This window comes from Paraburkholderia sp. BCC1876 (genome assembly GCF_902833695.1).
GTDB lineage: Bacteria > Pseudomonadota > Gammaproteobacteria > Burkholderiales > Burkholderiaceae > Paraburkholderia.
In genome coordinates, this window is the sequence record NZ_CADFGI010000013.1 from 1 (window position 1) to 115,343 (window position 115,343).

The 115,343-nt window shown below is 59.0% G+C and carries 95 protein-coding genes and 3 pseudogenes (1 of these 98 running past the window's edge); 64 read left to right on the forward strand and 34 right to left on the reverse strand.

Features of this window, described 5'->3' with window-relative positions:
- Positions 1-705, forward strand: a pseudogene (locus HWY05_RS32430) (RHS repeat protein); the annotation flags it as partial.
- A complete protein-coding gene (locus HWY05_RS32435) occupies positions 702-1,223 on the forward strand; it encodes a hypothetical protein (RefSeq protein ID WP_176060908.1) in 522 nt (173 codons plus the stop codon). The pseudogene HWY05_RS32430 and the gene HWY05_RS32435, both read left to right, overlap by 4 nt.
- A 376-nt stretch (positions 1,224-1,599) precedes the next feature.
- Here the strand turns inward: HWY05_RS32435 and HWY05_RS32440 are convergent, their stop codons facing one another.
- Positions 1,600-2,325 carry a GntR family transcriptional regulator gene (locus HWY05_RS32440; protein WP_035560730.1) on the reverse strand — a complete coding sequence of 242 codons (726 nt, stop codon included), beginning with the start codon at positions 2,323-2,325 and terminating at the stop codon, positions 1,600-1,602.
- Positions 2,326-2,486: 161 nt separating this feature from the next.
- Here HWY05_RS32440 and HWY05_RS32445 point away from each other — a divergent pair, with 161 nt between their 5' ends.
- From HWY05_RS32445 to HWY05_RS32460, 4 genes are all read left to right on the forward strand, one after another.
- The gene (locus HWY05_RS32445) at positions 2,487-3,707 is read left to right on the forward strand and encodes an aminotransferase class V-fold PLP-dependent enzyme (RefSeq protein ID WP_035560733.1); all 1,221 of its coding nucleotides are present in this window, start codon (positions 2,487-2,489) and stop codon (positions 3,705-3,707) included.
- A 259-nt stretch (positions 3,708-3,966) separates the two neighbouring features.
- The gene (locus HWY05_RS32450; RefSeq protein WP_035560736.1) at positions 3,967-5,253 is read left to right on the forward strand and encodes an MFS transporter; all 1,287 of its coding nucleotides are present in this window, start codon (positions 3,967-3,969) and stop codon (positions 5,251-5,253) included.
- A 47-nt stretch (positions 5,254-5,300) separates the two neighbouring features.
- On the forward strand, positions 5,301-6,050 hold the full coding sequence (locus HWY05_RS32455) for a 2-keto-4-pentenoate hydratase (protein WP_035560739.1): 750 nt from the start codon (positions 5,301-5,303) through the stop codon (positions 6,048-6,050).
- Positions 6,051-6,078: 28 nt separating this feature from the next.
- A complete protein-coding gene (locus HWY05_RS32460) occupies positions 6,079-9,099 on the forward strand; it encodes an FAD-binding and (Fe-S)-binding domain-containing protein (RefSeq protein ID WP_176060909.1) in 3,021 nt (1,006 codons plus the stop codon).
- A 44-nt stretch (positions 9,100-9,143) separates the two neighbouring features.
- Here the strand turns inward: HWY05_RS32460 and HWY05_RS32465 are convergent, their stop codons facing one another.
- On the reverse strand, positions 9,144-10,061 hold the full coding sequence (locus HWY05_RS32465) for an AraC family transcriptional regulator (RefSeq protein WP_035560746.1): 918 nt from the start codon (positions 10,059-10,061) through the stop codon (positions 9,144-9,146).
- A gap of 156 nt (positions 10,062-10,217) precedes the next feature.
- Here HWY05_RS32465 and HWY05_RS32470 point away from each other — a divergent pair, with 156 nt between their 5' ends.
- A complete protein-coding gene (locus HWY05_RS32470) occupies positions 10,218-11,117 on the forward strand; it encodes an EamA family transporter (RefSeq protein ID WP_035560749.1) in 900 nt (299 codons plus the stop codon).
- A gap of 27 nt (positions 11,118-11,144) precedes the next feature.
- Here HWY05_RS32470 and HWY05_RS32475 read toward each other — a convergent pair whose 3' ends face one another.
- Complete coding sequence (locus HWY05_RS32475) at positions 11,145-12,062, reverse strand: LysR substrate-binding domain-containing protein (RefSeq protein ID WP_035560752.1); 918 nt, start codon at positions 12,060-12,062, stop codon at positions 11,145-11,147.
- Between the two features lie 154 nt (positions 12,063-12,216).
- Here HWY05_RS32475 and HWY05_RS32480 point away from each other — a divergent pair, with 154 nt between their 5' ends.
- From HWY05_RS32480 to HWY05_RS32515, 8 genes are all read left to right on the forward strand, one after another.
- Positions 12,217-13,545, forward strand: a complete 1,329-nt coding sequence (locus HWY05_RS32480) for an MFS transporter (protein ID WP_035560754.1) — start codon at positions 12,217-12,219, stop codon at positions 13,543-13,545.
- 42 nt (positions 13,546-13,587) lie between these two features.
- Positions 13,588-14,847 carry a CaiB/BaiF CoA-transferase family protein gene (locus HWY05_RS32485; protein WP_035560757.1) on the forward strand — a complete coding sequence of 420 codons (1,260 nt, stop codon included), beginning with the start codon at positions 13,588-13,590 and terminating at the stop codon, positions 14,845-14,847.
- Positions 14,844-15,644, forward strand: a complete 801-nt coding sequence (gene scpB, locus HWY05_RS32490) for a methylmalonyl-CoA decarboxylase (RefSeq protein ID WP_176060910.1) — start codon at positions 14,844-14,846, stop codon at positions 15,642-15,644. Before HWY05_RS32485 ends, scpB begins: the two co-directional genes overlap by 4 nt.
- A gap of 829 nt (positions 15,645-16,473) precedes the next feature.
- A complete protein-coding gene (locus HWY05_RS32495; RefSeq protein ID WP_035560763.1) occupies positions 16,474-17,190 on the forward strand; it encodes an ABC transporter permease in 717 nt (238 codons plus the stop codon).
- Positions 17,187-18,098 carry a glycine betaine ABC transporter substrate-binding protein gene (locus HWY05_RS32500; protein ID WP_051981090.1) on the forward strand — a complete coding sequence of 304 codons (912 nt, stop codon included), beginning with the start codon at positions 17,187-17,189 and terminating at the stop codon, positions 18,096-18,098. The genes HWY05_RS32495 and HWY05_RS32500 overlap by 4 nt, the downstream gene beginning before the upstream one ends.
- A 15-nt stretch (positions 18,099-18,113) precedes the next feature.
- Positions 18,114-18,767: an ABC transporter permease gene (locus HWY05_RS32505; protein WP_035560766.1), complete on the forward strand. Its 654-nt coding sequence runs from the start codon at positions 18,114-18,116 to the stop codon at positions 18,765-18,767.
- Positions 18,764-19,951 (forward strand): ABC transporter ATP-binding protein, encoded by a 1,188-nt coding sequence (locus tag HWY05_RS32510; protein WP_176060911.1) that lies wholly within the window; start codon positions 18,764-18,766, stop codon positions 19,949-19,951. Before HWY05_RS32505 ends, HWY05_RS32510 begins: the two co-directional genes overlap by 4 nt.
- 179 nt (positions 19,952-20,130) lie before the next feature.
- Positions 20,131-20,928, forward strand: a complete 798-nt coding sequence (locus HWY05_RS32515) for a sce7726 family protein (protein WP_176060912.1) — start codon at positions 20,131-20,133, stop codon at positions 20,926-20,928.
- 9 nt (positions 20,929-20,937) lie between these two features.
- Here the strand turns inward: HWY05_RS32515 and HWY05_RS32520 are convergent, their stop codons facing one another.
- The 3 genes from HWY05_RS32520 to HWY05_RS32530 all read right to left on the reverse strand — a co-directional run bounded on the left by HWY05_RS32520 (position 20,938) and on the right by HWY05_RS32530 (position 24,637).
- Entirely contained in the window at positions 20,938-22,011 is a 1,074-nt protein-coding gene (locus tag HWY05_RS32520; RefSeq protein WP_176060913.1) for a beta family protein, read from the reverse strand.
- A gap of 200 nt (positions 22,012-22,211) precedes the next feature.
- Positions 22,212-23,207 (reverse strand): LysR family transcriptional regulator, encoded by a 996-nt coding sequence (locus tag HWY05_RS32525; protein WP_176060914.1) that lies wholly within the window; start codon positions 23,205-23,207, stop codon positions 22,212-22,214.
- Positions 23,204-24,637: an MFS transporter gene (locus HWY05_RS32530; protein WP_176060915.1), complete on the reverse strand. Its 1,434-nt coding sequence runs from the start codon at positions 24,635-24,637 to the stop codon at positions 23,204-23,206. Before HWY05_RS32530 ends, HWY05_RS32525 begins: the two co-directional genes overlap by 4 nt.
- A gap of 65 nt (positions 24,638-24,702) precedes the next feature.
- Between HWY05_RS32530 and HWY05_RS32535 the strand changes: the two genes are divergently transcribed.
- The gene (locus HWY05_RS32535; protein ID WP_051981092.1) at positions 24,703-25,389 is read left to right on the forward strand and encodes a metalloregulator ArsR/SmtB family transcription factor; all 687 of its coding nucleotides are present in this window, start codon (positions 24,703-24,705) and stop codon (positions 25,387-25,389) included.
- 128 nt (positions 25,390-25,517) lie between these two features.
- Positions 25,518-25,775: a hypothetical protein gene (locus HWY05_RS32540; RefSeq protein WP_035560779.1), complete on the forward strand. Its 258-nt coding sequence runs from the start codon at positions 25,518-25,520 to the stop codon at positions 25,773-25,775.
- An 88-nt stretch (positions 25,776-25,863) separates the two neighbouring features.
- Here the strand turns inward: HWY05_RS32540 and HWY05_RS32545 are convergent, their stop codons facing one another.
- The 5 genes from HWY05_RS32545 to HWY05_RS32565 all read right to left on the reverse strand — a co-directional run bounded on the left by HWY05_RS32545 (position 25,864) and on the right by HWY05_RS32565 (position 32,810).
- Entirely contained in the window at positions 25,864-27,087 is a 1,224-nt protein-coding gene (locus tag HWY05_RS32545) for a winged helix-turn-helix domain-containing protein (protein WP_176060916.1), read from the reverse strand.
- 116 nt (positions 27,088-27,203) lie between these two features.
- Complete coding sequence (locus HWY05_RS32550; protein ID WP_035560785.1) at positions 27,204-28,934, reverse strand: FAD-dependent oxidoreductase; 1,731 nt, start codon at positions 28,932-28,934, stop codon at positions 27,204-27,206.
- Positions 28,935-29,022: 88 nt separating this feature from the next.
- Positions 29,023-30,015 carry a DedA family protein/thiosulfate sulfurtransferase GlpE gene (locus HWY05_RS32555; protein ID WP_035560788.1) on the reverse strand — a complete coding sequence of 331 codons (993 nt, stop codon included), beginning with the start codon at positions 30,013-30,015 and terminating at the stop codon, positions 29,023-29,025.
- Between the two features lie 366 nt (positions 30,016-30,381).
- Positions 30,382-30,633, reverse strand: coding sequence for a hypothetical protein (locus HWY05_RS32560; protein WP_035560791.1), 252 nt, complete (start codon positions 30,631-30,633; stop codon positions 30,382-30,384).
- 500 nt (positions 30,634-31,133) lie between these two features.
- Positions 31,134-32,810, reverse strand: a complete 1,677-nt coding sequence (locus tag HWY05_RS32565; protein WP_244146763.1) for a PAS domain-containing methyl-accepting chemotaxis protein — start codon at positions 32,808-32,810, stop codon at positions 31,134-31,136.
- 299 nt (positions 32,811-33,109) lie between these two features.
- Here HWY05_RS32565 and HWY05_RS32570 point away from each other — a divergent pair, with 299 nt between their 5' ends.
- Positions 33,110-36,613 (forward strand): ATP-binding protein, encoded by a 3,504-nt coding sequence (locus HWY05_RS32570; protein ID WP_176060917.1) that lies wholly within the window; start codon positions 33,110-33,112, stop codon positions 36,611-36,613.
- Positions 36,614-36,715: 102 nt separating this feature from the next.
- Here HWY05_RS32570 and HWY05_RS32575 read toward each other — a convergent pair whose 3' ends face one another.
- Positions 36,716-37,123 carry a RidA family protein gene (locus HWY05_RS32575; protein WP_176060918.1) on the reverse strand — a complete coding sequence of 136 codons (408 nt, stop codon included), beginning with the start codon at positions 37,121-37,123 and terminating at the stop codon, positions 36,716-36,718.
- Positions 37,124-37,233: 110 nt separating this feature from the next.
- Positions 37,234-38,634 carry a GntP family permease gene (locus HWY05_RS32580; protein ID WP_035560832.1) on the reverse strand — a complete coding sequence of 467 codons (1,401 nt, stop codon included), beginning with the start codon at positions 38,632-38,634 and terminating at the stop codon, positions 37,234-37,236.
- A 313-nt stretch (positions 38,635-38,947) separates the two neighbouring features.
- Here HWY05_RS32580 and HWY05_RS32585 point away from each other — a divergent pair, with 313 nt between their 5' ends.
- The 13 genes from HWY05_RS32585 to HWY05_RS32645 all read left to right on the forward strand — a co-directional run bounded on the left by HWY05_RS32585 (position 38,948) and on the right by HWY05_RS32645 (position 54,806).
- The gene (locus tag HWY05_RS32585; RefSeq protein WP_176060919.1) at positions 38,948-40,423 is read left to right on the forward strand and encodes a sigma 54-interacting transcriptional regulator; all 1,476 of its coding nucleotides are present in this window, start codon (positions 38,948-38,950) and stop codon (positions 40,421-40,423) included.
- A gap of 87 nt (positions 40,424-40,510) precedes the next feature.
- On the forward strand, positions 40,511-40,771 hold the full coding sequence (locus tag HWY05_RS32590) for a hypothetical protein (protein ID WP_035560837.1): 261 nt from the start codon (positions 40,511-40,513) through the stop codon (positions 40,769-40,771).
- A gap of 542 nt (positions 40,772-41,313) precedes the next feature.
- Positions 41,314-41,517, forward strand: a complete 204-nt coding sequence (locus HWY05_RS32595) for a hypothetical protein (RefSeq protein ID WP_035560839.1) — start codon at positions 41,314-41,316, stop codon at positions 41,515-41,517.
- A 235-nt stretch (positions 41,518-41,752) separates the two neighbouring features.
- Positions 41,753-42,952, forward strand: coding sequence for a serine hydrolase domain-containing protein (locus tag HWY05_RS32600; protein WP_035560842.1), 1,200 nt, complete (start codon positions 41,753-41,755; stop codon positions 42,950-42,952).
- 161 nt (positions 42,953-43,113) lie between these two features.
- Positions 43,114-43,404 carry an H-NS histone family protein gene (locus HWY05_RS32605; RefSeq protein ID WP_035560845.1) on the forward strand — a complete coding sequence of 97 codons (291 nt, stop codon included), beginning with the start codon at positions 43,114-43,116 and terminating at the stop codon, positions 43,402-43,404.
- Positions 43,405-43,993: 589 nt separating this feature from the next.
- Positions 43,994-44,518, forward strand: coding sequence for a formaldehyde-activating enzyme (gene fae / locus HWY05_RS32610; RefSeq protein WP_176060920.1), 525 nt, complete (start codon positions 43,994-43,996; stop codon positions 44,516-44,518).
- 47 nt (positions 44,519-44,565) lie between these two features.
- Entirely contained in the window at positions 44,566-45,603 is a 1,038-nt protein-coding gene (locus HWY05_RS32615; protein WP_176060921.1) for an aldo/keto reductase, read from the forward strand.
- Entirely contained in the window at positions 45,600-47,039 is a 1,440-nt protein-coding gene (locus HWY05_RS32620; RefSeq protein ID WP_176060922.1) for an NAD-dependent succinate-semialdehyde dehydrogenase, read from the forward strand. Before HWY05_RS32615 ends, HWY05_RS32620 begins: the two co-directional genes overlap by 4 nt.
- A 95-nt stretch (positions 47,040-47,134) precedes the next feature.
- Positions 47,135-48,517 carry an MFS transporter gene (locus HWY05_RS32625; RefSeq protein WP_176060923.1) on the forward strand — a complete coding sequence of 461 codons (1,383 nt, stop codon included), beginning with the start codon at positions 47,135-47,137 and terminating at the stop codon, positions 48,515-48,517.
- 291 nt (positions 48,518-48,808) lie between these two features.
- Positions 48,809-49,366, forward strand: a complete 558-nt coding sequence (locus HWY05_RS32630) for a fimbrial protein (protein ID WP_176060924.1) — start codon at positions 48,809-48,811, stop codon at positions 49,364-49,366.
- A 78-nt stretch (positions 49,367-49,444) separates the two neighbouring features.
- Positions 49,445-50,188 (forward strand): fimbria/pilus periplasmic chaperone, encoded by a 744-nt coding sequence (locus HWY05_RS32635; protein WP_176060925.1) that lies wholly within the window; start codon positions 49,445-49,447, stop codon positions 50,186-50,188.
- 130 nt (positions 50,189-50,318) lie between these two features.
- Positions 50,319-52,937: a fimbria/pilus outer membrane usher protein gene (locus HWY05_RS32640; RefSeq protein ID WP_176060926.1), complete on the forward strand. Its 2,619-nt coding sequence runs from the start codon at positions 50,319-50,321 to the stop codon at positions 52,935-52,937.
- Positions 52,938-53,204: 267 nt separating this feature from the next.
- On the forward strand, positions 53,205-54,806 hold the full coding sequence (locus tag HWY05_RS32645; RefSeq protein WP_035560865.1) for a peptide chain release factor 3: 1,602 nt from the start codon (positions 53,205-53,207) through the stop codon (positions 54,804-54,806).
- A 220-nt stretch (positions 54,807-55,026) separates the two neighbouring features.
- Here HWY05_RS32645 and HWY05_RS32650 read toward each other — a convergent pair whose 3' ends face one another.
- On the reverse strand, positions 55,027-55,353 hold the full coding sequence (locus HWY05_RS32650; RefSeq protein WP_176060927.1) for a hypothetical protein: 327 nt from the start codon (positions 55,351-55,353) through the stop codon (positions 55,027-55,029).
- A 455-nt stretch (positions 55,354-55,808) separates the two neighbouring features.
- Here HWY05_RS32650 and HWY05_RS32655 point away from each other — a divergent pair, with 455 nt between their 5' ends.
- Positions 55,809-57,044, forward strand: a complete 1,236-nt coding sequence (locus HWY05_RS32655) for a hypothetical protein (protein ID WP_176060928.1) — start codon at positions 55,809-55,811, stop codon at positions 57,042-57,044.
- A gap of 841 nt (positions 57,045-57,885) precedes the next feature.
- On the opposite strand, the gene HWY05_RS32660 is transcribed toward HWY05_RS32655, so the two are convergent.
- Positions 57,886-58,098, reverse strand: a complete 213-nt coding sequence (locus tag HWY05_RS32660; RefSeq protein ID WP_176060929.1) for a hypothetical protein — start codon at positions 58,096-58,098, stop codon at positions 57,886-57,888.
- A gap of 369 nt (positions 58,099-58,467) precedes the next feature.
- Positions 58,468-58,692, reverse strand: a complete 225-nt coding sequence (locus HWY05_RS32665) for a hypothetical protein (protein ID WP_176060930.1) — start codon at positions 58,690-58,692, stop codon at positions 58,468-58,470.
- A gap of 46 nt (positions 58,693-58,738) precedes the next feature.
- Between HWY05_RS32665 and HWY05_RS32670 the strand changes: the two genes are divergently transcribed.
- Positions 58,739-59,530: a hypothetical protein gene (locus HWY05_RS32670; protein ID WP_176060931.1), complete on the forward strand. Its 792-nt coding sequence runs from the start codon at positions 58,739-58,741 to the stop codon at positions 59,528-59,530.
- Positions 59,531-59,716: 186 nt separating this feature from the next.
- Here HWY05_RS32670 and HWY05_RS32675 read toward each other — a convergent pair whose 3' ends face one another.
- Positions 59,717-60,196: a helix-turn-helix domain-containing protein gene (locus tag HWY05_RS32675; protein ID WP_176060932.1), complete on the reverse strand. Its 480-nt coding sequence runs from the start codon at positions 60,194-60,196 to the stop codon at positions 59,717-59,719.
- A 447-nt stretch (positions 60,197-60,643) separates the two neighbouring features.
- Here HWY05_RS32675 and HWY05_RS32680 point away from each other — a divergent pair, with 447 nt between their 5' ends.
- The 3 genes from HWY05_RS32680 (at position 60,644) to HWY05_RS32690 (ending at position 62,773) form a co-directional block, all read left to right on the forward strand.
- Positions 60,644-61,186, forward strand: a complete 543-nt coding sequence (locus tag HWY05_RS32680; RefSeq protein WP_176060933.1) for a hypothetical protein — start codon at positions 60,644-60,646, stop codon at positions 61,184-61,186.
- Between the two features lie 511 nt (positions 61,187-61,697).
- The gene (locus HWY05_RS32685) at positions 61,698-61,919 is read left to right on the forward strand and encodes a BPSL0761 family protein (protein ID WP_176060934.1); all 222 of its coding nucleotides are present in this window, start codon (positions 61,698-61,700) and stop codon (positions 61,917-61,919) included.
- A gap of 68 nt (positions 61,920-61,987) precedes the next feature.
- On the forward strand, positions 61,988-62,773 hold the full coding sequence (locus HWY05_RS32690) for a hypothetical protein (protein WP_176060935.1): 786 nt from the start codon (positions 61,988-61,990) through the stop codon (positions 62,771-62,773).
- A gap of 764 nt (positions 62,774-63,537) precedes the next feature.
- On the opposite strand, the gene HWY05_RS32695 is transcribed toward HWY05_RS32690, so the two are convergent.
- The 5 genes from HWY05_RS32695 to HWY05_RS32715 form a co-directional block, all read right to left on the reverse strand.
- Positions 63,538-63,819: a helix-turn-helix domain-containing protein gene (locus HWY05_RS32695; protein ID WP_176060936.1), complete on the reverse strand. Its 282-nt coding sequence runs from the start codon at positions 63,817-63,819 to the stop codon at positions 63,538-63,540.
- A gap of 161 nt (positions 63,820-63,980) precedes the next feature.
- Positions 63,981-64,502: a gamma-glutamylcyclotransferase family protein gene (locus HWY05_RS32700; RefSeq protein ID WP_176060937.1), complete on the reverse strand. Its 522-nt coding sequence runs from the start codon at positions 64,500-64,502 to the stop codon at positions 63,981-63,983.
- Between the two features lie 19 nt (positions 64,503-64,521).
- On the reverse strand, positions 64,522-64,956 hold the full coding sequence (gene arsN2, locus HWY05_RS32705) for an arsenic resistance N-acetyltransferase ArsN2 (RefSeq protein WP_176060938.1): 435 nt from the start codon (positions 64,954-64,956) through the stop codon (positions 64,522-64,524).
- Between the two features lie 60 nt (positions 64,957-65,016).
- The gene (locus HWY05_RS32710; RefSeq protein ID WP_176060939.1) at positions 65,017-66,237 is read right to left on the reverse strand and encodes an MFS transporter; all 1,221 of its coding nucleotides are present in this window, start codon (positions 66,235-66,237) and stop codon (positions 65,017-65,019) included.
- 13 nt (positions 66,238-66,250) lie between these two features.
- Positions 66,251-66,754 carry a hypothetical protein gene (locus tag HWY05_RS32715; protein WP_176060940.1) on the reverse strand — a complete coding sequence of 168 codons (504 nt, stop codon included), beginning with the start codon at positions 66,752-66,754 and terminating at the stop codon, positions 66,251-66,253.
- A 354-nt stretch (positions 66,755-67,108) separates the two neighbouring features.
- On the opposite strand from HWY05_RS32715, the gene arsH reads away from it, so the two are divergent.
- The 3 genes from arsH to HWY05_RS32730 are packed head-to-tail and all read left to right on the forward strand — an operon-like array spanning position 67,109 to position 68,707.
- Positions 67,109-67,885 carry an arsenical resistance protein ArsH gene (arsH, locus tag HWY05_RS32720; protein ID WP_176060941.1) on the forward strand — a complete coding sequence of 259 codons (777 nt, stop codon included), beginning with the start codon at positions 67,109-67,111 and terminating at the stop codon, positions 67,883-67,885.
- A gap of 9 nt (positions 67,886-67,894) precedes the next feature.
- Positions 67,895-68,233: a metalloregulator ArsR/SmtB family transcription factor gene (locus HWY05_RS32725; protein WP_176060942.1), complete on the forward strand. Its 339-nt coding sequence runs from the start codon at positions 67,895-67,897 to the stop codon at positions 68,231-68,233.
- On the forward strand, positions 68,234-68,707 hold the full coding sequence (locus HWY05_RS32730; protein WP_176060943.1) for an ArsI/CadI family heavy metal resistance metalloenzyme: 474 nt from the start codon (positions 68,234-68,236) through the stop codon (positions 68,705-68,707). It begins immediately after the preceding gene.
- Positions 68,708-68,820: 113 nt separating this feature from the next.
- Here HWY05_RS32730 and HWY05_RS32735 read toward each other — a convergent pair whose 3' ends face one another.
- Positions 68,821-69,162 carry a metalloregulator ArsR/SmtB family transcription factor gene (locus tag HWY05_RS32735; protein ID WP_176060944.1) on the reverse strand — a complete coding sequence of 114 codons (342 nt, stop codon included), beginning with the start codon at positions 69,160-69,162 and terminating at the stop codon, positions 68,821-68,823.
- Between the two features lie 196 nt (positions 69,163-69,358).
- Between HWY05_RS32735 and HWY05_RS32740 the strand changes: the two genes are divergently transcribed.
- Positions 69,359-69,874, forward strand: a complete 516-nt coding sequence (locus HWY05_RS32740; RefSeq protein WP_176060945.1) for an arsenate reductase ArsC — start codon at positions 69,359-69,361, stop codon at positions 69,872-69,874.
- 2 nt (positions 69,875-69,876) lie between these two features.
- The gene (gene arsB, locus HWY05_RS32745; protein ID WP_176060946.1) at positions 69,877-70,950 is read left to right on the forward strand and encodes an ACR3 family arsenite efflux transporter; all 1,074 of its coding nucleotides are present in this window, start codon (positions 69,877-69,879) and stop codon (positions 70,948-70,950) included.
- Between the two features lie 84 nt (positions 70,951-71,034).
- On the opposite strand, the pseudogene HWY05_RS32750 reads toward arsB, so the two are convergent.
- A pseudogene (locus tag HWY05_RS32750) lies at positions 71,035-71,142 on the reverse strand (acylphosphatase); the annotation flags it as partial.
- Between the two features lie 185 nt (positions 71,143-71,327).
- Here HWY05_RS32750 and HWY05_RS32755 point away from each other — a divergent pair.
- Together HWY05_RS32755 and HWY05_RS32760 are read left to right on the forward strand one after the other, a co-directional pair.
- On the forward strand, positions 71,328-71,684 hold the full coding sequence (locus HWY05_RS32755) for a GGDEF domain-containing protein (RefSeq protein ID WP_176060947.1): 357 nt from the start codon (positions 71,328-71,330) through the stop codon (positions 71,682-71,684).
- 566 nt (positions 71,685-72,250) lie between these two features.
- Complete coding sequence (locus HWY05_RS32760) at positions 72,251-72,571, forward strand: H-NS histone family protein (protein WP_176060948.1); 321 nt, start codon at positions 72,251-72,253, stop codon at positions 72,569-72,571.
- Between the two features lie 1,403 nt (positions 72,572-73,974).
- Here the strand turns inward: HWY05_RS32760 and HWY05_RS32765 are convergent.
- Positions 73,975-75,564: a recombinase family protein gene (locus tag HWY05_RS32765; protein ID WP_279614193.1), complete on the reverse strand. Its 1,590-nt coding sequence runs from the start codon at positions 75,562-75,564 to the stop codon at positions 73,975-73,977.
- Between the two features lie 226 nt (positions 75,565-75,790).
- Complete coding sequence (locus HWY05_RS32770) at positions 75,791-76,063, reverse strand: diguanylate cyclase (RefSeq protein ID WP_176060950.1); 273 nt, start codon at positions 76,061-76,063, stop codon at positions 75,791-75,793.
- Positions 76,064-76,833: 770 nt separating this feature from the next.
- Between HWY05_RS32770 and HWY05_RS32775 the strand changes: the two are divergent.
- The 10 genes and pseudogenes from HWY05_RS32775 to HWY05_RS32820 all read left to right on the forward strand — a co-directional run bounded on the left by HWY05_RS32775 (position 76,834) and on the right by HWY05_RS32820 (position 90,685).
- Positions 76,834-79,667: pseudogene (locus HWY05_RS32775) on the forward strand (type VI secretion system tip protein VgrG).
- Entirely contained in the window at positions 79,664-81,178 is a 1,515-nt protein-coding gene (locus tag HWY05_RS32780; RefSeq protein WP_176060951.1) for a hypothetical protein, read from the forward strand. The pseudogene HWY05_RS32775 and the gene HWY05_RS32780 overlap by 4 nt, the downstream one beginning before the upstream one ends.
- 8 nt (positions 81,179-81,186) lie before the next feature.
- A complete protein-coding gene (locus HWY05_RS32785; RefSeq protein ID WP_176060952.1) occupies positions 81,187-82,191 on the forward strand; it encodes a PoNe immunity protein domain-containing protein in 1,005 nt (334 codons plus the stop codon).
- Between the two features lie 1,087 nt (positions 82,192-83,278).
- Positions 83,279-83,935, forward strand: a complete 657-nt coding sequence (locus tag HWY05_RS32790; RefSeq protein WP_176060953.1) for a glycoside hydrolase family 25 protein — start codon at positions 83,279-83,281, stop codon at positions 83,933-83,935.
- A gap of 450 nt (positions 83,936-84,385) precedes the next feature.
- On the forward strand, positions 84,386-85,027 hold the full coding sequence (locus HWY05_RS32795) for a hypothetical protein (RefSeq protein WP_176060954.1): 642 nt from the start codon (positions 84,386-84,388) through the stop codon (positions 85,025-85,027).
- Positions 85,028-85,256: 229 nt separating this feature from the next.
- Positions 85,257-85,820: a hypothetical protein gene (locus HWY05_RS32800; protein ID WP_176060955.1), complete on the forward strand. Its 564-nt coding sequence runs from the start codon at positions 85,257-85,259 to the stop codon at positions 85,818-85,820.
- Positions 85,821-85,832: 12 nt separating this feature from the next.
- Entirely contained in the window at positions 85,833-87,218 is a 1,386-nt protein-coding gene (locus HWY05_RS32805) for an alkaline phosphatase family protein (RefSeq protein ID WP_176060956.1), read from the forward strand.
- A gap of 18 nt (positions 87,219-87,236) precedes the next feature.
- A complete protein-coding gene (locus tag HWY05_RS32810; protein ID WP_176060957.1) occupies positions 87,237-88,214 on the forward strand; it encodes a hypothetical protein in 978 nt (325 codons plus the stop codon).
- Positions 88,215-88,345: 131 nt separating this feature from the next.
- Positions 88,346-90,307, forward strand: a complete 1,962-nt coding sequence (locus HWY05_RS32815) for a hypothetical protein (RefSeq protein ID WP_176060958.1) — start codon at positions 88,346-88,348, stop codon at positions 90,305-90,307.
- 114 nt (positions 90,308-90,421) lie between these two features.
- On the forward strand, positions 90,422-90,685 hold the full coding sequence (locus HWY05_RS32820) for a hypothetical protein (RefSeq protein WP_176060959.1): 264 nt from the start codon (positions 90,422-90,424) through the stop codon (positions 90,683-90,685).
- A gap of 361 nt (positions 90,686-91,046) precedes the next feature.
- Here HWY05_RS32820 and HWY05_RS32825 read toward each other — a convergent pair whose 3' ends face one another.
- Entirely contained in the window at positions 91,047-91,466 is a 420-nt protein-coding gene (locus HWY05_RS32825) for a hypothetical protein (protein ID WP_176060960.1), read from the reverse strand.
- A gap of 93 nt (positions 91,467-91,559) precedes the next feature.
- Here HWY05_RS32825 and HWY05_RS32830 point away from each other — a divergent pair, with 93 nt between their 5' ends.
- Positions 91,560-92,390, forward strand: coding sequence for an H-NS family nucleoid-associated regulatory protein (locus tag HWY05_RS32830; RefSeq protein WP_176060961.1), 831 nt, complete (start codon positions 91,560-91,562; stop codon positions 92,388-92,390).
- A 70-nt stretch (positions 92,391-92,460) separates the two neighbouring features.
- Here the strand turns inward: HWY05_RS32830 and HWY05_RS38505 are convergent, their stop codons facing one another.
- The 6 genes from HWY05_RS38505 to HWY05_RS32855 form a co-directional block, all read right to left on the reverse strand.
- Complete coding sequence (locus HWY05_RS38505; RefSeq protein ID WP_244146764.1) at positions 92,461-92,700, reverse strand: hypothetical protein; 240 nt, start codon at positions 92,698-92,700, stop codon at positions 92,461-92,463.
- 53 nt (positions 92,701-92,753) lie between these two features.
- On the reverse strand, positions 92,754-93,065 hold the full coding sequence (locus HWY05_RS32835) for a hypothetical protein (RefSeq protein ID WP_176060962.1): 312 nt from the start codon (positions 93,063-93,065) through the stop codon (positions 92,754-92,756).
- A 454-nt stretch (positions 93,066-93,519) separates the two neighbouring features.
- A complete protein-coding gene (locus HWY05_RS32840; protein WP_176060963.1) occupies positions 93,520-93,792 on the reverse strand; it encodes a helix-turn-helix domain-containing protein in 273 nt (90 codons plus the stop codon).
- The gene (locus tag HWY05_RS32845; RefSeq protein WP_176060964.1) at positions 93,789-94,325 is read right to left on the reverse strand and encodes a hypothetical protein; all 537 of its coding nucleotides are present in this window, start codon (positions 94,323-94,325) and stop codon (positions 93,789-93,791) included. The genes HWY05_RS32840 and HWY05_RS32845 overlap by 4 nt, the downstream gene beginning before the upstream one ends.
- Before the next feature lie 52 nt (positions 94,326-94,377).
- Positions 94,378-94,806 (reverse strand): hypothetical protein, encoded by a 429-nt coding sequence (locus tag HWY05_RS32850; protein WP_176060965.1) that lies wholly within the window; start codon positions 94,804-94,806, stop codon positions 94,378-94,380.
- Between the two features lie 115 nt (positions 94,807-94,921).
- Positions 94,922-95,608 (reverse strand): hypothetical protein, encoded by a 687-nt coding sequence (locus tag HWY05_RS32855; RefSeq protein WP_176060966.1) that lies wholly within the window; start codon positions 95,606-95,608, stop codon positions 94,922-94,924.
- 175 nt (positions 95,609-95,783) lie between these two features.
- Between HWY05_RS32855 and HWY05_RS32860 the strand changes: the two genes are divergently transcribed.
- From HWY05_RS32860 to HWY05_RS32900, 10 genes are all read left to right on the forward strand, one after another.
- Positions 95,784-96,149: a helix-turn-helix transcriptional regulator gene (locus HWY05_RS32860; RefSeq protein WP_176060967.1), complete on the forward strand. Its 366-nt coding sequence runs from the start codon at positions 95,784-95,786 to the stop codon at positions 96,147-96,149.
- A gap of 140 nt (positions 96,150-96,289) precedes the next feature.
- Positions 96,290-97,111 (forward strand): hypothetical protein, encoded by an 822-nt coding sequence (locus HWY05_RS32865; RefSeq protein WP_176060968.1) that lies wholly within the window; start codon positions 96,290-96,292, stop codon positions 97,109-97,111.
- Between the two features lie 436 nt (positions 97,112-97,547).
- Positions 97,548-100,382 (forward strand): hypothetical protein, encoded by a 2,835-nt coding sequence (locus HWY05_RS32870; RefSeq protein ID WP_176060969.1) that lies wholly within the window; start codon positions 97,548-97,550, stop codon positions 100,380-100,382.
- 1 nt (position 100,383) lies between these two features.
- Positions 100,384-101,487: an MBL fold metallo-hydrolase gene (locus tag HWY05_RS32875; RefSeq protein ID WP_176060970.1), complete on the forward strand. Its 1,104-nt coding sequence runs from the start codon at positions 100,384-100,386 to the stop codon at positions 101,485-101,487.
- Between the two features lie 201 nt (positions 101,488-101,688).
- A complete protein-coding gene (locus tag HWY05_RS32880; protein ID WP_176060971.1) occupies positions 101,689-104,859 on the forward strand; it encodes a DEAD/DEAH box helicase in 3,171 nt (1,056 codons plus the stop codon).
- Between the two features lie 42 nt (positions 104,860-104,901).
- Positions 104,902-105,807 carry a hypothetical protein gene (locus HWY05_RS32885; RefSeq protein WP_176060972.1) on the forward strand — a complete coding sequence of 302 codons (906 nt, stop codon included), beginning with the start codon at positions 104,902-104,904 and terminating at the stop codon, positions 105,805-105,807.
- Positions 105,808-106,030: 223 nt separating this feature from the next.
- Positions 106,031-108,946: an AAA domain-containing protein gene (locus HWY05_RS38175; RefSeq protein ID WP_208459121.1), complete on the forward strand. Its 2,916-nt coding sequence runs from the start codon at positions 106,031-106,033 to the stop codon at positions 108,944-108,946.
- A gap of 12 nt (positions 108,947-108,958) precedes the next feature.
- Positions 108,959-110,629 (forward strand): AAA domain-containing protein, encoded by a 1,671-nt coding sequence (locus HWY05_RS38180; RefSeq protein ID WP_208459122.1) that lies wholly within the window; start codon positions 108,959-108,961, stop codon positions 110,627-110,629.
- 119 nt (positions 110,630-110,748) lie between these two features.
- A complete protein-coding gene (locus HWY05_RS32895) occupies positions 110,749-112,656 on the forward strand; it encodes a DUF262 domain-containing protein (RefSeq protein WP_176060973.1) in 1,908 nt (635 codons plus the stop codon).
- Positions 112,657-113,091: 435 nt separating this feature from the next.
- Positions 113,092-114,549 (forward strand): reverse transcriptase domain-containing protein, encoded by a 1,458-nt coding sequence (locus HWY05_RS32900; RefSeq protein ID WP_244146768.1) that lies wholly within the window; start codon positions 113,092-113,094, stop codon positions 114,547-114,549.
- A gap of 235 nt (positions 114,550-114,784) precedes the next feature.
- On the opposite strand, the gene HWY05_RS32905 is transcribed toward HWY05_RS32900, so the two are convergent.
- On the reverse strand, positions 114,785-115,343 hold the 3' portion of the coding sequence (locus tag HWY05_RS32905) for a UvrD-helicase domain-containing protein (protein WP_176060975.1). The gene runs 2,771 nt beyond the window's last position; 559 of the gene's 3,330 nt are visible here — the last part of the coding sequence; the start codon falls outside the window, past its right edge; its stop codon occupies positions 114,785-114,787.

A 115,343-nucleotide genomic window follows, 5' to 3' on the forward strand; every position in this document is an offset into this window, starting at 1 on the left:
CGGGTATTCAAGGCCCGGTGGGGCTACTCGCCGGATGGTGAGGTTGTTTCGCGAGTTGGGACGGTTGCAAGGAATGGCAGCGTTCTCGATCTGAATGACGGTACGGACATTCCGATCAGTAGCGATGAGACTGACCAGTGGATCGATAACTACAACTATGGCGATTCGCCGGTTGGGCCGCCTGCGAATCTGCAGGGCGTGCGGCAGATGCTGCGGGCTGGAGGTTTTGCGGGGACGGGGACGGTTTGCGGCGATTGCCATTTCTCCGCGGGATTGATCGACGGGGCGGCGCGTGGGATTGCGTTTGTCTGGCGGCTCGCGCAGAACCCGGCGGTTCGATATGGGATCGGGCAGGGTGCGAGGAAGGCGGCGGAGAACTGGGAGCGCATCAAGGCGTTGTGCAAGCCCGCCGCGGAGACGGAGGTCGATGGGATTCCGCCGGGCAGGATTACGTCGGAATACGTTGATATTACGGTGGGCTTCAGCAGGCGCAACATTAAGACGGATGTTGGCAAAGCTGAGTTTGAGGCAAACCTTGTCGAGAGCGGCTATGTACAGACGTTGAGTAAAGATGGTAAGGCAGACATCTTCACTAAGGGGGAGAGCCAGTACACTGTCCGCGATAATTCCACATCCGGCTATATCACCGCAGACGTGAAACGTAGTGGTTCAAACATAGCGAAAATCAGACTGGGGGGACAGTGAGTAAAAGTGAATACCTGACCGACCATGCAACCTTCGACCGTTTGCGGAGACAGGCCGACGAGGGCAAGAGGCTGGTTGCCGACGCGGTCCGGGACGGTACCGCGCTTTACTTTGACTCGTCCGATATTTGCACATTTCAGTATCACGCTTTCTTGCGGTCGCTTGTCGCGAAGACCGGCGAGACCGCGTTCGCGGCACTCGTGTTGCGACCCGCGCCGGAAGAATATTTCTACCACCACTTTGCAAAATATTCTGCGTTGATCTTCCTGCCGGAACATTCGGATCAGGATTTTGTGGCATCGCTCAATGCTGATCCGGGTGGGAGCCTGGCGGACGCGTTCGATGCTAACTCTGAGCGGTATGCCATTTTTCCACTCAGTGGAAAGTGGGCGATTTACGCGGACCGGCAACAGGAGCTAGCTGCAATGGCGGGACCGCGTGATGTCCTCGCGTTTACGCGCCTGCATTATCCGTTCGCGGTCCTTGAGGAGAGTCCCGGGTTTGCAATTGTGGACTAGGTCGCTGGGCATCGCAGATCACCAAGGGCCAACCGACGCATCGATTTGCACAAGCGTATTTGCGTCAATGGCTTGGCGCTGTTTCAAGGGTGTTGTCCACAGCCTTGCCAACAAATTCTGTGGACAACTGGAGGAAGATGTTCGGAGTCTTGGACAAGATACCCGCGAGGCGCCTATTTGAGCGTCGTCGAGCCTGCAATGACGCGTGATGCTTACGCATGAGCCGCCAGGCGATATCTCTGCCGCATCAACCACTTGCCTGCGATGTCAGAACCTTATCCACAGCCTTGCGAACAATTTACGTGGACAAGTTTCAAGTCCAGCGCAAGCGCCAGCGCACCCCACCAACGCCGACCCCCAACACCGCTTCACCGCCCTAAGCCTTAAACGTCGAAGCCGACACATCTTCCCGCGACTGCACCTGCAAAACCGCATCCCGCTTATCAAGCAAGTGCTGCCGAAGAATCGCGCTGAGCTTCTTGCCGTCGCGTGCTTCAAGCGCCTTCAGCATCTCGTCATGGTCGTGAATCGCGCTATCCCACTTCGGGATCTGGAAATTCGACCGGAACCGGAGCGCCTGCAAACGACGATTCACCGCGACATAAGTCTGTCGCAGCGCTGAATTTCTGGCCGCCTCATTGATCTTGTCGTGAATCGCCTGATTGCGGCTGTAGTACCCGGCCAGATCGTTTTGCGTGCGGCACGCGAGCATCGCGTAATGCAGCGCCTTGATCTCGGCCAGCTCGGCCGCCGTCATGCGCTCCGCCGCCAGCTCGCCGGAAAACGCTTCGAGACCGCTCATCAATTCGAAGGTCTCGCGCAACTCCGCTTCCGACATCTTCGATACCGAGGCGCCCCGGTTCGGCTCGATCTCGATCAAGCCCTCCGCCGCCAGCACCTTCAGCGCCTCGCGCAACGGCGTGCGCGAAATCCCGAGCGTCTCGCACAACTCGCGCTCATTCAGTTTCTTGCCCGGCTCGAGCACCCCTTCGACGATAAACCGGCGAATGTGCTCAACCACCGTGTCGTGCAAGCGCTGCCGCTCGACCTTCGGCATCAGCGGGGAAGCGCCCACACCCGCATCGAAATCCGAATTTTGCATACAAAAGCCCTCACATCGTGTTACGTCGGATTTTATCGGAAGCGCACCGATTAGTTAAGAGCGGGGGTAAACACCGGTCCGAAAAGGCAATTTTCGCCTTGGGGGCGTCACGGATCGTCTGATATAGTTTTTTGCATGCAAAATTCAATCGGAGGAGCCCAATGCTCAAATTAGACTTTCACCCCGCTGGCCGTCACTTTCTGCAGATCCCGGGTCCGAGCCCGGTGCCCGACCGTATCCTCCGGGCGATGAGCTACCCGACCATCGATCACCGCGGCCCCGAATTCGGTGAACTAGGTCTGCAGGTGCTCGAGGGCATCAAGAAGATCTTCAAGACGCAGCAACCCGTGGTGATTTACCCGGCGTCGGGCACGGGCGCCTGGGAAGCGGCGCTGTCCAACACGTTGAGCCCCGGCGACCACGTGCTGATGTTCGAAACCGGCCACTTCGCGACGCTGTGGAAAAAGATGGCCGAAAGCCTCGGCCTGAAGCCGGAGTTTCTCGGGCTGCCGGGTATTGAAGGCTGGCGACGCGGGGTTCAGCCGCAGATGATTGAAGAGCGTCTGCGCGCCGACACCCAGCACACCATCAAGGCCGTGTGCGTGGTGCACAACGAAACGTCGACGGGCGTCACGTCGGATATCGCCGCGGTGCGCCGCGCGATCGATGCCGCGGGTCACCCGGCGCTGCTGCTGGTCGACACGATCTCGGGCCTCGCGTGCGCCGATTACCGTCACGACGAATGGGGCGTCGACGTTACCGTGTCCGGTTCGCAAAAGGGGTTGATGCTGCCGCCGGGCATCAGCTTCAACGCGATTTCGCCGAAAGCGATCGCCGCCAGCAAGCAGGCGAAGCTGCCGCGGAGCTTCTGGGACTGGGCCGACATCGTCGAGATGAACAAGACGGGCTACTGGCCGTACACACCGAACACGAACCTGCTTTACGGGCTCTCCGAAGCGCTCGACATGATTCTCGGCGAAGGGCTCGACAACGTGTTCGCCCGTCACGAGCGTCTCGCCGAAGCGACCCGTCGCGCGGTGCGTGCGTGGGGCCTGGAGATTCAGTGCGCCGATCCGTCGGTGTATAGCCCGGTGCTGACCGGCGTGATGATGCCCGACGGCATCGATGCCGATGTGGTGCGCAAGGTTATCTACGAACGCTTCGACATGTCGCTCGGCACGGGTCTCGGCAAGATGAAAGGCCGCATGTTCCGCATCGGCCATCTGGGCGACTGCAACGATCTGATGTTGCTGGCCACGTTGGCCGGCTGCGAGATGGGTCTGCGGCTCGCGGGCGTACCGCTCAAGGAGAGCGGCCTGCCTGCCGCTATGGAGTGGTTGAGCCAGCCGACGAAGGCGTCGGGTTTGAAGGCGGCAGCCTAACCCGCCCCAGACGCGCGGCCGCCCTGCTATTCGCCCAGCGGCCGCGCAGAAAAAAGCAACAAGCAAGCAACAGGCAATCGACAACACCAGCACCAGGCAACTCGCAGCCAGGGAAGGCGGGAGCACTTCCCTCACCAAGCCGCGCTGAGACGCGGCCCGAACAACATGCGATGGCCCCGCCTCAGCCTATGCCGCTGACGGGCAACGACGCAGCGCGCCATTTCAGGCGTGCCGTCGACACATGCAATGGAGAGAGACGATGAAGCGGTTTCGTGTGACCAGTGCGAGCAGTATCGTTCTAGTGATGCTATGCATCATGTACTTCATCACCTACCTCGACCGTGTGAACGTCAGCACGGCGGCTGCGGGTTTCGGCAAGGAATTCAACCTCTCGCATACGGAAGTCGGCCTCGTGTTCTCGGCCTTCGCGTATCCGTACCTGATCTTTCAAATCATCGGCGGCTGGGTCAGCGATCGCTTCGGCGCAAAACGCACGCTGCTGTTTTGCGGCGCCGTGTGGGGCGTCGCGACCTTGCTGACCGGTTTTGCCGGTGGTCTGGTCTCGCTGCTGGCCGCGCGCGTATTGCTCGGTTTCGGTGAAGGCGCAACCTTTCCCGCCGCAACGTCCGCCATGGCGCGTTGGGTCGCGAAAGAGAAACGCGGCTTCGCGCAAGGCATCACGCATGCGGCGTCGCGGATCGGCAATGCGGTGGCGCCCGGCCTGATCGTGCTCGTGATGGCAACGTGGGGCTGGCGTGAATCGTTCTATATCTGCGGCGTGTTCAGCCTGTTGTGGGTCGCCGTGTGGGCCTTCACGTTCACCGAGCATCCGAAAGATCATCCGCGTATCACGACTGAAGAACTCGACATTCTGCCCGCGCCGAAGCCGAAAGCCGCCAGCGTGCCGTGGGGCAAACTGTTCCGCCGCATGTGGCCGGTCACGATCGTGTACTTCTGCTACGGCTGGACCTTGTGGCTGTTCCTGAGCTGGATTCCGCAGTACTTCCTGCATAGCTATCACCTGCAATTGTCGAAGTCGGCGATCTTCGCTTCGGTGGTGTTTTTCGCCGGTGTGCTCGGCGACACGCTCGGCGGCATCGTGACCGACTGGATTTTCGCGCGCACAGGTAGCCTGAAGCGCGCCCGTAGCTGGATGGTGTCGGTCTGCATGTTCTTCTGCCTGCTCTCGCTGATCCCGCTGATGTTCACGCACGACCTGTATCTGTCGATGGCTTGTCTCGCGTCCGGCTTCTTCTTCGCCGAAATGACGATCGGTCCGATGTGGGCGATCCCGATGGACATCGCGCCGGAATTCTCCGGCACCGCGAGCGGCATGATGAACACCGGCTCGGCACTGGCCGCGATCATCTCGCCGGTGGCGGGCGGTTTTCTGATCGACTACTTCGGAAGCTGGGAGTTGCCGTTCGTGGGCAGCATGCTGTTGATGGCGATCGGCGTGGTGCTCGCGTTCCGCATGCAGCCCGAGAGCAAATTCGCAGTCAATCCGGCGGACAACGGGCAGGTGCCCACCCGTCTGGGCGCGTAACCAGCCGACGACACGACGCCGTTCTCTCTCCTCGCTTCAAGCACGCTATGACGACATCACTTAGCCGGCGTCTCGCCGACGCACGCCGGAACCACACCACGCTCGACGCGCTGTCGCCAGAGCTTATTCCCGCCGACGCCGATGCGGCCTACGCGATCCAGCACGAGATGCTGGACGCAAGCGGCGCACGGATCGGCGGCTGGAAGATCGGCGCGAAGTCGGATAGCGGTCCGATCCAGGGCGCGCCGCTGCCCGCCGTCGATATGCATGCCGACGGCGCGCGGCTGGCGCGTGCGGATTTCACGCCGTTGGGCCTCGAACTGGAAGTGGCGTTTCGCTTCGGTCGTCGCTTCGACGCTTCAACTACGCCGTATAGCGAAGCGGAAGTGCGTGCGGGCATCGGCTCGATCGGCGCGACCATCGAAATCGTGTCGAGCCGCTACGCGGCGTGGCCCGACGTCGACAAGCTCGCGCAACTCGCGGACTTGCAGAACAACGGCGCGTTGCTCGTCGGCGAGTTCACGCCGTATCGCGAGGACTTTCCGTTCGTGGCGCCGTCGCTGCGTTTCAGTTTCGACGGTCACGACGTGGTTCAGACAACACCCGCCAACCCCGCCGGCGATCCGCGGCGTCTGCTGACGTGGCTCGTCAATCATGCGACGTCGCGTGGTATTGCCGTGACGCCGGACATGGTCATCACCGCCGGCTCCTACACCGGTATGTTTTTTCCGCAGAACGCGGGCACCGCGAGCGGACGCATTGAAGGCCTCGCGCCGGTCAGCCTGACGCTGTACTAGCTAGCCCGTTTTTCCAAAGGCAGACGATATGACGAACCCCACCTCCGCTTTGCTCGTCAAGCCGATTCATCTGGTGCCCTCCGCCGCACGCCTGACGACGCCACTCGCGCAGCACCTGCGCAAGTCGTTGCGCGGCGACGTGTTGTTCGACCTGGCGAGCCGCGGCCGTTACGCAACCGATGCGTCGATCTACCAGATCACGCCGATCGGCGTGGTCGTGCCGCGCGATCAGGACGATCTGCGCATCGCGCTGGAAATCGCCCGTAGCGAGAAAGTGCCGCTGCTCGCGCGCGGCGCGGGGACGAGCCAATGCGGCCAGACCGTCGGCGATGCGCTCGTGATCGACACGACCAAGTGGCTCAACAACATTGTCGATTTCGATGCCGACGCGCGCACGGTCACCGTCGAACCGGGCGTCGTGCTGGACCATCTGAATGCGTGGCTCAAGCCGCACGGTCTGTGGTTTCCGGTCGACGTCTCGACGGCCGCGCAATGCACGATCGGCGGCATGGCCGGCAATAACTCGTGCGGCTCGCGCTCGATCGAATACGGCAACATGGTGCACAACGTCGAGGCGATCGACGCGATTCTCGCCGACGGCGCCGAAGCGCATTTCGCGTCGTTGCGCGACGCACCACAAGGCGCGCGCTTGCAGCAGATACTCGACGGCGTGACGCGGATCGCCCAGCGCGAACGCAACGAAATCGTCGCGCAGGTGCCGAAGGTATTGCGCCGCGTGGCGGGCTACAACATCGATCTGTTCGATTGCCAGAACCCGCGCGCCTATACCGACGACGGTTTCGCAAACCTCGCGCATCTGCTGGTCGGCTCGGAAGGCACGCTCGCGTTCAGCCGGCAGTTGACGCTCAAGCTCGTGCCGCTGCCCGTGCATAAGATGCTCGGCGTGGTCAACTTCCCGACGTTCTGGCAGGCCATGGACCTGACCCAGCACATCGTCAAGCTGAAGCCGGTGGCGGTGGAACTGGTCGATCGCACCATGATCGATCTGGCGATGAGCAACCCGGCGTTCCGGCCAGTGATCGGCAAGGCGCTGGTCGGTGAGCCGCAGGCGATCCTGCTGGTGGAATTCGCGGGCGAGGATCGCGACGCACAACGCGCGTCGCTCAAACAGCTCACGGAACTGATGGCCGATCTGGGCTTGCCCGATTCGGTCGTGGAGATGCCGGACGCGAACGAGCAGAAAGCGCTGTGGGAGGTCCGCAAAGCCGGGCTGAACATCATGATGAGCATGAAGGGCGACGGCAAGCCGGTGTCGTTCATCGAAGATTGCGCGGTGCCGCTCGAGCATCTCGCCGAGTACACGAGCCGTCTGACGGAAGTGTTCCATCGTTACGGCACCGAAGGCACCTGGTACGCGCACGCGAGCGTCGGCACGCTACACGTGCGGCCGATTCTCGACATGCGGCGCGACGGCGCGGTGAAAATGCGCGCGATCGCCGAAGAAGCGGCGGCGCTGGTGCGCGAATACAAGGGCGCCTATTCGGGCGAACACGGCGACGGTCTGTGCCGCGGCGAATGGGTGGCGTGGCAATACGGACCGCGTCTTAACCAGGCGTTCAGCGAGATCAAGACGCTGTTCGATCCGGAGAACCGCTTCAATCCCGACAAGATCGTGCGTCCGCCGAAGATGGACGACACGCGCAATTTTCGCTTTGCGCCTGGCTACCAGGAACAGCGGATCGATACCGCGCTCGACTGGTCGGCGTGGAATGTCGAACGCGATCCGCTCACGGGGCAGGAGACCTCGCCGGGCACCGGCAACGATCTGTCCGGCGGTCTCGCGAAAGCCGTGGAGATGTGCAACAACAACGGCCATTGTCGCAAGTTCGACGCGGGCACCATGTGCCCGAGTTATCGCGTGACGAAAGACGAACAGCACGTCACGCGTGGACGCGCGAACACCTTGCGTCTCGCGATTTCGGGGCAACTCGGCGAAGCGGGTTTGGCGAGCGACGACGTCAAGGACACACTCGATCTCTGCGTGTCGTGCAAGGGCTGCAAGCGCGATTGCCCGACCGGCGTCGACATGGCGAAGTTCAAGATCGAAGCGCGGGCGGCGCGCGTCAAACGGCACGGGCTCCGACTGCGCGACAAGCTGGTCGCGTTCATGCCGCACTATGCCGGAGCGGCGAGCCGCATGCCGGGTTTGATGGCCTTGGCCGACAACGTGCCGGTGCTATCGGCGTGGTTCAAGCGCGCTGTGGGTTTTGCGCCCGAGCGGAGTTTGCCGCGCTTCAGGAAATCGTTTCTGTCGAACGCAGAGGCGGCCAAACCGCCCAAAGGCGGCGCGTTGAAAGAGGTGCTGTTGTTCGTCGATACGTTCAACAACAACATGGAGCCGGACAACGCGCGCGCCGCGCAGCAAGTGCTGGAAGCCGCCGGCTACACGGTGCATTTCAATATGCGCCAGGGCGAACGACCGGTATGTTGCGGCCGCACCTTCCTTGCGGCGGGTCTGGTCGATCAGGCGAAGCAGGAAGCGCGGCGCATGCTCGATCTGTTCAAGCCGTTCGTGGAGCGGGGCGTGCCGATTGTCGGTCTGGAGCCGTCGTGTTTGCTGTCGTTGCGCGACGAGTTTCTGCACTACGGTTTCGGCGAAGAGGCGCGGCAATTGTCGAAGCAGGCGTTTCTATTCGAAGAGTTTCTGGTGCGTGAGGAAAAGGCCGGGCGTTTGCAACTCGCGTTGAAGCCGTTGACCATGTCGCAGGCGCTGGTGCATGGCCACTGCCATCAGAAGGCCTTCGACGCGTTCACGCCGGTGCAAACCGTGTTGAAGTGGATTCCCGAGCTGAAGGTATCGACGGTGGAATCATCATGCTGCGGGATGGCGGGCAGCTTCGGCTACGAAGTCGAGCATTACGCGACCTCGCTGGCCATGGCGGAATTGTCGTTGCTGCCGGCAGTGCGCAAGATCGACGCCAATACGGTGATGGTGGCCGACGGCACGAGCTGCCGTCATCAGATCCACGACGGCGCGGGCGTCGACGCGATCCATGTGGCGCGCGTGCTGGCAATGGCGTTGAAATAACGCTGAAGCTAACGCTAGATCGAGGAGGCAAGCCGCCTCGCGTTTCAGGCGGCGACAGCCAGCCGATACGCGGACGGCGCCACGCCGACGCTCTCGCGAAAGCGATGGCTGAAATGGCTGGCGTTCGCGTAGCCGCATTGTTCGGCGACTTGCGCGAGCGGCAGCGCGGTGGTGCGCAGCAGCGTGCGGGCGCGTTCGAGCCGCTGTTGCGCAATCCATGCGGCGGGCGGCAAACCGAACGAAGTCCGGAACATCCGCGCGAGATGGAATTCGGAAAGCGCCGCGACGCCGGCGAGTTCGCCGAGCGTGAGCGTCTGCGCGAGATGACTTTCAATGTAGTCGCGCAAGCGCCGGCGAGTCGCCACCGACAAACCGCCTTTAAGCGCCGTGTCGGTACGACGCACGCCTTGCGCACGCAGCAGCAGACTCAGCACCTGATGCGCGGTTTCGTTGGTGCGCAGCAGGCCGTCGGGGTCTTGCCAGTCTTCATTGGCGAGTGCCTGACACAGACTGGCGATACGCGCGTCTTCGAAATAGGTGCGGTCGGCGAGCGTCAGTTCGCGCGGCTCGCGATCGAGCTCCTGGACTGCGCGCTGCGTGAAGTGTTCCGGCAGGAAATACAGATGCATGAAGTGCATGTGGCCACGCACCCACCAACGCGATTCGTGATCGCCGGGCAGCGTGCAGAGCCGCGACGGCGCGCCGTAATGCCCCGGCATTTTCTGCCGCTCGGTGCGGTAGCCGCCATCCAGATAGCAGGACAACGTGTGATGGCCGGGCTGGTCGTAGACAGTCTCGGCCTCTTTCGTTTCGCGTGTCCAGATGGCGACGGCGAGCCGGTCGCCGAGCCACGCGAAGCGATCCAGATTGGCGTTGGAGCTGCCCAGCGTGTGACACACCGATTGAAGGCCGAACGGCGTTTCGATGGGATTCAACTCGGCGGCGGGCGGTCTGGCGTTCACGGAACAGGCGGAATACTTCTAAAAGCGGGCTGAGCGCCAGTATACGGGGATGCTTGCGCCGCCGCCGACCACCACGAAAAAGTGCGCAATCCTGGACAAGTGCGGCGAGCCGCGCAGGGGCATAGTCGGGCTTCCGACATTGCTGCAGGCTTGACCATGAATCTGGCGCTTTATGCCGCTACCGTATTGATCTGGGGCACCACCTGGATCGCCATCAAATGGCAACTGGGATCGGTGCCGCCGCCGGTTTCGATCGCGTGGCGTTTCTGGATTGCCGCGCTGGTGCTGTTCGCGTTGCTCCGCATCATGCGCCGGCCGATCTGGCCGCCGCGCGCCGCGTGGCGATTCCTCGTCGCGCAAGGGCTGGCGCTGTTCTGCGTCAACTTTCTGTGCTTCTACTACGCCGAACAGGTCGTGCCGAGCGGGCTCGTGGCCGTGGTGTTTTCCACCGCGCCGCTGTTGAACTCGATCAATGGCCGCCTGTTCATGGGCCGGCCGCTGCAACCCACGGCGATTGCGGGGGCGATGCTGGGGCTCGTCGGCATCGTGTGTCTGTTCGTTCAGCAGATGGCGGGGCACCTCGGCGATCACACCGCCTGGTTGGGACTCGGTATCGCGTTCCTCGGCACCGTGTGTTTTTCCGCCGGCAATCTGCTGTCGAGCCGCATGCAATCGATGGGTCTGCATCCGTTCGCCACCAATAGCTGGGCGATGATGATCGGCGCCGGTGTGTTGACCGTGGGCAGCGCGCTGGGCGGCTTGTCGTTTGCCGTCGACCCGTCCGTGCGTTATCTCGGCGCACTCGGTTATCTGGCGATCTTCGGCTCCGTGATCGGCTTTACCGCTTATCTGATGCTCGTTGGCCGCATGGGCCCCGAACGGGCGGCCTACTGCACGGTGTTGTTTCCGATCGTGGCGCTGGCGGTGTCGACGGTATTCGAGGGCTACCAATGGTCCGCGCTCGCCGTGGTCGGACTGCTGCTCGTGGTGGCCGGCAATCTGGTGGCGTTCGATCTGACGCGGCGCGTCTTCATGCGACGGGCGCGCGCTTCCTGAGCGCAGTGTTTCACAGATGGCGGCGAATTAATCCGCCGCCGCCCACTCCGGCCGTCTTCCCAACGTGTCGAACACTTCGAGGATCGTCGCCTTGACCTTCTGCACGGCGTTGCTCAACAACGCCGTGTCGTGCCAGCACAGCGACAGGTCGCGCGAAAACAGCCGGTGATCCACCTTGGCGAGCTTCAATTTGTGTTCGTCGAGTTCGACGTGTGCCGCGGTCCACGGCAGGATCGTGACGCCGAGCCTGGCCATGACCGCCGCGAACAGCAGCGCGGTCGAACTGGCCTCGAACAGAATCTCGCACGGTTGGCCGGCCTCGCGCAGCGCCCACTCCACGCGGCTGCGTATCGTATTCGGTGCGCTCGGCAGGATCAGCGGCATGCGCGCCAGTTCCGTGATCGGCACGGGCTCGTCCGGCATCTGAAATTCCGGCCACGCGATCAGATATAGCGCCTCGCTGAGCAGCTTTTGCGACGCGACGCCGCGTGTTTCGACCGCATCGACCACCACCGCCAATTCCACCCGTCCGCCGCCGATCAGGTTGGCGAGGTCCGCGCTGGGCGCTTCGATCAATTCCAGCGCGATGCCCGGATAGCGGTCGCGAATCGTTCGCGCGAGCGGAATCGCGACCATGCGCGCCGTGCTCGACGGCATCGCCACCGATACCTTGCCTTGCGGTAGCTCGGCGTCCTGACGCAGCAGTTCGCGGGTGCTGTCGGCTTGCCGCAGCAATTCGATCGCGTGGCGATAGAGCGTCTGCCCCGCCGCGGTCGGCGCGACGCCTTGCACGCTGCGTTCGAGCAGCTGCATGCCGAGATCGGCTTCGAGGTTGCGCATCTGCTGGCTGATCGCCGGCTGCGCGATATGCAGCGCCTCGCCGGCACGCGTGACGTTGCCGCATTCCACCACCTTGACGAAATACCTTAGCTGCCGCAGATCCATGCGCGTCGCTCGCTCCCTCATGCCATAAGAAAATCCGATCGAACAAGAGAAATATCATATTTTTCGATTATCGGATGCATTCTTATACTCGAACCACAAAAAACCGAAGCGTGTCCGTCCCCATGGCGCGATGCCGCTTCAAACGGAGACGAGCATGTCCAAAGTGATCCCTGCATCGACGCCGGCGCTCAAGCCTCGGCGTACGCCCCTAAGCCGCGAGCAGATCGGCGGTTTCTGGGCCGTTTACTCGGGATGGGTGCTGGATGGCGTGGATTCCGTCATCTACGCGCTGGTCCTGATCCCGGCGCTGACCGAATTGCTGCCCGTCTCGGGCATTGCCGCTACGCCGGGCAACCTCGGCATGTATGGCTCGATTCTGTTCGCGCTGTTTCTGATCGGCTGGGGGCTGTCGTTCATCTGGGGGCCACTCGCCGACCGCTTCGGACGTGTCAAGACACTGGCCGCGAGCATCCTCATTTACTCGGTATTCACCGGCGCGGCGGCGTTCGCGCACAACGTCTGGGAACTGGCCGCGTTCCGGCTGATTGCCGGCATCGGCGTGGGCGGCGAATGGGCGCTGGCTGGCACCTATGTGGCCGAGAGCTGGCCTGAAGATCGCCGCAAGATGGGCGCGGGGTATCTGCAGACCGGTTACTACGTGGGCTTCTTTCTCGCCGCGTTGCTGAACTACACGGTCGGCGCGACGTACGGCTGGCGCGCGATGTTTCTGTGCGGTCTCGCGCCCGCGTTGCTCGCGATTTTCACGGTGCTCAGGGTCAAGGAGCCGGGACAGTGGCGCAAGGCCGCGCACGGTGTCGGTCAGACGAGCGCGCCGTCGATGCCGGTTCGTCGTCCGTTGCTGGAGATTTTCGCGCCGGCGTATCTGCGTCGAACGCTGACCAGCGCGAGTCTGGTGGGCGTCGCGATCATCGGGCTGTGGGCGGGCTCGGTCTACGAGGCGAGCGCCGTCGTGACGCTCGCGACGCGTGCCGGCATCGACCGGATCGGCGCGGTGCATCTCGCGTCGATTGGCGCGGCGGTGCTGGCGGTGGGGACGATCCTCGGTTGTCTGGTAGCGCCGTGGCTCGCCGAACGAGTTGGACGACGGCTCGCGCTGGGCGCGTATTTCGTCGGCATGGCGGTGTCGATCGTGTTCGCGTTCGGCTGGGTCTTCTATCTGCCGAATGGTCTCAACCTGTTCATGGGCTCGTTGCTGTTCCTCGGGTTTTTCGGCGGCAACTTCGCGATCTTCTCGCTGTGGCTACCCGAGCAATACCCGACGCGGATTCGCGCCACGGCGTTCGCGTTCAACGCGTCGGTGGGTCGCCTGCTCGGCGCGGGCGTCAACTTCCTGCTGGCCGCCGCGATTCACTGGCAAGGCTCGCTCGGTTTGCCGATCGCGTGGACTGCGGCGGCCTTCGTGATCGGCTTGCTGATCTTGCCGTTCGCGGTTGAAACGCGTCATCAGACGTTGCCGGAATAGCACGTCCGTTTAACTGTCATCGTCGATTAGCTGGAGAACTGGATGCAAGCATTACAAGGAATCAAGGTCGTCGAATTGAGCCGCGCGTTGTCGGGGCCGTTCTGCTCGATGGTGCTCGCCGATCTCGGCGCGGACGTGATCAAGGTCGAGCCTGGCCCGAGCGGCGACATGAGCCGTACGTGGGGACCGTTCGATCGTGGCGTGAGCACCTACTATCTGTCCTGCAACCGCAACAAGCGCGGCGTGTGCATCGACTTCCGGCAGCCGGAAGGGCTGGCCGCGATTCATCGGCTGATCGACGGTGCCGACGTGGTGATCGAGAACTTCAAGCCTGGCACCATCGAGAGCATGGGGTTGGGATACGACGTGCTGAGCGCGCGCAATCCGCGCCTCGTGATGGGCAGCATCAACGCGTTCGGCGCGGATGGCCCGATGAGTAGCTGGCCCGGTTTCGATCAGATTGCGCAGGGCTATTCCGGCCTGATGAGCCTGACCGGTTTCGCCGATGGCGACCCGACGCGCACCGGCACGGCAATCGGCGACTTGAGCTCCGGCATGTGGCTGGCGATGGCGATTCTCTCCGCGCTACTGGAACGCGAACGAACCGGCCGCGGCCAGCACGTGAGCACGTCGTTGCTGGCGAGTCTGGTGGGATTGCTGAGCGTGCATGGCCAGCGTTATTTGAGCCTCGGCGACATTCCACGCCGCACGGGCAACGCCCATTCGGTGATCGCGCCATATGGCGTATTCGAAACCGCCGATGGCCCGTTGAACCTCGCGCCGATCACCTCCGACATGTGGCTGCGTCTGTGCCAACTGCTCGACCTGCCCGCACTGCCGGACGACGCGCGATTCGCGACGAACGAAGCGCGCGTCGCGCATCGCGACGAATTGAAGTCGATGCTGGAAGCGCGCTTGAAGACGCGGGGCAAACGCGAGTGGACGGAGCTGTTCATTGGCGCGGGTTTACCGGCCGGCCCGATCAACACATTGGACGAAGTATTCGCCGACCCGCAGGTCCAGCATTGCGGGCTGGTTGAAACGCTTGAGCACCCGACGCTCGGTGTGTTGCGCCAGGTGGTGACACCCGTGACGAGTTCCACCGAGGCAGGCGAACTGGCGAAGCACACGAGCCGCCACGCACCGCCGGCGTTGGGCGAACATACCGTCGACGTATTGCGCGAAGCCGGTTTCGACACGGCCGCGATCGACGCGCTGCTCGCTACCAAAACCGTGCATCAAACCGGCGACTATTATTCGCAGCAGAGGGCATTGGAACGCGCTGCGGGGGTGACGCAATGAGCACGACGGAAGCGGGAGCATTTTCGGTGACGACCGACATAGTGGACGAGCGAATCGCCCGCCTGAAGTTCAGTTATCCGACACGAAGAAACGCGCTCAGCGCGGGGCTGTTGGAGGAGATGGACGCGAGGCTAGTCGACCTGGCCGCGCAGCGAATCCCGGTGGTGATCTTAGGCACGGACGTTGGCCAGGACGTCTGGAGCGCGGGTCACGACTTGGGCGAATTGGCGCACGACCGCGACCCGATTGCCTATGGCAAGCCGCTTGAGAAGGTTTTGCGTCGCGTGCGAGCGTACCCGGGCGTGGTGATCGCGATGGTTTCGGGTTCCGCGTGGGGCGGCGCGGTGGATTTGGCGATGAGTTGCGACATGGTGATTGCCGACGGGAGTGCGCGTTTTGCGATGACGCCGGCGAACATAGGATTGCCGTACACGACGAGTGGATTGCTGCGTTTTTTCAACAACGTGCCGATTCACGTATTGAAGGAAATGTTCTTCACGGCACAGCCGCTCGACGCTATGCGAGCGGAGCGATTTGGCGTGATCAACCGCTTGGTAGACGGCGACAAACTGGAGTCGACGGCACTTGAAATAGCGCGCGGCATAGCGACCAAAGCGCCGTTAGCGATTCAGGCGGTGAAGGAGCAATTGCGAATCCTTGAGGACATGCAGCCGATGCCGGTTCAGGCGATGGAGCAGATCGCGGAGTTGCGTCGACGGGCGTGTGAGAGCACGGATTTCAGCGAGGGGCTGGCAGCGTTTTCGGAGAGACGCGCACCGCTGTTCGAGGGGAAGTGAGGGAGCAGGTGAGACTTTTCGGGAACGAGTAAAGCAACCAGATGTGAAGCGGTGAGCTTTTACGGGAGCACGCCGTCAGGAGAGACCCGGCAAGTTTCGACAAAAGACAATGACGACGGTTGCTAGAAAGACCGGACGGCGCGCGAAGCGCTGCTGGAAGAATGACTGCCTTGTCACGAACGCGGAGTGCGCGAGAGCACGGATTCCAGATGAGCCACTACCGTGTCTGTGCGGGGGCCCCGCTTAAGAGTTAGCGGTGTGAGCCGCTTTCTTTTGCCTACTTTGCTTTGCGGCAGGCAAAGAAAAGTAGGTGCCGCCCCGCACAGGGGCAACGCAAGCAGACCACAAACAAACCAAGGAAAGGCCAACGGTTTGCAAAGAGCGTATGGATTAACCACATGGGTAGACGCGACGACGCAATCGAGTCTATAATCCCCACACCCTAACCGAGAAATAGCAGTAGCTTAAGCAAAGTTAGAAGTGTTTGCCTGCAAACTAGCAGAAAATAGCACGCACGCAATTGCCGGATAAAACCCTGGCACTCACCCGGGGACCCCAACCCCACCAGGAAAAAACCTGCCCAACCGGGCAACAAAAATCCTGATCGAAGGATCTGGCACCAGTATTGCTACCAAGCTAACTGGCATCAGCCACCGAGAGCGAAAAAACCCGCCCTCGCGCCGGAGGCACCAAACAAAAACCTCCCGGCACCCTCGGTTCACCTCGCGGCCCCAAGCCTCGTCCCGAACTTCCATTCGCAGCGTCAACCACGACGCCTGTGCAGCGTGGCGCATTCCCGCACGCTGCTCGAACAAGGAGGCGCATCTTCATGATCGAACGTCCTGCCAGACTGATTGGCAGTCTTGTCGCCATCGGCATTGTCATCGCGCTGTTATGCCGCGCGATCGACCCCAACGCACTGCACCAGTACGCCCCCGACCTCGTCTACTACACGAAGCGGCACCTACTGCTAGTCGGCTATTCAATGGCGCTGGCGCTGCTAGTCGGCATCCCGTCCGGAATACTGCTAAGCCGTCCCGCTTTCGCGCGCCACGCCGAACGCTTCATGCAGATCTTCAACATCGGCAACACGATCCCATCGTTAGCCGTGCTGGCGATCGCACTCGGCATCTTCGGCATCGGCGACATTCCCGCGCTGGTCGCGCTATTTCTCGCGTCGTTGCTGCCGATTACACGCAACGCCTACGAAGGCATGAAAAACGTCTCCCCCGCGCTGCGTGAAGCCGCGCGCGGGCTCGGCATGACAGGCTGGCAGTCGCTGTTGCGCGTCGAGTTGCCGAATGCGATGCCGATCATCATCGGCGGCGTGCGGACGGCGCTTGCGATCAACGTCGGCAGCGCACCGCTTGCGTATCTGATCGGCGCGGACAGCCTCGGCACGCTGATTTTCCCTGGCATTTATCTGAACAATCAGCAACAGCTTCTGCTCGGCGCCGCAGCTACGGCGATTCTCGCGCTGGTGCTGGACGGCATTGTCTCGGCCGGCAGCCGCTATCTGCTTGCACGACGCGGGGTGACGGCATGATCGCTTTGTTCAAACGCGGCACGGCGCGAACCAGCCGCCTGATCGCCGCCAGCGTCATCCTGTTCACGAGCCTGCACGTAAGCGCAGCCACTCTCGTTCTCGGTGGAAAAAATTTCACTGAGCAATACGTTCTTACCGAGATCACGTCGCAGTACCTGCGCTCGAAGGGCTACACGATCGACGCACGCACCGGCCTCGGCAGCACGTTGCTGCGCAGCGCGCAGGAGAACGGCCAGGTCGACATCACGTGGGAATACACCGGCACGGCGGCGATCGTCTACAACAAGATCACCGAGAAGCTCGATCCGAAGACCATGTACGAACGCGTGAAAGCGCTCGACGCGAAACGCGGTCTCGTGTGGCTCGACTGCTCGCCGCTGAATAACACGTACGCGCTCGGCTTGCCGCAGCAGGTGGCGCAGCAAACCGGCATCCGCACGATCTCGCAACTCGCCGCGAAGCTCGCGGCCGAGCCGAACAAGAAGCACGTGTTCGCGATGGATGCCGAGTTCGCCAATCGTCCAGACGGTTTGAAGCCGCTCGAAGCCGCGTACGACATGCATTTCAGCCGCGCGGAAACCCGTCAGATGGATCCGGGCCTCGTCTACACCGCGTTGCATAACAACCAGGTGCCGATCGGTCTGATCTATACGACGGATGGCCGCGTGAAGGGCTTCAACATCGTGCCGCTCGAAGACGATCGCCACTATTTCCCCGCGTACAACGCGACGCCGGTGGTGCGCAAGACGACGCTCGACCAGAACCCGCAACTCGCGACGCAGCTCAACGCGCTCTCCGACGCACTGAACAACGACACCATGCTGGAGATGAACAAGCAGGTCGACATCGACGGCAAGTCGGTGCGTGAAGTCGCGGCGGAATTTCTGCGCACGCACAAGCTGCCCTGAGCGGAGACCTTTGATATGACTGTATTCGACTATCTATCGGCCAACTGGCCTGAATTGCTGCAGCTCACTGCGCAGCACGTGTGGCTCGTTGGCATTGCCGTGGGTTGCGCGATCGTGGTCGGCGTGCCGCTCGGCATCCTGATCAATCGTCACGAGTGGCTCGCTGCGCCGTTGCTGAGCGTCGCCACCGTGGTGCTGACCTTGCCGTCGATCGCGCTGTTCGGCCTGATGATTCCGGTGTTCTCGCGCTTCGGCCAGGGCATCGGCGCGGTGCCGGCGATCACCGCCGTGTTCCTCTATTCGCTGCTGCCGATCATGCGCAACACCTACCTCGCGCTGCGCAACGTCGACGCCGGCATCAAGGAAGCGGGCATCGGCATCGGCATGACCGTTTGGCAGCGGCTGCGGCTCGTCGATTTGCCGCTTGCCGTGCCGGTGATTCTCGGCGGCGTACGCACGGCCGTGGTGATGAACATCGGCGTGATGACGATCGCCGCGGTGATCGGCGCGGGCGGCCTCGGCACGCTGATCATCCGCGCGATCGGCCAAAGCAACATGATGAAACTGTTGGTGGGCGCGGTGCTCGTGAGCTTGCTCGCGATCGTCGCCGACTTGCTGCTGCAGGCGTTGCAACGCCTGCTGACACCGAAGGGAGTGCAAAAGACATGATCGAACTCGATAAACTGACCAAGACGTTTACGCAGAAGGACGGCCAGCAGGTCAAGGCCGTCGACTCGGTCAGCCTCACGGTAGGCGAAGGCGAAATCTGCGTCTTTCTCGGCCCGTCGGGATGCGGCAAGACCACCACGCTCAAGATGATCAACCGTCTGATTGCGCCGACGTCGGGCCGCGTGCTGATCAACGGCGAGGACACCTCGGGCCTGAACGAAGTCGAACTGCGCCGGCATATCGGCTATGTGATCCAGCAGATCGGCCTGTTCCCGAACATGACGATCGAAGAGAACATCACGGTCGTGCCGCGTCTGCTCGGCTGGGACAAGAAGCGTTGTCGCGAACGCGCCACCGAGTTGATGTCGATGGTGGCGCTCGATCCGAAGCAGTATCTGAAGCGCTATCCGCGTGAACTGTCGGGCGGGCAGCAGCAGCGTATCGGCGTGATTCGCGCATTGGCCGCCGATCCGCCAGTGCTGTTGATGGACGAGCCGTTCGGCGCGGTCGATCCGATCAATCGCGAATCGATCCAGAACGAGTTCTTCCAGATGCAACGTCAGTTGAACAAGACAGTGATCATGGTGAGCCACGACATCGATGAAGCGATCAAGCTCGGCGATCGTGTCGCCGTGTTCCGGCGCGGTCAGCTGGTGCAATACGATCATCCGGATACGTTGCTGGCGCATCCGCACGATGAGTTCGTCGGCGCGTTCGTGGGGCAGGACAGCACGTTGAAGCGTCTGTTGCTGGTGAAAGCCGGCGACGCCGCGACGCAACCGGAAACCGCGCGCGCCGAGTTGCCGATTGCCAGCGCGTTCCAGATGATGGACGACAGCGACAGCCGCTATCTGACTATCGTCGACGATCAGCAGCAGGCGCTCGGCTACGTGACGCGTCGTGCGGCGCGCGCGGGGCAGGGCGTGTGCGGCGATCATCTGACGGCGTTCAAGGCGACGGTCCATGCGGACGAGCATCTGCGCATCGTGCTGTCGAAGATGTACCAGTTCAATTCGTCGTGGATGCCGGTGCTGGATGCGGACGGTCGTTATGTCGGCGAAGTCACGCAAGACTCGATCGCGGATTATCTGAGCTCGGGGCGCTCGCGTCGGCAGACGGGGCAGCCGGCGATCGTGTCGCCGGCGGTGGCCGCGGCGGAAGCGGCTGCAGCGGCGCAGGGTTGATCGTAGGTGAGTAGACGGGTTGCGCACTGGCCTTCGCTTTCGTCGCAGATGCCGCGAAGTGAAGGCCAATCCAGTCACATAAGGTGATACATGCGGCAACTTTCAGCCAAAAACGGCACACAGGATACCCGCCCTATACGCCGGAAATGCCTATAATTTCGGCTGACGGGGGATACTCAATGGAAGCTTTGAACGAAGCGATGATCAAGGCAGCAGTCGTAGACAGACTTCTGCGTCATCACATCAACGGCGACGCGGTTCTGATTAGCGAGATGGTGCTCGCGAACGGCTTGCGTCGTGCTGATCTGGCCGTCGCTAACGGCTTCCTTCACGCTTTCGAAATTAAAAGTGATCGGGATACGCTGGATCGTCTCGACGGCCAACTCGAAGCCTATCGGGCTCAGTTCGACAAGGTCACGCTGGTTGTCGCGACAAGATTTGTCGAATCTGTTCTGAGCAAATATCCGAAGCACGTTGAAGTTTGGGAGGCACTGAATGACGGCGCGCGTGTGCGGATCAAGTTGCGTCGGCGCGGCGAGTGCATGCCGGTTCGATCGGCCGCGACACTTGGCGGCTTCCTCAGAAAAACCGATCTGGCGACCTTCCTGCGATCTGAGGGCGTCGACGTTACTGCCGCGGCCCCGCGGCTCAACCTGATGCAAGAGCTTGAACGCGTCAGCGTGACGCGCCTGCGACGATTCGTCCTGTCGACAGTCAAGCGGCGATATAAAACACAGTACGACACCTTCATGGCACAGCGTTGCGAAGCCACGTTGCCGGTTGATCTTGTCGCGTTGCGGCGGACAGAGATTGGCTTGGCACGATCCGTCGATCAGTTGAAGATAGCGCCCGCCGTCACGGACACGAAAAGCGGGCAACGGCTTGAGCGTGCCGTGAATGTCAATCGCCTCCGCGAGCGCTACGGACTTGTTGCCGAAAATATTCCACAAACGGTATTGCTCCGCAGCGCGGCGTAGGCGTTTCGATTAATCCTCGAGAGAGTCGTCATCGGCAGGTAAGTTGGATGCCAGAGAAAGATAATGTTGTCGCGTGATATGCATGTTGACGCGGGCGGCAATCCAACTGGAAGGTGTTTTCATCTTGTCGATCAGTCCTGCGGCAGCCGATACGATTTTTTGTGCTCCCCACGATTCGTTTCTCCGGATTTCGGGAAAGCTGTTGAGAAGCGCTTTGGCGGCCGCGACGTATCCTTGCGCATCGGTATCGGGGCGTCGTTCAAATTCCCACGACTCTGCCGTTGGATAGTCGATTCGCGGTGTATATCTGCCGCCGCTGGCCGCAGACACTTTCGGGTGGATTGAGCCATGATCCCCGTATAGGCAGGCGTCGCCTCCAATTTCTTCAAAGAGTTCGCGTTCAAGAATAGGTATGCTGCCGCGCGTGCCGCCCGAGTCTTTGTCGAATGACTTGGTGACAGACGATGGGAAACTTGACGACATCACGCATATCGCAGCGTTCGGAATGTCGCGTCGAATCTGATTGATTGCGCCTAAGGAGTCAGCAATGCACTTGCCGATCATTTCCTTGACCACCAGCCCTAGATCGATGATAACCAGCGCCTGGTCAGCAGAATCCAGCGTTGATAGCGCCGCGACGGCTCGGGGCGTGTCCGCAGTCAGATTGACAAGTCGAAATGCGATCCGTTCCTGCGCGGACTTCGCAAGTTCGCGCGTCTGCCGCATTAGCTCGGGTAAGCGCAAATCGGCGGGCATCTGTATCACGGGAATGGCAAGAGGGTCTGCCTGAACAAATTTTCGCCAGGCGTTGAAAGAGCCGTCGGGGGAAAGAAGCGCCAAGACCTCGGGGTTTTGATATTTGGGTTCGCTGGTGAGGTCAAGAAGGTAAGGGCGATTGCCCATAGCGGCTTTGGCATTCTCGAGCGAGGCGAGCACACCCGGCTGCTTGGGCCACGCGCCTAATGTGATGAGGGGAAGCAGTGCATCTTTGATTTCCACGGCGATTTTTTCATAGCCCAACATTTCCGCTGGACGAGTTCTTAACGCAGGGTAGTAGGGGAATCTTTCGAAATAGGCCGGCAATTTTTTGCTCCTCGCAGAGTGTGTTTAAGGTGCTCTTGTCGTTGTCAACGCTCACGTAAGTTGCTTTGAGAATAAAGCTGATCCAGATCTTTAATTCGGATGTCTTACGGTAAAAATTATATGAGCGCGAGAACGCTGCGAAATAGCTGGCCGGATGGGTAATTGTCCGTTCGTAGATTTGGTGCTAGTGAATCGCCTAGCTAACCCACCACCCTCTCGCATTGCCCACCCTGCGTCGAATCAACCACCGGCCACGGCGGCGAATCAACCAACCGCGTCGCAACCGTCCTAACCACGCCCGGCGCCTTTTCAAACACTTCCGCAAGCCAGTCGACAAACGCACGCACGCGCGGCGAAATCTGCCGGCTTTTCACATACGTCACCGACACCGCCACCGGCGCAGGTCTGCACTTAGGCAAGACTTCGATCAGCTGACCCGAGGCGAGATACGGCGCAGCGGTCGCGCGTCCCGGCTGAATCAACCCCAAGCCTTCGAGCCCGCACGTGAGATAGGTGTGCTCGTCGTCCACCTGAATGAAGCCGCTCACTTTCGCCTTGCTCGCGCGCGCCGCCACGCAGAAATCGAAGTCCATGCGCCGACCGGATTGGGCCGACAACCAGTTCACCGCGACATGGCTCGACAGATCGTCGAGATGACGCGGCTCGCCGAAGCGCGCCAGATACGCCGGGCTTGCGCAGGTCATGCGATCGAGCCAGCCGAGGCGACGCACGAGCAGACGTGAATCCGGCAAGTCGCCCAACTCGATACTGCAATCCACGCTCTCGCCGGTCAGATCCCGCGCGCGATGATTCACGCCAAGCGCCAGTTCCACATGCGGATGCAGCGCATGAAACGAGGCCAGTTCGGGCACCACGACCGACGCCGCAATCACACCCGGCATCGCCACGCGCAACCGGCCTCGCAAGTTTTCCGGCTGGTTGAATAAACCCGACTCGACCTCTTCGATCGCCGCGAGAATCTGCGCGCAGCGTTCGTAGTACGCGGCGCCTTCGGTGGTCAGCGTGACCTTGCGGGTCGTGCGCACCAACAGTTGCACGCCGAGCAGCGACTCGAGCGCCTGCACGGTCGTGGTCGCGGTGGCGCGCGGAATTTCGAGCGATTCGGCAGCGCGCGTGAAGCTGCTCGTATCGACGATGCGCACGAAAATGCGCATGGCTTGCACGCGATCTATCACGATGCTTCTCCAGTTAAATGCGGCTCGGGGCGCTGACGCGTCAGACCGACCGCGAGCAGCGGCGCGACGGCAAAGATGGCGAACAGCCACACGGCAGTGTGCTGAGCGCCAGGCAGCGCGGCCAACGTCGTGAGACCCGCGCCGTTCGCGACGAGCCCCGCGAGCGCCGAGCCGACCGCCATCGCGAAGAGTTGAATCGTGGTGATCGACAGCGACGCGAGGTTTTCCTCGCCGGGCCGCGCGGCGGTGAACACGCGTGTCAGCAGATGCGGCCAGCCGATGCCCACGCCGAGTCCAACGCTCGTCAGCGCCGCGCACAGCGCCAGGGTTCCGCTGGTGCTGTCGAACAGGTCGGGCATCGGCATCAGCCAGGCGAGCGCGCCGAGTCCCAGCGCCTCGACAAGCGGCCCCGCGCGGCTCATGCGCTGCGCGACTGCTGCGGAACGTCCGGCGCTGAACATCGAACCGACCGACCAGCCCGCCGCCATCAACGCGGTTAGATAACCGGCCGCGAGCGGCGAGCGGCCGTGAATCGTCTGCAGGAAATACGGCACGAAGATCTCGCAAGTCACGCCGATGCCGAGCAGGCTCATGCATGCATAAATGCTGCCGATGCGCGTACGAATCGAGTACGAACCGCTCGGCAGCAGACGCGGGGTGTCGTCGTGACGTTCGAGTCTTGCGAGCAGCCACACGAGCCCAAGACCCGCGATCACGCCGAGCGCATTCCACACCATCTGCTCAGTCAATGCAGCGAGCGAAATCACTAGCACGGACGCGCCGAGCAACGTGGCCTTGAGCAAAGGAATCGGCGCGGCGGCTGCGCTCGACGCGCGCTTACCGTCCACCTCGCGATGCACGATCACGGCGAGCAACAGGACGGCCGGCAACAGCACCCAGAACGCGAGACGCCAATCGCCGAGTTGCGCGAAGACGCCGCCGAGCGCCGGCCCGCACAACGTGGCGACGCCCCACATGCCTGACACCAGACCCATCGCGCGAGGCCATAGACGCTCCTCGAACACGACGCGAATCAGCGCATAGCTGAGCGCGAGCAGAACCCCGCCGCCGAGCCCTTGCAGCGTGCGGCCGGCGAGCATCCACGGCATGGACGGCGCGCTCGCGCAGACCACGGTGCCCAGCGTGAAGACGGCCAGCGCGCTGAAATACGCGGAACGTGCGCCGAGTACGGCAAGCAGATGCATCGACAGCACCGACCCCAGGATCGATGCGACGACGAACAGCGTGGTGTTCCACGCATACAGTTCGAGCCCGCCGATGTCATGCACGACCGACGGCAGAATCGTCGTCGCGACGTGCACATTGGTGGCATGCAGCGCGACGCCGCCTGCGAGTCCCAAGGCCCGCCAGCCATTACTCCCGGTGAGCAGATCGCTCCATGCCGGCGCGTTCGATTGCGGATTTTTCATATCGTGGACAGCCGTTCGTGGTTGACTTATTATGCAAGGATTGACTTGGATAATAATGTGGCCCGATGAGATATGCAAATGAAAGCTTGGATAATTCGCCTGGCGCTGCGGCCACTGTGACGAACGCGGCGCCGGTGGATCGCATCCTCAATCTGTTGAAGACGCAGGGGCCGTTGTCTACTGCGTCGATTGCAGGCGAGCTCGGCATTACCGTCGAGGCGGCGCGTCAGCAGATTCAGAAGCTGCTGGGTGGCGGGCTGATCGAAGGGCGTCAGGCGTCGCAGGCGGGACCGGGGCGGCCGAGTCAAAGCTGGGCGCTGACCGAGGTGGGCCACGCGCGCTTTCCGGATACGCATCCGCAATTGACGGTGCAATTGCTCGGTTCGATTCGCCAGTTGTTCGGCGAAGCCGGGCTCGACAAGCTGATCGATCAGCGTTCGGTCGAAACGCGCGCGAATTATCTGGCGGCGTTGAAGCCCATGAAAGGACTCAAGGCGCGACTCACGAAGCTGGCGGAAATTCGCAGCGCCGAAGGCTACATGGCCGAGTTGCAGAAAGACGGACGCGACTGGCTGCTGCTTGAAAACCACTGCCCGATCTGCGCGGCGGCGCGGACTTGCCAGGGCTTCTGTCGTGCCGAGTTGCAGCTCTTCGCGGAGATCGTCGGCGAGGAGGGCGTGATTGCACGCGAGGAGCATGTGCTGGCCGGCGCGCGGCGATGTGCGTATCGCATTACGCCGGGCAGGCAATGAGCTAGATCGGGTTCGCCCCGATCACGAATAGACGCGAACGCACGATCGGTATATAACAAGGTGCAAGAATGGCTTGTTCACCGAGGCATCAACAAACAGTTACCCGTCAACAGGAGCGAAGTTTCATCATGACGCAAGACGTTTCGCCAAAGCCGCCCATGGGCGATCGGCCCGACCTGGAACACCTCGACGCAGCGCTCAGTCACGTGGATCAGCAGGTCTCTTCCGGCAGCATTGCATCGGGCGCCGCGAAAGGCATTCTGTATAGCCTGATCGAAACGCTCGGCGCGTTTGTCGGCGATCCGGATCTGCCGGAACACGCGCGTTCGGGTTACGAAGGGCTGCTGGAAACCGCGCGCGAATTACGCGCCAGGCTGGATCACTGAAACGAACGCGTCGCTGGATTTCGGCGACTCATCGGCCCACGAAAAAAGGCGCACTGTTAAAAACAGTGCGCCTTTTTTTCTGCTCTCGTCACGCTTCCACGCTATCGCCGACGTCTAACGCCGCAAGCCATTCCGGCGGCGCCGACGTGAACGCCAATTGCGGCGTGCCATGCCACTCCGCGCAACGTTGCAACGCACGGCGCAGATCGCCGGCAAGCCGGGCGCTCAATCGCACGCCGGGTTCGATATGCAGCGACTTCAGTTCGAACACGCCCTGGGTACGGTGCGCTTTCGCATCCACGCGGCCGACCAGACGGCCACGGCTCAGCAGCGGCAACACGAAATAGCCGTATTTGCGCTTCGCCGCCGGCGTATAGCACTCGATCGCGTAGTCGAAATGGAATAGCGCAGCGGCGCGCTTGCGGTCCCACACCACCGGATCGAACGGCGACAGCACGGTCGTCACGGTCGACGCGAGCTTGCCGTTTGCCGCGTCGTCGAGCATCGCCGCGTAGTCGCGATGAACGAACGTGTCCTGTTTCCAGCCTTCCACTTGCACCGGAATCAGCTCGCCCTGATCGGCGAGCGCATGCAGTTCGTCGCGATACGGGCGGCGCGGCAGACGGTAGTAATCGGCGACCCAATCGGCGCGCGCGATGCCCAGCGCGCGGCAGGTGCGGCGTAACACCTGGTCGGTGACCGTGTGGGCGGGCGGCAGATCGCGGGCGTCGTCCCAATCGGGCAGCACGCGTTCGGTCAGATCGTAGACGCGGTGAAAATTGCGCCGCTCGGCCACCATCAACAGCCCGATCGCGAACAGCACTTCGAGGTGGCGTTTCTCCGGCTTCCAGTCCCACCAGCCGTTGCCCTTGCCGGCCTCGCGCGCGAAATCCGCGGAACGTACCGGACCCGTCGCGCGGATGTGCGTGAGCAGCGCGTCGATCGCCTTGCGATGTTTTTTGTGCCACTCGGCCGCGTATTTCCAGCCCATTCCGCTCGGATCGAGCATGCGATGGCGCAGCAGGCCGTAGTCTTCGGTCGGCACGAAACAGGCCTCATGCGACCAGTATTCGAACAGCTTGCCTTCGGCGAGATGCTCGTCGAGCCATTGTTGCGGATAGGTGCCGAGCCGGCTGAACAACACGAGATAAGGGCTGCGCGCGACCACGTGGATCGTGTCGATCTGCAATTGCGCCATGCGGCGAATCGTGTCGAGCACGTCGGCTTTGACGGCCTTGCGGCGCGGCGGGGTCAGCAGGCCTTGTGCGGCCAGATGCAGCGTACGGACGGCGGAGAGCGGCAGAGTCTTCACGCGGGCGTCGATCAGTGAGTGACTGCGAAGAGAACGGACGCGAGGTCCGGCCAGGATCAGCAGTCACTACTGTAGCGTGAATACGGCAGACGAATCGGCGCGAGCGGCAGTGCTCCTCAAGCGCCCAATGCGACCGCTTCCTCCGCCGAAGCGGCCAGCAGTTGATGAATCTGCGCGACCACCGCCGCGCCTTCGCCAACCGCCGCCGCGACCCGCTTGGTCGATCCGGCGCGGGCATCGCCGATCGCATACACGCCTTCGACTGTGGTGGCGAGATCGCAGACGGATGCTCCGTCGATGTTGGTGCCTGTGAGCACGAAGCCCTTCTCGTCGAGTTCCACGCCGCAGGTGCGCAGCCAGTCGGTATTCGGATCCGCGCCGGTGAAGAGGAACAGATGCCGCGTGTCGAAGTGATCGGTGCCGTCGGGTAAAGGCTTTTTCAGGCCGACGCGCGCGAGACCGCTGTCGTCCGCATCGAGCTGCCCGATTTCCGAATGCGGATGCACGAACACGTTCGGCAGCGAGCGAATACGGTCGATCAGATAGCGCGACATGGTCGCCTCAAAGCCGCTGCGCCGGATCAGCACGTGGACCTTGGCCGCGTGCGTCGCCAGATAGACGATCGCCTGGCCGGCCGAATTGCCGCCGCCCACCAGCACGATTTCCTGGCGCTTGCACAGCTTGGCTTCGACCGGCGACGCCCAGTAGTACACGCCGCGCCCATCGAAGCGATCGAGGCCCTCCAGCGCCGGCCGCCGGTACACCGCGCCGCTTGCAATCACGATGGTGCGCGAGGTGATATGGCCGCCGCACTTGAGCTCCAGCCGGTACGGCGATTCCGCGCAGTTCAGCGCCTTCACGTTGACCGGAATCGCGACGTGCGCGCCGAATTTCTGCGCCTGCACGAACGCGCGTCCCGCCAGCGCCTGCCCGGAAATCCCGGTCGGAAAACCGAGGTAGTTTTCGATCCGCGAGCTCGCGCCGGCCTGGCCGCCGGGCGCCCGGCTGTCGAGCACGATCACGGAGAGACCTTCGGAGGCCGCGTACACCGCGGTCGCGAGGCCAGCGGGCCCGGCGCCGACGATCGCCACGTCGTACACATGCGAGTCGTCGAGATCGGGCAGCAAGCCGAGGCAGGTGGCCAGTTCCGGCATGCTCGGATGACGCAGCACCGAGCCGTCCGGGCAGATCACCAGCGGCATGTCTTCTTTCTGCGCGGCGAATTGCTCGATCAGACGCAGCGCGTCTTCATCGCGTTCGTCGATCACCGAATGAGGATGGCCGTTGCGCGACAGGAAACCCTGCAACATGACGAGCCGCGCGTCGCTGCTGTTGCCGATCAGAATCGGGCCGCCGGCGCCCTTTTCGATCAGCGACACGCGCCGCAAAATCAGCGCGCGCATGATGCGCTCGCCCAGTTCGGCTTCGGCGACGATCAGCGCGCGCAACTGGTCCGGCGGAATCAGCAGCGCTTGCACCGGGCTGAGCGCCATGCCGTTGACCAGCGCCGGCCGGCCCGACAATTGACCGACTTCCGCCAGAAAATGCCCGGCGCCATGATCGGCGATCACCACTTCGCGGCCAATGCCGTCGCGCTGATACACCTTCACGCGCCCTTCCAGCACCACGAACATGCCCGGACCGGTGCGGCCGGTTTCGAACAGCAGCTCACCGGCTTCCCAGTTGCCGATCTCGCCGAAGCGGCGCAGGCGTTCGATTTCCGCGCCGGTCAGCGAGGGAAACATCTGGTGCATGCGCGTCGCCAGATTCGAAAACGGCGCGTCGGCGACAATCGCCTGCGGTTGTCCTTCAGTTTCTTGAGTCGAAACGTCTTGAGTCGAAAGCATTGAACCGCTCCTTCGGTGTTCATTGATAGATCGAACGGAGGCGAGCGGCGCGGCGCGCCCACGGCGCCTGGACGGATGCGCTGCCGCGCTACACGGCCTTCGGCGCGATGTCGTCGACCGTGATCTCGGGCGGCGGCGTGTCGGGCAGCGCCTCGACCGGCTTACCCGAGTCGCGCCAGGCTTCCATGCCGCCGCGCAACGGCAGCACGTCGGAAAAGCCGGCCTCGTTCAATTGTTTGGCCATCCATGCAGCCGAAATCTCGTTCGGGCAGGAGCAGTAAATCACCAGCTTCTGATCGCGCGGATACGTGGCGACGATCTCGTCGAGTTGCCGTTCGTCCGCGAATTGCGAACCCGGAATCACGAACGGATCGAGCTTGCGCTTCTCTTGCGAACGGATGTCGAACATGACCGGTGTTTGGCCCGCCGCGACGAGCTTGGCCAGCTCATCGACCTCTATACGTGCGGACGCAAGCTTGGAAATCAACTGGCGACGGCGAATCCACCGGTAAGCCGCGTACAGCAACAGCAGCCCCACGGCCACCAGCGCGGCCGTGCGGCCGAGGCGCCCGGCCATGGCGAACAGCATGTCGATCTGCTTCGCGAACAACGCGCCGATGATCAGGCCCGTGCCCGACCACAGCGCGGCGCCGATGCTGTCGTAGGTGAGAAACGTGCGGTAGCGCGTGCCCATTGCGCCGGCCATTGGAATCGACACGATCGACAGGCCCGGCACGAATTTGGCCACCGCCAGCACGCGCACGCCCCAGCGACCGAAAAAGCGTTCGGTCTTTTTCACGCAGGTATCACGCGACAGCGACAGGCGGCAGATCGTTTTCAGCGTGTTGCCGCCGTACATACGCCCGGCGAGATACCAGACGCTGTCGCCGATCAGCGTGGCGAAGATCGACAGAATCAGAACCGGCGCCAATTGCGTCCCCACCGAACCCGGGTGCATGGCCGCCATGGCTCCGAACAGAACGAGCGACGGCATCGCCGGAACCGGCAGCCCGATGGAGGCGGCCAGCACGTTGACGAAGACGAGCGCCGGCCCATATTGCTCGACGAGATCATGTAGCATCGGCTTACATCCGCAGCCCTTTCGGGAGCGGCGCAGGTAGGGAAAGCAAAGGAGAATGCAAGGATTATGGACGTATTTTCAAGACGTGCAAACGTCAGGAAACGATGTCCTTAAATTCGTAGTTGAAAGCGGAGCGGTGATGCGCCGAAAGCTTGAAAGCGCGAATCGCCAATGCGCTGTGAACCATCTGGAAAGGGGTATCGCGCGCTCGCGTGCTTCACGCAGATACGGAAATAATGCCCGATTAACGTGAGCTGCCGTCACGCTCGAATTACATTACCGGAAAGCTTGGCCGACTTGCCATTGCGACAGGCGACAAACAACACGCGGCAGGGCGTTTTACCGCCGCTGCCGCGTGCTTGAACTTCATTGACGATGATTGTGCTGTTCGCCCGGCAGTTCGGCACCGTGCGCGCGGATCGCGGCAATCAGTTCGGCCGGCGTGATTTCGTAGCGCACTTCGCGGTGTATGCCTGGCTTGCGCTCGTCGACTTCGACCAGAAGAATGCCTTTGCCGTCTTCGGTCGATTCGAGGCGCAGCGAGCGGAGTTCGCGCGCCGTTGCGTCGTCGTATTCGGTGAGCAGGGCCATTGACCCGGAGGACCCGGTAGTGCGCATCGAAGTTGTCCTTGTTCCGTTGTGTTGATGAACCATTGTACGGGCAGGATAGCGTGCCGTCTGTCACGCCATTTCACGCCTCGCCGTTTTACCCGTCCATCTGCCAGCTTACCCGGACACCGCCGCGCGCGTTGCCTGGTGCGGCTCGCCGGGCAGTGCGTGTTGCGACGCACAGCTTGCGCAACCAGTTTAACGCGACTCTTCACTACGACGGCTGCATTTTTCGTGCCCCTGGACGGTGCAATCGTTCTCCCTCGCTGTCACGCGGGTGACGTGCGCGCCGGTTATACGGGCGGCTCCCGTATCTCCTCACCGTTCGTGATGGTTGCGCCACGGAAAGGTCAGGGCGCATCGCCAAAAAAATAGCCCGTCCACAAATGGACGGGCTGCTAAACGCCGTTGTTACTCGGGTCAGCCGGCCCGTGCAACTAGTTGGGCGCTGACGAACACATCGTGCCCCTTCAATAGTGGGCTGTCGAGGTGGGAGTAACGCCGATCTATCAGAACAATGTCGCTTCTTCCTGCGCAGCGTTGCGCTTCGGTGCGGGCGTCGAAGCAGTCGCCGCGTTCTGCGTGCGTGGCTGATGGCCGGGCGTCGCGGCGCGTTGCGCGGGCGTGGCTTCGGCGACGGTGAAGAGCCGCACGGCTTCATCCAGCACGTCGGCCTGTTCGGCGAGACGTTGTGCGGTGGCCGCCGCCTGCTCGACGAGCGCGGCGTTCTGCTGGGTCGCGCCGTCCAGATGCGAGACCGCCTGATTGACCTGGCGAATTCCTTCCGCCTGTTCGCTGCTCGCATTCGCGACTTCGACGATGATCGACGACACGCGGCTCACCGCCTCATCGATCACTCGCATCTGCGAGGTGGTGCGGGCGACGAGTTCAGTGCCCACGGCGACTTCGCTGGCGCTCGCCTCGACCACGGATTTGATTTCCTTCGACGACGCCGCGCAGCGCTGCGCCAGCATCCGCACTTCGCCCGCGACGACCGCGAACGAGCGGCCCGATTCGCCGGCGCGCGCCGCTTCGACGGCGGCATTCAGCGCGAGGATGTTGGTCTGGAACGCGATGCCGTCGATCACGCCGGTAATGTCCGCAATCCGTCGCGACGCCGCCGTGATGCCGGCCATGGTCTGCTCGACCTGGCCCGCGATCTGGCCGCCGACCGCAGCCGCCGCCTGGGCGTCCTTGGCGAGATCGAGCGCGCGCACGCTGGCGTCGGCGTTCGCTTGCACGGTGGTGGTCAGTTCTTCCATAGTGGCCGCGGTCTCTTCGAGCGAAGCCGCCTGCAATTCCGTGCGGCGCGCGAGATCGACATTGCCGCTGGAGATTTCGCGCGCGTTGTCGAGCATGCCGGTGATTTGCGCGCGCACGTCGAAGACGATCGCCGCTAGATTCGCCTTCAGTTGATTCAAGGCCTGCAGCACGTCGCCGAGATCGTCGTGGCGCGCGATCTCCAGATCGGCGGTCAGGTCGCCTGCGGCGAGACGCGTCGCGAAGCCCGACATGTCGCGGATCGGCGTGGCGAGCTGGTGCGTCAGCACTTGCCACAACATCACGCTGAGCGCGGCGGTGACGCCGAACGCAATCCAGAACGGCACGGTCGGCACGCCTTGCCATGCAGCGAAACCGGTCGCCAGCAGCGCGAGCGGCGTCAGCGCATAGCCGATCGCCGCGCGCGTCGCGACCGGCAGACGCATCAGCGCCTGAATCCGGCCGAGCAGGCCGGTGCGTACCACCACGCCGCGGCGCAGCTTCAGGCCGCGCGACTCGCCCGCGCTCATGCGGGCGTAGAGCGCGTCGGCGTCGCGCACGGCTTCGCGTTCCGGTTTCACGCGCACGCTCAGATAGCCGACGATCGCCCCTTTCTCGACCACCGGCGTGACGTTGGCATGGACCCAGTAATGGTCGCCGTTCTTGCGGCGGTTCTTGACGAGCGCGGTCCAGGGACGGCCGTCGCGAACGGTCGTCCACAGATCGGCGAACGCCTCGCGCGGCATGTCCGGATGGCGGATCAGGTTATGCGGCTGGCCGATCAGTTCTTCGCGGGTGAAACCCGAGACGGCGATAAAAGCCGGATTGCAGTACTGGATACGGCCGGTCAGATCGGTCGCGGAAACCAGCATTTGCGACGAAGGGAATTCGTACTCGTGCCCGGTAACAGGCTGATTGTTGCGCATGGCGTTCCTTGCTCGTGCTACCCGCAGACAGGTTGCGGTGCTTACGTGGTTGCAAGGTTTAACGGCAATTTAACGGGTTTCCTTGAGGGTTTTCCCAGTAAACCGCTCAGGTTTATGCCACCTGCAGCCGTTATTGCAGGGTTGTTCATGCATTTCGCGTAGCTGTCGATACTGTCGGACGAATGTGGCGGGCTGCTGCAAAAGCGCTACACTTCGGCCGTATAAGGCTTGCAAAACCATGTGTCCGCCTCGTTATCGTGGCGGCCTGCCGGCTTGATTCACGCTACCTAAGCGAGTCGATGCAGAAGATCCTCGATCGTACTCAGGCGTCTCTGGCGCACGCGTTTGCTTCGCTCGAGAAAAGCGCGAAGCGTCAACAACGGGTGTACCTGGCGACGATCGCCTCGCTGATGCTGATCGTGGTCGTCTTCGCGCTCGCCCTCGCGGTGATCGGCGCGAGCAAACAACTGGACTACCTGCATACCTACGCCGCGCAGAATGCGGCGGAGTTTTCGCTGGTGCTGCATCGCGAGGAATCGTTTCTGCGCCGCACCGAGTTCACGCTCGATTTCTACCAGACCACCCCCAACGTATTGCGCGTACCTGATGCGGTCGAAGACTCGATCCGCCAGACGGGCGTGGCGCGCGGCGATGTTGAGCGGATCAACGCCGGCTTCGACGTGCTGACCGGCGAGGCGACGCGAGCCGCGTGGGGCGACGACCTGGGCACGAAACTCTGGCGCCTTTACGAAGCCGCGCAATCGACGCTGGTCACGCAGCAGGCGTTCGAACTTCGTCAACGCGCGGTGTTGCTCGGGCTGAGCGAAGACTACGCCGCGATTTTGCCTTCCGTCGTTCAGCTGTCCGCGAACGGTTCACCCGCTACGCCGCCGTTGCAAGCGGCGGCCGTGGGCACGTTGCGCGCGACCCTCCTGCACGAACTCCAGACGCGGACCGGCAAGCGGCTGCCGGGCAAGGGCGAGCGGATCTGGCTGGGTCCGTATCGCGACCCGCTGCAAGGCATACCGGTGATCTCGGTGGTCAGTGCCTACTATGATGCGGACGGCAAGCCGGTCACGCTGATCGCGATCAGCATCCCGGTCGAGACGCTGCCGGCGCGGCTGAAGTGGCCCAACCGCGAAGGCGCGATGCTGTTGACGATGGCGGATTACCGCCTGATCGTGTCCTCGCCGCCGCTCGACGCACAGCGTGTGGCCATGCTGCAGGGCGTCGTGGCGCACACGCCGCCCGACACCAACCGCTATACCCGCGACGGGGTCATTTTCTACGAGCCGCTGACGCCCGGCTTCGGCGCGCTGGTCGGCTATGTGACGTGGCGCGGGCTGGCTTCGGCGCTTGGCTGGCAACTGGCGGTGCTCGCCGTACTCACACTGCTGATCTTGCTGGCAATCGCGCTGACCGCTCGTTTCTGGGGCTTGCGACTGTTGCGCGTCAGCTTTGCCGAGACATCGCGCGCATTGGAAAGCGAGACCATCAATCACATTCTGGTCAGCGCGACGCCGATCGGCCTGTGCATCGTCCGGCAGAGCGATCATTCGATTCTGACCGCGAATGCGTTGGCCAGAGAACTGCTGCATATCGAACCGGGCGGCGAGCGCTTGCCGTCGCATATCGTCGACGAGTTTCACGCGCAGGCGCCGGATACGCCCTCTGCCAACGCGTTTGCGGAAATCGCCGCGTTCGTCGTGCCGGCCTTGCCCACGCAGGCCGCGCAGGCCGCGCAAACGCCGCCGTTGCCGGCCGCGCATCCGGACGATCGCGCCGCCGCGCCCGGCCGGTTCCTCCAGGTCACGTATGCGCTGGCCCGCTACGACGAGCAGGACGTGCTGTTCTGCGCGATTCTCGATGTCACCGCGCAATATGAGCTCGAACAGCAATTGCGGCTCGCGCAGCAGACCTCGGAAAACATGATGCGGGCGCGCTCGAATTTCTTCGCGTCGATGAGCCACGAAATCCGTACGCCGTTGAATGCGCTGCTCGGCAATCTCGAACTCTTCGCGCGGACGCCGGGACTCGACGCCCATACCCAGCGACTCGCGACACTGGGCGTGGCGGCTAATGCGTTGCGTGGCATCGTCAACGACATTCTCGATTTTTCGAAGATCGATGCCGGCGAGATGCGGCTCGCCGCCGAGTTGTTCCGGCCCGTGGACGACCTCGAAAACATCGCGCTTTCCTATGCGCCGATGAAGGCGGACCGGCCGATCCGCTTCTACTCGCATCTGTCGCCAACGCTCGACCAGCCGCTGCGCGGCGATCGCACGCGTATCGCGCAGATCGTGAACAACCTGCTGAGCAACGCATTCAAGTTCACGTCGTGCGGCAAGATCACGTTGAGTGGGGAGATCAACGACGACCCGCAGGGCAACCCCGTTCTCATCTGCCGGGTCGTTGATTCGGGGATCGGCATGGATCAGGCGCTGGTGGCGCGCGTTTTCAATCCGTTCGTGCAAGGCGAGGCGAGCACGTCGAGCCGCTACGGCGGCACGGGCCTCGGGCTATCGATCTGCGCGCGGCTGTGCGAGTTGATGGGCGGCCATATTTCGGTCGAAAGCGTGGCGGGCGTCGGTAGCGCATTCAGTGTCGCGATTCCGCTCGCGCTGCCGTCGGAAGAGCCGCGCGCGGGCGTCGAGCCGCCGCGCCGTGGCCATGCGCTGGTGTTGTGTCAGGAGCGCGAGTCGGGACAATTGCTTGAAACCGGCTTGCAACGGAAGGGCTGGAGCGTGCATACCGAAACGTCGATGCGCGGCGCCCAAGTGTGGCTGCGAGTGAATCGTCCGGATGTGCTGGTGGTGACCGGCGAATACGATCTCGACGCGGTGGCTGAATTGCGTGAGGCGCAGGCAATTGGGACGGTGTGGATCACGTACAGCGGGCCGCATACGCCGGCTTCGCGCGGCGACGGTATCTTCGAAGTCAGCGAATTCAGCCGCAAGGCGGTGCTGTCCGCGATCGATCTCGCGACGGGCGCCGTAAATGCGCGCGACGCCGCTGCGGCGCATCCCGTCGAGCCCGACGTCGCGTTGCCTCAGCACGTTCCTGCCGCGTTGCAGGGGCTGAGCGTACTGGTCGCTGAAGACAATCCGTTGATTCAAAGCCTGATCGTCGAGCAACTCACCACGCTGGGTTGTTTGCCGACCATCGCCGGGGACGGTCGGCAAGCGCTGGCAGCGGTTCATCAGGCTCGCTTCGACGTGCTGCTGAGCGACATTCATATGCCGGTGATGGACGGATACGCGTTGCTGGCGCGCGTGCGCAACTCGCATCCGGATCTGCCGGTGCTGGCGTTCAGCGCCGTGACCGACACACAGGACGACGCCGCGTGGCGCGAGCGCGGCTTCGCGGGGCATGTCGCCAAACCGGCGTCATTGGGTGAGCTGGAGGCGGCGTTGCTGGAGGTCGCGTCCGCGCGTCCGCAAGGAGTCGAGGAGCAGGCGGCGGAGACTGGCGCGGTCGGTGCGCCGCTGTCTTCCCTCAGTACCCTTAGTGCGGACGATAAAGCGCGCTACAACGCCATGCTCAGAACGCATTTGCAGAGCGAACTGCCGAGGCTGATGGCGATGGTCGAAGGAGAGGATCGGGAGGCGCTGGGCGGCTGGGCGCATAGCGCCGGCGGCGCGCTCCTGATCGTGCAGGAGGCGGTCTTCGCGCAGCAATGCCGCGAGCTGCAGCAGCTATGCCGCGGCAGCGATCGGTGGACGATCGAAATGGACGAGCGCGCCATCTCGTTGCACGACGAGTTGATCGACCACTTCGGCCTGGATGAACAGTCGATGCATTGAATTGGCGGCTGGCGTGGTGATGCGATGCGTTGTTCTGCGTTGTTCTGCGTTGGCCTGCATCGCTCCGCGTGCTTGTCTGCCGCGCGGCCTGCCCGCTGCGATTCAGCCCGGCCCCGGCCGTCTGGCGATGAAATCGATCTCGACCAGCGCGTCGCGCGCAAGCGCGGTGACGCCGATGCAGGTTCGGGCCGGCAGCGCCGTCGCGGGAAAGTAAGCGCGGTAGACGGCGTTCATCGACGCATAGTCGCGCTTGAACTCGGTCAGAAAGATGCGCGCGGCGACGACGTGTTGCAGGCCGAGGCCCGTACCTTGCAAAACCAGCACCAGGTTGTCCATGACGCGCTGCGTTTGCGCGACGACGCCCTCGGGTAAGGGCGCGTTGTCGTCGGTGGGCGAGGTCGGCATCTGGCCGGTCACGAAGACCCAGCCGTCGGCTTCGGTCGCGTGCGAGAAGGGGCCGACCGGCGTGGGCGCGGTCGGGATCATCCAGAAGGTGGGCGTGGAGGTCATGGGCGAGGCGGCGGTTCCGGTTGTCGACACGCTACGCTAACCGAACAAAACGTTATGCGCCGATCAAGTCGAGTCGGCCGCCGTTGCCCACGACAGGAAAGCCTTCTCCCTCAAACCAGGCCAGTCGCGTAATACACGCCAATCACGAAGAACACCGCCATCGTCTTGATCACCGTCACCGCGAAAATGTCGCGATACGACTGACGGTGCGTCAAACCCGTCACTGCCAGTAGCGTAATCACCGCGCCGTTATGCGGCAGCGTGTCCATGCCGCCGCTCGCCATGGCGACGACCCGGTGCAGCACTTCCATCGGAATATGCGCGGCCTCCGCGCCTTTGATGAACGTGTCCGACATGGCCGCCAGCGCGATGCTCATGCCGCCCGATGCCGATCCCGTGATACCCGCCAGCGAGCTCACCGACACGGCGGCATTGACGAGCGGATTAGGAATGCTCTTCAGCGCGTTGCTGACCACCAGAAAGCCCGGCAACGCGGCGATCACGCCACCAAAGCCATATTCCGACGCGGTATTCAACGAAGCCAGTAACGCGCCCGCCACCGCAGCCTTGGTGCCGATCGCAAAACGCTCGCGCACACGGCCGAACGCCGTGATCACGACCATGACGATACCAAGCAGCAGCGCGCCTTCCACGGCCCAGATCGCGACCACGCTCTTGATCGTCGTGGTGACCGGTGCATGGATGCCCGGCAGAATGTCCGGTGCCACCGTGTAAGTCGCGCCGTACCAGTTCGGAATCCAGCGGGTCAGCAGAAAGTTCGCAACGCCCACCAGCACCAGCGGCGCCACGGCCAGCAGCGGATGCGGCAGTTGTTTCGATTCGACGCGTTCCGGCTCGTTGACGAGGTTCGTGCCGTAGCCTTCGCCGGTAGCCATTGCCGCGCGACGGCGCCATTCCAGATACGTCAGGCCGACCACGATGATGAACAGCGAACCGATCACGCCGAGCGCGGGCGCGGCCCACGAGGTCGTCTTGAAGAACGTGGTCGGGATGATGTTCTGGATCTGCGGCGTACCGGGCAGCGAGTCCATGGTGAACGAGAACGCGCCGAGCGCAATGGCGCCGGGCATCAAGCGCTTCGGAATATTGCTTTGACGGTACAACTCGGCGGCGAACGGATAGACCGCGAACACCACCACGAACAGCGACACGCCGCCGTAGGTGAGCAGCGCACACACCGCGACGATCACCGCATTGGCGCGCGAGCGGCCGATATAGCGAATGGCCGCGGCCACGATCGACTCCGAGAAACCGGACAGCTCGATCACCTTGCCGAACACGGCGCCGAGCAGAAAAACCGGGAAGTAGAGCTTCACGAAGCCGACCATCTTCTCCATGAAGATGCCGGTGAAGACCGGCGCGACCGCGGACGGATCGGTCAGCAGCACGGCGCCGAGCGCGGCGATCGGCGCAAACAATATGACGCTGTAGCCGCGATACGCGGCAAACATCAGGAACGCCAATGCGGCGAGGACGATGACAAAGGACATTGAGTCTCCAAAGCTTGGTTGTTCTACGTGGTCGCCGTCCCGACGACGCGACGGCACGGCCGCCCGCAAACGCAGGTTCCGTGCCATCCGCGGCATAACGGCTAGCCCATTGATTTCGCAGGCCGAAGTTCGAAACGTGATGCGGCGGATTGTACCCAAACGTCTCTAAATCGGGACGCAATTCAGCAGAAGATACGTCAAACTGAGGTTAAACCCCTATCTGGCAGGCTTGCTGGCGATCTCTTTGATGAGATAAGCTTGTCCACGAAACGAGACAAGCATAATTAGAACGATAGCCGGAGACAGCGACAACATGATGAACGACTGGGCGGGCCTTCCTGCCACGTACGGCGACGTACTTCGCCGGGCGATGGACTCGCTTTTCCGCACCTTCGAAAATTTCAGCGAAGGCACGTTCATCGTCGACGCCGAGGCGCGCGTCGTCTGGATCAACAAGCGCTACGCGGCGCGGTTCGGTTTCTCGGACCCGCAGCAGGCGATTGGCCGCGATTGCGAAGCGGTGATTCCTAATAGCCTGATGCGCGAGGTCGTGAAGACCGGCAAACCGATTCTGCTCGATATTCTGGAAACGGACCGCGAGCCGCTCGTCGTCACGCGTTTACCGCTCAAGGACGACGCCGGGAACACGGTCGGCGCCGTGGGTTTTGCGCTGTTCGACGAGTTGAAGGCGCTGACGCCGCTCTTTTCTCACTACTCGCGCGTGCAGCAGGAATTGATCGCGACGCGTCAATCGCTGGCGCAGGCGCGGCGCGCCAAATATACGTTCGGCAGTTTTGTCGGCACCAGCGCGGCCAGTCTCGAGGTGAAACGCCAGGCGCGTCGCGCGGCGCAACTCGAGTCGCCGGTGCTGTTGCTCGGTGAAACCGGCACCGGCAAGGAGTTGCTCGCGCATGCCATTCATGGCGGCTCGGCGCGCGCGAATCAGCCGCTCGTCACGGTCAACGTCGCGGCGATTCCCGATACCTTGCTCGAGGTCGAGTTCTTCGGCGCCGCGCCGGGCGCGTACACCGGCGCGGACCGTAAAGGGCGGGTCGGCAAGTTCGAACTGGCGAACGGCGGCACGCTGTTTCTCGATGAAATCGGCGATATGCCGTTGCCCTTGCAGGGCAAGCTGCTTCGCGTGTTGCAGGACAAGGAGTTCGAACCGCTCGGCTCGAACCGGATTGTTCGCGCCGACGTGCGGATCATCGCCGCGACGTCGGCCGACTTGCCCGCCCTGGTCGCGGCGGGACGCTTTCGCGCCGACCTGTTCTACCGGCTGAACGTGCTGACGATCCAGGCGCCGCCGTTGCGCGAACGCGCGTCCGACATCGAAGCGTTGGCCTACGCGATGCTCGAGGATCTGTCGACGCAAGCGCGCGGCAGCAATCACTTCGAATTGCAGGACGACGCGTTGCGGCTGCTGTGTTCCTATGGATGGCCGGGCAATGTGCGCGAGTTGCGCAATACGCTGGAGCGGGCTGTGATGCTGTCCGATAGCGAGCGGATCGATGCGCGGGCGCTCGCGCCGTTGATCGGCATGGCGCACGGCGTCGGGGTGGGCGTGGGCACGGCCGTCGGCGCGGCTTCAGCGACTCACGCATCAGGGACGCCGACTGGCGCCGCTGAACCCGCGTCATGGAGCGACGCGATGGCGGCGTTCGAGAAGCGCTTTCTGAGCGATGCGTTGCGTGCCAACGGTGGGCGCGTGATCGACACGGCCGCGCAAATCGGCATGGGCCGCGCCACGCTCTACAAGAAGATCGCGGCGTACGGTATCGACGCGTAACGAAACCCGCTCATATCGGGCGACGCAGCGTAATAGTCGCGTGGCACAATCGCGTGATCGAAAAACAAGACGTGATCGGGGTTTCAAATGAAACGCAGTCTCTCCTTCTTTGCGCGCCGGGCCTGCGCCATCGCGGCAGTCGGCGCCGTCGCCGTGTTGAGCGGTTGCAGCAGCAGCGCGCCGCTGTTCTTGCCGGACGGCCGCGCCACTACGCTGGTTCAATGTCCGGCCGGCTCCGACTCTTGCGCGCAGCAAGCCAACGCAAGCTGCGGCGGCGCGTTCGACGTGGTGCGCCAGTCCAGCGACAACGGCACGCTTAGCCTGATCTACGCCTGCCGCCCCAAATGACGTAGCGCCAGCGCAAAGCTGGCGCGGTCCGATCGATCCGTTGCCCGGATGCTCCGTTTGCCGACGTTCCACGAAGGCGGAGCCTCTGTCTCACAGCTTTCATTTTCGCTCGTCACACTCAACCGGCCGGGGAGTCAATTTCTCGGCATCTCGGCACCTCTGCATTAAATGCATGGTGGTCGGTAATGTTCAATCCGCGACAGGTAATCGTTTCTGCGGTCAATAATCATACGAAAACGTTAAACGCCATTTTTTCTGATTATTTTTCTTTCCACTATCGTCGTGTAATTGCAAACACCTATTTTCTCGTCTGTGAACCGAGTCGGTGCGGCACCTAACGGAACGCGAAGTTTGTCGGCAGTACGCTTTTCCGTGCGCTTTGTTATTAACGCGCTACGCAGATTTTGCTGTTTTTTCTAATCACGCCGGAGTGAGTACAGAATAATTTTCCGTCAGGGTTAAGGTGGTAAGACATCAGCGGCACGCTTTATGCTTTGATGGTTGCTTCGAAATGAGTTCAATGAGTATTCCGGGGAAAAGCAATGGATCATCACCAACTCGAAAAAGATATTGAGCATCTTGAGCACGTCATCTCACACATCTCCGCCGAAGACCGCATTCCGCTGTCCTACTGGCGTGGCCGCATCGATTCGGTGTCCGGCGCGGTGCGCATGCCCGCCCAGGCCAGCCGCGTCAAACGTCTCAATGCCGTGCTCTCGGAGCTCGAGCAGCGGCAAAAAGTCTGACGCGTCACCACAGTGGACGAACGGTGTGTCACCCCCAAATCGGGTAACGTTTTCTGAAAAACGCGGTAACGGTCATTATTTCCGAATCAGTCGACGCGTTATCTTTTACCCGACTTGCGTCATGTCCGGCGTTACGATTGCACGGGTTTTCCTGTGTCGATCGTCGACGGTCGGACGACGCACGGGCGGGTGAAACATAAATGGGCGAATGCGTCCCCACTGATTCAGGATAAACATGCAACCAGCAGGACTTTCAGCGACGCGACTGACGGCGCTGACGAATGCCATGCAAGGCTACGTGGAACGCGGCGAAGTGGCGGGCGTCGTGTCGATGGTTTGGCGGCGTGGTGAAATAGGTTATTTCGAGCCATTGGGCTGGCGCGATGAAGCCGCGCAATTGCCAATGGAACGCGACACGTTATTTCGCATTGCGTCGATGACCAAGCCGGTCACAAGCGCCGCGATTCTGATGCTGATCGAAGAAGACCGCCTCGCGCTGGATACACCGATCTCGCTGTGGCTGCCCGAACTCGGCGCACCGCGCGTATTGCGCGATCTCGCCGGCCCGCTCGACGAAACCGATCCGGCCAAGGCGCCGCTCACCGTGCTCGATCTGTTGACGCATCGCGCCGGCTTCGCCTATCACTTCACCGCGACCGGGCCGCTGGCGGAAGCTTATGCAGCTGCGTTCAACGGCTTCGAAGCGCACGGCGACGCCAGCGCGTGGCTGACCCGCATCGCGGCCTTGCCGTTGATGTTCCAGCCGGGCTCGCGCTGGCACTACGGCATCGCGACGGATGTCCTCGGCGTGCTGATCGAGCGTGTGAGCGGCATGTCGCTCGGCGAGTTCTTTCGCACGCGGATTTTCGAGCCGCTCGGCATGCGCGACACCGCGTTCTGGGTGCCCGACTCGCAGCTCGCCCGACTGGCGACCGCCTATAGCGTCGAGCCGGGCACGCGGCAGCGCGTGGTCGAAGATCATCCGTCGGCAAGCCGTTGGGCGAATCCTGGACGTTTCCAGAGCGGTGGCGGCGGTCTCGTGTCGACGGCCGCCGATTATCTGCAGTTCGCGCAACTACTGCTCGGCCGCGGACGAGTCGGCGCGACGCGCTTGCTGTCGCATCGCTCGGTCGATCTGATGCGCTCGAACTTTCTCACGCGCGACCAGCGCCGCGTGCCCGCGTTCGGCCATGTGTTGTGGGCGGGGCAGGGGTTCGGGCTGGGCTTGTCGATCGTCGACGATCCGGCGCAGCAATTGCCGCTCGGCTATCGCTCGCTCGGCTCGTTCGGCTGGCCGGGCGCGTATGGCACGAGCTGGTTTGCCGATCCCGTGGAAGACCTGATCGGCCTGATGCTGATTCAGCGGCGCGGGATCGAACCGTTCCCAATGGCACTCGACTTCGAACGCCGCGTGTACGATGCGATTGACGATTGAATACGGCGGCTGCGCTCGCCAAGCCGTCAGCCCGGAAGCCTCCCTGAGCGGCCTCCCTAAGCGGGCCTCCCTATCCGGCACTTTATTCGTCTGATAGTGTCCCCGAGGGGACTTCCTCAGGGGCGTCCTGCAGTTCGTCCACCCGAAACGGAGCATCCGCCATGGCCACGTACAAGCAGTTGACTGCCCAGCTCGAAAAACTCCACAAGGAAGTTGCCGTGGCCCGCGAGAAGGAAATTGCGCAGGCCATCGTCGACATCAAGCAGCAAATCGCCGACTACGATCTGACCGCCGAAGAGCTCGGTTTTTCGAGCAAGCGTGTGCCGGGACGTAAAACGACATCGGTCGCCAAATATCGCAACCCGAAAACCGGCGAGACCTGGAGTGGCCGTGGCCGTTCTCCGGGCTGGCTGGCGGGCAAGAATCGCGAGCGCTTTCTGATCGAAAGCTGACGCCTGGCGTGGCGTGGCGTGGCGCGTGCAGGGACAGCGCATCGCGCTGTCTGAAGTGATGTCGCGCGCGGTTTTTTCCGCACCGCTGGGCAGGTCCCGAAAACACTCACCTTTGACCTCGACCCGCACCGCGGACCCCGGCATTTTCCGCATGATGCATGTCGAGTTGCGTTGTTTCGGTGCGCCTGGTTTTGTCGGTTGGCGCACCTTCCAACCTGCTTGCGGCCACGCCCGAACTTGCCGCCAATCCTGTCGAAACCCACGCCAGCCTTGGCTGACGGGCGTTACCAGGCGATCCGAAGAATCGGTTTCCGCCGGGTTCAGCGCGGTTCGTCTCTCTTTTCAGCTTCGTGTTGCCAGTGCGTGAGCGTCGTCTCGCGCGATCACCTTTCACGGTGATTCGGGCTTCACCGTTGCAGGTCCCGAAAACACTCACCTTTGCGTTCGCCTCCGGCTGCCGCCCTTCATCGTGCTCCGCACAAACCCGGAGTTGAGTTCGCCTCATACCCCGCATCAAAACTCATCGTTACAGGGGCGAGGTTGCCGAACAGCACAATCGGTCATCTCTTTACCCCCCAACGGAATGACCATGAGCGTATCGACGGACACACAACTCTTTATCGGCGAAGGATTCGAAGGCCCGGGCGTCAACCTCGCTCACATCAACGTGCTGGTCGGCCCGCGCAACGGTCCGGCAGGACAGGCCTTCGCCACCGCATTGGCGACGCCTTCAACGGGCCACGCGCCGTTCGTCGTGATCGCGCGTCCGGGTGTGCCGACCAAACCTCTGACGCTGTATGTGAACAAGGCGCAGATCGGCAGCGACTTCCACGGCAACGCGACATGGGGTGCTTCGCAAGCGGGCATCGCGAAGGCGGTTGCCGAGTCGCTGGAAAACGGCACGCTGCCGCCCGAAGCGGAAAACGATTGGGTGGTGGTGTCGGCGAACTGGGTCAACCCGAGCACCGACGATCTCGACGCCGTTTTCGAGAACAACTACCGCGCGTGCAAGAACGCAATCCTCGCCGCGATGAACGGCCTGCCGCATCGCGATGAAGTTTTCGCCGCGGCGCGCGAAGTGTCGAATCCGTTTTACACGCCCAAACAACGTTGATCGTGTGGCGCGCCTCGTAGCGCAGCGTACGACAGGAGACAAGCATCATGGAATACATTCGCCTCGGCCATTCCGGCCTCAAGGTTTCGCGCTTGTGCCTCGGCACGATGAACATGGGCACGCCGCAATGGAAGCCCTGGATTTTCGACGAAGCGCAAAGCGAGCCGATCGTTCGTCACGCGCTCGAAGCGGGCGTGAACTTCATCGACCTGGCAGATTTCTATTCGACCGGCGTCGGCGAAGAAGTGGTGGGCCGCATTCTGAAACGGATCGCGCGTCGCGAGGAAATCGTCGTGACGACCAAAGTCGGCTATGACATGGGCGCGTATCAGAACGCCGGCGGCCATTCGCGCAAGCACATCATGGACGGCATCGACGGTTCATTGACACGCCTCGGCATGGACTACGTCGATCTCTACATGCTGCATTTCTTCGACGTCAACACGCCGGTCGAGGAAAGCATGAGCGCGATGAACGATATCGTGCGCGCCGGCAAGGCTCGCTATATCGGCGTGTCGACCATGTACACGTGGCAGTTCGCGAAGATCATGCAGGTCTGCGAGCGCAACGGCTGGCACAAGCCGATCAACATGCAATTGCAGTTGAATCTGGCGTATCGCGAGGAAGAGCGCGAAATGATTCCGTATTGCCAGGATCAGGGCGTCGGCGTGTCGGTGTTCAGTCCGCTGGCGCGCGGGCTGCTGACCTGCGATCCGAACTCGACACGCAATCAGACCGACTTCTTCACCGCGCAGATGTATGGCGACGACGCTTCGCGCGAGATCGCCGCATCGGTGGCGCGGGTGGCCGCACGGCGTGGCGTGTCCGCCGCGCAAATCGCGCAGGCGTGGGTGCTGAATCATCACGGCGTCGCGAGCATGCTGGTCGGCGCGGATACGCCGGCGCAGTTCGATAGCGCCGTGGCCGCGCTCGGCACCACGCTCTCGGCGGATGAGCTGTTCGAACTCGAACGCAATTACACGCCGTGCGACCTGATCAACGATTACACCTCGGGACGGCGTATCGCTCGTGAGCCTCGGCTCGCGCAAGGTACGTTCGTCGAGAATCTGGAGAAGGCGGCATGAACGAATTTCTGCGCACGGCGCATTACATTGGCGGCGAGTGGTACGAGAGCGCCAGCACCTATGCCGTGCTGAATCCCGCGACCGGCGAGGTCGTCGCTCAGGTCGCGAAAGGCGGTGCGGAAGAAGCTGCGCAGGCGATTGCCGCGGCCGAGCGTGCGTTTCCCGCGTGGCGTGCATTGACCGCCAAAGAGCGCAGCGCGTGCGTCAAAAGCTGGGGCGAGTTGATGCTCGAAAATCGCGACGCGCTCGCCGAACTGCTGACGCTCGAGCAGGGCAAACCGCTCGCCGAAGCGCGCGGTGAAGTCGGCTACGCGGCCAGCTTCTTCGAATGGTTCGCGGAAGAAGCCAAGCGCGCGTATGGCGACGTGATCCCGAGTCCCAATCCGAACGCGAAGATCATCGTCACGCGCGAACCGGTGGGCGTGGTCGCGGCCATCACGCCGTGGAATTTCCCGCTTGCGATGATTACGCGCAAGGCAGGTCCCGCACTGGCGGCCGGTTGCACGATGGTGCTCAAGCCGTCGGAGGAAACGCCGTTGTCCGCGTTGGCGCTCGCGGTGCTGGCGCAGAAAGCCGGCATTCCGCCGGGCGTGTTCAACGTCGTTTCCGGCGACGCGGTGGCGATCGGTGGCGCGCTCACCGAATCCGATGTCGTGCGCAAGCTCTCATTCACCGGCTCGACGCGCGTCGGCAAACTGCTCGCGAAGCAGTCGGCGGATACGCTGAAGAAGCTGTCGCTCGAACTCGGCGGCAACGCGCCGTTCATCGTATTTGACGACGCCGATCTCGACGCCGCCGTGCAAGGCGCGATGGCGTCGAAATTCCGTAACACCGGGCAGACCTGCGTGTGCGTGAATCGCTTCTACTTGCAGGACGGCATTTACGACGCGTTCACGCAGGCGCTGACGAACGCGGTGCGCAAGATGCGCGTCGGGAACGCGTTGCAAGGCGAGGTCGAACAAGGTCCGCTGATCAATCAGGCGGCGTTGAGGAAGGTCGAAACGCACGTCGCCGATGCGTTGCAAAAGGGCGCGAAGATTTTGACCGGCGGCAAACCGCATGCGCTCGGCGGCACGTTCTACGAGCCGACCGTTCTCGCCGACGCCTCCAGCGCGATGCTGATCGCCGCCGAAGAAACCTTCGGTCCGGTAGCGGCGTGCTTCCGCTTCAAGACTGAAGAAGAAGCCATCCACGCGGCCAACGACACACCGTTCGGCCTGTCGGCGTATTTCTATACGCGCGACCTGGCGCGGGCGTGGCGCGTCGGCGAAGCGCTGGAAAGCGGCATGGTCGGCATCAACGAGGGGATTCTGTCGACGGAAGTCGCGCCGTTCGGTGGCGTCAAACAATCGGGCCTCGGCCGCGAAGGCTCGAAGTACGGGCTCGAGGAATACACCGAGCTGAAATACATGATGATGGGCGGCCTCGGACGCTGAGCGGCAAATCTGCGCGTCTCGCCACGCGCATGCCGGAAAAATGTCGCGGAACACACGCGGCGTGACCGGTCATTCATAAACACGAAGGAGACAGCGTGAGCAATCAGGATATCCAGACGGCCACTCTCGGCCTTGCCCCTACCTTGCCGGCCGCGCCGACCCCCGCGCGCGGCCCCATTTCGCTCGACGACGTTCCGCTGAACGCCTTTCACGTCAAGATCGCCGGTTTGACGTTCGGCGCGCATTTCACGGAAGGATTCGCGCTCGGCACGATCGGCTACGCGCTGGCCGCGATGAATCGCCAGATGCCGCTCGACGCGTTCTGGATGGGCATGATCGGTAGCTCCGCGCTGATGGGGATTTTCTTCGGCAGCCTGGTATTCGGCTGGTTGTCGGACCGGCTCGGGCGCCAGAAAATTTTCCTGCTGAGTTTCCTGATCATCACCGCGGCCGCGTTTGCACAGTTCTACGTGCGCTCGCCGGCCGAATTGTGTTTGCTGCGCGTGCTGATCGGCTTCGGCATGGGCGGCGATTTCGCGGTGGGGCATGCGATTCTCGCGGAATTCTCGCCACGCAAACATCGGGGCACCTTGCTCGGCTCATTCAGTGTGGTGTGGACGATCGGCTATGTGGTGGCGAACGTGCTCGGCATGCATTACGCCGACGCATCGCCCGATGCCTGGCGGTGGTTGCTTGCGTCCGCGGGGGTTCCCGCGCTGATCGTGCTGGTGTTGCGCTTGGGCACGCCTGAATCGCCGCGCTGGTTGCATGGCAAAGGCCGCGTCGCGGAAGCCCGTGCGGTCCTGCTCAAGCATTTCGGCGCCCACGTCACGCTCGAAGGCGGCCACGACGAACACGGTCAGACGGCTGGCGGCTTCGCGCGTCTGTTCAGAAAAGACCTGATTCGCCGGACGATTTTCAATTGCGCGTTTTTTGTGTGTCTCGTCATTCCATATTTCGCGATCTATACATTCCTGCCGACCATCCTGAAAGCGATCCATTTGAACAACGACTCGAGCGCGGATTTTCTGCTGAACGGATTTCTCGTGCTCGGTGCGCTGATCGGTATCTGGCTGACGATCAAATTGCCGCGCCGGGTGTTCCTGATTGGATCGTTCGCGGTGACGTGTTTGTCGCTGATCGCGTTGAGCGTGCTGCCGGAGTCGGCGACGATGGGCATGATCGTCGCGTTCGCGATCTTTACGCTGACGATGTCGGCGTTCTCCAATCTCGTCGGTGTGTTTCCACCGGAATGCTTTCCCACCGAGGTGCGCGCCTGCGGCGTGGGCCTCGCGATCGCTTGCAGCCGGCTGGGGTCGGCAGTCGGCACGTTTTTGCTGCCGCTGGGCATCGTCCACCTGGGTTTTCACGCGACGATGACCGTGTTGGCGACGGTCCTGCTGATCGGCATGGTGGTGTCGATCGCGTGGGCGCCTGAGACGAAACATCTCACGCTGAACGAAGCTAGCGGCGCTTAACTCGCAGCAACGCTGAAAAAAACCCGCCGCATCGGTAACGATGCAGCGGGTTTTTTATTTGTGGCTCGAATTCTGGCCCGAACATCCGATTCGGGCTTTTTTATCGTCGAGATTTTAGGAGAAATCTTATTTTTTCCTTTATCGAAAAACATATCAGCGAAATGCCTCAAATCCCGCGCCTTACCTATCCCAATTAATAAGAATCGTCCTAGATATTTAAGCGGCGCGAAATTTTAATATTTCTTTGCGCCTGAACGACAGGCCACTTCTTAACTCACCGGAGTAGCAAACATGAAAGCAACCCTTCCCGCCATCGCGATCGCAACCAGCAGTCTGTTGGGGCTCACATCGTTCAGCGCGCAGGCCGCGGACGGCACGATCACCATTACCGGCACGGTGTCGGATACCACGTGCTCGATCAACGGCAAGGCATCGGGCACCTCGGCTGACAAGTCGATCACGTTGCCGTCCGTGTCGGCTGGTTCGCTGTCGACGGCGGGCAACGTTGCCGGTACGTCGAGCCCGAGCGACGTCGTGCTGACCCTGAGCGGCTGCACGGGCACCGCCACGAAGGCGATCTCCCGCTTCGAAAACGGTCCTACCGTCGACCAGACCAGCGGTTACCTCAACAACTCCGGAACGGCGACGAAAGTGCAAGTGCGTTTGCTGAACGCGCAGATGCAACCGATCAACATCACGACGAACGCGAACAACGACATCTCGACGAACGCGGCGACGATCAGCACCGGTGGCGCGAGCCTGAAGTATTTCGCGCAGTACTACGCAACGGGTAAGGCGACTGCCGGCACCGTCAGCACGTCGGTTCAATACACGATGCAGTATCAGTAAGCGAAGGCCAAAGGCGTTCGTTGACGCGAACGCCTTTTTTGACGGCTATTTTCGAGATTATTTGTTAAAGGTGCTGTGATGAAGTTGCTCGGAAAAATGACGATGGGAATCGGTTTGGCCTGCGCGCTGCTCGCGGTTAGCGCACAGGCCAGCGTGACGATCGGTGGCACGCGCGTGGTGTATCCGCTGGAGCAACGCGAAGTCACGGTCAAGCTGGAAAACGACAGCCGCGGCCCGTCGCTGGTTCAGGTATGGATGGACGACGGCAATCCGGACGCAAAACCCGGTGAAATCAAGGTGCCGTTTGTGATCACGCCGCCGATCTTCCGCATGGATCCGAAGAAAGCGCAGACGCTGCGCGTGATGTATAGCGGCGAAGCGGTGCCGCAGGATCGCGAATCGATCTATTGGCTCAACGTACTCGACATTCCGCCGAAGGCCGACAGTGCGCCGGACGTCAACTCGCTGCAACTGGCGTATCGCACGCGTATCAAGGTCTTCGTGCGTCCGGCCAGGTTGCCGGGCAATCCCGAGGACGCCCCGGCGCAGTTGACCTGGAAGATCGCCACGTCGCCGGATGGCAAAAGCCAGGCGATCAGCGTCACGAATCCGACGCCGTACTACGTGTCGTTTAGCGAAGTCGATGTGGAAAGCAACGGGCATGTCTTCAAGAACGAACAGGGCGGCATGGTTGCGCCGCGCGCATCGGTGGTTCTGCCGATCGCAAAGATGAATGCTGTTGGCGCAGGCGCCAAGGTTCGCTACACCGCAATCAACGACTACGGCGGCGCGCTCGACGGCGACGCGTCGCTCGGCCAATAGGCCGCAGCAGTTTGCCGGCCGGGCGGCCGCCTCCGTCCGAATTCAACCTTTTTCAAGCACGGCGTGCGTTGCATCCGCAACGCACTGGGACAACGCACGTCTGTTGCGGATATTGGAAGTCAGTCAGATCATGAAACGCTCACCGGATCATCAGTCGCAAGTTCGCGCCAGTGCGGTCACGGGTCCATTCGGCCTGAGCCCCGTCGCTACCGTCGTTATGTCGGTTTTTGCGGCGTTGGGCGGGGTCCAGTCGACGAGCGTGCAGGCATCTGAAACCAATGACGCGGACGCGGCCGTCCAGTTCGATACGACGTTTCTGCGGACCGATTCGACTCAGGGCATGGACCTCGCGCGATTCGCACGCGGCAATACGGTGTCGGCAGGCGTGTATTCGGTCGACATCTGGGTCAACGATATTCGGGTGGCGCGTCAGGACCTGCGCTTTGTCGCGGCCCGTGAAGGACAGAGCGCTCGCGCTTGCTTGAGCCGTCAAATGCTGGAAACGCTGGGTGTCGATTTTGCCAAGGTCGGCGTGAATCAGGATGCGAAGGCCGCCGACGAATGCGTCGATCTCGCGGCACTCGTGCCGGAGTCGTCGGTTGACTTTGATTTTTCGGAGCAGAAGTTGACCCTGAGCGTGCCGCAGAAATACATGCGTAACGCCGCGCGCGGCTACGTGCCGCCTGACATGTGGCAAACCGGCGTCAATGCGGGCTTCGTCAGCTACAACGCGAATACGTACCACACCGCCGGCTCGGGCATGGATTCGACGCAGAGCTATCTCGGTCTGAATGCCGGCGTGAACATTGGCGCCTGGCATGTGCGTCATCAATCTTCCGTCTCGCAGCAAAGTGGCCAGGCCACGCGTTTCGACAACATCGCGACCTACGTGCAGCACGACGTTGCCGCGCTGAAATCGCAGGTGACGCTGGGCGAGGGCTACACCACGGGCGATGTATTCGACAGCGTGCAGTTTCGCGGCGTGCAGATCGCCACCGACGATCGCATGTTGCCCGAATCGCTGCGTGGCTATGCACCGGACGTGCGCGGCACGGCGGAAACGAATGCGCGCGTGTCGATCCGGCAGAACGGCCAGGTGATCTATGAAACGAGCGTGTCGCCTGGCCCGTTCGAAATCAATGACCTGTATGCGACCGGTTATGGCGGCAACCTCGACGTGACGGTGACCGAGGCCGACGGTCGCACGAAGAGTTTCACCGTACCGTATGCGGCGGTTGCGCAGTCTTTGCGGCCGGGTACGACGCGTTTCTCGGTGACGGCCGGCCAGTTGCGCAACGCGACACTCGACACGAAGCCGAACTTTGCGCAGTTCACCTTGCAACGCGGTCTGACGAACTCGGTGACGGCGTATGGCGGCGGCGTCGCGGCAAACGGTTATGTGGCGGCCGATATCGGCGCGGCCCTTAACACGAAGTTCGGCGCATTTTCGGCGGACGTGACTGCAGCGCAGACGCAGGTGCCGAACCAGAGCAGCCAGCGCGGCGCAAGCTTGCGTATCGGCTACAGCAAGTTCATCGATCCGACCAACACGAACATTTCGGTGGCGGCTTATCGATATTCGACAGCGGGTTTCATGAATTTGTCGGATGCCTCGTCGGTGCGCGACCTCGCCACGCACGGCGGCGATATTAATTCGGTTTATCGGCAGCGCAACCGCTTTCAGCTCACCATGAACCAGAGCTTCAAGAACTACGGCACGGTGTTCCTGAGCGCATCGGCGCAGCAATACTGGAATCACGACGGCAGCGACACGTTCTATCAGGCTGGCTACACGAACAGCTACAAATACGGGACCTACAGCGTGACCGCCGGACGCACACGCAGCGCCAACGGCTCGATGTCGAACCAGTACATGGTCAGCACCACCATTCCGCTTGGCCACAGCCAGCATGCGCCGTTGCTGTCGACCAATCTGTCGAGCGGGTCGGGCAGCACGAATCTGCAGGCCAACGTCAGCGGCTCGCTGGGCGATGCCAACCAGTACTCGTATAACGCGTACGGCACGTATGGCAGCGGTAACGGCAGCAGCTCCGCCAATGCCGGCGCGAGCGGCACATACCGCGCGCCGTATGCGCAGATGACGGCGTCCGTGAGTTCGGGTTCACAGTCGAGCCAGGTGTCGGCGGGTATCAATGGTTCGGTCGTCTTGCATCCGGGCGGCGTGACGCTGTCGCAGACCGTGGGCGACACCTTCGGCATCGTCGAAGCGCCGGGTGCCGCGGGTGCGAAGGTGACCAGCGCGCCGGGCGTCAAGCTCGATCGCCGTGGTTACGCAGTAGTGCCGTATCTCACGCCGTACGGCATGAATACCGTCGATATCGACCCGAAGGGCACGTCGACGGATGTCGAGTTCGAATCGACGTCGGAGCAGGCCGTGCCGCGCCTTGGGTCGGTTGTGATGCTCAAGTACAAGACCGTGACCGGCCGCGCCGCGCTGATTCGCGCGCCGCAACTGGGCGACAAGGCACTGCCGTTCGGCGCCGATGTGGTGGATGGCAAGGGGCGCACCGTGGGCGTGGTGGCGCAGGACAGCCGGATTTTCGCGCGTGGCCTCGACGATAAGGGTGCGCTGTTTGTGAAATGGGGCGCGGCGGCGTCGGAAGCGTGCCGGATCGAGTATGTCTTGCCGAAGAAGACGGGTCAGGCGGCCACCGCTTATACGTCGGTGGAAGCGCACTGTATTTCCGACGTGCAAACGAGTCAGCGCGCTGCGATTTCCGCCGACTAGCCGGCAGCGCGCACTTGGCGCGGCACGTCCTTTCCCTCCTTCCGCCCCCATGACGTGTATCATTCGTTCCCTGCGCTGTTCTGCGCTGGCGATTCCCGGATTGTCGAACGCTCGTTCGTGACCTGTTTCCGACGCGCTCGGGTTGCCACTGTGACGCGGGTCCCGGCCCAACTCCCGCAGTTCGACGCCGCCGCGCAAGGCGTGGCACGCCGGTCGCCACAAGCCGCCGGGAACCGCCCGAACCCCTATCCGTGACCGCCAGACCCGATGTCAGTCTCCGAACTCAAACGCCGCCGCACGTTCGCGGTCATTTCCCACCCGGACGCGGGTAAAACCACGCTCACCGAAAAACTGCTGCTGTTCTCGGGCGCGATTCAGATCGCCGGTACCGTGAAGGGCCGCAAGAGCAACCGCTACGCAACGTCCGACTGGATGGAAATCGAAAAGCAGCGGGGCATTTCGGTCGCCAGTTCGGTGATGCAGTTCGAGTACGGCGACGCCGTCATCAACCTGCTCGACACGCCGGGCCACGAAGACTTCTCCGAAGATACCTACCGCGTGTTGACCGCGGTCGATGCCGCCGTGATGGTGATCGACGGTGCGAACGGTGTCGAAGCGCAAACGCTGAAGCTGCTCGAAGTCTGCCGCAGCCGCAAGACGCCGATCGTCACCTTCATCAACAAGCTCGACCGCGAAGTGCGCGAGCCGCTCGAACTGCTCGACGAAATCGAGCAGCATCTGGGTGTGGCCGCCGTGCCGTTCACCTGGCCGATCGGCATGGGCAAGGAATTCCAGGGCGTCTACGACATCCAGCGCGATCAGGTGCGTTTGTTCCGCGCCGGACAGGATAAGGCGGGCGGTGAGGTCGAAACGCTGCAGGCGCTGAGCAACGAAGAAGGCGAACGCCGCTTCGGTCATAGCTGGGTCAAGGCGAAAGAAGAAATCGACCTGATCACCGGCGCATCGCCCGATTTCGACCGCGAGAAGTTTCTCGCCGGTCAGCAGTCGCCGGTACTGTTCGGCTCGGCGATCAACAACTTCGGCGTGAAGGAAATTCTCGACGCGCTGGTCGATCTGGCGCCGCCGCCGTCCATGCGCATGACGGTGCAGCGTCCGGTGCTGCCGGACGAGCCGAAGTTCACCGGCGTCGTGTTCAAGGTGCAGGCGAACATGGATCTGGCGCACCGCGACCGCGTGGCGTTTATCCGCGTGTGTTCGGGTCACTTCGAACGCGGCATGGCCGTGAAGGTGACGCGCACCAACAAGACGTTCCGCGCCAACAACGTGGTGACGTTCCTGTCGCAACGTCGTGAGACGGTGAGCGAGGCGTATCCGGGCGACATCATCGGTATTCCGAATCACGGCACGCTGAGTCTCGGCGATACGTTGACCGAAGGCGAAATGCTGCAATTCGTCGGCTTACCGTTCTTCGCGCCGGAAATTTTCCAGACGGTGGAAGTGGTCGATCCGATGCGCGCCAAGCAGCTCGGCGAGGCGCTGAAGCAGCTCGGCGAGGAAGGCGCGATTCAGGTGTTCCGTCCGGAAGTCGGCGGCTTGATGATTCTCGGCGCGGTCGGGCAACTGCAGTTCGAAGTGGTGGCGCACCGCTTGTCGACCGAATACAAGGTCGATGTGCGGATGGCGCCGGCACGCTACCGGATGTCACGCTGGGTGACCTGCGACGACGCCGCCGAATTGCGTCGCTTCACCGATTCGTACGCGGCGCGGATCGCGCTCGACGCGTCGGATGCGCCGACGTACCTGGCGTCGCACGTGTCGGAGATTGAAGTTGCGCAGAAGGCGTGGCCGAAGATCGTGTTCAACGAGTTGCGCGAGCATTCGGGCGCGCCGTTCAAGAAGACGATGTAAATCTATTGATGTGACGTTACAAAAAAATCTTCAGTGTCACAAGAAAGTCTTCAGTGTCGCAATAAAGGTTTCAGTTGACTCTCTTCGACGGCGCGACTGCAAGCTTTTGGCCTCGGTGCGCGGCGTTCCATGTTAGGCCGGCTCTTCCTGTGCCGTGCTTCGGGAGGTTAATGCCCTGTTTGTCGCGTCACGCATTCGCGTGGCGCGACAATACGCAGCACTAGTCGACTTCGCTTAGCTTTGCAAGCTGCGCAGGGAACAGCAACCACATTGACAGTTCCCGGTTGAGATATCCGCGAAAGCTGGCAGGTGACGATGGTGCGCGAACGGGTTTTTGATTTTTTGCTTGTTTCCAGTGGCCATAGGCTAGCACTTCATCATTCGGCTTGAATCGTTCGAGCCATGCCGGTTCCTTGCTCCAGATGCTGGCTTCGCCGGTCTCGCCAATACTGCTGTCTCCGTCGAGTGGGGTCGCTTTCGCGCTTTTCAGATTAAGAACGTACCGAGTCCCGTCAGCCATAGGAACTTCGCGTACGTTAACCTTCATGAGTTACCTCACGCACGTAGTGCCTGCCTCGGTCCAAAAGGCTCGGCCGCACGAGAATGTACGCTCCATATCTTTCCAGCAAATCGCTGTCAACAATACAGCAACTGCTCACGCCACGGGCAAGGTCACGCACGAAAACCCCCGGACTTCGATGCTCTGCTGCCTGAAACACCCACTGCTGCCATCTCACCTCTCGATGTTGCCAGGTTGGCCTCAACTTTCTGCTTTATCAGCCGTAATCATGAGAAACAGCATGGTCGCAGTATGCACGTTCAGGCATGCTATGCCGAATGCATGAACTGGAAAATCGCTGAGGGCAAGGCTACCTCTCTGATAAGCTTTCGGACCGGCATACACCCGATGCGCCCAGTTCGCCTAGCCAACTCCAGATGCCCGTTGAAGTAGGCTTATCCTCCGAATAACACAAACTACGCAAGCAACCTTCGCTATCAGCAATGAGTTCCTCACCTGAAAAAACGTCGGAACGCAAGTTTTTTGCGTTCGCAGAGAAGATTCTCTTGTATCCCATCGTTCCCGCGTTTTCAACAAGTAGCGGTGTTATCGCGGGATATCTGGGAGCTCATTTTGACGGGCAAATTGTGACATCGTTTCGGCCGTTGGGATTGCATGGCTGGCATCCCGCATGGGGCGCAACGCTGTTTTGGCTTGCGACAGTGTTATTTTCTCTCACGTTCGGCGGCACCTTTTGGGCTCAAGCAAGAAGCGGCGATAGGCACAACAAGCGCCTTGAAGATGCCTCGGTCGCAATTCATCAGGGCACACAGACATTACAGAATCAATCCGACGAAATCAGTGCGCGCGTGAAGCAGCTTTTTACTCTGCCACCGCTCGGATTTCTTGAACTCTACGAAGCTTCAGTACGCGAATTGTTTGATGCCTACACGGAATGGGATTCCGTAGATTCACCTGGTCGCCTGGAAGAGAAAAATCTTGAGGTTGTCGCGCGCACTTTAATCTTTATGATGATGCAGTTGGCAATCGCCTTTGATGCAGATTCGAGCCGTGCCACCTATTCGGCGAATGTCATGGTATTTTGGCCGAAGAATTTCCTCATTGGAGATTTGGCGGCGCATACTCAACGTCGGTTGCGGATGGCAGGAGAGGCCACATCGGTCGGGCTTCTCTTCGGCGTTCTCGACTGCGTGAAGGAATTGTCCGTGAACAGTCAAGACAATGACAATTCCGCTTCCGTGGATTCTTCACTGATTGACCTGTGCCTCCCCATTCCAGAAGCAGCGGTTTCGAACAGTAACGACGCAAATTCAGCCAAAGCATTGATACTTCCCGGTGCCCCGGTTGCATTTGTTTCGAAGACGGTCGCCGCAGTTGAAAAACAAAGTGATTTGCTTGAACATATGAAAGACCGAGGTTTCGGGCGCGATGTTATGGAAGCAATGGCAGCCTACATAAAGGAAAGTAAGCAGACTCGAAGCTTTATATCAATCCCCATATTCCCCTCATCGCTAGAGTCAGTCCCAGTGGGGTATTCCGAGGAGCAGCCGTTTGCCATTGTGAATATTAATCGCAACTTGGAGAATCAACGCAGCGCGGAGCGTATGGCGCTGTTCCAACCACTGCTAGAGCCGTACCGGCAGTTGTTCAGCAGGGTCTTGTGGGCTTATACGGTTGAAGTGCTATACTCAAGATTGAACATCAAACAGGTGGCATAAGATGACTGTATTGCTGCAGCGCCAGAGGCTGACGTCCGAAGAGCTCCGAGCGAGAATGAGGGACCGAGCGGAGCGTGTTGCGAAGCTGTCGCAGGGAAACATTCGTCAGCGCGTTGTGGTTGCCTGCCCTCAAGGTGGTTTTATTACTGAGCTCAGAGAGGTCTCGGGGGTCGAGGTACGCTGACCAGCGTGGCTTTCCGGCGGTCATCGCCCGAGAGCCGACGTTAGTAAATTTTAGGTGCCGCCATTGTTCCCGCACCAACTGAGGCAGTATCGACGGCTCTTCCATCAGACATGGCAAACGCACCATGCGCCGCGAGTCATTTGCCTCTCAAGCATCAACTGCGGATTCGGTGCATGCCACTCACAGAGTCCTTACACTTCCCGCGCCACGGCAGATAGTGCTGTGCGGAGATACATTCCACGCAGCAGTGCCAACATCGGCGGCCCGGGAAATGGCCCTTAATTTTCTTCGGCGTCACCCGCGCGAAAGCAGGGGCTTACGCCCAGTTCAGCCCAGCCTCAGATTTGACACTTTGTGTTGGATTCTAGAGCGCAGGTCACACCCATATTGATGCTGCCCTCTCCACTAGGCCAAAGCTTGGTACGGCGTCAAAACCTTCGCAGAATGCGGTAAAGATAAAGCCGCAGACGGGTGTGTCGCCTTCACGCGGCCCCTTCTTCAGGAGCGAAGTTTTCGCTAGAGATAGATATTTTCCTTCTCCTCTTCTCTCTTTTGCAACCTCTACCAACACCGGACCCCTCAGCGCAGCTATGTCCGAGTCCTGCGTATAAATACGCTCTAGAGGCTGAGGTAAATCGTGAAACAGTTGCGCTCCGCTTAGCCTTTAATTTTGCTCTCGAGAAGTTTCATGTCGGCGGGGTCATCAAATTCATTTAATTCGTGAACTAGCTTAATGAGCGACTCCTTGCTGTCGGCTTCGAATAGGTACCAGTCAGGGCGGGAGGGAATATCCGTAGCCTTGATGCCGTTCGCTTGAAGGAAGCGCCAATAGCTGTCTATGTCAATTGCCATCAACTCAACTTGGAACATGCCAATCTCCGTTTTAAAATTAGCTTTCCGTCACTGTCAATGAGTGTAGCATCTAGCTTCTCATCGATTGCTAGAAATCCCGCATTCCCTTGACTCAGTTCCCGTTCAATCAAGTTGAACTTTTTCTTAACTGGCGACACCGGCGCACTTGGGGTAAGTTCCTAGCCCCCATCATTAGAGTGGGACGGCGCGATGGAATAGGGCACAGCAGAACCAAAGAGGGTAGAAACGGTTCGTTAACGAACCACCCGAGTCGCCATTCCCGCACCACGGTTCTTCCGTGTTTGTTTCCACCAATCGTCTGCTAGCCCTACGTATTCAGAGGCTCTACCTCCCGGTGCGTCATCCAATGCTAGCCAAAATACTTCATCATCCGGCGGTCGAACAGCCCTCCTGATTTTCGGCTGCGAACTCGAGCGCGAGACGTCGAAACGTCGCAGCATCAAATCCGGCTTCATTTCCACTGCGAACCAGTGTGCATCGCGCTGCGGCTTGCAAGACGGGTTTCGGCACGAGTTCAACGTCCGTTTCATTTGATTTCTCCATCCAGGCGGCGAGAGCGCCGGTCTGAATCAGACGGCTCATCGCGGTCATGCGAGTCATTGCCGTGTGTGCAAGGTGGGCTGAGCCGGTACGACCCTTGAACACCCTAGCCGCAGTAATCGTGGCGGTTTCCAAGCCAGGTTCCTGTCCATCGCGGCGCGCGCGTGACCTCTTCCTGCAGGGCAATCAGGTCGTCGACCGTAACATCGACGGCGTTGAATTTGACGAGATACTCGCTCTCAATCTCGGACCACTCGCGCTCCGCATCGTCATCGAGGCTGTTTATCTTGGAAAGGCCGAGACTTTCGATTTCCCGTCGGCCCCAAAGCGACAGGTGGCCTACACGTCCGTAAAGCGGCGCGCTCTTACGGTCGAAGGCCAGGCTATGCATGTTGACCCGGAGTTCGCGTCTTTCACATACGGCGACCCGACTCCTCCCAAGGCCGGACTGCGTCGACTCCAGCAGGGGGACCTGTTGGTGTTCTATGCCGGCCTATCAGACTGGGACCATGAGCGTGCACCAGCGCTCTACATCGTCGGTTACTTCGTCGTGGAGTGGGCTGGGCTTGCCATTGACTTGCCTGAAGACGATGTTCGCCGGCGTTGCGGTGGCAACTTTCACGTCATGCATGATGAGTTGTTCAAGAAGCAGAAAGACCGTCTGGTGTTGGTACAGGGAGGTCGGGGGAGCCGGCTACTGAAGAAAGCTGCCTGCATTAGCACAATGTCGACGAACAGCGCTGGCCAGCCTATTAAGGTGCTATCTCAAGAGGCACAGGACATTTTCGGTGACTTTAACGGGAAAATTTCCATCCAGCGCAGCCCGCCTCGATGGGTACTGTCTACCCATATTGAGAAGGCAAAAGCCTACTGGGAAGCGCAACCATAATTGCGACGCGGCGGTTCCCATTGATGCGGGATGGTGATGGGAGAGCCTCATCTGGAATGTACCCCGTGACTAGGTGGGCTCGGCGGTGAGGTGGAAAATCTCACCTTCCGTGTCTCGCTACAACTTCATATCGCACATCAGGGCCGTCAAGCGATTGGCGAATGCGACATACGAGCGGTTGAACTGTTAGCGCCGGCTTTCGAGTGGTACTGGCCGAAGCAAGTCGGGAATCTCAACGCCGAGCACGCTAGCGAGGTCCTGCAAGTCCACCACCATGGGATTAGCCACCCCGTTTTCTAGCCGTCCGACATACGTGCGAAACCTGTTCGCCTTAACTGACAGCAACTCCTGGCTCAGGCCTTGCGCTGCCCGAAGGACCTTGACGTTGGCAATGACGCGCGCAAGCGGCTGCTGATTCTCAGGACGCTGCTCTTCCAGCGGTCGGTCGGACAGAAAATCCAAGACGTCGACGTCCAGTTGCTGGGCGAAACGGACCAGCGTGGTCAGACGTAGGTTCGCGCGGCGCTTCTGCTCCAGTGCGGCGAGATTTGGTCTGGATACCGAGGCCTTTGCGGCGAGTTGGTCCTGAGACAGGCCTCTGCGTTTTCGAATTTTTTGAAGTCTCTCGGAAAGCCCGAGCGCGACTGCTTCGTCTAGTGTTGGCATGCCCGAACTTTGGCTTGCCTCACATTTCTTTTCTACTACTCAGAAAAAGCACGCTTGAAAGTATCACTCATATAAAGATACAATGGTTGTTATTCCGCACTCTTGCTGCCGCAGGCAGCGATTGCGGGCGTCCGCAGTTTCTGGAAGATTGATAACGCTTGCCTGCCCGGTTGGGTCGGCAATTGAAAAGTAACGTCGGTCGAACGTCGGGCAGACGGGTTGCCTTGTTGCGACGAGAGTTGAAGGTAAGTGTTGACGCTCGCGGAGCGTTCGCACGGCACCGAGGAAGAGGGAGCGTGCCGGAGCCGCTCACGTCGAGTTGACAACCTTGCTGACAATGTACTGCGGATTATCCCGTGACAGTCCACATAGCCGGGAGGGAGCGTGGTCTTCGTTTTTTTCTGCGTTGGAGGTGTCTTGCCGCCTATGCGTCGGCACCCATCGCTCATGACGCGGGAAGGTGCACCCGAAGCAACTCGCGAGCTTGAGGTCGATGCATTACTGCTGACTCGAACACTGGTCCCCTATCCGGGGGCGGTGATTGTCGTAGCGAATGATTGGCCCTTTTACTATGACCTCGAGGAGTTGCGCTCTTCGCGTGAATTCGGGCGACGCATCGTCAATGTCGTCAGAACGCTGGGAAGCACGAAAGAATCGGCAGTGCTCGATTTCATGTCGGGGCGCGCAGAGCCATTCATCGTTATTGCGTCACCGGACTTTGAATTCACTAAGTTGACGGATTCCAGGCGCATCGACGTTGGCCTGGAACAAGGGTTTGACGAAGAAGCTCAAGTGAGTCTTCTCGAGCATCTGCGTCTGTTAGGCGAGCAAGCGACGAATCCGCTTTCTGAAGATGACATGCTGCGAGCCACTGTCGGTTCGCGGGACCTGCGCCGCGCGCGCAAATACATATCGCCCATTCGTGCTAGCGGTGACGTAGCGTTTCAACATAAGCTCCGCTCCCTCATCGGCAAGGAGGGAATCCGGTGAGACTTCAGATTGCGTCGGATTTACATCACGACCTTGCCAACTCAGGTTCGACCCGTCGAAAGTCATCAGTGTGTAGCGCAACCAGGAGCGTTGTTATGTCGCTTTACTTCTTGGCCCCTTGTCATGTCGTGCTCGAAAGATGGTCTATTCGCGAAAGGGAAGATACCGGTGAACGTCATTTTGTGGGATTCGATACCGTTAACAACGACGGTCGAGTTAGTACTCCCATTCGCGTGTTTGACCCGGTCACCCGCACTGGGTCCACAGCGACAGGAAGCACGTACCGGCTCGTCGGACGCGCAGGCCATGACAGAGATAGTGAATACGTGTGGTCTCGCGTGGTAAGGATTTGGGAAATAAAGGGTTGGAAAGACGTCACACCAGACCTAGTGCCCGATTGGCGGCAAGCACTAGCGGTTGATAAGCTGGCCGGCGACGACTGAGTGGTGTTCCGTCGATAGTTGTGGTCCCGATTTGGCGTTTGGTCCTTCGCGCCGCGAGGGAGAACTGTGTGGCCGAAGTATCCGAGGAGAGCGAATTGACCACGGCGGAGGAAAGAACTCGCGCACTGTTGCGTGCTCGCGATTTGATTGTTGAGCTTTCGCTTGCCGAGTCGCCGACACAACTGGAGACCCTACGTGACAAGGCCATAGCCGTGCTTAGGCATTACCCAGACCGGGGTGAAATTGAGTTAATTGCGAAAGGTGGCCGCTGGCTCGAGTGGCCATGCTGAGCGCCCGCCCCACGGCAGCGACTCTGCGCAGATTCCAATCTTAGCCGCGAGATATAGCGCTCATCATCATGCGTAAGGCGACACCGCGTTTGCCAGGAAAAATGCTGCGAGATGCAATGCGAGCGCGTCGACAAATGATGCGCGACGGCGAACTTGTGCCCGAAGACGAATTTCGTCGACTGCGCGGAGTTACACCCACTCGCCTTGCACGCCTGAACAAGAGCGGCAGTGTATTTTCGATTGAAATCGATGGGAGTGCGTATTACCCACGTTTGCTCGTCGACCCCAGGCACAACGCGCGACGTTTGGCGTACGTATGCCGCGTTTTGTGGCCTGCTCCACCGGCCTCCCGGCTTGACTTTCTAACGTCAGAAAATAGCGCGCTCGGTGGCATCACACCATTGCAGGCGCTGGCAATCGACTGCAGCTATCGAGAATTACTGACGCATGCGAAAGGCTGGGCATCGGAGTTTTGCCTGACAACCGTGATGGTGTGTAAAGGGGCGTTTCTTCGCGATATTGAGTTGCCCGTTGTCTGCACGGGCTATGTTGAAGCGGACCCACGAGAAAGACTGTGGCGTCGAGTGGCCGAGGCCCTCGAGGCAGGAGGGAATTTGAGCCCAGACGGTCCATATTGTCAAGCCAAGTTGGCGACGGTCTTCGTTTCTCGAAATACTGCAGGGAAACCTGGCGAGCTGAGGGAGGCCAGATTTGACGTGATTGTTGCCAAGGGTCTGGCACACACGGGAGTAGTGACCGCCGACGCTCCTCGCTATGACCTGAATCCGGTGCGCGTAGACAAGTCTGATGACATTGTTGCTGTTATACGGAAAGTATTGGCGGCATGCGAATGAAAATACGCATACACGCTGAACGGCCATTCTATGAGCATCGATTTGCGGCGTAGATTGATGTGGTACATGCTGGCCACGCCAATGCAATGACGCGAGACTCAGCAAAGTCGGCGAACGGGAAATCACATGAAGGTGCGCAACATAAAGCGTGCGCGGGGCCGAGTCGCACCCAACTATGCATGCTTACCTAGCGACGAAGCGGCGCTTGTATTGAATGTCTCCCCGGCTCGCTTCGACGGCCTGGTCCGGACGGGCGAGTTGGTGGCAACTCAGCGCACGCGAGATGGCCGTCGGTGGTTCTCAATGGCGAACTTGCTAGCATACAAAGAGCGGACCAAAGTTCAGCAACGGGTGGGATTAGATAGGATGATGGAAGCGACTCGGCGGATGGGTCTTTACGACGCAGAGCTAGAGGGACTACCTCCCCGCTGAGGAGATGCTGGTTTAGCCCCAACTGGCCGTGTAAAACCGGGTATCGAGGTTGATACGGCCAATTCCACAAAATCAATGAGTTATGTGGCGTCTGCGGTAGTCATCGGTAAGACGTCCCATCGTGCCTTCGCAACATGGGCGTTGACTTTGATTGGCGGAGTCGCGTCATCAAATGATGCTGGTCGCAAAAAGTTCTCCAACTCGTTGGAGGGATATGCCCTTAAGGGAGGGTAATCCGAACACGGTACGAGGCGCCGGTAGGGCGCTATCGAGCATGCCGCATGTAGCGACGCTATCCGGCACGTATCCCGGCACGCCGGACTCATTTACTTTCAAACCTTCTTAACGTCGGAGCCGTAGAGCCCGGCTCCTTGAGAAATTGCACCAAGCTCATCCAGCGCAGCGCGAGCTTTAGCCCTTCGCTCGCTGTGATACGTTTTTACCGCTGCAGCCGGTATTCGCCGTTGCCCATCCTCCCCTCTCTCCACTACGCCCAGTTTTCCGGCGTCCGCAAGCGTGACGGCAAACGGGCGAGAGACATTCAGAATATCCGCGATTTCCTCGATGGATAACATCCGGCCTTCCGCGCTGGTGGCATCGAAATCTCTTGGCATGTCACTTCTCCGAACTCAAGAGTCACGCGCGTATTTTGACGCAAAACGAACAACCTAAATTATCAAGACCAATTCGTAGCCAAGCGCGGCAGCACGTTCCAGATAAGTGGCGATTACTAGCGCTGAGTGCTTCCGGCAACACGCCACTCCTGCCCGGACGTTCAACATCGAATCGCGTCTTCCCGAGCACTTCGAGCATCGTCGGGGTCTGGAACAGATTCAACGGCGGCAATCATGCTAATGTAATCGCCGGGTAAGTTCGCTGCCGATGCGCCATTTAGGACATGTCGCTTGTACCAGTCATAGGGGCGTAGCCCAGCCGTCTTGTTCGTCGCGATGTACGTCAGCACGACCGCTGGCCCCGTTGGCGCGGTGACCTCAATATCTAACGCATCATATCCATAACCTTTCCCTTCGGCGCGGTCGAGCGCAGCTTTATCACTGGCATGAATCTCGAATACGACGCCATACACCCGGTCGGTCGCGTTCCCCGTGTATTTACAATCGCATTTGGCTGACCCGTCTTTACTTGCCTTGTCGAAAGTCAATCGCCGACCTGTCGCGTATGCTGAACAGATAACCGCTGCAGATGGAGCTCTTCCGGGCGCGGTAAGACGCGCAACGCACATGTTTGAGCCGTAGGCGAAATACAAGAAATGGTCTGGTCTTGTGGTTAGCGTCATTTCTTGCTGTCGGTATGATTCACAGCCATTTGAGCATGCAGACGGCAGTTGCCGGACAGAGGTCTGCGAACTGTGAGCTTGTCTGGAGCATAACCGGAGCGCTTTCTCGGGCTACAACATCGTATCCTTTCTTCCGGAAGAACTCTCCAGCTGTTGTGGTTAGCAACCATAGGTTGGAAACGCCGCTTGCGCGTGCATGCAGTTCCATCCGTGAAACCAAACTGCCTGCGAGACCCATGTCGCGAGCGCTGCGCGCGACCACTAGCGACCGCAGCAGCGCATCTTGGCCGAATGGCTCTAACCCGATGCTACCGACCAGCGCGCCGTCCTCACTTTCAGCAACCAGAAAGTTGTCGAGCAGGGACGCGTGGACTTCAGAAGCCACCAATTGGTTATTTGTGAGCAAAGTTCTAATGACGTCGAGGTCTTTGCTAAAAGCGGCACGAATTTTCATAGTTTATGCAGTCGCAGAAATAGTGCAGTCTCAAGCGCTCGCTATTGCGCGCCGACCGGCTCAGACAGCGACAAAGAAGGCTATTGCGGACAGTATCGAGACGAAAAACACCGTCCATTCAACAGCGACGTAGCCGTGCGTGAAACTCCAGATGCTCGCAGCGGCTATAGGCGCTATTCCCTTGGCGACATTCGAGGGAAACGAAAGCATGCCGCTTACGGCGCCATATCCTTCCGTCCACATCAGCTCTTGTACGATGGTTCCTCGCAAGATTGTCATCATGCCATTCGCGGCGCCGTAGCAAAGTGCGAACAGCCAGAGTAGCGCGGCGGAGTGGCCTGCGCATATGAGGACGATGGTCGACAGCGGAAACAGCGTCACGACAATGGTGCCTACGGTGCTGACGTGGGCCGTCCGGCCGAACGTGAACCACACCGCACGAGCAGCGACCTGAGCCGGGCCGATGAGCGCCATGGTTGTAACCAGCACGGCGTTCGACACACCGCGCTCGACCATGAGCGGCACCAGATGGAATGTGAGTGCGGCGAATGTCGCGTAGTAGGCTGTGAAGCACACCGCGAGCGCCCAAAAGGTCGGCGAGCGGAGCGCGCGCCGCGTGGCTGCATCGTTCGCCAGCTTTACGGCACCGCTGGTTGGCCGCGAGCCCTGGTCAGTGCGTGAGGAGCGGATTGCCAGCACATGGATAGGCAGGCAGATAATCAGGTTCAGCGCCGCAAGCACAACAAGCGATGTGCGCCACCCGACCGAGCCAACCAGCAACTGGGTCAGCGGTATGAAGACGGTGCTGGCGAATCCGGCGACCAGTGTGATGAGCGTGATTTTGGTTCGGAAGCTTCGTGGATAACGATGCGTGACGACGGCGAAGACGGGGTCGTAGAACGTGGCCGCCGTGGAGATGCCGAGGCCAATCCATGCAACAAAGAGCACCGTCAGCGACTGTGCGCCGGACCAAAGCAGCAGCATGGCTGCGGCGATGACTGAACCGCCAGCCATGATGCGGCGCCCGAGTCCGTGGTCTATCCAGCGGCCAATCGGATAGGCGGCAAACCCCGAGACGAGCAGCCCGACAGACAGGGCGGCGTTCGTCGCCGTCCTGCTCCAGCCCATGGTCTGTTCCATTGGCACGACCAACAGCGAAAAAGAATAGTAGACGGAGCCCCATGAGACGAGCTGCGCGAGTGCCAGGGCCCACGTCACGAGACTGTCGTGACTGTCTGCTGGTGCGGTCTTCTCGGTGGCGTTCTGGTCGCGACTCGACATCGTGCTCAATTTTTCAGCCCCTCATCTGGCTCGTTTTGTTGACGCTGCTGCCACCGATGCGAAAGGCGTCGCAGCAGAAGAAGGTTTTCGAAGCGAGTCTGTGCGCGATGACAGCGGCGACCCGCTCGTGAAGCTGGTCCATGCGGCGTGTGACGGTGGTTTGAGGTGCGACCTGTACGGAACCGAGAAAGCCAATTCCCTCCCGATTGCAATATCGCTGAACGCGTCTCGCAACCAGCAGCTCCCGCAGGCTTGTCAACGCCCCGATGACGCCACCTGCCTCAGGGCGCGTGCTTAATGCGACAAAAAACTTCGAACCCTCGTCGGCGAGATGATTGCGGACTCGCAGCAACGGCGTCTTCCAGTCACATGCCGGCCAGACACGACTCACGGTTTCCGAATCCATGACAAGGACAGCAGCCGACGAGCCGTCTGCAGCCAGGAAACGTGCAAGCTCGAGCTTCTCGTCAACCACATCTGTCAGCGCAATCGCAGAGGTCGCGTACCCGGTCTCCATCTGAAACGCCCTCGCTACGTCTGCCGGGAGGGACGCACAGCCTGACTTCGTTGAGGCGCGCCCTCCGGCAGATTGCGTCGCTGACCCAGAAGTTCGCCCGTGGGCCATCAGCATGAGGAATCCCCGCGCGGAGCGGCATTGCCACCCTCCCGACACTGGCAGGAGTGATTCAGTCGAAACTCGGTCTTCGCTGCCCATAGCGGCCTCCAGACTTTCACATTTCCAGAATACCGGAAATGTCGTAGAATGCAAGTAACGAAGTGATGACAGTCGTGTTCCGCAGGTGCTGCAAAGCGCCTTGAATCGACCACTCACCTCCATATAATTGGAAATATAAAATAGTAGGGTAACGAGATGACCGTTCATGCAATCAGTCGCGACCAGGGCTTCCCGGCCGCCAATACAGACTTTTTCGACACCGATATCGCAGCACGCCTTGGAATGGCGGGGCAGCCGCCGGTAAGGATTCTGCTGCTCTACGGTTCGCTGCGTGAGCGGTCGTATTCGCGGTTGCTCGTCGAGGAAGCCGCTCGCCTGTTGCAGACGTTCGGTGCGGAAACGCGGATTTTCGACCCGCGCGGTCTGCCGCACGCAGACGACGTCGACGTGAAGAATCATCCGAAGGTGAAGGAGCTGCTCGAACTGTCGCTGTGGTCCGAGGGGCACGTCTGGTGCAGCCCGGAGCGGCACGGCACCATCACCGGTCTGATAAAGACGCAGATTGACCACTTGCCACTTGTCAGCGGCGGCATCCGTCCAACGCAGGGTCGCACGCTTGCTGTCATGCAGGTCAGCGGTGGTTCGCAGTCGTTCAACTCGGTGAACCAGCTTCGTCAGCTCGGAAGGTGGATGCGGATGTTCACCATCCCCAACCAGTCGTCTGTTGCCAAGGCCTTTGAAGAATTCGAAGACGACGGCCGGATGAAACCTTCGTCCTACTACGACCGGCTGGTCGACGTCATGGAAGAACTCGTCAAATTCACGCTGCTGCTTCGCGGTCGTGCAGACTATCTCGTCGACCGCTACAGCGAGCGCCTGAAGGAAGAAAGGCCGCTCGACCTGGCGACTGACCTGGCCTCGCAGGCAATCGCAGACCATTCCCGCAAGGAAGCGCAGACGAGTAACCAATAAAGGACAGTGATGGCAACCCTGGATTCGAAGTTAGCGGTCAAGGCGCTCGCAGCGCTCGCGCACGAGACGCGTCTCGCGGTGTTCCGTCTTCTGGTGACAGCCGGGCGCTCGGGTATGAGCCCTGGCGCCATCGCTGAAAAGCTGGGGCTGCCTGCGCCGACGCTGTCATTCCACCTGAAAGAGCTCGCGCACGCAGAGCTCATCGAAGGCAAGAGTCAGGGCCGGTTCATCATCTACTGCGCTAGCTATGACCACATGAAGACGCTCATGGATTTTCTGATGGAAAACTGCTGCGCAGCAGAGCAGGCAGAACAATGCGGCTGTGCGACCAACGAAACGGAGGCATAAATGAAGCGATTCCACGTGCACGTTGTTGTCCCGAAACTCGACGAAAGCGTGCGTTTCTACAGCAGCATGTTCGGCGCACAGCCCACCGTGCTCAAGGACGATTACGCGAAATGGATGCTGGAAGACCCCCGCATGAACTTCGCCATTTCGGCGCGCGGCGGTGAAGCCGGCGTCAACCACCTCGGCTTTCAGGTCGATACCGACGAAGAGCTAGCGGCTCTTCGCGAGCAGGTCGTCGCCGGCAGCGTTGCGGTGCAGGACCAGCCCGGCGCGCAGTGCTGCTACGCAAGTTCGAACAAATGCTGGACGCAGGACCCGGCCGGTGTGCCCTGGGAGACGTATCACACGCTCGGCGGCATCCCGATGTTCGGAGCGGACAGCCGGGAGTCGGCCGCTCCTGAATCGGGCGGGGCCTGCTGTGCCCCGGTTACCTCGATTCCAGCTGCGATTGAGAAAAAAGTCGGCTGCTGCTGATTCGCGGCGACATAAGCAAACGGCCGCCCAAGGTTACGAGGCGGCCGTTTGCTGTTGGATGATGCGGAGGACGGAAGTGTGTTCCTGCGCGACTTACGGCATTAAGCGCCTGTTCATGCGGTCACGGGCTTGCATTTCACTTTCCTGGCGGGCTTGCATGCAGGCGAGTCCACTCCTTGGCAGCAGTTCTCGGTCAGAAATCCAACCAGGTCGTTCATGTGCTCGATTTCGGGCCCGTAGTACACGAAGCGCCCTTCCTGGCGAGACGTTACCAGGCCAGCATGCGTCAGCTCCTTGAGATGGAAGGAGAGCGTCGCGCTAGCCAGGTCCAGGTGCTCCTGGATGACTCCGACGTTGAGACCCTCAGGCCCGGCGGTGACCAGCAGGCGAAAAATAGCCAGGCGCGTCGGCTGTGCCAACGCCGCCAAAGCTTTAATGGCGTCTTTTTCCTTCATAAGGCTCTGTCTTCAAGGTTATGTGCTGATTCTAACGCGACGCCGCCGGCGCCGGGCGGAACTGCAGCCCACGAATGTAACGGCTGCTTGTGACGAACGCACATGCGCCCGCGCTTGCTACGTCACAACAGTTCCATTATATTGGAGATGTCGAGTTAATAATTCCACCGCGACCAGACGTCGTCAGGAGAAGTCTGTGACAGAACACCGAAAGTACAACGTCTTATTCCTCTGTACCCACAATTCCGCGCGCTCCATTCTGGCGGAAGCCGCACTGAATGAACTCGCGAGCGACCGCTTCGTGGGCTATAGCGCCGGTAGCCATCCGGGGACGGCTCCGAATCCTTTTGCGCTTGACCTGCTGCGTTCGCAGGGTATTTCGACCGAAGGGCTGCGCAGCAAGAGCTGGGACGAATTCGCTGAAGACGGCGCACCTCAAATCGATTTCATTTTTACTGTCTGCGACAACGCAGCCGGTGAGGTATGCCCAATTTGGCCCGGTCACCCTGCCAAAGCACACTGGGGCGTAGCTGACCCATCGACGGCCGAAGGCTCGGACGACGACAAGCGCAAGGCATTCTTGCAGGCATATGTTCAGATGAGGAAGCGCATTGAGCTCTTCACGAATCTGCCGTTCGAAAAGCTGGACCGCATCGCAATCCAGCAGGAAATGCAGAGCATCGGTACGTTGCTGCGCGAAAAAGGAGAGTAACGATGGCAGGCAGTCAAACCGCTGCAAAGGCAGCGCGGCCGGCACCCAGCGGTATCGGATTCTTCGAGCGCTATCTGTCTGTGTGGGTTGCGCTGTGCATTGTGGTTGGCATTGTCCTGGGCAAGTTGTTGCCCGGCACCGTGCATACCGTTTCGACGCTTGAAGTCGCCCACGTCAACATCCCGGTCGGGATTCTGATTTGGGTCATGATTATTCCGATGCTACTGCGCATCGACTTCGCCTCGCTGGGGAAGGTTCGCAACCAGGTGAAAGGCATCGGTGTGACGCTCGTTATCAACTGGGCGGTCAAGCCATTCACTATGGCATTTCTGGCATGGGTCTTCGTGCGGCACGCGTTTGCGTCGCTGTTGCCCGCAGACCAGTTGGACAGCTACGTCGCCGGCCTCATCCTGCTCGCGGCGGCGCCCTGCACAGCGATGGTCTTCGTCTGGAGCCAACTGACAAGGGGCGACCCGTATTTCACGCTGTCGCAGGTCGCGCTGAACGACCTGATAATGGTGTTCGCGTTTGCCCCTGTTGTCGGACTGCTGCTCGGCATCTCGAACATCACGGTGCCGTGGGATACGCTGCTGACGTCCGTAGTGTTGTACATCGTCATCCCAGTCATCATCGCGCAGGTTCTTCGCAAGATTCTCCTGCGCAAGGGCGAGCAGCATTTCCAGCGAGCACTGGCGAAAATTGGTCCCTTTTCCATCTCAGCATTGCTGCTGACGCTGGTGCTTCTGTTCGCTTTCCAGGGCGAGCAAATCATCGCGCAACCTCTGGTCATTCTGCTGTTGGCCGTGCCAATCCTGATTCAAGTGATTGTCAATTCGTCGCTCGCCTATCTGGCGAATCGTCAACTCGGGGTTTCGCATGACGTCGCTGCGCCATCGTGCCTGATTGGCGCGTCCAATTTTTTCGAGCTGGCGGTTGCGACCGCAATTAGCCTGTTCGGTCTGAAATCTGGCGCCGCGTTGGCGACTGTGGTCGGTGTACTCATCGAAGTGCCGGTCATGCTGGTCGTAGTCAAGGTGGTCAACTCATCGCGACACTGGTACCAGCGGACATCGTGACTGACTCAGCCGCCTTCCCCTGCGAAGGCGGCACCGCATGAGTGCGGAAAGACATCTTCTTTCGCTGGAGCAATTCGCCTGCCCTTACAGCGTGGGCAAGCGCTCGAAGTGGTCGGAGCGGGCAAACGGCGGATACAGTTCGGTCACCTCAAGCGCGTCGACAAGTGCTGCGGACAATCCCTCGCTTAGCCAACCGCCCGCGTCGACAGGCTGCTCCCGCGTTCGGCCACTGCTGACCTGTACCCCCGTGCGGAGTGAAAATCACCAGTACTTTGGACGGTTTCCCGTGAGTTCATCGAGTATCGGGCAATCTGGTCGTGAGTCACCTCGGCAGTGCGAAGCCAGATAGTCCAGGGTCCGCAAAGGGGAAAGACAGTATGGCGGTCAAACTTCGCAGTCCAATCCTTAAAATGCTGCGGCAAGACGCGATTGTTGTGCGATACGGCGGCGAGGAGTTTGCCGTACTGCTCCCTGACACTGACGCAGCGGGCGCTATCGCTACCGGCGAGCGGATGCGCAAAAGCGTCGAAGGCATGACCCATTTCGCACTGTTAGAAGGTCAACCAGCTGTCACGGTCAGTGTCGGCAGCGCGACGCGACTGCCGGCTCTCGGCGGGGGCCCCCACGAGCTGCTTCTTGCTGCGGACGAGCAGCTCTATTCTGCCAAAGGCGCCGGCCGTAACCGCGTCATGCACGAAATAAGCGCAACCGGTTCGTTCGCTGTCCGTACGTGAATCATTGCCCTTGAGCACCGGCCTCGTAGCAGCAAACCCACCGCCGTTCGGCGACGCCGAGATAGCTTCGTATCCCATTCGCGTCGGTGCAGGCATCGCCGTAAGGAACTATGTTGGTCCAATTCACTCGGGACCCATCCGGCGCCTACGGTCGCCTCTGCATAAGAATTTCTTAAGCTATCGAATGTAATGTCGGTTGGGCCGCGTTGTCTCTCACGGAGACGCTCGTCTTCAGGAGCGATTGACCAGTCTTACGGCACAGCAAAGGTCTTTGATGCGGATGCCGGAGAGCCAACGTTACTCTACAATCGGAGCTAGCCAATGAAAAGAGGGGATGGTCGGTCGGGCACTGAACGCTATGAAGCATGCCGAGTAATTGATGAAGGTTGTTCGTGGGCGATGTCCGCATGTGTCGACATGGTTGACGCTGCCGGTGCTATTGACGTCAGAGACAAGCTTCACGCGGTGCGCGACGCAGTGCATCGGCTCCACGCGGCCGCGACCGTCGCCTTCGAAGAAGCATCCCGGACGATGCAAAACTGAGCTACCGCTGAATCCAGTAACCGATGGAAAAGAACACTTATACAGAACTTGTAAAGCAACTGGCCGAACTCGATAAGGAAATTGAACGCGTCCGGTGCGTCGAACGAAGTAGCGTGATAGCAGCGATTCGTGCGCAGATGCGAGAGTACGGCATCAAGCCAAGCGAGCTCGTCGGACGAAAGCGTGGTAGGTCGCCTGCGCCGCCGAGATACCTGAACCCGGAGACGGGCCAGACATGGACTGGTCGAGGGCCGCGCCCCCACTGGCTCCACGGTAGGAACTCGAAGGAGTTCATGATTGTGCATCCGGAATCGCAACGTTCCGATGCTGAAGACACGGAATAGACCTTGGCGCTACAGCCGTTGAAGGTGTCAAATGGCTGGCAGGTCATGGGGACAGCCCAGAACTCGAATACCGATTGTGTTAAAGAGTGAACAATCCACTTAACCTCGACCTACGTGCGCGAGCTGAACTACTAGCCTATCTTGTTTCGTCACACCTGCTCGCGAAACAACTGACGGGCGACTGGCTTTCGCCGGACCACGTCGTGGAGTCCACAGCCTTGTGGTTAAACACCAACGGTGGCGGCGCTGATGTTATGCAGCGAGTCATGCTGTCGAGTCGCGCTCTGGAACTGGCCCGACAGTTGGAGACGGCACCATTGCCTGCCTTTTCGCGGCAGATGGTTGCCACGCTGTTTTGTGAGAATTTGAGGTTGGACTTCCGTTCGGAAACAGCGCGGACAATATACCAGCACTGTTTGACCTACCTTGCTGGTACGCGGTGGTTTTAACGAGTCTGGATGCCTGTCGGTGGGCGTCTAGCTGATTTTCCTTTGCGTGATATTGCGGGGCTAGCAGCCGGCGAGTAAGGAAGCCGCATCGGACGCCCAGGCTCAATTGCAAAGTCTGCCGCCTTCGCCAGGCGGTCGAGCACGATGGCGAAGTCCGGATGGTGCGAGCAGAGCCAGGATGCAACCGCCTCGTTCCGCATCCAGCCCCGCACGTAACTGGCCGCAAGCGCCAGATGGAAAAGGTCATCGTCGTAATGCGAGCGCAGCTTTGCCGCTTCGATTTGCATCTCAACGAGCCCGCGTTCCATCCTGGCCAGTCGGCCTGCGAAATCAGGGTGAGACTGGCGTCCCCGTGCATCATCGCCCCTCTCACTTGATGGCGTCGCAGCCAGGAGCGCCCGAGCGAAATCTCCGCTGAGATTGTCCACTGCGACCATAGTCCGGGCGGTTGTAACCTGACGCGCCGGCGTCATCCTCGCAAGCGCTGCGACTGTCCGTTTGGGAAGCGTTTGCCCGACGAACAGCGCGAACGCTTCCGCACAAATTTCTGGCGGTCTTTCGCATCCGGCCCGAGCCGCGTTTGAACGACGTATGAATCTCGCTGGTCGAGCTTGCGTCATCAGCGTTGCTCCACGAGCCGTTGACGAAGGAGCTTCGGTATCGAGGTGAACCCCTCGGCGCGTAACAGTGCCACGAAAGCTTGGTCCGAAAGCAGCTCCAGCAAGACCTTGGTCGTCAGAGCCGTCTCGCCGTGTGTCGCCTGCATACGTCTGATGGCCGTCCGCTGGCGCGCACGCTCCAGCTTGAGAACGTCTTTGGCCTTTTCCTCTGGTGTGGCTTTTCCACCCGCGTGACGACATTCAGGTTGGAGCTCTGTTGGTTGTGATTCGCCATCTTGCCGGTGCAGGTTTGGCTCAAATCCAGAGGAACTGATGCCTGGTCGACGCGAGCGCATCAGGAGACTCTCACACAAGGTGCCGTGCTTACCAATGTTTCCAGAGGGACGCTCTCAGCGATGTCAAGCAGGTGTGTCAGGTCCAGATGCTGATACGCTTTGAAATGTGCCTGGCCGTGCCGGTGGATTACCGTGTATGCACCTGGAACGAGGCTTCCGCGCGGGAAGATATGGAAGTCGAGCAAGTCGGTGCTCGCACGCTCTACACGACCATATACAAGAAAATCGACAGGGAAACAGTCCGGCCACCGTGCAACCCAGTAAGGCACGTGGCCACCGATAAGCCACGGGCTACGAACAACAAGCTTCAATCTCAGCGAGCCGTCGACACACATGGTATCTGTGTGCTTTTCGTATCGCACCTCGTGGCCCAGACTTTGCAAAACATCGATGGTTACATCGACGACCCGCTTCTCCATGCGGCGTTCGACACAGCGGTTTTCTGAGCGGGCTGGGTCAAGATTCGGTGCGTACCCTATGGCCTTGTAGGCCTCGTTCAGGCTTCCAAACTCCTTCATTACCTGCTCGATGGACGGAGCGTTAAGGTAATGCCTTAGTGTTGCCTGACTGAGCTTGCCGGCTCGTTTGATGACTTTGTGCAGACCGTCGGTAATCTCATCCCTCGTGGGTCTACGCCGGGCTCGTTCCATTTTCTGCTGAACGTCGGTGAAGACGCGTTTGTCGACGACAGGTTCAAATGCTCCAGGGACACGAATCCACTGCTGTTCCGGAACTCGTTCCCACGGGCTGGTCAACTTGGAAGTGGTGCGACTGTACACATTGGTGCCGATGTACATTTCGTTGCGGAGGATGTTCAGAATGTTTTGAGCTTGCCACGGTCGCCCGAAACCGTTGCAAATCCCGAAATCATTCAGACGCCTTGCTATGGCGACCGCTGTTACTGGCTGCGTCGCGTACCACTCGTAAATTTTCCGAACCACCGCCGCTTCGCCACCGGCCGCCGGGGCGATGATGACGCGGTCAGTCTGAACACTTTTGTACTCGTACCTGTCGAGGGGGTGCCGGACGTTGCGGTCTGAGTCGAGAAGGATGCGGCGTAATCCGTAGCCGGGTGGGCCACCTGTATGGAAGCCGCGTTCGACATTGAGGCAGTGCCCCAGGAAAACCTTGCGGGACATTTCGCGACTGAACTCTGCGGCCATCGCCCGCTTCAACGCTTTTAACACGGACGTCGCTGGACTTCCATCGTTCTCAAAAGGTTCGGCGACGTATACGACATTGACTCCCGCACGCCGGCATGCATATTCGTAGAATGCGGCCTCGTCGACGTCTTGGAAACGGCCCCAGCGGCTGACGTCGTATACAAGCACCGTGGTGAACTTGCGCTTCGGGTTATCAACGTCCAATAGCAACTGTACGAGCGCCGGACGTTCTCGCAAGGTCAAGCCACTTATGCCAGCGTCTTCGTACACACTGACAATGCGGATATGGTGGGCAACTGCATAGGCCGCGATAGCCTGTCTCTGGAAAACGGGGGAGTATTCCTGATGGTCCGTCGACATACGGATGTACTGCGCGGCCCGGACAGGCACAGATGGACTTGCTCTTCGACTTCGGGCGGAAGGCATATGGAATACAGATGGCAGCACAAGCAAGTAGTAGTGCTTCTGCAAGGGAAGTCAAGGTGAACTCGGTAGCCAAACCCACAAGCCTGACTTTGCACCACATCGGCTGCCCGACAGCACACAGTCAGGGCGCCTCAAAGTTGCGGGTGCCGTGAGCTTGGGACAGCAGGTATTTTCGCAACTCTGCGAATCATTGCTACGGAAAGCTCTTTGTGAATGCGAGACGTGCTCAGTCCAACTTCGGCATGTCGGTCGATATCGTGGCGGCGTCAACACAATATGTACCCTTGCCCGCTTCCTTTGTGTCGTACAACGCCCCGTCGGCTCGCTTCATCAATTGCTCGAAGGACTCGCCGTTCACCTCGAACGCTATGCCGATGCTGGTGCCAATGCTCACGGCGTCGCCTGTCGATAGCCGATACGGCCTGGCTATCTGGCGAATAACGCGTTGAGCGAGTGAGATGGTGCCGGAAGAGGTCGCGCGCTCGCTGCCTCTATGCATATTAGGTTCGTATCGACGTGTCTCCGTTGCCGCAAGCGTTGCGGCGTATAGCCCCGGCGGTCACCGGCTCTTATCCATCGATGTGCTGCCAGGGTGACGCCTTGTTGCTTTGTGCGAAGCGCGTGAGCCGCTTCTGTACGTTGAGCATCGCGCTGATGGGCGCGTGCTCCAGTTGCCAGTCATGCAGCGCGAGCACTCGCTCGAGTGTCGGGGTGTCGGTCTGGTCAACCTGCCAGATGTTCTCCCTGACTGCGCGTGCTCCGCAGGACGCCAATGTCCGTTCTGCTTCCTGATAATGCCTTAGGTCGGTCGCGCCGAAACCTGCCTCCTGAAGGTACTAGGTGACGTAGACCACGCGGACAAGGTCGGTCAGCAGGTGACCGTTTCCGGCTCCGACCTTCAACGCTGCAAGCGCGAGATGATGCCTTAATGACTGCGCCCGAGCGGATTTGACCGTTGGTGGCAGCAGCACGGCTTTGTTCGCAGTCGTTCTTCCGGATGCGCGCCGTGTCGACTTTTTTCTATTCATATTGCATTAAAACGAAGGCTCCTGAATTTCAGGCTTGATTTTATATGGCACCGTCAATCTCAGGATTTATTTGTGACAGAAAAATGATGGAAGGTGTCGTTAAATTCGTGACTGGCAGTCTCTCCGGATAACGAATGTCGCCCGCCATGATGTTTAACATTTTGATGCTGTGAATTTCATCTGATGTTTTGTAAAATCGCGCGGAGCGCGTCTGCGCTGTAAATCCATAAGATGAGGCGGTATGGGCGCGCAGGACATAATCACGGCAATATCCGGCGGGCTGGTTCAGCAGAACCGGCTTTTGAAGCTGGAGACCCCACTGGGCAACAATGTCTTGCTGCCACAGCGTGTTGTGGCTCGCTCGCGGCTCGGTCGCCAATACGAGTTCACTGTGGATGTCGTTTCAACATCCGCTGGTATTGAACTCAAGAAGCTGATTGCGCAGCCCGTCACCTTATGGGTCCAGCAGAATGATGCATCTTATTTACCGCATCACGGATATGTCCATACTGCACGCCGTCTCGGCTCAGAGAGCGGCCTGACCTGCTATCAAATCGTATTTGCGTCATGGATGCATTTCCTGCGTTTTCGTAAAGATGCGCGAATCTGGCAGGATAAACCGGTCGATGAAATCTTGACCGATGTATTCAATATGCATCCCCAGGCGCAAGGCGCTTTTCGCTTTGACCTGCAAACGCAGCTTGCTTCGCGCTCCTTTTGTGTCCAGTACGAAGATGACTGGAATTTCGCTCATCGTCTGACGGAGGCCGAGGGGTTATACGGCTATTTCGAACAGGCGACGGATGGCAAGTCGCATACCCTTGTCATTACGGACGGCGTGGCTTCGCTGCCGGCGTTATCGCCGCAGACCGTGTCGTTCTATCGTGCCGGCACAGGCAGCGAGGCTGACGCGTTGGTGCAGTGGAGCGGCACGCGCACGCTGCAGAGCACGACGCTGACAACCCGCACGTTCGATTACAAGTCACCGCCGACTACTGGCAATCCAAAGGGTACGAGTGTTCCTACGCTAGACACTCAGGGCAACCTGCCCCAGCAGGCGGAGGTGTATGAATACACCGGCGCATACACATATGGCGAGCAGGAGCGTGGCGACCAGCTCTCCAAAGTCCGCATGGAAGAATGGGAGTCGCGGGCGAAGCGCTTCTACGGCGTCGGTGCGGTGCGGCGGATGGATGCCGGCCGCTGGTTCGAACTCGTCGACCATCCGGAGCACGACAGGGGTAGCGAGCAGGAGCGCAGTTCGCAACTATCGAGACGGCCTGGTTCATCGAGAACAATCTACCGGTGTCCAGCCGCGCGCCGGATTTTCCGCATAGCCTGAAGAATGAGCTTGGGGCAAAGCGCGCCGCGCACGCCGCGACAGGCGACATGCACATCGTGCCTCATGCCGACGGCAGCGAAGGATTCTTTCTGGTCGAAATCGAAGCCCAGCGTCGCGCCGTGCCGTATCACAGTCCGCTCGAGCACCACAAACCCGCCATGTACCTGCAGACTGCGACCGTGGTCGGGCCGGCAAATGAGGAGGTCTACACCGACGCGCTGAATCGCATCAAGGTGCGAATGCACTGGGACCGGCTGAACGATGGTGACGAGAAAGCATCGTGCTGGGTGCGGGCGGCCTATTCAGACACCGGCGGCGGATACGGTGCTGTTCATACTCCGCGCATTGGCGAAGAGGTCATCATTGACTGGGTCGGGGGCGATTGCGACCGCCCGATTGTGACGGGGCGCGTGTACAACGGTACCACCAGGCCGCAATGGCATTCGAATGGACTGCTCTCAGGCTACCGGTCGAAAGAATACCAGGGCAGTGGCTATAACGAGATGGTAATGGACGATGCGACCGGTCAGAATCGCGTCCGTCTATATTCGTCCAGCGCTAACGCGTATCTGCATCTGGGCTATCTCATCGAGCAGACGGGCAACACCCGAGGCAACTATCTCGGCAGTGGCTTCGACCTGAAGTCCGATGCCTACGGTGCCATCAGGGCTGGGAAGGGGCTGTATGTCTCGACACACCCCGCCACGGGAGGCGCGGTTCAGCAGCTCGGAGTGCGGCAGGCGCAACAACAGCTCGCCAACGCGGACAGCGTGCTCGACGCGTTGTCGGACGCCAGTGCCACGCATCAGGCTGCGAGCCTGAAGGATGGGCACGATGCGCTGAAAGCATTTTCCGAGTCCACGCAAGACAGTGTCTCAGGCTCGACCTCGGGCGGCCGGACAGCAGGTGGCGGCACCGGCAATGCGAATGCGTTCAAGCAACCTATCATGCTATTCGCCAGCCCGTCCGGCATTGCGCTGTCGACGCAGCAAACCGCCCACGTCGCCGCTGACGAGCAATTGAATATCGTAAGCGGCCAGAGTGCCCATATTGCGACCGGCAAGTCGCTTATCGCGAGCGTCGCGCAGAGCATCAGTCTCTTTGTACAGAATGCCGGGATGAAGCTCTTTGCGGCAAAGGGCAAGGTCGAGATTCGGGCCCATGATGACAATGTCGAGTTGACGGCGCAGAAGACGGTCAAGCTATTGTCCGCGACCGAGAAAATCGAAATGGCTGCGAAGCAGGACATCCTGCTGACTTCGGGCGGCGCCTATATCCGCATCTCAGGCGGAAACATCGAAATTCACGCCCCCGGAAAAATTGACGTCAAGGGCAGCCAGCATTCGTTTAATGGCCCAACGCAGGGTAACTACGACCTGCCGGTGCTGCCGAAGGGCGACCTGCACAATAAGCTTGAACTGAATCTCGCCGACGATTCGCTGAAGCCCGTGCCGAATGCGCCATACAAGGTCATATTCGAAAACGGCGGGGTCATGTCCGGCAAGCTCGATGCGAATGGCTATGCGGTGCTGCACGATGTACCGCCAGGCCCCGTGAAAGCATTCTTCGGTGAAGACGCACGTCCCTTCACCCGGGCACCTCTTCCGGAGGCAAAGGACCTTGCGCCGGACGACGTTCTGAAGGAACTCCACGCAGCGGGTCATGACGAAATTACTCACGACAATCTCGCGAGTCTTTTTAACCGTTTCTCTGGCCGTCCGGACCTGCAATGAGCGATAACGACCAACAGGCGATTGAGGACGCGGTTGAGCAGATTGGCCTGTCGATGGCTTCGAATGCGTTCCCGCTCTTCTACGTCGCACAGAACGTGTATGACACAAGCGAGAGTGTCTGGACGGTGTGGAATAGTCGGGACAGCACCGACGAGATGGTCAAGGTCGAAGCAGGCATTGACCTGGTGTTTGCCGTTGTCGGATGGGTGCCGGTAGTCGGCGCCGGCGTGAAGCGTACCTTCCGTCTCGTCAATCACAGGTCCGACATCTACGGCCCTCTCCTTTTCGACATCCTGCGTCTGGTACTGCAGCGTGCAGGGGTTCACACGAGCCCCGAGGAACTGGTCGACAAGCTGTTCGACGCGTCGGGCCTCAAGACTGTGCTGACTGGTGCGCGTGAACACATTGAGAAATCGTGGCTGTTCAAGGAAATGCCGGTCGCGGCGCAGGCCACGTTCAGGCAGGCGCTTGTGTGGGTTGAGACAAATCTGCCGTACTGGCTGACGCAATTCCTCGAGCGCAAGCTCCTCCACTGGAAGAAGAAACAGCCGAACTCGTCGGCGGAGACGACGCTCGAGCGCCGTAAGGAAACGGAGAAGCCAGGCAAGGTGGGGGTCGAGGCCGAAGAGGGGCATAACCGCCCGTCTGCATCGTCGAGTCCGGGTGTCGTGAACGCAAAGCTCGCGGTGGCTGACATCACAAACGGAATCACCGGTATCCTCGGCGAGCACATCGCCGACTATTATTGCTATGAGAGACTTGGTTGGGGCAGCGGCTGGGAAACACACGACCAGGGCCTGATGGGTCGGTGGTCGCGCGAACCTGGCGCCGAGACGCCAGGCAAGTTGAATGACCATGGCAAGCTGAACAAGCTCTTTGACCTGCGCCCTCGAGGCAAAGGCATCGACGGAGTCTGGCGCGCGAAACCGGCGACCAACGAGGGCAAGCCCTATGCCATTGTCGAGGCGAAGTCATCCAAGGTAGACCGGCAGTTAAAGAATCCGGACGGCAAGCGGAACATCACGCCGAAGCTTGGAACCGCCATGTCTCGTGTAAAGGATGTGGTGCGTCCCGACGCGGAGGAGTTGCTGGAGCCGCCAGCCGCGCAGACAGCATCCGCCGTTTCTGCCGGGTCCGGCAAGCCGTCTGGCGGAAAACGTCCTCCTGGCAAGCAGACTCCTGCGCCGACAGACCGGGTTGGCAACACAACGCCAGATGGTCGCGGTGGTGGTGTCATTGTACAGATGAGCGATGACTGGATTCGTCAGAATTTGTCCAGCGCGGTGGGCGATGTACTTTCGAGAGAGATTCAGTCGTCAGGATATGCACGACATATCCTCTATGTCCCGTTTTACCTGCCCAGCGCGGTTGCCCACGAAACTGCGTTGATTCAGGGCGACGAGCACGGGCATCATGACCACGACGTCCCGGCAACGCACCACTATCGTGACGAGGAAGTTGCAGTTGCGGTCAAGCGGAAAGCGATGGCGGTCAACAAGAGAACTTTGTGAGTGCACGTATGGATGATTTTTCGACAAGTCGACGACAGCGCTTTCTGAGTGAAGAGTACTTTCGCTGGTTGAAGGACTTCCTCAGAGAATCGGTCGATTACTGGAGCCAAACACTTCCTGCCAATGGGACTGAGTCGGAGCGGCGGGCGGGTGCAGCTTGGTCGCGCGCCTCGGACAGATTCAGGGGGTTACTGCTCCGATACACTAGCGGCGAAGACATTCAGCCAATGCGGACGGAACTCGAAGATGTTGTGGGCGCCTATGAAGAGTACACGGCGTTGCGCCGAATTGCGGATGATGATTCGACGTCTCCCCCGTTCATGTTCGGCGAAATCGGAGATTATGAACAGGCCATGCAATTAATCGGCTTGTGTCACCTTCTCCATCGGCGAGACTTGTTGCCGAGAATAGCCGGGATGTTGGACCCGTCGTATTGCGCGCAGGATACTTTGTACGAGGACCTTCTCGCCTATGGTATCGACGGAAGATTCGATGTGGATAAGTGGTTTCAGGATAAACCGTATCGCACCCTCATCAACAGTTTCTATCGCGATACAGACGGCGAAAGCATTGCAGATATCTCGACATATCTTGACGACTGGTATCCGGCCTTGAAGGATGCTCCCGGCTACCGAGATGGCCATCTGAACCAGTCTAAAACTGGTGGGAGCTACGTTGGCTACTGGGCGATGGAGGCTGCCGCAGCAGCATATCTGCTCGAACTCGACGACACCTCGTTTCGCGACCATCTTCTGTATCCGAAGGATTTGGTGGACTTCGCGCGTGAGTTCGACGCACGCCAGCACTCTCGGCCGGCCGCGCTGAGTACCGGGCCTGTGTCTGTACGTACCGGACAGCTTTGCCCCGAAACCGGTATCTGGAAGGCACGCGGCCACAATGTCCCGGGTGTGCTAGTGCAGAAGGGAGACCGCATGCCTGAGGTCTTCGCGCCGGATGCACGCGGCGCACTACGACCGCAGCCCGCTCTCTGGGAATTCGAGCGGAAGGCGTAAGCATCGCCATGTCGGCGTTCGGCGATACGTTCCCTGCCGATTCCAAGGTTGTCGCTGGCATTGCCGTTTTGTCAGAAAGAACGATTGCCGGAACTGAATTCGACGGACCCGGAGCGTAACCATGACTTGGGACGGTACGGTTTGGGTTAAGTCGAAACGCCCACTTACCAAGATAGAAAAGGCGCGTCGATTGAAGGTGGACGTCGCCGCTAGCGGGCAAACGTGCTTTGGCTTCTTATGCAACGCAGTTTCGCATGAGGTGATGCGGTGCGATATCCTCGGTATCAATGCGTTTTGGGGTGCTCGAGAATCGTCGATAACGAAGCATTGAAGGCCTCGGACCGTGTATCGCATCGTCGCGGTCCATTTCTCGATAGACAATCTGCTCCGCGTCACGAGCCACCCGCAGGTTAGCGTTATGCGTAATCGTAATTATCTGAGGGTGTAGTTCTGCCTCATTGATAATATTCACGCCGGACAAAGGCCCAGATGGAACTCTTAAAGGTCTGTTGCCGCGTTGCCCAAAAGGTGTGCATGGCGGTGCTGGCACCGGGTTTCAACCAAATCATCAAATAGGTCCCTGTTAGTGGCGCATAACGCCCAAACGGTTTGGCGGGCAGCAGGCGATGCGCCAAACGGGTGAATCCAGCTGCGCGTGCCTACAAGTCGACAGTTCATAGCGAGGGGAGCATGGCACAGAAGAGACGCGACTCGCTCTTGACTCGCAATTATGCATAAGGCATATGCCGTTGAAACTGCGGGCCTGCAATGACAAAAAATCGGTAAATTTTTTCTCATCTCCCTTTGGGATGAAAAAAATACTTGAAAAGCGAGTGCGGATACTCTATCCATAGTAGGGTCATCTCGACGTATCACCACAGTGACAGCGCCAGCAGTATTGCCGGGTGTATGTGTTTCGTAATCCTATGTATGGTGTCGGTGCTGTATTTTTTTAGTTGTTTTACCTTGAAGCCGCGAGTCTGGTCTGATGGTTTTCTGAATAATTGAATAGACCGACTACCTTCCGGACTATTGCTTGCTCGCGGGCGGCGCAACCTCTCACGTTGTGCTATAGGAGGAGATTGTCATGTACGCCAACGTTGTTATTGACATCTCCCACTATGAGGGGCACGTGGACTTTAGCGCTGCGACAAAAGAACCTGTCATCGCAGTGATTAGCAAGGCTTCGTACGGTCTGAGTGGGGTGGACAACACGTACGCCGTACGACGCGATACTGCGAAGGCCTGCGGTTTGCTTTGGGGCTCATACCACTTTGGCACAGGGGAAGGAACCGGTCAGCAACAAGCTGAAAATTTTCTTGAAGTAATTGGACAACAGGGTACGGATGACCTGATTGCTCTTGATTTCGAACCCAATGTCGATTCGAAGGGGAATCCTCTTGGTGCAACGATGACTCTCGACCAGGCGCGCGGATTTGTCTTGACAATATACGACGCCGTTGGACGTTACCCACTTCTGTATAGCAATCATTTTCTATCCGCGCAGCTCGTCGGAAAATCCGACGCCGTTCTCTCGAACTGCCCACTGTGGTTCGCAGAATACATGCTTTCCCCGACCGGTAAGCCGTCCGTGCCGGTGGGCTGGAATTCTTGGACGCTTTGGCAGTACACAGACGGTGAGGTTGGCCAATTGCCACATACGGTCCTTGGTGTTGGCCCGTGTGACAGGAACTACTATATCGACTCGGTTGATGCACTGAAGCAAAAGTGGCCGCTGTCGTAACCCGTCGTATTGACGCTGCTTAAGCACTTCAGATACTTGCCGAAACTTAGACAGGAAATGGCGGTGAATCGCACTGCGGAAAGGGGGCGGCTATGAGCGACGAACATTCCGAACCAGAAAAAGGTGGGAATAACAATGTTCGGAGCGCCGGAACACATCAAAAGGATATTGAAGAACACTCGATGAGACATAAGGTCGAGGTCGTACAGACGCTAATATCCGTGTTCAGGTGGGAACGGATGACATATCTGTCTATGACGGCGAGTTCCGTACTGTTGCTACTCATATGTGCAGCGGTTGAGGTGCTTCGTCCGGGCAAGGAGGTCGATATCAAACCGCTTGTAGGCCTTCTGGGTTCCACAGGAACTCTTACTTACTCAATCAGTAGAATCTTGATGATGTGGAATCAGGCGTTCCGATACGTGACGGACCGAGTGTAGGAGCGTTGACATGGATAGTTCATCCGCTCTCTCGACGGAAGCACTGGCTAAATCTTCTCGTCAGGCAGCGTTCCTGAGTGCGATTGGATTTGTGCTGATAGGGGTTGCCATTGCATTGTGCATTTATGGCCTTTACGTTTTAGAAGGAAAGGTCCGACTTGCGGAGGCGCAGTTGAGGACTCTGCAGTCTACAAGTATTCAACTTACAGCAGATATTGCGGGAGAGCGCGCCGAATATGTGAGGTTGCAATCAGTCCTTGACCGCGCAAGGCTTCAACTTGGTACTGGGGATACGGACGCTGCGGGCAAGACCTTGGCAGCGCCCATCGCTGTGAATGGAGCAGAGACAGTCGCGCCTCGGGTATACATTCAAATCCGCTCTGATACCCAAAGACCGCTATACGAAAGGCTAGCTGGTGTTTTTCGAGAATCACACATTGTTGTACCAGCACCGGAACTCTTGGAAAAAGGGCCTAACGAAACCGAAGTCAGGTACTTCCGAAAAGTTGATGAGAAGGTTGCGGGTGAACTGGCCGACACTGTAAGGAAAATAACTGACGGTATCGTGCAGGTCCGTTATGTTAGTGGGTATGAAGATTCCCCTTTAGTAAAACCGCATCAATTGGAGCTATGGCTCGGCCCAAAGGCGTGAAGTTTTCTCTTCACGTTCCAGAGATGCGAGGTACCTAGGTTATAGCCCGCTGGGTGTGGCCCCAAGCAAACTTACGCTGTCGTCCATGCGCTTCCGAACCGTCCTCATAAGGGGCGCTCATATATGAGATTTTTTCGATAATCGGTATAAAAGAATCGTAGTGCTAATTGAAAAAAGACTTGAAAAATAAAAAGATGAACGCCTTAAATACTTAACAGAGGGAGGTGTCATGAGTATGTATCGTTCTGCCAAAGTGGCTCATCGTTCTCGAAACGGATGGAGATGTATCTCCCTTTTTTCATCCGTTCACCCTGCTCTCGCAGTTGCTCTCTTCTGGAGTTATTCTGCATGCTTCGCGCAGGCCAGTGCCCCAGTTGTGTCCTCGTCCGGAAAGGATGCCGCGCTTACGACTTCATGGCTTTTTTATCTGGTCATTGCGGTAATAACTATTGTTTGGATGGTCGGCATCGCCCGAGTTCTGCAGTGGCTTCGAAAGGACGACTGGAACCTTGCACAGGCGGTTTCAGAGGAGGCTAATTTACCGGATGGTACGCCCACCCCTGCTGCCGGTCAGTTGCCACCACTAGTCGCAAGTACGTCTCGGTTGATTGCCTTGCTCGGCGCAGTCATCATGTCGGCATTTTTTATCGGATTGGGATACTGGGTGATATGGGCGCTCTTTAACGGGCAGTCGATTGAACCAGCGAACCGGACCTTAACCTTCTTTCTCTCCGGAACGGTCCTGTTCACCCCATACGCTGCGAACAAGGTGGCATCGATTTTTCAATCCTGAAGGAGCGTCGAGGTGGCCGTTCAAACGATAAAGAGACTCTTTGTGCTCATGCTCGAAAACCGCTCGTACGACAATATCTTCGGCTGGTCGGACATAAGGGGATGGACGCCGGATGGAAGCCCAACGCAGGCGGAGGGTCTTCTTGGGAAGCCCGAATTCGTCAATCGGGACCGGCGTGGCATACCCTACACGGTAGGGGTCGGAGCATCGTTCCAGCTAACCTTCGACCCTGGCCACGAGTTCTCAGACGTTTTACTTCAGCTATGTGGGCCTACCTCGGTCTCTGCGGCTAACTGCCTCGCAGACAGCGCGAACCTTTATAGTGACGAATATCCCCCCATCCGTGCATCGGCGAACGATTTTGGTTTTGCGGCGTGCCTCGATGACCACGGATATGATGTAGCTGCCGCGCTGAGATGCTTCACTCCGGACCAACTGCCGGTGCTGAATTTCCTGGCACACCAGTTCGCTGTTTGCGACCATTGGTTTTCCTCGATGCCAGGGCCTACGTGGCCGAACCGTTTTTTTTCGCTGGCGGGAACCTCTTGGGGACTCGACCACAGTCCGAGCGACCTTTCTGCTTTGACATCTAACTTCCTGAATTCTGAGCGTTTTGGCAATGGCAGCGATTCAATTCTCACTCGTCTAGCGCCCTCCGAGTGGATGGTGGTAGCTGGTGACCACGCGCAGTCGTGGGCACTCGCCGGAGTCGAGAAGTATCCGCACAACTTTGTCGCCTACTCCAGCTTTAGTCAGCTACTCAACGAGAAGAGCGGATTTCTGCCGCGCTATGTGTTTGTTGAACCCGCTTACGACGCCCTACCGATGAGTAGCTTCAGAAAGGGAAACTCGATGCATCCGCTAGGGGATGTGAGACTAGGCGAGATGTTAATCAAGGAAGTGTACGAGACTCTGAAAGCTTCCGCATATTGGGAGGAAAGTGCGCTGCTAGTTTTGTTCGACGAGCACGGTGGCTTCTTCGACCACGTCATCCCTGGAAAATGTGCGTCGCCCATGCCGCAAGGACCACGTGACGATTTGACAAAGCACAATTTTGGCTTCAATCAGTGTGGCTTCAGGGTTCCGGCGCTGGTGATATCGCCGTACGTCCGTCAATCGACAATTGACCATACAGTCTATGACCACTCCTCGATTCTGAAAACGGCAGGAGCGCTGCTACGCCCGCCGCCGGCGCAACCACTTATTACGAATTCCAGGATTAGCGCCGCAAACTCGTTTGAGAAACTCTTCTCGCTGACAGTGCCTCGCCACAGAGACGATATTCCTCCTTGTCCGCCAGCCGTGCCGATTCCGAACGGTTCACTGCCACGCACGGGACGAACAGGGCGCTCCGTTGATGCATTTCAAACCCTCCCGGTTTATCGCGGAGCCGCATAGGACGCGACGGGGAAGGAGATGAAATATTCATTCACCATGCTTGTCTTTGTGTGTGTCGTCACGGCGTCGGGGTGCGCGCATCTTAAAAAGTCTGTCAGCGCAGAGCCGCTGGACGAGAATCTTGTAACCGTTGCCAATCTGGAGAATAGTCGCAATGACAGTCGACGTTACCTAGGAGAGGTTGTGTGGGATTCGATGAAGAAATGCAACGATTTTATGGCGCAACTCGTTGTAGCTGAGAATACGAGCAACACAGCGCTTGACATGAGTACGACGGTCTTCAGTGCACTCGCAACTGCCTTTACGCCACTTGCAACGGTTCACGCCATGAGCGCAGGAGCAACAATTGCAAGCGGTTGGAGAACTGATATCGATACAAACATTTACGCAAAGGCCGGTATTGCTACCTACGCGCAGGCCATAAGCGTGACTTATTACAAAGACATGAAAGGGTACCTGCAAACCCTCGAGAACGAGAGGGATGCAGAGATAGTTGCTGCTCTCGAAGTACCAAAAATTCAATCCATTCATCAGGAGTGTAGCCTAGCCGCAGCACAGATGACGGTTAATGCAACCATGCAAGTTGCGGCTAGTACGGATACCGGTGGGGGCACCGCCGCCAAATCTGTCGACAGCGTCGTTGTCGTTGGCCCATTCTTGATTCATGAGAATATTCTCGCGATTGCGACCTCCATCGACCTGCCTGATTCGCCGGTTGTGACCGCGTATACCGTCACCGACAAAGTCAGTTTGGCTGATGTGGCACTTGGATTGGCTGATGCCCTCAAGAACAATCCAAAGCTTCAGTCGGCGCGGGTTTATGCAGAGGTCCATAGCGATGGAAAAACGGTATCAATTGCCTTGACTTCCCCTACGGTCGCGTCAATTCGGTGGCAGCTCCAACCCGAAGGTAAATTCAAGCTTGCTTCTCATGCGTCTGGAGATGTACTGCCCGCTAGAACCCAGGGCGTCGTGCCAGGGCGCGCCTTATACTGACTTTCATCGATTGGCTAATTTTATTCGAATAACTAATCATAGTTATGTATGAGCTTGTAAAAGGCACTGCGTTTTTGTGAAAAACATGGTGGGCTGTATCTTAGATGGGTTGCTGTGAGCGGAGGGCTTGAATGAACCGGAAACGTTGGGCCCTCAGGGCGCTGCTCAAAGCGTCAACACCCGTTTTCGTTGGGGTCATCCTCGCTTGGATAGCTTATGAACGCGTGTTATCTCAGCAGGCGAATTGGTTCTTCGGCGCGTTGGCCGTCGTGGTCGCGGTGCTTTACGGAGCCGTAGTCCTCCGATACGTCCGATACCTTTTCCGAATTGATGAGGTTGACGGTCCATTTCCCTCATGGGTCGAAGCGAGCCTCCCCTGGGTAGTCGTCGTGGTACTGCTGCTATTTATTGCCACGTCGGCTTTTAGCGTTTTTCTCTTCGGCCCGTTTTCGTTGGTTCAGCTTGCTCCATTTGTTGCGCTTGTTTTTCTCGGTTTGGTGTTTGGCGTCTGGTTCATTGGCTGTTTCACCGGTGACGTAGCAGAAGGAGCTCTTGCCCAAGACCGGCGACGCCGACAAAGCTTTCGGTTTGCGTACGTGTTCACCCTGAGCACGCTTGTCGTGTTGATTTTTCCGGTCACAAATCCATGGCAGCCGGACGTGACGGGACCGATAAGCCTTATTCGGGGCTGCGTAGACGCGCAACGATATTTGGGCGTTCCGACGTCTATCCAATGTGGTGATGACGACCTCATGATGGTTTTCGACGGAACGAACGGAAACGTCGAGAAATATGTTGCGGGTTCTATGACAGTCGAGGCGTCAGCCCCCACGCCCGCATCGGCGCCGGTACCCGCAAGCGCACCTGCGGCTAGTGCACCCGCTGCATCAAGTACAACCATTGCGTCGCAGGTCGGCCGAGTCGTAGATAGGGCGGCCAAGACCAAGAGTGAGCGGCACGGCGCGGCGTCGGGCGCTACCGGGACCAAGTCCGGCAACAAACCCTCTAAGCTTGCTAGCGCGCTAGGTTCGCAAAACGCGGCAAGCGCCGCCGCTGTTGCTAGTCCAGTCAGTTCTGCAAGCGTAGCCTCTCCAACGAGCCCGGTCAGTACAGCGAACACTGGGAAGGCTGCAGTCAGTTTCCCGGCCAGTGGAGCAGGCTTCCGGCGCCGCTTCGGAAAGCACAGGGGGTTCATCTATGAGCCTTCCTATCCGTGGTTAATTGTCATCGGCGGCACATATGGAACTGCCTCTGACCTTCCAACGCCAGGCGAGGACTCGTCAACAACGTATGATGAAAATAGCGCAAGCAAAGTAAGCGGAACTACCGCTGTGAGTTCGGCGAGTGCTGTAAGCAACGCAACTGCGGCGAGTACCGAGAAGGGGCTAAGTGACCCTCCGGCGGTCAAGTCACCATATATTCGAAAGGCCCACCAAGTCATCGAGGGCGGCTTCGTCTTGCCCTACTATATCGTCCTGCTTTCTTTCCTTGGCGCGTCGATTTCATTGACGCGAAGAATACCAGAGCTCCAAAAAAGGTCTGAGCCGGCATATATTGGTACGGACGATGAGCCGAATCTTGACTTCAGAACGGTGCGCGAAGCTGTCGTGTTCCAAATTATGCAACTAGTCACGGCTCCATTCGTGGCCATGGTCGCCTTTTACGCCATCGCACCGAACAGTGCCGCGTCCGGGATAGCAGTTGGATTCCTGTCTGGGTTTTCGTCTGAACTCGTGCTTCTGCAGATTCGAGGTGTTGTGGAAGGATTGTTCCCAAAGTCCGTCTCGAGAACCGCTGCGTCGAGCTCGCGCACCGGCAGCATCGTTGGGGTCGTAAGCTACTTTGAAAAGGCGGCTGGCGACGGTAAGGCTGTGTCAAAGCCTTCACCGAATACTTTAGTAGGGTTGCAGGATGAGGATGGCAAGTACAAGGACACAACTGAAGTTAATGGACGATACGCGATTACAAACGTCCCCTTTGGCCGGCACGTTATCAACGCCGCTTCAGGCGGACGGTCTGCAAAGCGCATCGTTACGGTCGCAGCGGCCGCTGAAACTGAGGTGAACCTTATTCTTACTCGCCCTGAAGACTAGGCGGACTCCGCAGCTATATAGGCAGCCCCCGTCGGCGGACCGGGAGTGGGGCGCTGACCAGAGTTGCACATCACGCACGAGCAGCGTATTTGAGAAAACCACAGGAAGCCGGCCTTGAAACTTGCTGTCGAGAAAGACTCGCTCCGGAAAGCGCTTTACCCAATTCATCGCACCATGAAGTTGCCTGACCAACTCCTGCACAGCACGTTTATACCAACGTTTCCACGCGACATCCAGGGGCTTGTTATCCTGAAACCGGACGTGCTTGTCGGAGAAGATAACGACATCATTGCCAAATGCCGCCAAGACATCAGCGAATTCCTTCGCGCTGCCACGACCGTTACGCATATCCTCGTCAGTATGCCGGGTCGCGAATGACCAAAGGCTGAGAAATGACCGTCGGCGGAGCCACATCAAGACGCGTTCAGAGGCGTTTACACCGTCAGCGTCGGAGATGTCGAAAATACTCGTAATTATGAATGCAGGAACGGGCTAGACGGAACTGTTTGCTGCTGATTTCGCATCGCTCAACTGGTTCATGACACCGAGTCTACCGTCGCTAGCCGCTCTATAGACGGCATACTGAATACGTTGTTCGTACCGCAAAAGTAGCAACGGTTCCAGCCAGCGCCGTGCGGATGTGGTTCCAAATGACAGATGTCCGGTCTGCACAAACCCCGCCGGGTTCCGAAGGCCACTACGTAACGACTCCAGGGGCAAGTCCCCCGGCGACTTCTCCTCAACTGAAATCAATCCACGCCTCGTCACCCTTGAAGGTAAAAATCGGCGTGCCGAATGGGTGTTCACTGTCAAAAAGGTTGGGGAATACAAGTGAACGATGAGGCGTCCGAGTCGGAAGAATGAATAGACGCTCGGTGTATACGTCAACGACTGCGATTTTTCGTTCGTATTTGAACTTCATCCATTCAACTACGAAGTAACGCGAGCACGGTGACCACGCAAAGGTTCCTGCCCAGGCAAGACCGGGGACGCGAGTTCCATTCACCAATATCTCGTGATACGAATCTCCATGCGGTGGCTCTCCTGCATAGGGAAGACGCACAACAACTTTGCCGTCGGGGGAACGGATTTCGAAATCGCCGTAACCAAACCACACGCCCGTACCGTCGGCTGGCATTCTATCTAGGGTAGTCGTCATTGAGATGAGTCGGCGTTCGCTCACAAGAGTTGTGTGTATGCCGCGATGCTTATGGCATAGTGCGGACATTCGTCACCCATACAGGGAGTCCATATGGCAACACTAGAACAGATTCAGGAAAAGATGAAAAAATTGCAGGCTCAAGCAGAAGCTCTCATTTCAAAGAAGGCGCAGGCGGCGGTCGACCAAATCCGCAAGCTGATGCTCGAATACGATTTGACTACAGAAGACATTGAAGCCAAAGCGAAGGAAAAGCGGGCAGCGAAAGCACTGAAGGTCAGCCCCGCTGCCGGCAAGACGAAAGCCACCACTGACGCCAAAGGCAAAACTGCGCCGAAGTATATGCATCCCCAAACGGGAGCGACATGGACCGGGCATGGCCGCGCGCCGGCCTGGATTGCTAACGTCAGGGACCGCGCAAAGTTCTTGATTGCAGGTAGCGATGAAACGACTGTCGCGGTGACTGCAGGTGCGGTGAGCAAGGCCAAAACCTTGGTCAAGAAAGCCTCGAAGGCAGTTGGTGCAAAGGGGCAGCCGAAAGGTCCGCAGCCGGCGCTTTACCGTGACCGCAAGACCGGTGCGACCTGGAGCGGTCGAGGGCGGGCTCCTGCATGGCTGGCTGGCGCCAAAGACCGGTCGAAGTTTTTGATTGATGGCGCCAGCGCGACGACCGATGTGAGAGCTTCGACCGAGACGAAGCCCTCGGCCAAAAAGGCAGTTTCCAAGAAAGCCGGCGTCAAGAAGGTCGCGGCGACAAAGACCGCACCGACGAAGAAGGTTGCGGTGAAAAAAGCGGTTGCCAAGAAGGCCGTGAGCGCGAAGGTGCCGGCTAAGAAGGCGCTGGCGAAAAAAGCGCCGCGCCAGAGCGTGGCCGTGCCAGCTCCGGCCGCCGCAGTCGAGTCTGGCGCCGAGTTGACGACCTAAACGGAGTTGTCAGGGACCCGGTGGACCAGCGATTTTCTGGTTCCACCGGGTACAACAAGCCGACGACGTTTTATTGCGTCTGTGCTGCTTGACGTTGCGCGGCTTGCTGTTGAGCGCGCTGCTTCGCAAGGTGCCTGCCGACCATGCAACCGCCGACCGCACCAACGACAGCGTGGTGCCCCGCGTAATGCCCAGCGACCCCGCCTACCACAGCGCCCTTGAGGCAGCCTGCGGCGTTCGCCGTTCCCATCGTTGCCAATGCCAAGGTAGTGGCCAGCAAAGCTATTCTTATCGGGCTAGTTTCTTTCATTCGAAGGTACTCGGTGGTTGTATGCCGGAGATGTGGCGCCTTCCGGCGCTGTTTCAATACCCGCGCCAATCACGACGCTCGTGCCACTCGTGCTCACGCCATTCCTGACGGCGCCATTCCCGTTCACGCCACTCGCGACGCTCGCGCCATTCGCGAGCCCGCCAGTCATCGTAGCCGCCATACGCGACGGCGACCGGTGTGGGAGCATACGCGACGGGAGGCGGCGGGGCGTACACTGGCTCAGCCGGCGCATACACGGCTCCGGGGACACCCAATCCGATGGCGACGTCGACGTGTGCCGATGCTGCTGTTGATGCTGCCAGTACTGCCAGACCGAGTGCTGCGCCAAGAATCTTCTTGTTCATCTTCGCTACTCCTCGCACATCAAGTGCAATGTCAGTGATTACGGCTCGAAGTCTAGAAGGAGATATTGGACACAGGTGAAACGGCGGTGCGAGATTGGTAACCGTGGATTACGGGCCCAGATGGGGTGTATGCAGCCGCTGTATGCGCTACTTCTGGCCTGTCAGGTCGGCACGCGCCTTGAGAGATGAACAAGTGCTCGTAGCGTCTTCGATACCGGGTGGTGACCGTCTCCAGCCGGGAATACGTTGGACCTGCGCAATCCATAGAAAGGTGGAGTCTTTAAACTCAAGCCGGTCGCTAAATCTGTTGAAATTTGCAGGTCCGCCGGCGCATTAGCCCGCTCGAACGCTCCATCGGAAAGTGCCAAAAGAAAACGCGGCTCCGAATCTTCCGGGTTTCCTTTTGCCAGTGTCAACTCTTGCGCCGGACAGGCAATCCATCAAACTCGTTGTCCTAGAGGCCCATGCGCTCAGAAGCGTCCACCGTTCTATCAAGCCCCTTTTTCTGCGTGGTCTTGATTTTTTCTTTGCACGCCAGTACTGCTGCCGGCTGTATCCGTCGATGACCCCCTTGGGTGTGACGGACCACGCCCAGCTTGCCTTCATCGACGAGCGTATTGAGGTGCGCGCGGGAAACATGGAGAAGCTTCACAGCCTCTTCAATTATGAGTTCTTCGACCTCACTTTTAGCGTCGGCTGGCCGAGGTACTGGCGGGCTGTAAATCATTTCGCCAGCATTGGCTGCGCGATGGTGTCATTGGTACGTGGGGGGTTGCCCGCGCTGAACTCAGCGGAGGTCGCGGGCGAGGCGTCGACTTTTGCTGCGTCCGAAGTCGACACAGCAGCATTACTGAACGAAACCGTAATGTCCTGCGGATAGGCATAAGCTGCACCGTTAGCCGAATCAATGCTGCCTGCCACGAGAGTGCCCACAAGACCAAACATCAGGATGTTCCCCGCCACCGCACCCTTGCGGGTCGCCGACTGGACTGTCGTAAGCGCGTCAGGTTCTCCCTCCTTTGTGCACTTTACGTTCAGGTCATCTTTTGCGCGGTGCACTACGACGTTTCCTGGAGTGGTTACCTTGTAGGTTCCTCGGGCATTAGTCAGCACGCAATTCGCGCCAACGACGTCGACCGAATCCCTTTGCGTCTTAACGGATACGGATTGCGTGGTCCCGCCTGTGATGGACGCGCAGCCCGTAGTCAACGTGACCAGCCCCGCCGTGACGACCAGAACAGCTAATTTGCGGTTTTTCAAGGGATTCTCTTTTTTGAATGGCAATAGCACAGCGAAAACGAGGCCCGGTTGTTCAGCGTGGTGTACCTCGCCATGTGAAAACATACGCGTGCCGGCTTTTATGGATTTCGGAGCGAACGGCGTCTTGCAGGGCCTCGCATTCATCGAACAGCGAAAGGCACGCATCCCTTAGATGCTCCGCATCCTGTATGCGGACGACCCTTCCGTCAGCACTTCGCCTGGCCGACTGAGCGCCTATCTCGTATCGCTTCCCGACTAGTTCTGGCGCGTAGATTGCCTTTCCAATGGAACCGGCAAGATTCAGAATCGTGACCACCGTCAGCTCTTCCCGCTTCTGAAGAATGCGCAATGCACCTTGAAATTCGCCCTTGGCGCGTGCCAGGACGATTTGATTTTCGAGGAGCGTCTCGACGGCAGCGATATCAATGAAATCACCCGTTGTGATTTCAATGGCAGTCGACGGAAGCGTATATCTGTCCATGGTTGGCAGTACCGGTCAGAGCCCTGTTCGTCGAAAGCTCCCTGCGGAGTTGCGACGACAGAAGGTGTAAAGCGCAATAGAGGTTGAAAGACGTCGGGGGACGGCAATGAGCTGCTTATTGGCTGGAGAACCGGTCCACCCACGGCAACGCGTCACCGGCAATCCTGGGTTGACCTTCAATCTGAACAACACGAGAGTGCGTAGCGCCTTCGATGCTCCGGACAGTGTCGACGATGGTCTTGTTCACCCATTGCTCCGGCGTCCCCACGAGGCCGCTGGCAAGGCCCTGCGTGATGCTCGCCAGGCCGCCGGACGTCTTTTGGAACACGCCGTAGACATCTAGTTGGTAGCCGCCTTTGTAGGCGTAGAGGCAGTTGTAAAGGTTGAGATTCGTGTAACCCGAAATCGTCCGCGTCGCATGCGAGGTCCACACGGCACCGTCACACTTCGCCATACGCAGCGTCGTTCCGCCAGACTGGGTCGATGCCATCTGCATCAGGGCTCCCATGCCGGTCCCCTGGAACGCAGATGACATATCGGCAAGCTGGAACCTACCCGGTGTAGCAGGAATGGTCGAACCCATCATAAGCGGTCGGTTTTGCTGAATCCGGTTGGAATTTTGAGCCAGCCCGTCGGCCGCAGCGTTGACGACCGTCTCAATGTCCGCCGCCGTCTTGATGTCGAAGATGTGATAGAGCTCCGTAGTCTCCGACCGGTCGGCGAGATACTGGTTGACGCCCCCGCACGCGCTGAGGGCGAGCGCAGACACTGCCCCGATGGCAGTAAATTTGAGACTTTTCAATTGTTTTCCCCGATATCGCGTTGTATGAGCTGGCCTCGCCGGGCTCGTTGCACCGGCACTCTGGTTGGCTTGATATACACAAAATGACGTTTTACGCGATTCTATGACGTTAACTCCCTTGCGCGCTAGTACCACACTGCATGTCGTTTAACCACAACACGTACGTGGGCTTGATATGGCGACAGCAGCAGCAGCAGCGGGGATTGCAAACAGGATTGGGCGGGCCATTGCGCGGGAGCGCGCTGCGAGAGAGTTGACGCAAGAACAACTCGCCGAGCAGTTGGGAGTTGAGCAGGAAACCATTTCCCGATTTGAGCGGGGCACGACATTGCCGCCGCTACAGCGTTTGATTCAGCTAGCGGACATTTTCGACCTGCCGTTGGAAGCGCTGCTGCGCGGCACGACTAACCGGGCGGCGGATGAGGCGGCGGATATAACCCAGATGCTCGGGCGACTGGACGATGACGGCCGGGATTTTGTGCGCAGATGGGTAACGGAGATGTGCGAGCGGTTGCCGCACCGCAGGCCGCATAAGCGGTAGTAGCGGGGACTGCAGACAGTCGAGCTAAAGATTTATCCGATTCTGCCGTAGTCCTGTTTAGGATGATTATGTAATGGCACGTGCTTGTAGCCTTGTTGCATAAATCAAAGTGCGAAATGACAGGACGCTACGGGAATAACATGACGGCCGAGAACATCCGCTTCGTTCCACAACTACTGCCCAGTCCGGCGATTGTGCTTGTCGTGCGTCCCAGAGGCGACCTGAACGGGGAGGTCCTGGCCGAGTTGGTTGTGCAACGCTTTGAAGCGAACCCATTTGAGGAGAGAGGTCGCCCAGACAACCGTCAGCTAACGCTCTCTTATCTTGTAGTAGGAGGAAGTCACCTGAGTTCGAGAGTTCTCAAGGGCCAATTCAATGCGTGCTACGACTCCGGGATGAAGACTGTGTCGCTCACGTCACACACTCTCTCCGTGGACGTTCTTGATTTGACGTTGCCCGGACTTGAAGGTCACGGAATTGGCACATACCTGATGAATACGATTGTCTTGTGGGCTAGGCAATTTCCGCCCGACACCGACGTCAATACTATTAAGCTGCGTCCGGGGCAGGCAATCGGCGACAATAAGGCGCGGCGCAACCGGTTTTATGAACAGTTCGGTATTGAATTTGACTACGATGACCCGATGACTCGGGAGACCGGAAAGTCCCGACCGATGGTTGTGAGCGGCTTGCGTCCTGTTGAAAAGTCGAGCGACAACCTGGAGGAGCAGAACATCGCTAGGTATGTGCGAGAGCGCAATCTCGCAGCCGAGGATGTCGAGCAACGAGCCCTATATGCTGAACAAGAAGTCGAGCGGCTTCGTCGTACGCTTAAGGAGGAGCGAGCGCGCCTGGAGCGGCGGCATCGGAACAGCCTCCGCCGTGTGGTGGTCCGGTCCTCTGTCGTAACAGCGGTGGCTTGCGCAGCGGTCGCATTAGTCACAGTGAAGACATTCACATAGCCGATAAAGCCTCGCGGGTGGCAATGCGAAAGATAGGTGCGCCACTTGCTTGCACAGCGACTTATTGATATGTCGCGTCTGCTCGGGGAATTGCCATCAACAAGTCGTAACTTCCACTGATTCCGCCGTCGGCTTTGATTGCTGAACATATGCTTCGTAGACGTTTGCTCTCGCGGGTCAAAGTCGGGGAAGGTCGTTATATTGTGTCTCCGATAATGCTCTTCCTAGCGTTGTATGTTGACCAAAGCTGACGTTCTATTAAAGTTTTGCGAAACTTGGGCCGTTAACAACCAATAAGCCGAGAAAATCCGGCGCCTAGTGGCGTGCAGTCAGAGTATGCTGGTGCACGGGACGTTTTATATTGACTCTCTTGGCCATCGCTCGTTTTAGCGGCGCTACGATGCAGAGAGGAAAAATTCGAGTGACGGAGAGAGCCTTGCAAGTGGATATGCTCGAGTTTTTCGGTATGGGTAGCCCTAGGGAGAGCGCGCAGGCCCTGTTCCTAGCTGGCACATTAGACCGGATTATCTTCAAATATAATGAAAGCCCTGAGCGCCTAAGTCAGACTGGGATACGTCTATCCGAGTTGATTCCATCGCATGGTGTTATCGACTTTCGAACTGAGCGGCTTAACCATGTGTTCCGTGCATCGGAGTCGCGATACGGCGGCGCTTATATCAACGCGCGTCTCCGTCCTTGGGTAAATTCCTGGGCGGAGTTGATGATTTACGGAGGTTATCACCGTGTTCAGATAAACGCGTCGAGCGACCGGTCAAAGCTAATTTCGCCCGACGTCCTAGCGGGGATGTTCAGCCTCGAATTGCCAGAACTCGCCAGCGTGGTGATTTCAGCGCCAGGCAGTTGGAACCATGTCGACTCGAATTTGGCTAGGGGTATCGCGCTCTTGGACTCCGGAAGTTTGGTGCTTCCTCGCGACCGCCTACAATTCCCAAGTACCCTTCGAGACCGATTCGTAAATGAGTCCGACATCGTCCGCACGCAAGATGCCGGGCTGGAGAGCGGTTCGCTCGGTGATAGTCGCGAAAACCTGCCCCACTACAACGCGGGGCTGATAATAGGTACGTCGTCGAATCGTGAACGGGACGCGTTGGACATCTTCCTTACGCAAGAAAACCGAGTCCGTGCGCCGGCCGCCATTTTCATCCAAAAGAAGCGGGAACGGCCTAGTGTCACAGGTAGATTGCTCGATGCGGCGATGGAGCGCTCGGGTCTAATGTTTGCCAGTGTCATACCCAGCGAAGGTGACTACGCCACTGACGAGTTACTCGTTAAGATTCTTGCGTCCGACTACGAAGACATCGCTGGTCTCGGCGATGTAGTCTTCCGTACACATCGGAATTTTTTGCGTGGCAACGGCTACGGTGTCTCGGAGTTTGGTGGTCTGAGAGATAGGGAAATGCAGCCCTTGGTCCGACTGAGACCGGCCCTCCTAAAAGAAATTTTAGTTGACCCGAGAAAACACATTGATGCCCTCATCGATGGACGTTTCCCGCCATATGACTTTGCTGTCTATGATATGGCCGCCGCTGACTCTGTTGCGCAGCGGGGTATTACGCAGCTCGAAGAATTGCGTCAACTCGAGAAGAACACAGGGAAGCGCTATGTTCAACTCCAAGTCTTTGCCTTCACCGAAACGGTTGACGATGGGCAAAGAAGGGAGTCCGTTTTGCGTTCATCATCGGACTACGTAGCGAAACTTTCTATCGATTCGCTCTTTGACGTTTCGACAACTGCTGACCGGCACTTTCCCTCTTATGAAAGGTTCGGAGCTGGAGATGAAAGCTCAAAACTTGATGTGATTTTTACCCCACTGTTTTTGGGAGAGGAAGCGACTTTTTCTAAAGGGCAGATTGACACAATAACTGTGCCGAAAAGCGGACCTAGCTCGTCCGCAAAGTTCGCGTTTACGACCCCGGCGAACCTTAGAGATTTTCGCGTTCGAATCGTCATTTCTCATAGGACAGCCGTCCTTCAAACATTGATTTTTGCGCTGGAGCCGCTGGCAGGTGACCAAGAAGTCGGGATTCCTTACCGATTAGTAGTTGAGAGTGAACTCGCAGAGGAATTTTCATACGCTCGTCCCGAGCAGATGAAATTCGACCTGTCACTCATCTTAAACGATAACCTGAGAGGTAAGCCAGGTGTTATATCCATTCAGAATACGGAAGCAGTTTTTTTTGAACCAACTGGTTGGGAAGAGTTTGTGTCCAACGTCCAAGACACGCTTGCGACTCTAACTGCTCAGAAAGAAACACCCGCAGACTTATTTGATGAGGAATTCGTCTCCACGTTAAGGACGCTTGCGTGGCACGGCAGAACGGCGCTGAAAAATTTCCGCTTTCAGGCGCCACAGTTGAATGTTTCTGCTGCTAAAAACATCCAGGTCGTCGAAGCTGTCACCGGAGCTTTCCTTCCAATTGAGTTCTTTTATGACGGGGATGCGCCAAATATGGACGCACCACTTTGTGAGAACTCAAAGGCTGCGCTGCTTGGCGGAGGGTGTCACGAGTACTGTGGGAAACTCGGGACTGAAGAGGTCTTATGTCCTTTGTCATTTTGGGGCCTAAGTAAGCGTATTGAGCGCCGAAGCAGCATCGCGCAACAAAGAAACATAGCCGTGACCGTGCCGGCCGATGTTGAAGTCGCGCCTCGGACCTTAACCGCAGCACTGGTTGGAGCAAGTAGCAAGGTGCGCCAAACGGACCTCGACGGTCTCAAGGCAACAATGCTGGCGAGTTTGAAATCAGTCTTTAACGCAAACAAGTGGATTGATTGGCGCTCTTCGCTCACCGAATATCAACCGGACCTTTTGGTGCTATTGCCGCATTCTGACGTCCATCCTATTCATCCAGAGCCATCGCTCGAGATTGGCGCGGACTATCTTGCATACGCACAGATGAGCGAGAAATATGTTGCTTCAACCACGGAGGCGAGGCCTATTGTGCTGCTTCTCGGCTGCGAGACCGCTGTACCGAGAAGTAAGCAATTCATGAATTTTGCCACTGACTTTTGGCGTTATGGGGCATCGACTGTGGTTGCAACCCTATCTGGTGTTTTGGGCCGACACGTATCGCGCTTTGCTGGCGAGTTGACTACTGAGATTGCGGCAACGGCCGGTCGGGCGGGCACGACAGACTTTGGCACCGTGCTCCTATTGCTCAAGCGACGAATGCTAGCTGAGGGGAATCCTTTAGCCCTGACACTCATATGCTATGGCGACACCTCTTGGCGTATAGAAAACGGACATTGAAATGTTCACATTGACGATGCTTAAGGCGGGGAACGGAGACGCCATATGGCTAACGTTCGGAACCTCCGAAAAACAGCGACACATTCTAGTCGACGCGGGACCGGCGAAAGCGCAAGACGCCATCAGTCAGCACGTAGATTTGCTACGCGGTGAGAAAGACTGCACAGTGGAAATAGACCTGCTTATTGTGACGCACTCGGATGGCGACCATATCAACGGTGCCTACTGGCTCATGCGGAACCAAAAGAAACTGCGCATCAAAATCAAGTCCATTTGGTTTAATGGGTATCGAGAAATATTCGGTAGTGATAGTCTTGATTTGCTTGGTTACAAGAAGGCTGAACAACTCAGCGCACTGACGGAATATTTAGGCATACGGCATAACGAAGGGTTTTCGGGAGAGCCGGTCGCTAGGGCTGGGGACGACGATTTTCCGTGCACATGCATTGATGGATTGAGGTTAACGGTGCTTTCTCCGACCGTAGAAAGACTGAAAGACCTGCGAGAGGATTGGTCTAAGGCTACGAAGAAAGCCCCCGGGAAGACATATAGAGAGACGCTCAAAGAACTGGAGTCTTCAGCGGACGATACGCTCGGCGCTAGCAGCAAACCTGGGAGTGACAACTCTCCCCCAAATGGCAGTTCAATCGCGCTGGTGGTCGAATACGAAGAGGCGGCTGTCCTATTGGCCGGTGACGCGTTTGCTGGAGACATTCAGACGTCGCTGTCTCGGCTTAGAACGTTGCGGAAGGTTGGGCAAATAGATTTCTTCAAGCTGTCTCACCATGGGTGTGTCGCTAACATAACTGATAGTTTGGTGACCTGCGTTGCGGCGCCACACTATCTCATTTCAACAGATGGCGCGACTCACAATCACCCAGACGTTGAGACATTTCAAATTATATTGAGAAATCGACCTTCGGAGGAAAGCTTCTTCCATTTCAATTACGAACCGGTTCGAGAGAGAATTCGCAAGGTTATGAACGATAACCGAGTTAGTTTAGGGTCCGAACCGACGCAGAGCGGGATGCGACTCGACCTTGTCATGCTAAGAGCTCAAATCTCGGGCAGATACGAGCATCACGGCGACGATGACGAACAATGAATCGTTGCGCAGTCGCATATTGGATGCAGTACCACGTTCGAGTGGTAGTTCGCGCTGACAAGGGCAACTAGGTCGGGTGTGAGCGCTGTCGCCGTATGCATTCAACAGTACTCTGTGTCTAGTACTATCCGGTAGGTCGAAGTGCCTGCGGCAACACTTAAAAAATCGTCTTATCTCCGAAGACCATTTCAGGTTGTTCTAGTGAAACATAGTTCAAATATCCTTCATTATTGGCGAGCGGTGGAGATTTTCTGTCCACAGTCCGTTCCTAAGGTTCAGCCTGATAATCGCAAGACACCAACCAATCAATTCGAGGACGCGGGTGCTGCAGCGCCGTGGGACAAGCGGCATGCGGTTACGCGGCGGCGAATTGGTACGGATGCCTGGCGGCACGAAGTGTATGCAGGCGTATATCCGGTGCGACTGCTGCGTGACCTGCTACAGGACAAGTTTGGTGTGGACCCGGAGTCGTACGACGAACGACTCGACATCTATTCGGCGCTGTTTTCTATCACCGTAAGCAACGATGGCCGGCCGCTCTTCGATACCGCAGTTCTGTCTACCTGTGCGTGGGCATGGGGCAGAACCATTTCCCCAGGTCCAGATGCTCCAGATTGGCTCGAAGGATATGACGGTTTTGCAGAGAAATTCGACCGCCGGATACGCCAGGAGCTTGCGCTGCGGGACGGAGATACAGTCGGGGCAGAGCTGGCGTCGAAAGAAATTGACGTCGGCCGGCCTATTACATTGGCTGACATATCTGCGCTTTCCGATTGGCTTCTGACGGAGCTGGGCATTGTCGCGCCGCGCATAGCGGACACCGCCCGTATATGCTCGCGCAGAGTTCCCAAGCGTTACGCGTACGACTCAGAGGGTGCGGATTTTCTGAACAGTTTCTTCATCGATGACTTGAACCGCGTGGCAAGTCACATAGAGGCGGGCGATGCAGGGGCGGCGTTGCACGCATACTTGGCTGCTGACGAAGCGGTCGACGAGACTGGACGAATCGACGTTCGGCAGGAGTTGCAGTTACCCTTCAATGCTCTTGCTCCCAACATGTTTCCACCGGGACGCTGGCCGAGCAAGGGACACCATCCGCTTGCATATGGCCAGCAGTTCGCAATCAATCAATTGACGCGTGAGCTTGGACAGTCGGAAGGGTTATTCGGTGTCAACGGACCGCCAGGTACTGGGAAGACGACGCTGTTGCGTGACCAGGTTGCGTCGGTGGTTGTCTCGCGCGCGCTAGCTCTGGAGAAACTGAAATCGCCCGCTGACGCGTTTGTTGGGGAAGCCAAACTCAAGGCGCAGGAAAAGGAGCGAACGATTAAGGTTTGGAGCGAAGCGTTTTCAGGCTTTGAGATGGTTGTTGCTTCGGCAAATAATGGCGCGGTCGAAAATATCACGTTGGATATCCCCGGGATTGACGCAATCGACCCCAAGTGGGCACATGGGTTCGACTACTTCACGGATTTTGCATCGCGCGTGATAGATGAACCGGCGTGGGGGCTACTCGCAGCACGTCTTGGAAACAAGGCAAATCGTGCAGCTTTCAGAAGCCGTTTCTGGAAGGATGAGGAAGCCGATTCATCGCGCACTACGGCAGACGAAGACACGGCACCGCGACGTGGCTTCAGCAGCTGGCTATATGCGCAAAACCCGGCGCTTGTAGACTGGTCGTCGGCAAAGACGAGGTTCCGGCAAGCGCTCGCCGCAGAGTCCGAACTACGGAAGCAGCGCCAGGGCTGGTTTGAGAGTATTGGCGAGCTCGCGGATGCTGAGGTTCGTGAAAAGGACCTACTGTCGCGCATTGGCCAAAGAACGCAAGCCGAGGCTAACGCTGTGGCGGCAATGGAGTTTGCTGTTGGCGAACTTGACCGTGCGACCGCTGACCTTGCGAGTGAATCCGAAAGCGTGGCCGGACATCGGAAACGTCGTCCCGGCATCGTGCGCGTTGTACTGAGTTTGGGACGTGCGTATAAAAGCTGGCGAACGGAGCACGACGGGTTTGTCGAGCGCGAGCGCGAGGCGCGGTCGCACGCCGAGAAAGCGGCGGAGACGACGAAGACCTTGACAGAGATTTCGCGTGCGGCAACCGACCTACGAACTGGTGATGAGGAACGGCTTCTCCAACTGCGTGCAACCGTCGGTTCGCTTCGAGCGATGCTCGAGGAGGCGAAACGCGTTCTCGGAAAACATTTCCCAGCGCTTGAAACGTGGAAAAGCGATGACGTCAGTCGGGAAAAGAGCTCACCATGGGCCGACTCTGCTTGGAACGGCGCGCGGGCACGTGTATTTCTCGAGGCACTGAACTTGCACAAGGCCTTTGTCATTTCTCAGGCGGACGTATTCGGCAAGAACCTTACCGGATTGTTCGATATTCTCCAAGGTTCTGTACCGCCGGACGCCTCGCACAAGGCTGTTCGTGCTGCATGGCAAACACTGTTCTTCATTGTGCCTGTCGTATCGACCACCTTTGCGTCATTTGACCGGCTCTTTGCACATCTCGGGAGAGAAGAGCTGGGTTGGCTTCTTATTGACGAGGCCGGACAAGCCGTACCGCAAAGCGCCGCCGGTGCCATATGGCGTGCGAGGCGCGCAATCGTGGTCGGAGACCCACTGCAACTTGAGCCGGTACTTACGATTCCGTTTAGCGCGCAGCAAGCGCTGCGCAAGCGCTTCGGAGTTAGTGAAACCTGGTTGCCGGGTCGCCTCTCAGCCCAGAAGCTTACAGACCGCGCATCGAAGGTCGGCACAGCTCTCATCGACCATGAGCGGAACCCGCTCTGGGTCAGCTCGCCATTGCGTGTGCATCGACGTTGCGATGAGAAGATGTTCCGCGTATCGAACAAGATTGCCTACAACAATTTAATGGTGTTCGGGACGGAAGACAGAAAAGCGCTGAACCTGCCGGAAACTGCGTGGATACACGTGGAAAGTGCGGACGCCGAGGAACACTGGGTGCCAGCCGAAGGACAGATGGTCCTCTCCATCTTGCGTGACGTCATACCGGAGACGAGTGACAAGGTATACGTGATTTCTCCATTTCGTGATGTTGTTCGCGGACTCGAGGCACTACTAGCCGCGCAGCAATATCCGGCCGTTGAGGTTGGCACGATTCATACGGTGCAGGGGAAAGAGTCCGACGTTGTGCTGCTCGTATTGGGTGGCAACCCGAAAAAGCCCGGCGCAAAAAACTGGGCATCAAAGAAGCCGAACCTGCTGAATGTCGCGGTGAGCAGGGCCAAGCGACGGCTGTATATCGTCGGCAACCGGAATGCTTGGAAGGCATACGATAACTTCGCTGAATGCTCGGCAATATTCGGTCCTCAGAACGTGTGGCCGCCTAAGGTCGAATCGTATCTTCAATGACTGGGCCATGAAGCTCGGGGCAATCCAGTGGAACGTACAAACATGTCAACTTCACTCTCGGCTACGCAAGGCGGAATCAGTGTCGAGCGATATATGCGCTGGCTGGAAATAGCAGTGGCGACACAGACAGCAACGTCTGAGGGAAAGCTGGTTTCGTTGCTAAGAGAGGCCGGCGCACCGATGGCCGACTCGGAAGCAATCGCAGCGGGAGTGTCGAACCTGCGCGCAGCGACCTCGAAGGCGGACCGCGCCCGACAATTTATCGCGAAAGCGCGATTGGATAACCACGGTGGCAGCTACCAAGCTGAAAAATTGCGAGGTCAAAAGACCCCGCGCGATTTTCATCGTTGGATGCTTGTCGGATTGGTCGGACTTTGCTCGGCCGTCGTTGCCATTGGTGGATACTTAATCCATCGTCGCGTTGTCACATCTGATATCAATACGGCGACAGGTTCGCAACGGCGCATAGTTGCGAAGCCCAAGCACGCTTCAAGCGACATATCAGCGCCCCATCTGAAGGCACACTCTCACGCTTCTGGCGCTAACAGCGGTACGACACCTGCAGGAACTGACATGAAGCATCAGGAAGGTAGGCGCAAACGACCTTCATCGCTTTCTGCCGGTGGCAATATTTCGATGGCAAGCGCTGCTTCTCCATCGCTTTCGCCGCAGCCCACTTCGCATCCTGAAAGTTGCCCACCTGGCGTCGACAGACTCGGGTGTTCCGGGGCGGCAATGAGTTCGCCATCGTCGGCAGGTCTCGTCGTGCCGCCCCACGCCCACTATGAAGCAACTGGATTTGGGTGGGAGTGCAATATTGGATATGTACAGAATGGTGGCGCATGTGTCGCGCTGCACGTTCCAGTCCATGCGCACCTCGATATTTCCGGTCATGGCTGGTTCTGCGACGACGGGTTTATCCAGAGCGGAGACGTTTGCGTGCCCTGAGAACTGCGCTGAGTATGCCTGTCGCATGAATTCTGCGGTTCCCGAAGCGGCCGACGTCGAAAAGACACACTCTAAAGTATGGATAGGTTATGGCATTGGCATGCGGCACGAGTCGCGCAGGACGGCTGCCGAATCCAGCGCCACCTTTTTGTCTGAAGGTCGTCAAAACACATATAAACTCAAGTTCTCGGTCGTAACGACCACCGGTAGAACGGGGAATGAAATGTCGACAAAGCCGCGAGAGCTTCTGCACCGACTGTTCGAATATATCGAGGAGCAACTGAAGCAGGCCGACCCACGCGGCTTTGTGATTGGCAAATCCCTCACCCCCCGATTCTTTCAGAAAGATTTAGCTGCTCTGCCGGGAGTGGCGCTTGACGTCACTGAGCCCGGTGACCACATCTGGCTTAAGGTCGACCGGTTGGAGGCTATTCATCCGCCGGCGGTCGCGTCGGAATACGCCCACCTTATTCGCTTCTCCGATGACCCGGCCGGCGCGGTACCGCACCTGGACGACCTGGAGTTTGCTCGCGTCCTGCACGAGGCAAAAGCCGAAAAGGATGAGGCACTGCACGAGGACATTGAAAACGAGCTCCGCACGCGAGTGGACGCGGCACTCGTCGGTTACACAAGCCAATGGCAGGAATGGGCGGCCATCGAGAGGCCCCGGCGTCGGTCGATTTCACTCTACGGCGACCTGTTTGCGCTCAAGCACCAACTGCAGGCTGAGCAGACCGCCAATCCAATCGAGTTCGTCTGGGGCTTGGGAATCGCGTCTTGGACACTGTCCTTCGAGGACAAACCATTTGATTTCCAATATCCGCTGCTCACCCAGCCCCTGGAAATCGCCCTCGACGACAACTCGATGGCGCTGGAGGTTCGCCCGCGCGCGACCGACCCGCGTTGCGAGATGGACGCCTTTGTCGGAGTAGGCGTACTGGGTGCGGCCGACTGCGAAAAAGCGATGCGCGAGCATATCGCGCGGCACCGCGAAACGTCGGTCTCGCCATTCAGTCCCTCGAGTTACGCTGACGTCCTCAAGCTCGCGGCTCGAAATCTGGACAGCCGGGGCACGTACGTCGAAGCTCTGAGCGCCGGCAAAGATGCCCCCGCCGCTGGCGAACATCTCGTCGTCAGTGACTCCTGGGTGTTGTTTGCACGGCCAAAGTCGAACAATTTTCTGGTCGAGGACCTGAAAAACATTCGCCATAAGCTCGAGGAGGGGTGCGATATCCCTGCTGGGCCGCTGGCCTTGGTGTCCCCGCCGTCAAACGTCCCAATTTCCTACGAAGCCGTAAACTTCCGGGGGCTGTCTGGTCGCGGAACCAGTTCTGGCTCGAGCGGTGGGAGCGCGCCGCAGGAACTCTATTTCCCGTTGCCCTACAACCAGGAGCAGGTCACCATCGTCCAGCGCCTTGAGCGTGCCGCTGGAGTCACCGTTCAAGGGCCGCCAGGGACCGGCAAGACGCACACGATTGCGAACATCATCTGCCATTACCTGGCAAGCGGGAAGCGCATCCTTGTGACTTCGCGAGGTGAACCCGCGCTCGGGGTTCTGCAGTCAAAGATTCCAAAAGAAGTTCAGCCGCTGACCGTCGCGCTCCTCGCGGGTGACAGGGACGGCATTCGCCAGTTTCAGGCGTCCATTGAGGCCATTCAGCATCAGGTGTCGCAGCTCAATCCGGAGCAGACACGTGAAGAGATTGACCGCCTGCACCATGCTATCGACCGCGCGCACACAGAGCTGACCAACATCGACCGGAGAGTGGACGAGATTGCGCTGACGCAGCTCGCTGAGATTAAGGTTGACGGCTCTTCGTTCCGAGCGCAAGAACTTGCAGAACTGGTTGTCGGCGGGGCTTCGCGTTACAACTGGTTCGACGATGAATTGTCGCTGGCTCCGGAACACGCACCGCCGCTGTCGACGGAAGATGGTGTGCGGTTGCGTGAGGACCGCCGTAGCTTGGGCGAGGACATCGCGTACGCCAATGTGCGCGTGCCGAGCGCCGACGAATTGCCGGTTGCCGCAAGCATCGGGCAGCTTCATACCAGTCTGTGTAAGCTCAAGTCATTGGACGACGCGACGGCTGCTGGCGACATCCTGCCCCTTCGAGCAATTACGCCAGAAGTGCTGCACGTAGCGCGAGAGCTGCTATCACTTCTGGAAGCAGCCCAATCGGAGCTCAAGGCGTTGGCGGAAGTCGACGGACAGTGGCCAGACGGACTGCGACGCAGATGCTCGCAGCCTTCCTACGCGACTGAAGTGGGGGCGCTCGCCGCTCTGTTTGATGACGCGCAGCAACTGGTGGATGCCCGCGCGGCGTTCCTCAAACGCCCTGTTGCGTTTCCCAACGAAGGACTGTCCAACCCGAAGACAATAGAGGCCGTCACTCGGGGTGCGACGACAGGGAAGCCGTTTGGCTTTGTGACGTTCGGCGCGACAGAGTCCAAAGACCATATCGCCAACGTCAAAGTGAATGGCCTCACCCCAGCTTCTCCCGAAGATTGGGCGCACGTCCAGACTTATCTGAAGCTGCACGAGCATGTTATCTCATTCTCAAGTCGCTGGAATCCAGTGGCCAAGCTGCTCGAGTTGCCCGAGCTGACCGGCGGGGTCAGCGAGTTGCGCACCTTTGAACTCGTGACTGGCGTTGCGCGTAGCGTTCACCATGTCGCGACACGCTATGACGGCGTTTTGCCGAAAAAAGCTGATTCGGTTTTCGCAGCGGCCCCAGCGAACCTTGCGTGCGGCTCGAGCGACGACTACGAGATAGTTCGTCGGCATATCTTGCAACACTTGACGCGCGCCGAGCTCGCGGATGCCGCGATTGCTCTCAGCCAGCTGCAGGAAAAACTCGCGGGCAATACAGGCGCCATCACGCAGGCGCTTCAGTCGTTCGTCAACACGACGCTTGGTAATGAGTTCGAGGACGCGGCACGTGTGGCCGCCGAGTACACGGAGCTTATCGTCGAACTGCGTCGGGTCATTGGGCTTGCTCCTGTGCTCGGGCGAGTGCGAGAGTTTTCCGCGCGGCTTGCCAAGGCTGGCGCTGAAAAGCTTGCCAGACGTGTCCTTGAGGTGCCGGTGGCCAACGGCGCAGAGGACTCCGCTTTTCCGGTCAGTTGGCGTGAGGCCTAGGCGTGGGCTCGCATGCGCTGGCACCTCGAGAAAATCGAGGCTCGCAAGGAACTGGTGGCGTTAAACGAGCGGCGCTCACACCTCGAAGCAGGCCTCGCAAAGATGTACCGGGACGTGGTGGGGAAGGCTGCGTGGTTAGCCACCAAGCGCAACGCAAGCCCGAAGGTCCTGCAGGCACTTGCAGGTTATGCAACGGCCATCCGTCGCATTGGACAGGGAACCGGACCGAATGCCGTGCGTTACCGCCGCGACGCACAGCAGTCGATGCTGGATTCTGCAGGCGCGGTACCGTGCTGGATTATGAGCCACGCGAAAATTTCCGAGTCGATGCCAGCGGACATCGGGGCCTTCGACCTTGTGATTGTCGACGAGGCTAGCCAGTCCGACCTGTGGGCACTTCCCGCCATCGTGCGCGCGAAGAAAATCCTAGTGGTCGGTGACGACAAGCAGGTGTCGCCGGACGGTGGGTTCCTGTCGAGTGCGCGTATCGGAGAGTTGCGTGACCGGTACCTGAGCGACCAACCTTTTGGGGCGGACATGACACCCGAGAAGTCGCTCTACGACCTGGCGGCGCGCGTGTTTGCGGCAGAACAGGTGATGTTGCGCGAACATTTCCGCTGCGTTCCACCCATCATCGCGTACTCAAACACGCAGTTCTACAAAGGTGGAATTCAACCTCTTCGTATCCCGCGTGCGTCAGAGCGACTCGACCCGCCGCTAGTGGACATCTACGTGCCCGATGGCATGCGCGACCGCAAGGACTGCAACAAGCTCGAAGCCGAAGCCATTGCGGACGAAATCAGCGCCTTGCTGGCCGACGAGACATATTCTGGCCGGACCATCGGAGTGGTATCCCTGCTGGGAATGGAGCAGGCGAAATACATTGACTCCCTCGTGCGGGAACGCTGCTCTGCCACAGAGCTTGTCCATCGCGAGTTTGACTGCGGAGATGCCCGGACCTTCCAAGGCAGCGAGCGGGACATCATGTTCCTCTCCATGGTCGTCGACCCCGAGCGGTGCCACGCTCTCTCGGGCAACGCCTATGACCAACGCTTCAATGTGGCAGCGAGTCGCGCGCGGGACCGCATGTACCTGGTGCGGTCGGTGACCGCCGAGCAACTCTCAGAAAAGGATGTGCGACTATCGCTACTCTCGCATTTCGACAAGCCGTCCGTGGAGCAGTCCATCGACCAGGACGGGCTAATCAAGCTTTGTGAGTCGGGTTTTGAGCGTGAAGTGTTTTCGATGCTGGTGCAGCACGGCTATCGCGTGTTGCCGCAGGTACGGAGTGGTTCCTACCGCCTCGATATGGTGGTCGAAGGCGCAAACGACACACGCCTCGCTGTTGAATGTGACGGTGATGCCTTTCATGGGCCGGAGCGTTGGGCGAGCGACATGAACCGCCAGCGTATTCTTGAGCGTGCTGGATGGACGTTCTGGCGCTGCTTCGCATCCACGTGGTGTTTGCGAAAGGACGAGGTTTTTGAAGAGCTTGTCGAGCGCCTGACGTCGATGGGCATTGAGCCGCTGGGTGCTCTGGAACGGTTGCCAAGCTTGGTGGAATATCGCGAATGGACACCTCCGAAAGAGAGCGAGGAACCGGACTCCATCGACGAGGTGATTAATAATGCGGTAGCGAACGCGTTGCAGAAACGGGACGCCGGAGGGCTGGCGCGCACATGAGCGCATTGGCCCCATTCGACACGAAGCGACGAGTTCAAGAACCGCATTTGCGTGCCGATAACGGCATGTAGGCCTAGGCACCCCGAATGTGCAGGACAACAATGGAAGATTAATCGACAATGGCAAGGTCCGCGTTTCAAACCAATCCGATAGACCTCCGAGAACTTCTCGACGATTGCCACCGGGGCGCCCTTCAACTTCCTGACTTCCAGCGCAGCTGGGTATGGGATGAAGACCGCATCAAGAGCCTAATCGCGTCAATCTCACGTGCATTCCCCGTCGGTGCATTGATGACGCTGGAGACCGGAGGTGATGTCGAGTTCAAACCACGACCGGTTGAGGGCGCACCGAGCGGCGCGCAGGCAGCCCGGCCACGCTCTTTGCTGCTCGACGGACAGCAGCGGATGACATCGCTCTATCAGGTAACGCTTCGCGGTAAAGTCGTGGAGACCGTGACACCAAAGAACAAGAAGGTTAAGCGCTGGTTCTACATCGATATAAGGAAGGCGCTTGACCCGTCCTATGACCGGGAAGACGCAATTATTGGTGTCCCGGAGGACAGGGTCATCCGTGCGGATTTTGGTCGCTCCGAAGTCCTCGACCTCGCGACTCCGGAACGCGAGTATGAAACGCTCATGTATCCAGTGTCGCAAGTGTTCGAGTGGGATTCGTGGCAGGACGGCTTCGACGAGCATTGGCGCGGAGACGCACACGCAGAAATTCGCAAGCTGTTTCGTACGTTCAAACAGGCAATCCTCGAAAACTTCAAACAGTATCGGGTTCCGGTCATCGCTCTCGACCGCTCGACCTCGAAAGAAGCCGTATGCGTCGTGTTCGAAAAGGTAAATACCGGCGGCAAGCCACTTGACGCCTTCGAACTGGTCACTGCGATGTATGCGGCAGAGGGGCACGAACTGCGCAAAGACTGGTACGGCAACGAGAAGACCAAGGGGCGCCAGAGCCGGTTCGTAGAGACGTTGCGACCTGCGGGCGCAAACTCCGGCATCATCGCCAATGTGACGAACACAGACTTCTTGCAGGCAATCTCGCTGTTCCATACGCGCGAGAAACGACGCGAAGCGGAACGGTCCGGAAAATCTGGAAGAGACCTGCCGGCCGTCACCGGCAACCGACAAGCGCTCTTGAACTTGCCACTGAGCGCCTACAAGAAGTACGAGGCACAAGTTGAGACCGGCTTTGTGCACGCAGCAAAGTTTTTGCACATGCTGCACATCTACCGCGTTTTCGACCTTCCCTATCAGTCGCAAATCGTCCCGCTAGCGACGATTCTCGCCGACATCGGGAATGCTTGGGAACATGACACCACTCGCGCAAAACTGGTGCAGTGGTACTGGAATGGCGTCTTCGGCGAGCTCTATGGTTCAGCAGCCGATTCGCGCTTTTCACGAGATTTCCTCGAGGTCCCGGCTTGGCTCAACGGTGGTCCGGAGCCGACGACAGTAAGCGAGACCATTTTCCGCGCTGACCGATTGAAAACAATGCGTATGCGTCTTTCAGCTGCATACAAGGGTCTAAACGCCCTGCTGATGAAGAAGGGAGCGCAGGACTTCCGTTCAGGCCAGGAGTTCGACCACACCGTATTTTTCGGCGAAAACGTCGACATCCACCATATCTTTCCTCAGGATTGGTGTAAGTCGCACAACATCAAACCTCCTGTGTTTGACTCAATTATCAATAAGACGCCATTGTCCTATCGAACCAATCGGATTATCGGTGGAGTCGCACCGTCGGAGTATCTCGCGAAGCTTGAATCAGGAAACACAACGACGCCTTCAATTGAGCGCGAACGGTTAAACGTGCATCTTCGCTCGCATTTCATAAATCCGGAGCTGCTCCGTGCCGATGCCTTCGAAGCTTTTATGGCTGACCGGCAATCCAGACTGCTAGCGTTGATTGAAGAAGCGATGGGAAAACCAGCCTACTCTGGCGAAATTCGTGAAGAAGGTGAAGACTACGAGTCAGACCAAGCAACCGTGGAGGCGGATTTGACTACGACTGCTGCCTAAAATTCGTCGCGACAACAACTGCGCGTGGGCAACACTCATCGAGCTTGCCCACCGTCTTCGGCCGACACACACCAGAAAAATCGCAAGGAAGCGCTCGAGCGGTCGCGCTTAGCGCTATTGAACATGTGAGGCGAAATGGCGAGTACGTCTTCAAGGACTTTTGAGCGGCGCTTTAAGCTTCTTCTTTCCGATGGGTTCTTTGCTGCGCAGATTCCACCATGTTTCACATCGGACCGCCTAGCAGCTAGGCACCGGCATCTTGCGCAAATCTGGGATAGGATAAAAGAGGGGCGATGCGCGGAAGAGACATCGTTCGAGCGGTACTCCGTCGCTCGTGTTGGTCACAGCCGGCGACCAATAGCGATTACCAATCCGGTCTCGTATTTCTTCCTTGCTCGCTGTATTGCGCTGGAGTGGCAGAAACTTGCACGGCTGATGCGAAGAAGCAAACTCAGTTTGAGTTTTCCGGAAATCGGAGAACCGGGAAGCCGTGCTATCAGCATTACTCCAGTGAAGCAACTGAACGAAAAAAGACTTCTACGGTCAGCTGGAGCGAGGTATCTTTTAGTCAGTGACATATCGCAGTTCTTCCCCAGTATCTATACGCATGCTATAGCGTGGGCCGTAGAGGGTAAGCAGAAAGCGAAGAGCAAGGCGGCGCGGCGTGATAAAACTTTGCTGGGAAATCGACTTGATGAACTCGTGCGATTTACTCAGTCTAACCAAACGGTAGGCATACCAATTGGACCTGACACTTCACACATAATCGCGGAACTAGTCGGAGTGGCGGTAGACCTAGAGTTGCGCAAGCGTCTAGGATTCTGGCCAAAGGGATATCGCCACGTGGACGATTTCTGTCTTTGCTTTGACACGGAAAATGACGCCGCTCAGGCGTACTCAAAACTGTCGGAGTCTCTTGCCACCTTCGAATTGAAAGTTAATATACAAAAGACAAAAATCGTTCGAGTCAGTGAGTTCGAATATGATTCGTGGGTTCATGAGTTTGACTCTTTTGCTTTTTCGACCGGCAAGGTTGCACAACGACGTGACCTCCACCGGTTTTTCGACGTGGCTTTCGCACTCGCTCAGCGATTCGATGACGAGAACGTGATGCAATACGCTTTGCGGCGCGTAGAGACCGAGATTGTGAAGAGCAAGAACTGGGACGTGTTTGCAGCGTACCTCATGCGCTGCATGGATGCGTATCCAAACACCATTCCGACGTGCGTGATGATTATTGACACCTACAATAGGTACTGGCCAGCAACTTCATTTGACCCGGAAGCTTGGCATGCCTTTGTGTCTAACCAGGTAGCGTTACACGCGCCCATCGAACGTCACAGCGAGGTCGCTTGGTTGCTTTGGCTCTCACTGCGCTTAAACCTAAAATTGAGAACGGTAGCGGTCAGGATGCTGGAGCAAATGCATAGTTCGGTCTGCTTGCTGCTCGCGTTGGCTCTCGAGGCGAAAGGCCTATTGCAGAGTAAGCTGGCGCGCAATCGAATGCCCCGACACACGATGACAGAGGACCTGTACGGAGAGAACTGGTTGCTGGCATATGAAGGTGCGGCGCAGGGGTGGTTGAAGTCGGCAGTGAACCTGGTCAAAACCGATAGGTACTTTGGTAAACTTATGGAACAGGGGATTACTTTTTTGGACCTGTCTCGTGAGCCAGAGCCAGTATTCTCGTTCAAAGGTGTCGACGCGACTCCCTTCTCCACCCCGGCATCGGTCTTTGATAGCGACGGGGACGTGTACGACTATTTCACTTTCAACGAGTCCGACGAGGACTATCTAGGCCGGAGAACTCGGAGCGACGTTGACGCCGATGACGGTGAGGACGCAAACGAGGAGACTTTGGACGTAGACGATGACTGGTCTGATTTGTTGTAAAAACTCAGGTCAATCTAAGTTGATGGGCTAACCCCGGCAGCTTGTTGTAGCACCTGCGGTGCACATACTTGTACTTATGTCGTGTCATATCATCAACGGTATTTTGACAAGTGATGTTTCACGGCCAGGTCTCTCAAAACGATGAGGCGGACTGGTCGGCGCATAAACGGCTACCACTTATTCGCATTGCTTGACGGTAGAGCTCGTCGAACCGTTAGTCATGCGAAATCAAAGACTACGTTGGCACGACTGGGCACATACTTAGATAGGCGCATCGGCCGCAATGCCTGCCTGTCGACGGTCCCCTGTCCCCTGCCTGCATCCGAATCGCGGCTTTGAACGCTGCAGTTTTCGTGGGTGCTTGGCTAAGTGGTACATCAATGTGTTTTTCAACGAGTAGCGTATGCAGCATCATTGGACGAGGTTTCTTTCCTTCGATTTCAAGCAGCATTGGTCTGAGTAGTGATGCTGTCGTCGTGGAGCCTTTGGCCGAAAAGCGAATCAAATGCAGCTTCGAGGATGACCCGCTGCCGGTCTCTATGAGCCATGGCAGTTCCACTTCGACTCCACCAATCTTTGCCACGAGCATTTCACCGAAGGTGCCGCTGTTCCCTCGAACGACCGCCAGCCCTCGTTTGCAAACGTTGATTGCATCGCGAATGAGTCCAGGGTCCTCGACTTTGCTGGGAAGGTGATAGCTTGCCCACGCTGCCGCAAATGCGTCCTTAGGCAAAACACTATCTTTCACTACAGCCTTCAAGGTATCCATCACTGCCCAGCGTGCCCTTACGGCG

Coding starts and splice junctions, on each gene's coding strand:
- HWY05_RS32440 (WP_035560730.1), bottom strand. CDS start 2,325: ATGCAAAATTCGGATTTCGATGCGGGTGTGGGCGCTTCCCCGCTGATG.
- HWY05_RS32445 (WP_035560733.1), top strand. CDS start 2,487: ATGCTCAAATTAGACTTTCACCCCGCTGGCCGTCACTTTCTGCAGATC.
- HWY05_RS32450 (WP_035560736.1), top strand. CDS start 3,967: ATGAAGCGGTTTCGTGTGACCAGTGCGAGCAGTATCGTTCTAGTGATG.
- HWY05_RS32455 (WP_035560739.1), top strand. CDS start 5,301: ATGACGACATCACTTAGCCGGCGTCTCGCCGACGCACGCCGGAACCAC.
- HWY05_RS32460 (WP_176060909.1), top strand. CDS start 6,079: ATGACGAACCCCACCTCCGCTTTGCTCGTCAAGCCGATTCATCTGGTG.
- HWY05_RS32470 (WP_035560749.1), top strand. CDS start 10,218: ATGAATCTGGCGCTTTATGCCGCTACCGTATTGATCTGGGGCACCACC.
- HWY05_RS32475 (WP_035560752.1), bottom strand. CDS start 12,062: ATGGATCTGCGGCAGCTAAGGTATTTCGTCAAGGTGGTGGAATGCGGC.
- HWY05_RS32480 (WP_035560754.1), top strand. CDS start 12,217: ATGTCCAAAGTGATCCCTGCATCGACGCCGGCGCTCAAGCCTCGGCGT.
- HWY05_RS32485 (WP_035560757.1), top strand. CDS start 13,588: ATGCAAGCATTACAAGGAATCAAGGTCGTCGAATTGAGCCGCGCGTTG.
- scpB (WP_176060910.1), top strand. CDS start 14,844: ATGAGCACGACGGAAGCGGGAGCATTTTCGGTGACGACCGACATAGTG.
- HWY05_RS32495 (WP_035560763.1), top strand. CDS start 16,474: ATGATCGAACGTCCTGCCAGACTGATTGGCAGTCTTGTCGCCATCGGC.
- HWY05_RS32500 (WP_051981090.1), top strand. CDS start 17,187: ATGATCGCTTTGTTCAAACGCGGCACGGCGCGAACCAGCCGCCTGATC.
- HWY05_RS32505 (WP_035560766.1), top strand. CDS start 18,114: ATGACTGTATTCGACTATCTATCGGCCAACTGGCCTGAATTGCTGCAG.
- HWY05_RS32510 (WP_176060911.1), top strand. CDS start 18,764: ATGATCGAACTCGATAAACTGACCAAGACGTTTACGCAGAAGGACGGC.
- HWY05_RS32515 (WP_176060912.1), top strand. CDS start 20,131: ATGGAAGCTTTGAACGAAGCGATGATCAAGGCAGCAGTCGTAGACAGA.
- HWY05_RS32530 (WP_176060915.1), bottom strand. CDS start 24,637: ATGAAAAATCCGCAATCGAACGCGCCGGCATGGAGCGATCTGCTCACC.
- HWY05_RS32535 (WP_051981092.1), top strand. CDS start 24,703: ATGAGATATGCAAATGAAAGCTTGGATAATTCGCCTGGCGCTGCGGCC.
- HWY05_RS32540 (WP_035560779.1), top strand. CDS start 25,518: ATGACGCAAGACGTTTCGCCAAAGCCGCCCATGGGCGATCGGCCCGAC.
- HWY05_RS32550 (WP_035560785.1), bottom strand. CDS start 28,934: ATGCTTTCGACTCAAGACGTTTCGACTCAAGAAACTGAAGGACAACCG.
- HWY05_RS32555 (WP_035560788.1), bottom strand. CDS start 30,015: ATGCTACATGATCTCGTCGAGCAATATGGGCCGGCGCTCGTCTTCGTC.
- HWY05_RS32560 (WP_035560791.1), bottom strand. CDS start 30,633: ATGCGCACTACCGGGTCCTCCGGGTCAATGGCCCTGCTCACCGAATAC.
- HWY05_RS32565 (WP_244146763.1), bottom strand. CDS start 32,810: ATGCGCAACAATCAGCCTGTTACCGGGCACGAGTACGAATTCCCTTCG.
- HWY05_RS32570 (WP_176060917.1), top strand. CDS start 33,110: ATGCAGAAGATCCTCGATCGTACTCAGGCGTCTCTGGCGCACGCGTTT.
- HWY05_RS32575 (WP_176060918.1), bottom strand. CDS start 37,123: ATGACCTCCACGCCCACCTTCTGGATGATCCCGACCGCGCCCACGCCG.
- HWY05_RS32580 (WP_035560832.1), bottom strand. CDS start 38,634: ATGTCCTTTGTCATCGTCCTCGCCGCATTGGCGTTCCTGATGTTTGCC.
- HWY05_RS32585 (WP_176060919.1), top strand. CDS start 38,948: ATGATGAACGACTGGGCGGGCCTTCCTGCCACGTACGGCGACGTACTT.
- HWY05_RS32590 (WP_035560837.1), top strand. CDS start 40,511: ATGAAACGCAGTCTCTCCTTCTTTGCGCGCCGGGCCTGCGCCATCGCG.
- HWY05_RS32595 (WP_035560839.1), top strand. CDS start 41,314: ATGGATCATCACCAACTCGAAAAAGATATTGAGCATCTTGAGCACGTC.
- HWY05_RS32600 (WP_035560842.1), top strand. CDS start 41,753: ATGCAACCAGCAGGACTTTCAGCGACGCGACTGACGGCGCTGACGAAT.
- HWY05_RS32605 (WP_035560845.1), top strand. CDS start 43,114: ATGGCCACGTACAAGCAGTTGACTGCCCAGCTCGAAAAACTCCACAAG.
- fae (WP_176060920.1), top strand. CDS start 43,994: ATGAGCGTATCGACGGACACACAACTCTTTATCGGCGAAGGATTCGAA.
- HWY05_RS32615 (WP_176060921.1), top strand. CDS start 44,566: ATGGAATACATTCGCCTCGGCCATTCCGGCCTCAAGGTTTCGCGCTTG.
- HWY05_RS32620 (WP_176060922.1), top strand. CDS start 45,600: ATGAACGAATTTCTGCGCACGGCGCATTACATTGGCGGCGAGTGGTAC.
- HWY05_RS32630 (WP_176060924.1), top strand. CDS start 48,809: ATGAAAGCAACCCTTCCCGCCATCGCGATCGCAACCAGCAGTCTGTTG.
- HWY05_RS32635 (WP_176060925.1), top strand. CDS start 49,445: ATGAAGTTGCTCGGAAAAATGACGATGGGAATCGGTTTGGCCTGCGCG.
- HWY05_RS32640 (WP_176060926.1), top strand. CDS start 50,319: ATGAAACGCTCACCGGATCATCAGTCGCAAGTTCGCGCCAGTGCGGTC.
- HWY05_RS32645 (WP_035560865.1), top strand. CDS start 53,205: ATGTCAGTCTCCGAACTCAAACGCCGCCGCACGTTCGCGGTCATTTCC.
- HWY05_RS32650 (WP_176060927.1), bottom strand. CDS start 55,353: ATGAAGGTTAACGTACGCGAAGTTCCTATGGCTGACGGGACTCGGTAC.
- HWY05_RS32655 (WP_176060928.1), top strand. CDS start 55,809: ATGAGTTCCTCACCTGAAAAAACGTCGGAACGCAAGTTTTTTGCGTTC.
- HWY05_RS32660 (WP_176060929.1), bottom strand. CDS start 58,098: ATGTTCCAAGTTGAGTTGATGGCAATTGACATAGACAGCTATTGGCGC.
- HWY05_RS32665 (WP_176060930.1), bottom strand. CDS start 58,692: ATGACCGCGATGAGCCGTCTGATTCAGACCGGCGCTCTCGCCGCCTGG.
- HWY05_RS32675 (WP_176060932.1), bottom strand. CDS start 60,196: ATGCCAACACTAGACGAAGCAGTCGCGCTCGGGCTTTCCGAGAGACTT.
- HWY05_RS32680 (WP_176060933.1), top strand. CDS start 60,644: ATGACGCGGGAAGGTGCACCCGAAGCAACTCGCGAGCTTGAGGTCGAT.
- HWY05_RS32690 (WP_176060935.1), top strand. CDS start 61,988: ATGCGTAAGGCGACACCGCGTTTGCCAGGAAAAATGCTGCGAGATGCA.
- HWY05_RS32695 (WP_176060936.1), bottom strand. CDS start 63,819: ATGCCAAGAGATTTCGATGCCACCAGCGCGGAAGGCCGGATGTTATCC.
- HWY05_RS32700 (WP_176060937.1), bottom strand. CDS start 64,502: ATGACGCTAACCACAAGACCAGACCATTTCTTGTATTTCGCCTACGGC.
- arsN2 (WP_176060938.1), bottom strand. CDS start 64,956: ATGAAAATTCGTGCCGCTTTTAGCAAAGACCTCGACGTCATTAGAACT.
- HWY05_RS32710 (WP_176060939.1), bottom strand. CDS start 66,237: ATGTCGAGTCGCGACCAGAACGCCACCGAGAAGACCGCACCAGCAGAC.
- HWY05_RS32715 (WP_176060940.1), bottom strand. CDS start 66,754: ATGGAGACCGGGTACGCGACCTCTGCGATTGCGCTGACAGATGTGGTT.
- arsH (WP_176060941.1), top strand. CDS start 67,109: ATGACCGTTCATGCAATCAGTCGCGACCAGGGCTTCCCGGCCGCCAAT.
- HWY05_RS32725 (WP_176060942.1), top strand. CDS start 67,895: ATGGCAACCCTGGATTCGAAGTTAGCGGTCAAGGCGCTCGCAGCGCTC.
- HWY05_RS32730 (WP_176060943.1), top strand. CDS start 68,234: ATGAAGCGATTCCACGTGCACGTTGTTGTCCCGAAACTCGACGAAAGC.
- HWY05_RS32735 (WP_176060944.1), bottom strand. CDS start 69,162: ATGAAGGAAAAAGACGCCATTAAAGCTTTGGCGGCGTTGGCACAGCCG.
- arsB (WP_176060946.1), top strand. CDS start 69,877: ATGGCAGGCAGTCAAACCGCTGCAAAGGCAGCGCGGCCGGCACCCAGC.
- HWY05_RS32755 (WP_176060947.1), top strand. CDS start 71,328: ATGGCGGTCAAACTTCGCAGTCCAATCCTTAAAATGCTGCGGCAAGAC.
- HWY05_RS32760 (WP_176060948.1), top strand. CDS start 72,251: ATGGAAAAGAACACTTATACAGAACTTGTAAAGCAACTGGCCGAACTC.
- HWY05_RS32765 (WP_279614193.1), bottom strand. CDS start 75,564: ATGCCTTCCGCCCGAAGTCGAAGAGCAAGTCCATCTGTGCCTGTCCGG.
- HWY05_RS32770 (WP_176060950.1), bottom strand. CDS start 76,063: ATGCATAGAGGCAGCGAGCGCGCGACCTCTTCCGGCACCATCTCACTC.
- HWY05_RS32780 (WP_176060951.1), top strand. CDS start 79,664: ATGAGCGATAACGACCAACAGGCGATTGAGGACGCGGTTGAGCAGATT.
- HWY05_RS32785 (WP_176060952.1), top strand. CDS start 81,187: ATGGATGATTTTTCGACAAGTCGACGACAGCGCTTTCTGAGTGAAGAG.
- HWY05_RS32790 (WP_176060953.1), top strand. CDS start 83,279: ATGTACGCCAACGTTGTTATTGACATCTCCCACTATGAGGGGCACGTG.
- HWY05_RS32795 (WP_176060954.1), top strand. CDS start 84,386: ATGGATAGTTCATCCGCTCTCTCGACGGAAGCACTGGCTAAATCTTCT.
- HWY05_RS32800 (WP_176060955.1), top strand. CDS start 85,257: ATGAGTATGTATCGTTCTGCCAAAGTGGCTCATCGTTCTCGAAACGGA.
- HWY05_RS32810 (WP_176060957.1), top strand. CDS start 87,237: ATGAAATATTCATTCACCATGCTTGTCTTTGTGTGTGTCGTCACGGCG.
- HWY05_RS32815 (WP_176060958.1), top strand. CDS start 88,346: ATGAACCGGAAACGTTGGGCCCTCAGGGCGCTGCTCAAAGCGTCAACA.
- HWY05_RS32825 (WP_176060960.1), bottom strand. CDS start 91,466: ATGACGACTACCCTAGATAGAATGCCAGCCGACGGTACGGGCGTGTGG.
- HWY05_RS32830 (WP_176060961.1), top strand. CDS start 91,560: ATGGCAACACTAGAACAGATTCAGGAAAAGATGAAAAAATTGCAGGCT.
- HWY05_RS38505 (WP_244146764.1), bottom strand. CDS start 92,700: ATGAAAGAAACTAGCCCGATAAGAATAGCTTTGCTGGCCACTACCTTG.
- HWY05_RS32835 (WP_176060962.1), bottom strand. CDS start 93,065: ATGAACAAGAAGATTCTTGGCGCAGCACTCGGTCTGGCAGTACTGGCA.
- HWY05_RS32840 (WP_176060963.1), bottom strand. CDS start 93,792: ATGATTTACAGCCCGCCAGTACCTCGGCCAGCCGACGCTAAAAGTGAG.
- HWY05_RS32850 (WP_176060965.1), bottom strand. CDS start 94,806: ATGGACAGATATACGCTTCCGTCGACTGCCATTGAAATCACAACGGGT.
- HWY05_RS32860 (WP_176060967.1), top strand. CDS start 95,784: ATGGCGACAGCAGCAGCAGCAGCGGGGATTGCAAACAGGATTGGGCGG.
- HWY05_RS32865 (WP_176060968.1), top strand. CDS start 96,290: ATGACGGCCGAGAACATCCGCTTCGTTCCACAACTACTGCCCAGTCCG.
- HWY05_RS32875 (WP_176060970.1), top strand. CDS start 100,384: ATGTTCACATTGACGATGCTTAAGGCGGGGAACGGAGACGCCATATGG.
- HWY05_RS32885 (WP_176060972.1), top strand. CDS start 104,902: ATGTCAACTTCACTCTCGGCTACGCAAGGCGGAATCAGTGTCGAGCGA.
- HWY05_RS38175 (WP_208459121.1), top strand. CDS start 106,031: ATGTCGACAAAGCCGCGAGAGCTTCTGCACCGACTGTTCGAATATATC.
- HWY05_RS38180 (WP_208459122.1), top strand. CDS start 108,959: ATGCGCTGGCACCTCGAGAAAATCGAGGCTCGCAAGGAACTGGTGGCG.
- HWY05_RS32895 (WP_176060973.1), top strand. CDS start 110,749: ATGGCAAGGTCCGCGTTTCAAACCAATCCGATAGACCTCCGAGAACTT.
- HWY05_RS32900 (WP_244146768.1), top strand. CDS start 113,092: ATGCGAAGAAGCAAACTCAGTTTGAGTTTTCCGGAAATCGGAGAACCG.